Here is a 115,343-nt window from a genome sequence, read left to right as displayed (position 1 = left end):
TGGCTGTCTCAATACACCGAACCAAACCTAATATGGCAGTAAACGCTCAATCGCGACGTAACAGATTTGGACTTACACTCGTAGCCCATCCACACTTACTCGTGGCAGATCAATTACTGTCTTAATGCTTGTTTCGATGCAGTCAATGATGGACTCACGAGGCCCGCAGCGCCAGTCTGCACTCGCGTAGAAAGAATTAAGCACCGTATTCATATTTTCAATACTTTCAAAGGCTCGAATGAGATAGTAGCAATCAAGATCGTGCAGAGAGTGACCAAACGACACCACATCGATGCCGTGGCGTTGATGTAGGGGAACGCTAATTTCTGCCATGACGTTATGAAAAAATGCTCCGGTGCCTTTGTGTAAATTGTATTGCAGTATCTCGACTGTTTTCATCATCACTGCTCCAGACGTTGGTGTATCGCACTAAGTCGATTGTCCAATGTTATTGTGTTACACAAAGGAAAATTATCAGCTAAAGTCCGCGCCAGTACATTCGATATGAGGGCTTCAACGAAATTTATTCATTTGTAAGCCACATATCAGACTCTTCAAACATATCCTCCAGCATGCGGTTCAACTTTTCACGATCGCTTTTGCTGGCATCGCTATTGAGTCCGTTAGCCTGCATAGGCTTAACCTTCACTTCAGCATCAGGGAAGATGTTATGCACTCGCTTCGTAAGCTCGGCCAATATAATTTCTCTGGCTCCATCCAGGCCCTGAACATTTCGCTTATCGTAAACCAATTCAACAAACATAAAACCTCCGTAATAACTTCAAGTGGGGGGAGGTATTTTTACTGTAAAAATATACAGCGTCAAGCGTGGCGGAGTGTTTTAAGGGGGGGTGTTGACCGTTGGTGCTGAAACTACAGGTAATGATTCCCATCAGAAATTAAGCAATAAAAAAACCAGCCATAGCTGGCTGGTTTTAAAGAGTATTTTTGGTCGGCACGAGAGGATTTGAACCTCCGACCCCCGACACCCCATGACGGTGCGCTACCAGGCTGCGCTACGTGCCGACGCATAAAAAGAATACTACTCGATTCCGTTTTGAATGCAAGGGAATCTGTTGCTAACTGGTTTATAATTAATCAGTTAGCGATAAAGCGCTTCTCATCCGTCAGAACCTGCAGCAGCAGGCTCAGCTGCGGTTTTTGGTCTTTCAACCGCTCACCCTGCAGATTATACGTCTGATACTTCCCATTGTTGTTCAGCACCAGCGTCAGCGCTGGCGTAGTCACCACCAGCGTGCTCTCTCCGGCAGCCGTCACCCAGTTATGGCGGCGGGTGGCACTGAAGAGATCCTGCCCCTGTGAATATTCGTTTGCTGGCGTGCTGACGTGCAGCAGACGTTGCATCAGGGTCGTCATCACATCTTTATGTTCAGTCAGCATATTGATGCGCTGCGCCGGCGTTCCCGGCCAGTGGATCACCAGCGGAACATGCAGATTTGGACGCGACCACTCCATGCTCTTCGTTTCGTCACCCAACGGGATACCATGACCGGCCGTGACGATCACGACGGTGTTATCCAGCTTGCCAGCCTCGCGCAACGCGTCGAGCACGCGGCCAATCTGTGCATCAACATCACCGGCAGCGCGGCTGTAGCGGCGCGCAAAGCCTTTCTGATTCGTGTCCTCAAGGTTGGTGCCGTTTAAGGCAACCCACGAGAACCAGCGGTTATCTTCCTGGGCGTAGCGTTGCAGCCAGCTTATCCACTGACTGGCGGTCTGTTCATCTGTCTGGCTCTGTGCCGCCGGCAGTGAGAAGTCTGACAGCAGCGCCTGGCGATAGAGCGCGCTGTTAAAGCCATCCGAAGAGAATAGCCCTAACTGATAACCCTGCTGATTAAGTCCGGTGATCAGTGCCGCAGGAATACGGGCGGACAGCACGCCGTCCATGTATCCGGCTGAAATACCGTAGAACAGACCAAAGATACCCGCATCGGTCGAGTTACCGGAACTCATATGCTGTGTAAACGTCACGTTCTTACTGGCGAAATCAGCCAGAGCAGGCATCTGCTTCTCGTAACGTGAATAATTCAGTCCATCGACGGTGATTAACAGGACGTTTTGCCCGCGGCCCATATCGCGATAGCGTAGTTCGCTCAGCGGATACTGAACGCTGACCGCTTCCGGATTACCCTGTTCGACCAGACGGCGCTGATACTCCTGCGCATCCAGCAGGCCGTGTTTTTCGAGGAAACGGCGGGCCGTCATCGGATAAGAGAGCGGCAGGTTAGCGCGCTGCATGGTAATAGGGCGATAGAAGTTCGCATCCGCCCAGATATACATGATGTGCGAGCTAATAAAGGAGACGAAAAAGAGCGTCGCAACGGGCTTCGCATAATGGCGGCGCCGGGTCAGGCTGCGCAGTTTTTGCCAGCTCCAGGTGGCAAACAGCATCTCAATAAGCAGGATCACCGGAACGCTGATAAACATCAGCTGCCAGTCACGGGCCGTTTCGTTTTGATCCGGGTTGATCACCAGTTCCCAGACGATGGGGTTGAGATGCAGGTGAAAACGGGTAAAGACTTCGCTGTCGATAAGCAGCAGCGTTATCCCCGCCGTCGCGAGGATAGCGGACAAGAAACGCATGAGCCGCTGCGACATGACGATAAACGTCAGGGGGAACAGGATCAGCAGATAGGTGGCGAAAACCAAAAAGCTAAAGTGACCCACAACGCTCATCCAGGAGTAAATACGCCCGGTTAGCGTTGTCGGCCAGTCTGCGACAAACAGATAACGACAGCCAATGACCGACGCTAACAGAATGTTGAACAGGGCAAACCAGTGTCCCCAGCTGACCATCTGGGAGACTTTTTCACGGTAGCGCTGACGATTCGTCACCATAAACTGTTGTTCGTTTCCCTTAATGGGCCTGGTCGTCGCTGACGGAGGACTGTAACGCCTGGGCGAAAGATTTGGCGATCGCCTGACGCTGAGCCGGAGCAACGCTGGTATTGATAAGGTTGGTGACCATATTTCCCAAAACCATCAGGGAGAGATCGGTCGGCGTTTTATGTCTTTCCAGTACGTTGACCAGCTCACTGAGCAGTTGTTCAACGTGTTCATCACTGTAGCGGGAATGTTGTGGCATAAATCAAAATCAGTTTGTTGATGAAAGGGCAACATATTACCGTAGCGACAGCTTTTTTTCCCCTTTTTTATCTGTTGTTGCACACATGACCTGGTGGTGGTTGAATACCGCCCGGTCTAAAAGGAGAGTTTATCATGAGTCTGGAAATCAACCAGATTGCCTTGCACCAGCTTATCAAGCGTGATGAGCAAACCCTTGAAGTGGTGCTTCGCGATTCGTTACTGGAACCCACGGCGACCGTTGTGGAAATGATGGCGGAGTTGCACCGCGTCTACAGTGCTAAAAATAAAGCCTATGGTCTGTTCAGCGAAGAGAGCGAACTGGCTGATAGTCTTCGTCTGCAGCGTCAGGGCGAAGAGGATTTCCTGGCGTTTAGCCGCGCCGCCACCGGACGTCTGCGTGACGAACTGGCAAAATACCCGTTCGCAGACGGCGGTATCGTCCTGTTCTGTCACTATCGCTACCTGGCAGTAGAGTATCTGCTGGTCACCGTGCTGAACAATTTAAGCAGCATGCGCGTGAATGAGCAGCTGGATATCAGCTCTACCCACTATCTTGATATCAACCATGCGGATATCGTGGCGCGTATCGATTTAACCGAGTGGGAAACGAACCCGGAATCGACCCGCTACCTGACCTTCCTGAAAGGCCGCGTCGGTCGTAAAGTGGCTGATTTCTTTATGGACTTCCTCGGCGCCAGCGAAGGTCTTAACGCCAAAGCGCAGAACAAAGGGCTGCTGCAGGCGGTTGACGACTTTACCGCCGAAGCGCAGCTCGATAAATCTGAGCGTCAGACCGTGCGCCAGCAGGTGTACAGTTACTGCAACGAACAGCTGCAGGCGGGAGAAGAGATTGAGCTGGAGTCGCTGTCAAAAGAGCTGGCGGGCGTCAGTGAAGTCAGCTTCCAGGAATTTACCGCTGATAAAGGCTATGAGCTCGAAGAGAGCTTCCCGGCGGATCGCAGTACGCTGCGACAGCTCACTAAATTTGCCGGTAGCGGCGGTGGGTTGACCATCAACTTTGATGCCATGCTGTTGGGTGAACGCATCTTCTGGGATCCGGCCACCGATACGCTGACCATTAAAGGCACGCCGCCGAACCTGCGCGATCAGCTTCAGCGCCGCACCTCTGGCGGGAAATAACAGGCATAAAAAAAGCCCCGCAGAAGCGGGGCTTTTTTTTCGACGTGTTTGCGATTACGCGCGAACGAAGTCGATGTGAGTGACTTTTGGCTTGAACGCGTGACGCTGAACAGCCTGAACTTTCACTTTTTCTTCTTTACCGCCAACAACGATGGTCAGAACTTCGCTGTAGAATTCAGGTTTGTTCTGCAGGTTCCACACTTTGTCGTGATCCAGTTCGATTGCAACTGGAGCAGCTTCGCCACCGTAAACGATAGCCGGGAACTTGTTAGCGTTACGCAGGCGGCGGCTCGCACCCTTACCCTGCACGTTACGTACTTCTGCTTCGATAGTAAACATTGATTTCTCTCTGTATTTTAAACCCTACTACAGGCGACCCAGCAGCAGGTGAGTGTTCTGCTTCACGGATATGAAGCGGGCGGCATTTTATACTCAAACGCCCCTCACATCAATGAAAAGTCCCCTTAACCGCGCAATTCGTTGGCGCGACGAAAACGGCCTTCGTAATCAAACACCTTTTCCCGAACCTGCCAGAACTGTCCTTTCATACGAGCCACAACAAAATCCGGGTGGCGCAGTAACACCTGCTGGCGCACGATATCGGCCACGGTAATCCAGCGCAGCGGTACACCGGGCGTACGGGTGTGCGGGCGAATAAAGAGTTGTTCGAAGGCCATACGCTGGGCAGGCGTATGTACCCTGAAGCGCTCGCTGACGTCTGCGCCGTCTTCATCGTAATAGGTGATTTTCAGCCACTCGCCTTTGTCATCCGCGCCGGGTTGCAGTGCCATACCGGAACAGCGCAGCACCAGCGCATCTTTTAACTTCAGCGCTGCTTTTAGCATGTCATCAGGATCGACCAGAACCGTATCGCATTCGCGACAGCGACGGGCGGCAATATCGTTTTCCGCATTGCACTGCGGGCAGTTTTTAAAGCGGAAACGGAAATCGCACTGTTCGCGATGTCCTTCGTCATCTTCAAACCAGCCCTGACAGCGGCGGCCAAAATGTTCAATCAGCGTGCCGTCTGCGGTGGTTTTACCCCAGAAGGTATTGGCAAAACCACAGGCAGGGCAAAAGACCTGAACGGGGACGTTGTCGCTTTTGCCTTTTGGCGTGCCGACTTCCGGAGAGTAGAGATCGTGCGGGTTACCGGCGTAATCCAGAATAAGACAGTCGGTTTTCCCGGGCGCCAGGCGCAGGCCGCGGCCCACAATCTGCTGATAAAGACTGACCGATTCGGTCGGACGTAAAATGGCAATCAGATCGACATGCGGGGCATCAAACCCGGTGGTTAACACCGACACGTTCACCAGATAGCGGAATTGTTGCGCTTTGAAGGCGTCGATCAGGCGGTCGCGCTCCGGCCCGGGCGTCTCGCCGGTGATTAAGGCCGCGTCCTCGGCGGGCAGCAGCCCGGTAATTTCTCGCGCATGCTCCACGGTGGCGGCAAAGATCATGACCCCTTTGCGCGTCGCGGCGAACTCTTCTATCTGGCTAATGATATGCGGGGTAATGCGCTTTTGCTTTTTCAGCTCCTGGTTCAACTCCGCTTCGCTGAATAACCCGTTGCTCTGCGCCTGTAACCGGCTGAAATCGTACTGCACCACCGGCATGTCCAGCCGCTCGGGCGGCGTCAGGTAGCCATGCTTGATCATGTAGCGCAAAGGAAGTTCATAGATACAGTCGCTGAACAGCGCTTTCTCATCGCCGCGCACCATGCCGTGATAATGGTAGCGATAGATCCAGCCTTTACCCAGGCGAAACGGGGTCGCCGTCAGGCCAAGCAGGCGAAGGTGCGGGTTCACCTCTTTCAGGTGAGTGAGGATTTGCTGATACTGGCTGTCGTCGTCATCGCTGATGCGGTGACACTCGTCGACAATCAGCAGCGAAAATTCACTGCGAAACAGATCAAGGTTGCGGGCCACCGACTGTACGCTGCCAAAGACCACTTTGCCGTGGCTCTCTTTGCGCTTTAGCCCGGCAGCGAAAATGTCAGCTTCCAGCCCGAGCGCGCAATACTTGGCATGGTTTTGCGCCACCAGCTCTTTGACGTGGGCCAGCACCAGCACGCGTCCGCGTGCCAGACGCGCCAGTTCGGCGATCACCAGGCTTTTGCCAGCACCGGTCGGAAGCACAATGGCCGCCGGTGCCTGGTGTTTACGAAACCAGGCGAGAGTGGCGTCAACGGCTTCCTGCTGATAAGGACGAAGTGTAAAAGTCATGGGGTCTCGGTTTAGTTATTTCGCATATAGTATGCCACGAAACTTTTTCCCTTGAGTGGCGCAACCAGACCATTATACTGAGCCATTCCAGACTGCTTCTTTTTCGGACCTGTTGTCCGACTTCCAGCACCATTAAGGCTAAAAAGATTTCATGCGACTTGATAAGTTTATCGCTCAGCAACTCGGCGTAAGCCGCGCTATTGCCGGGCGTGAAATTCGCGCCAGCCGCGTTACCGTGGATGGCGATATTGTGAAAGACACTGCGTTCAAACTCCAGCCTGACCATCAGGTTGAATATGACGGCAACCCGCTGACCCAACAGCACGGGCCGCGCTATTTCATGCTCAATAAGCCGGAAGGCTATGTCTGTTCTACGGACGATCCGGATCATCCAACGGTGCTTTATTTCCTCGACGAACCGGTCGCGCACAAGCTGCATGCCGCTGGCCGTCTCGATATCGACACCACCGGGCTGGTGCTGATGACCGACGACGGGCAGTGGTCGCACCGTATCACGTCTCCCCGTCATCACTGCGAGAAGACGTATCGGGTGACGCTGGAGTCTCCGGTCGCGGATGACACGGCAGAACAATTTGCCAACGGCGTTCAGTTGCATAATGAAAAAGATCTGACCCGGCCTGCCGTGCTTGAAGTGATCGCGCCTACCGAGGTCCGTCTGACCATCAGTGAAGGGCGCTACCATCAGGTGAAGCGTATGTTTGCCGCAGTGGGTAACCACGTTGTCGGTCTGCATCGTGAACGTATTGGCGCAATTGAACTCGATCCTGAGCTGGCGCCCGGCGAATATCGCCCGTTAACGGAAGAAGAGATCGCCAGCGTTGGTCTGCCTTCGCATTAATTTCAGGAGAACTCTGTGACCACCAGGCCACACTCGTCGTTCAAAATCGTCTTCATTCTTGGCCTGCTGGCCATGCTGATGCCGCTGTCTATTGATATGTATCTGCCTGCGCTGCCGGTTATTTCCGCGCAGTTTGGCGTACCGGCAGGCAGCGCGCAGATGACGCTCAGCACCTATATTCTCGGTTTTGCCCTCGGTCAGCTGTTTTATGGCCCGATGGCGGACAGCTTTGGCCGCAAGCCCGTTATTCTTGGCGGGACCCTGATTTTTGCAGGGGCGGCGGTGGCCTGTGCGCAGGCGCAAACCATCGATCAACTGATTGTCATGCGCTTTTTCCACGGTCTGGCGGCGGCAGCGGCAAGCGTGGTGATCAATGCCCTGATGCGCGATATCTACCCGAAAGAAGAGTTCTCCCGGATGATGTCGTTTGTGATGCTGGTGACGACGATTGCACCGCTGGTGGCCCCTATGGCCGGCGGTGCGGTGCTGGTATGGTTCAGCTGGCATGTGATTTTCTGGATCCTGGCGCTTGCCGCGCTGCTGGCCTCGGCAATGATCTTCTTCTTTATTGATGAAACGCTACCCGCGGAGCGCCGACAGAAGTTCCACATCCGAACCACAATGGGGAATTTCGCCTCACTGTTTCGCCATAAGCGCGTGCTGAGCTATATGCTGGCGAGCGGTTTCAGCTTCGCCGGGATGTTCTCATTCCTGAGCGCCGGGCCGTTTGTCTATATCGAATTGAACCATGTTTCTCCGCAGCACTTCGGTTATTACTTTGCGCTCAACATCGTCTTCCTGTTCATTATGACCATCATTAACAGCCGCTTTGTCCGCCGAGTCGGGGCGTTGAACATGTTCCGCGCCGGGCTTTGGATCCAGTTTGTGATGGCTATCTGGCTGGTGCTGAGTGCTTTTACAGGCGTGGGCTTCTGGGCGCTGGTGGTGGGGGTTGCGGCCTTCGTCGGCTGCGTGTCGATGGTTTCCTCCAATGCGATGGCGGTGATCCTCGACGAATTCCCGCATATGGCAGGCACCGCCTCGTCGCTGGCCGGAACATTCCGCTTTGGCATCGGCGCCATCGTCGGGGCGTTACTGTCGATGGCCACGTTTAATACGGCCTGGCCGATGCTGTGGGCGATGGCGTTTTGTGCAACCAGCTCCATTCTTTTCTATCTCTACGCCAGTCGGCCGCGAAAGGTGGTCAGCTAACGCGCAAATAAGGCCCAGTCAGGGCCTTTTTTGTTGACACACATCAACCAAAGCTGCATTCGTTTACCCTGTGTTTGTTTCTTTTATGTAAAATCTATTTGTGTAAAAAGTCACATCATTGTATTTAAAAAGGTTGAGTTAGATCGCAGAAACGGGTACATATAGCGCCGACGCGAGCCTGAACACCTATAAAAAAGCGCCGAATAGTGCAGGCTGGCGATGATGTGTTACTATAAATGTAAATAAATTGTGAAGTAAATTTTGCTTCCGGGGAACGAACGTGAATACATTACAACTCTCCATAGTCCATCGCTTGCCCCAGAGCTATCGCTGGTCGGCGGGTTTTGCAGGTTCGAAAGTTGAACCGATTCCGCAAAGCGTCGCGGGTTGCGAGAATTGTCTGGTTGCACTTAAGCTGCTGAGCCCGAGCGACGAAAATGCATGGCGAGTCATGGAGCGTCTCAGCGAGGCCCTGACGGATATTGAAGTGGACAGCTCCGTACTGGAGTGTGAAGGTGAACCCTGCCTGTTCGTGAAAAGCCAGGATGAATTTGCCGCGACCTGCCGTCTGAAAAACTTTGGTGTTGCTATCGCTGAGCCTTTCTCGGGCCAGTATCCTTTCTGAGCGCTAGTCTGCGGACAACAGCTGGCGCGTGTAGCTCTGCGTTGGCGCAGCAAATACGCGCTGGCACTCTCCCTGTTCGACCACTTCTCCCTGTCGCAACACAATCACCTGATGGCATAACGCCCGCACAACCTGTAAATCATGGCTGATAAAGATATAGGCCAGCCTGTGCTTTTCCTGCAATCCTTTCAGTAATGCCAGGATCTGAGCCTGAACGGTTCTGTCCAGCGACGACGTCGGTTCATCCAGAATGATCAGCTCCGGTTTGAGGATCAGCGCGCGGGCAATGGCGATACGCTGGCGCTGACCGCCGGAAAATTCAGCCGGGTAGCGGTGCCGGGTATCCGGATCTAAGCCAACTTCTGCCATAACGCGTATCACTTCTTCTTCCCGCTGCCGGACGGTCAATGCCGGCTGATGAACGCGCAGACCCTCTTCGACAATCTGTAATACGTTCAGCCGTGGGTTAAGCGAGGAGTTTGGATCCTGAAACACAACCTGCATGCGGGGACGAACGGGCAACATCTGGCGACGGTTCCAGTTGTGCAGCGGCATACCGTCAAAGAGGATCTCACCCTGCGAGGCGATTAAGCGCAGCAGTGCCAGGCCGGTGGTGCTTTTCCCCGAACCGGACTCGCCCACCAGCCCCAGCGATTCGCCCGGACGCAGGGAAAAATGGATATTTTTCAATACCGGATTCTGGTCGACGATGCGCCGCAGAATCCCTTTGCGAACAGGAAACGACACGCCCAGCCCCTCAACGCGCAGCAACGGCGCGCTGTCAGCCGGCAGGGGAACCGGGTCACCCGTGGGCTCGCTATCAAGCAGACGCTGCGTATAGGGGTGCTGAGGCGCTTTCAGCAGGGTGGCTGCGGTGTTCTGCTCGACGCAGCGTCCGTTTTGCATCACGGCGACGCTGTCGGCGAGCTTTCTCACAATGCTGAGGTTATGGGTGATAAACAGCAGACTCATGTTCAGTTCGTCACGCAGCTCCCGCAGCAGCCGCAGAATTTGCGCCTGCACCGTCACGTCCAGCGCGGTGGTGGGCTCATCGGCAATCAACAGTTCGGGTCGCGTGAGCAGGGCCATCGCAATCATCACCCGCTGACGTTCGCCGCCGGAAAGCTGATGGGGAAAATCGTTCAGCCGTTTTGCGGCATTGCGAATGCCGGTTCGTTCAAGACAATCCAGAATCTCCCCCCGCGCCGCCTCTTTGCGCATGCCCCGGTGCAGGGACAGCACTTCATAGAGCTGTTTTTCCAGCGTGTGCAGCGGGTTAAGGGAGACCATCGGCTCCTGGAAAATCATGGCAATGTTATTGCCGCGAATTCCGCGCAGGGTTTTTTCATCGGCATGCAGCAGCGAGCGACCGTGAAACAGAATGTCGCCTTGCGGATAGCTGACGGGCGGAGACGGAAGCAGGCGCAGGATCGACAGTGCCGATACGCTCTTGCCAGAGCCTGACTCGCCTACCAGCGCCAGCGTTTCGCCGCGCTGGATCTGCAGCGACAACTCCGTGACCACGGTACGCGCCTCACCCTGTTTTGAAAAGGCAATCGACAGGTTATCAATACTGAGAAGGGGCTGCGTCATCTTATACCGCCTTGTTGGGATCAAAAGCATCGCGCACGGCTTCGCCAATAAAAATCAGCAGTGAAAGCAGCACGGCCACGGCAAGAAAGGCGGTGATGCCTAACCACGGTGCCTGCAGGTTGTTCTTGCCCTGCAGCAGTAGCTCGCCGAGCGACGGGGAACCGAGAGGGAGCCCGAAGCCAAGGAAATCAAGCGAGGTGAGGGTAGTGATGGAACTGCACAGAATAAACGGCAGGAAAGTGAGGGTCGCTACCACGGCGTTAGGAAGCATATGGCGGAAAATGATCCCGCGGTCGCTCACCCCCAGCACCTGGGCAGCGCGAATGTAATCGTAATTACGGGTGCGCAGAAATTCCGCCCGCACCACGCCTACCAGCGCCATCCAGCCGAAGATGACGGTAATGCCTAACAGCCACCAGAAGTTTGGCTGTACCACGCTTGAAAGCAGAATGATCAGAAACAGCGTCGGCATGCCTGACCAGACCTCAATAAAACGTTGACCCCACAGGTCGATTTTCCCGCCGTAGTAGCCCTGAACGGCACCTGCTACCACGCCCATCACGCTGGAAAAGACGGTCAGCATCAGCCCAAAGAGGATCGAGATCCGCGTGCCATAGAGGATGCGTGCCAGCACATCGCCGCCGTTGGCATCCGTTCCCAGCCAGTTTTGCGCGGAAGGCGGGGAAGGGAAGGGGGTGGTGGTCGCAAAGTTAATGCTGTTTGCGCCAAAACGCACCGGCGCCCAGAGTGCCCAGCCGTGCTGTTCAATTTGTTGGCGAAGCCACGGATCCTGATATTCAGCGGGCGTCGCAAACGGGCCACCAAAATCGCTTTCGCTGTATTGGGTGAGAACGGGCACATACCAGCGGTCGTTAAAGTGCACCAGCAGCGGTTTATCGTTGGCAATCAGTTCCGAACACATGCTTAAGACAAACAGGACGGCAAAGATCCACAGCGACCAGTAGCCGCGGCGGTTGTGGCGAAAACGGGCCCATCGGGCCTGGTTGACGGGGCTTAAACGCGGCATCAGCGGCCCTCAAAATCAATTCGGGGATCAACCAGCGTATAGCTGATATCGCTGATGATATTCAGCAGCAGGCCAATCAGGGTGAAGATATAAAGTGTGCCAAACATGACCGGATAATCGCGCGACACGGTGGCTTCATATCCCAGCAAGCCCAGTCCGTTGAGAGAGAACATCACCTCTATCAGCAGCGAGCCGGTAAAAAACATACTGATGAACGTGGCAGGAAATCCGGCAATCACCAGCAGCATGGCGTTGCGAAAGACATGTTTCCACATGATCTGCTTTTCGCCCACGCCCTTCGCACGGGCAGTCACAACGTACTGTTTACGGATTTCATCGAGAAAGGCGTTTTTGGTCAACATGGTCAGGGCCGCAAAGCCGCCAATGACGGTCGCAAGCACCGGCAACGTGATGTGCCAGAAATAATCGGTGATCTTCTTGTACCAGGGCAGGGTGCTGAAATCCGCTGACACCAGCCCCCGTAGCGGAAAGATATCGAAATAGCTGCCACCGGCAAAAAAGACAATCAACAGAACGGCAAACAGAAACGCCGGAATGGCATAGCCGATGATGATAAACGTGCTGCTCCAGACATCGAAGCGGCTGCCGTTGTGAACCGCTTTACGGATCCCCAGGGGAATAGAGACGAGATAAATAATCAACGTTCCCCACAGCCCCAGGGTAATCGACACCGGCAGACTTTGCTTAATCAATGTTAAAACTGACGCGCTGCGAAACAGGCTGTCGCCAAAATCAAAGCGGAGGTAGTCCCAGAGCATGTTGAAATACCGCTCGTGAAGCGGTTTGTCGAAGCCATAACGATGGGTGATCTCGGCGATGACTTCCGGATCCAGGCCACGTCCGCCGCGATAATGGCTTTCACTGATATTTCCCAGGCCGGTGCGGGCATGGCTCGCGCCCATTCCTTCGCCACCGCCGCCAGGCATGCCGCCGCTGTTGCCAAATTCAATGGCTGCAATAGCCTGGTCGACCGGGCCGCCGGGCGCGATTTGCACAATAAAAAAGTTAATCGTGATGATTGCCCAGAGGGTCGGGATAATCAGCAGGAGACGGCGGATCAGATACGCACCCATGATGATTCCTTATCGCCGCTCAGCGGGAAGTCTGGCGGCTTTGTTAACGTCATACCACCAGGTGTCGAAGCCCAGTGAATAGACAGGGCGTACGGCAGGCTCGGAGAACTTGTCCCAGCGCGCAAGCCGGTCTTCGCCCATATACCACATTGGCAGCATGTAGTAATTCCAGGTTAAGACCCTGTCGAGGGCGCGTCCCAGCGGCAGGAGTTTTTCTTTATCACCCTGCGCCGCCACAATTTTCGCAATCAAGGCATCAATCGCCGGGCTTTTCACCCCCGGCGCATTGTAGGAGGAGTCGATATAGCTGGATGCCCAGGAGATTTGCAGATCCGAACTGGGCCACGGCTGCGCGGGCCACAGGGTTTGCATCATGTCGTAATCACGGCTGCGTTTGCGGTTGGTGAGCTGCGCGTTGTCGACCTGGCGAATGTTCATGGTAATCCCCAGCCGTTCAAGATTGTGCTTAAACGGCAGCACCCACTGATCGTTGCTTCCGGACGCAAGCAGCAGCTCAAAGCTTAACGGTTTGCCCGTTCTGGAATCGACGCGTTTTTGATTCTTCAGTGGCCAGCCTGCGTCATCCAGCAGCTTGCTGGCTTTAAGCAGGTTGTCGCGATCGTAGCCGTCACCCTTTGACGCCGGAGGCTGAAATACCGTCGTGAACACCTCCGGTGGCAGTTCTGCTTTCAACGGTGCCAGCAGGACAAGTTCGTCCGCTTTTGGGTAATCGCGAGCGGCATATTCAGTGTTCTGGAAATAGCTATTTGCCCGGCTGTAAGCGCCGTAAAATAGCGCTTTGTTCATCCATTCAAAATCAAAGGCCAGGGTAATGGCTTCCCGCACCCGGCGGTCAGTAAATACCGGACGCTGAATATTAAACGCCAGCCAGCGCGTATCCTGAGCGGACGCGTTTTTATGCTCGTCTTTAACGATATACCCGTTAGCGAAGTTTTTGCCGATATACCGTGTCGCCCAGTTTTTAGCGCTGCTCTCCATGCGCATATCGAACGCACCGGCTTTGAATGCTTCAAATGCTACGTTATCGTCAAGATAGTAATCGTAGCGAAGGGTATCGAAATTCCAGCGGCCCCGGTTTACCGGCAGGTTTGCCGCCCAGTAGTCTTTGACCCGGGAATAGACAACATACTGCCCCATGCGCCAGTCGGTTATGCGGTATGGGCCACCCGCCAGCGGGGGCGTGGAGAGCGGGTCGCTAAGTTTGTGATCTTTCCAGAACGATTCAGGCATCACGGGCAGGGAGAACAGGCTGAGCATATTCTCTTTATTCGGCTCACTCAGCTCAATACGCACCGTGAGCGGGGCAATGGCTTTGACCGTAACGCCTTTGTAGACAATGCGGAACTGGGGAACGCCCTCAGTCATAAATTTGTGAAATGTGAAGGCAATGTCGCTGGCTTTGACCGGCGTCCCATCGTGAAAACGCGCCCGTGGGTTAATCGAAATTTCCGCCCACGCGAAGTTATCCGCGTAACGTACGTTGTCGGCAATCAGCGGGTAGTAACTGCCGGGTTCATCATCAGACGTAACAAACAGCGTATCGTAGAGCGATTCTGTTCGCGCTGCCGCCACGCCGCGCAGGGCGAAGCGGTTGAAGTTGTCGAACGTCCCTGTGGCGGAGAGGGTCACGTTCCCGCCTTTTGGCGCGCCAGGGTTGACGTAATCAAAGTGCGTAAAATTGACCGCGTACTTTGGCTCACCAATCACAGAGAACGCGATGTTCTCTTTGATGGTTTGCGCCTGGCTGGACAGGCTCGTTAATGCCAACAGCAGCAACATAAAGCGCATAAGCATCTCGCGGCGGCTCCCTTTCGACTGACCGGCTCAGTTAAGCTGAATAATAAGTGACGTCACGGGCAATGTGAAATCATTCAACGTTCAGGCTGCCATTGGCGGAACTGCTCCAGCGGCATCGGGCGGCTAATCCAGTAACCCTGAAGGAAAACAACGCCATGTTCGCGCAGCCAGGCTGCCTGCTCCGGCGTCTCCACCCCTTCGGCGACGGTCGACATATTCAGTCGTCTTGCCAGGGTGAGTACGGCATCAAGCACCGGGGAGGTCACGGTTTCCGTCCCAATCGCGTTGACAAAACCCCGGTCAATTTTGATGTAATCCATGGTGAAACGCTCAAGGTAAATCAGCGCACTGTGGCCGGTACCAAAATCATCAATCGCAATTTCAAAGCCTTCATTGTGCAGCCATTCGAAAAGATTGTTGGCTTCCCGATGGTTAACCATATCGCGTTCGGTGATTTCCAGCACAATCTGGAAATGATCCGGCGGCATTAAGTCCAGGAAAGTGCGCATATCCTCTTTGAAGCTTTCCGCATGAAGATGCCCCGGCGCAATGTTAATGCCCAGTTTTGCGCCCGGTGGCAGAAGGGTCTGCAATACCGGCGCGTCGCGGATGATGAGGTCAAAGAGATGCAGCGTCAGCGGCACAATCAGCTTCTGCGCTTCGGCGAAGTTGATAAAGGCATCAGGCGGAATTTCCCCCATCGTCGGGTGTTTCCAGCGCATCAGGACTTCGACACCACGCATTTGCAGCGTCTCGGCATCCACAACAGGCTGATACACCACATAAAACTGACCGCGTTTAATGGCGCTCAGGATCTCTTTGCCTGGGTTAAGACGCGTGGTGAGGATATAGAAATTAAGCGAGCCGGCCGCGATCCCGCAGACCAGTCCAAAGAACACCGCGAACAGGATTTCATCGCTCGTCCACTCTTCGGCGTACAGTTTGATCGTCAGCGGAACCTCTTTTAGGGTCGCGGTGCGTGCCGGCGTTTCATGTAAATCCTGTGCCTTAACCAGTGTGGCGGACCTGGTCGACAACGCATTGTCGCCAATGATGATGGCAATGCCCGCGAACTCGTTCTGGCGTGCGGTGTAAAGCATATACGGAGTCAGGTTGATGTTTACCGAAGTAAACACGCCGCCATCCTTCACCAGCGGATTTCGATACCAGATGGCAATCGCGGGTCTGTGCGGCATCATCGGTGTACCCGGCAGTAACGCCATATCAATCTGTTTATCAATGTGCAGCTCGGGTATCAGTTCTTCCATCGGGACGTTCATCGGACCGGTGGCTGAAGAGCAGTACGCCAGTTTATCCCTGACCAGCAAAAAGGCGCGCACGTTAAGGCTAAAGGCCGCGCGAGAGGTCAGCTCAGCGTTGACGTCGTGGCAGCTGTTCAGCGTGAGCGGCTGAAGGAGATCGATAGAGCTTTTCAACTCATCGAAGTAGCTTTCCATGTAGATGCTCACGTCGTCAATCAGGGTGTCGAATCTGACTTCCCGCTTGTGGTAGCTCCAGAAAAATTGCAATGAACCCAGGAGCAGGGCTGTGATCAGGCCGGTGATAAGGCTGAGGAAAAGTATCTTGCGATTACTGGAGAAGTAGCGGGTGAACATAGACGTCGTGGTTCCTGGATTGCCGCTGAATGTATTCAGTGTAACGGGCAAAAAAAAACACCGCCGAAGCAGTGCTTTTTTTATCATATCGCCGGCCAAGGGATAACCAACGATACAATGATTATTTTAACTGCGGGTCAGTACGCGGCGCGCTTCGTTATAGCGCTTCTTCCAGTAAGGTTCGTTCATGCTGGAAATGGTCACACCGCTGCTGGTGGAGGCATGTACAAACTGGTCATTGCCAATGTAAATGCCAACATGTCGACCTGTCGAACCCGCACGGAACAGGACTAAATCCCCGGTGCGCAGTTTAGTGCGTGAAATCGACTTGCCCATCTCCTGCTGTTCGTAAGTTGAACGCGGAAGGTCTAACCCAAACTGCTCACGGAAAGTACGCTGTACGAAACCGGAACAATCAATGCCTTTTTTGGTGCTGCCGCCAAGACGATAACGCACGCCTTTCCAGTCAGCATACTGGTCCATAATACGGGACTTCACGTCCAGATTACGTACCATATTTTCAAATTCATCCTGAGAGGCTTGCAGTGACGAGGAATCTTCCATTCCCACAACACGCGTCTCAGGATGCATATTCTTTGCGGTGTTCGATGTACTACATGCAGATAACAGTACCGCCACTGCTATCGCCGGGATCCCCCGTAAGATATATCTCAAAATCGGTTGAGATTTGACCATTTTGTTTATTATCCCTTGAAGTCCTTAACGACAAATATCGTTATAAAAAATGCCAAACGTGACGAGACTAATTATCTGTTCACAATGAGACAATTCTTTCTGATCACATTTGTGGCGTAGCGCACAAATTTATTCACCAGCGAAATAATTATCTCTATGGGGCAAAACGAGTTCGAGATTAACCGATTGCCTGGGGTATTGCGAGCAAAAAAAGCCTTTTTTTTATAAGAAATTGTGATACAGAAAGTAAAAATTGATAATTGTTCAAAATGTGCGCGATTGAGGTTAAAAACCGTGCAACACATTCATTTTTATCACGAATATTGTGACGAAATGATGACGGGAGGGGACGAAAGGGGAGAAAAATGCATCAAGGATCAAAACGATCCCTGATGCATAGTGTTAATTAAGGTTAATTATTGGTTTCTGATTTGTTGCGTTTTGCCGGGGAGGTAGCGATCGAACACGGCTATTATCTTGTCGCTCAGCGGTGTCATCAGACACCACGGCAGCGCAACCAGCACAGAAGAGAGCGAACCGACTGCAATATCAGTGAACCAGTGAGCGCCAATCATTACCCGTGGGAAGGCAAAAACCACAAAAATAATCAGGGCTATCGCAAAGGCTTTTCGGCCGAAATAGCGGAGCATCACGCCGGAAAAAATAAGCAGCATCATTCCGTGATCGCCCGGGAAACTGGCCTTCGACGCATCTTTCGTTGGAATATGCAGCAGCTCGCTGACGCGATAAATATCGGGGAAGAAGAGCGTTGGGCTGGAACGCTTAACCGGAATAATGGCCGTTGCCAGCTGGTTAATTACCACCGCAAGCAGCAACATCATCAAACCAATAATCAGAATACGGCGGCGTCCTGTTTTGTCCTCTTTCAGCCAGAAAGAGAGCATCAGGCCGCCCATCGCCAGCAGCGAGCAGCCGTCAAAGGCACGGTTATTCGTGATAGCAACCAGCCACAGGAAGGCTTCGCTCTTCACCAGCTCCTGGTTGAAGAAGTGAAAAATGGCAGAATCCAGCGGAAACCAGACACCATGATTCGCCGGGATATACCAGGAGAAAAAGAGCGCCAGACCGGCGACATTAAGCAGTAATATCAGGGGAAGTCGAGTCGTCATAACATTCAGCATAGAGTGAAATCTGGGGCAACGTTAGCCGCCCAAACTTAAACGAAGCTTCAACAGGCTGGACTGCAGGGCATTCCAGTCGGCGTTAACCGCACTAATTAACTCTATTCGGCTATCAGGTGGCGCCACATTTTGCGTTTCGATAAAGAAATCTTCGCCCTGACGGTTGATCCGCACCAGCCCGTCCGGGGTGCGCATGATCCCTTTAACACGATCGACCGGAGCCAGTCTGGCCCATTCGAGTATGCCGATGGTGTCGAATACGGTATCCGCATCGAAAATCCATCCGCAGGCCTGATAGCCCTGGCCGCTGTTAAGGTTACGACGCCAGCGCTGGTGTTCCGGCAGACTCAGGGCAGCCAGACCCTGTTTTTGCGGATGGCTGTGGGCATGTTCCGCGCTTGCCGGGAGCGCCGCCAGGTTCAGGCGAGGCAGGTCAAGCAGGGCGTTATCAATTTTCCCCTGGGTGGTCTGCACCCGCTGACGGTTGCCACCGAAGTGCTGCCACCATGTCTCCAGTGCGGACTGGCTTTCCGCCGTTGCGCGATCCTCTTTATTGGCGACGATAATATCTGCCGAGGCGAGCTGGTCGCGGAAGTTCTCGTTGGTCACGGCTTTTTCATCCAGCAGCTGACGGGGGTCCAGCAGGCACAGCGTGGCACGCAGATCGATCCACGGCTCGTAGACCGGCGCGGTCAGTAAATCGAGAATTTGCTTCGGATGACCCAGCCCGGTCGGTTCAATCAGCAGACGGTCTGGTTTGCCCTGACGCAGCAGCTTATTCAGCCCGACCTGCATTGGCAGACCATTTACGCAGCACATGCAGCCTCCGGGGATCTCTCTGATCATCGCGCCGCTGTCTGCCAGTAATGCGCCATCAATACCCACTTCGCCAAATTCATTGACCAGTACGGCCCATTTTTCTGCCGGATCCTTATTGGCCAGCAGGTGGAGAATTGAGGTGGTTTTACCGCTGCCGAGAAAACCGGTAATGAGGTTGGTTTTGGTCACGTGCGCTCCAGTCGATAATTGTGATGCTATAACAATTATCCATCATCCTGGCGAAAAACGGGCGCAATGAGAAGGGGGAGGGCGAACGGAGGCAATCGCCGTTCGCCTTAAGCGCAATAATCGCTAAATATTTAACGTTTCGATAACAGCCTGACGCGCGCCATGGCGGGCGATGCGCTGATAGGCCTGGCTGATGGCCTCCACGAAAATGCTATTTTGTGCGAGATCGTGACCAAAGATTTCACTCAGCCCCAGCAGGGCGTTGACGCGCTCAGCGTCGCTGCTGGCTGCAACAAGGGTGCGGATTTTATCGCTCAGCGGATCGCGCACATCAATTGCGTCGCCACGCTCGTCGGTTCCGCTGACGTAGCGGATCCAGCCTGCAACGCCCAGGGCCAGCAGCGGCCACGCGGTTTTACGTTCAAGATGGATGCGGATCCCATCCAGCATGCGCTGCGGCAATTTCTGGCTTCCGTCCATCGCAATTTGCCAGGTCCGGTGCTGCAGTGCCGGATTGGCAAAGCGTTCAAGCAGACTATCGGCATAAGCCGTGAGGTCGACATCCTTAATACGCAGCGTAGGAGCCTGCTCATTCAGCATTAACCGACGTGCGGCTTCGCGAAAAGCGGTGTCTTCCATACATTCGTTGATGTGCGCATACCCGGCGAGGTAGCCCAGATACGCGAGGAAAGAGTGGCTGCCGTTGAGCATGCGCAACTTCATCTGTTCCCACGGCAGCACGTCCTGCACCATTTGTACGCCAGCCACTTCCCATGCCGGGCGTCCGGCAACAAAGTTGTCTTCCACTACCCACTGAATAAACGGTTCGCAGCTGATGGCACAAGGATCTTCTACTCCAAGCTCCTGCGTGATTTCTGCCAGCGACGCCTCGGTCGCGGCGGGGACAATTCGGTCGACCATGGTCCCCGGAAAGCTCACATGTGAATCAATCCACTCTGCCAGCGCCGGGTCGCGTTTCTGGGCCATCCCCAGTACCGCGTTTTTCACCACATGGCCGTTATCAGGGATGTTGTCGCAGGAGAGGACGGTAAAAGCGGACAAACCGCGTTCACGGCGGCGGTGGAGCGCCTCGACCAGGATCCCGGGCGCGGAGTGCGGTTCAGACGGGTTCTCCAGATCGTGAACGATCCGGGAGTTGCGCAAATCCAGATTACCGGTGGCGGGATCGATGCAATAACCTTTCTCTGTGATGGTGAGCGACACAATGGCGACCTGAGGTTCACAAAATTTCTCAATGATGGCGGGCAGAGAATCCAGTTTTGCGTTCAGACATTCATGGACGGCACCGACGATAATCGGCTGGTTTCCCTCCGCCCCTTTTTCCAGCACGGTGAAGAGATGATCCTGTGCGCGCAACTGGCTCATCAGCACGTCGCCGCTGAAGAGGCTAATCTCACAAATACCCCAGTCGCCGCCTTTCTCATTCAGCACCCGGTTTGTTAACAAGGCCTGATGCGCACGGTGAAATGCGCCAAAGCCAAAATGGACGATGCGAGAGCGTAACTGCTTACGATCGTAGCGAGGGAGCTGGACATGGGCAGGAAGCGAGGTGGAGGCAATTGTCTTCATGAAATACACACCTGATTAACCATTAATTAACAACGCCAGTGTAAAGTTATATGACAGCAAATTAAATTGGTGAGCCGTAAATATCCCCGAAGTGTGAGTTTGATCAATCAATGTGTGGTGGTGTGTTGACCCTTTACGGCAAACATGTATGGTAGTCGTCATCGTAGTCATCCATATTGGTATAACAACTTTAGAGGTGAGGCAATGGAACAGACCTGGCGTTGGTACGGGCCGAACGATCCGGTTTCTCTTGATGATGTGCGTCAGGCTGGCGCAACGGGTGTCGTGACGGCGCTGCATCACATTCCTAATGGTCAGGTATGGCCGATTGAAGAAATCAAAAAGCGTCAGGCGCTGCTGGCGGAAAAAGGCCTGACCTGGTCTGTGGTGGAAAGTATCCCGGTTCACGAAGATATCAAAACCCATTCAGGTAATTACCAGACCTGGATTGCCAACTACCAGCAGAGCATTCGTCACCTGGCGGCCTGCGGTATTGATACTGTTTGCTATAACTTCATGCCCATTCTTGACTGGACGCGCACCGATCTTGAGTACACGTTGCCGGACGGTTCAAAAGCATTACGTTTCGATCAGATTGCCTTTGCCGCATTTGAGCTGCACATCCTGAAACGTCCTGGTGCAGAAGCCGATTACACGGCTGAAGAGCAGCAGCAGGCGCTCGCGTGGTTTAACGCAGCCAGTGACGCCGAGATTGAAAAGCTGACCCGCAATATTATTGCTGGCCTGCCGGGCGCTGAAGAGGGCTATACGCTGGATCAGTTCCGCGCGCGTCTGGCGGAATACGGGAATATTGATAAAAACCAGCTGCGTGAAAACATGGCGTTTTTCCTGCGCGCTATCGTACCGGTAGCGGAAGAAGCGGGCGTACGCCTGGCTGTGCACCCGGACGATCCTCCGCGTCCTATTCTCGGTTTACCGCGTATCGTGTCCACGATTGAAGATATGCAGTGGCTGAAAGAGACCGTGGACAGTATCTATAACGGATTCACCATGTGTACCGGCTCTTACGGCGTGCGTGCGGATAACGATCTGGTGCAGATGATTGAAACCTTCGGCGATCGTATTCACTTCACGCATCTGCGTGCGACCTGTCGTGAGGATAATCCAAAAACCTTCCATGAAGCAGCGCACCTGGGCGGCGATGTGAATATGGTCGCGGTAGTGGATGCGATTCTGGCGGAAGAGGTACGTCGTAAGCACTCGGGTGACGTTCGTCCTATCCCGTTCCGTCCCGATCATGGTCACCAGATGCTGGACGATCTGCGTAAGAAAACGAACCCAGGTTATTCGGCGATTGGTCGTCTGAAAGGCATGGCGGAGGTGCGGGGCGTTGAGCTGGCGCTGAAGATGACGAAATACCCGGAACTGCTGTAACGTCTGTTGCCCGGTGGCGTAGTGCCACCGGGCGAATAGCGCATTAGTCTGCGCGACCCATATAGCGTTTTTCTTCGATATGGATGCGGATTTTCTCGCCCGCGGAGAGGTATTCTGGCACCTGCACCACCAGACCGGTCGTCAGGGTTGCTGGTTTGTTGCGGGCACTTGCGGATGCACCTTTGATGCCCGGAGCCGTTTCCACGATTTCCAGATCCACGGTCTGCGGCAGCTCCAGCGCCAGCAGCACGCCATCCCAGGTCAGAACCTGCATGTCAGGCATCCCGCCTTCAGGAATGAAGAGGAGTTCTTCTTCAATCTGATCTTTGGTGAAGATATACGGGGTGTAATCTTCTTTATCCATGAACACGTATTCGTTGCCATCAATGTAGGAAAAATCAACATAGCGGCGGGTCAGGGTCACGGTATCAACGATATCGTCACCTTTAAAACGTTCTTCCACTTTCAGACCGGTACGCACATCGGCGAAACGCATTTTGTACAGCGTTGCTGCACCACGGGCGCTCGGGGCCTGAATATCGATATCTTTCACAATCAGCAGCTTGCCGTTGTAATTCAGTACCATACCTTTCTTAATTTCGTTCGCTCTTGGCATTGCAGTAATCCTGTTTACGGGTGGTAAAAAATATCGCGCCAAATTACTCGTGCTCGGCCTTTCAGGCAAGCGGAATTCGTGGCTTTTGCTATCAATACACAAAAGGTGTTACTGTGCGCGCAATGCCCGACTGCGCGGGCGTTCTTCAGCGAAAGAGAGCCTGTATGGATTGTCGTCCCGATTGTGGCGCGTGTTGTACCGCACCGTCCATTTCAAGCCCCATTCCTGGCATGCCGGACGGCAAACCTGCCAATACCCGCTGTGTGCAGCTTGCTGAAAATAACCTGTGCATGATCTTTGGTTCCCCGCTGCGCCCGAAAGTCTGTTCCGGCCTTCAGCCGTCCGCGGAGATGTGCGGCAGCACGCGCACACAGGCGATCACCTACCTTCTTGAGCTGGAAGCGCTCACCGCCCCTTAAACGTCCTTAATTCGCACCAGACACGCTATCGTCAGCGTACACATCACCAGCGCAATCCAGAATACCGTGTGATAGCTCCAGATCTCGGCCACGATGCCAGCCATTGAACCTGCAATAATCCAGCCCACGCGAGTGGTATTGGTATAAAGGGTGGTGGCGGAGCCTGCCTGGCCTGGCATCAGGTCCTGGAAGTAGAGCATGCCAATCCCGGCGAGTATGCCGATATAAATGGCGTTGAGAAGCTGCAATGCCAGCAAGAGTCCCGGCGTGTGCACCGTCAGCATACCGATATAGAACAGCAGTCCTGCGACAGCCGCGATGCGCATTAAAAAACGCTTTCCGAAACGCTTCGCGTAATAGCCCGCGATGAGCATGGTCGGGATCTCAAGCCCGGCCGCGGTTCCCATCATAATGCCCGCCAGCTTCTCTGGCAGATGCAGCTCATCAATAATAAACAGCGGCATGTTGATAATATAAAGGCTGTTTGTTCCCCACATCAACGTACAGATAACAAACAGGAGCAGCGCATCACGACGGTTACGGCGCGGGGCTTCCAGTACGCCTGAAGCCACTTTAGGCTCTTTGCGCATCGACGGCAGGAAGAACCACACCATGGTGCCGCACACCACAAACGCGACAGCCGCACTCAGGTACATCACCGTAAAGCCAAACCCCATCGCCAGGGCATACGCCAGCGGCGGGCCAATGACCCATGCCAGCGACACCTGGGCACGCAGAATAGAGCTGAACATCACCGCTTCACGACCGGTATGGTCGGCGTGCTCGCGGGCGAGGGCGAACATCTGCGGGTTCGCCGTGGAACCGAAGCTGCTCAGGAACACCCCCACGAACAGCAGGATGAAATAGTTGCGGTTAAAAGCAAACAACACGCAGGCAAACACCCCGAGAAGGCAGCAAAAGACGATCAGACTTTTACGATCGCCTTTTCTGTCGGAACGCCCCGCCAGAAACTGACTCACCAGAATGCCGATGATGGCACTGCCGGTAAAAAAGAAGCCAACCATTGCCGGACGGGCGTGGACTTCATTGGTCAGAAACAGGCTCAACGTGGGCGTCTGTAACGCCCCGGCAATGCCGGTAAGGAAGGCAACAATCAAAAACGCCGTGGACGTCAAATCAAAGGGTTTTGGCGAGGCGGCGGCAGGGGTGTTATGCATACTTTCAGTATCAGCAAGTCATAAAGAGACGCGGAGTGTACGACGCTTGTCAGAAAATAAACAGGTACTGCGGTCAATTTCGCCACGAAAAATCAAAATGCCATTTCAATTAACAGGCTCGGGCTGAACTTAGCTGAAACTGACGTGCTGAACGTCAGCAAGATTCAGCTGATCGAAGAAGAAATGTGCTGTATCTCTAAATTCTGCATCGCCATTTGTAACTTTTCTTGCAAGGTTAAGCAGAAAGCGCAAGACTTTTTGAAACGTTTCAGCGCTATCTTGTTTTAACAAACGGAGCAGGCTAGCGCATTTTTTCTCATTTAAGCTGAAACGATTCAAGTTCAGCAGGAGAGGAGAACCATGTTCCAGTTATCTGTTCAGGATATCCACCCGGGCGCTCAGGCCGGGAACAAAGAAGAGGCCATTCGCCAGGTTGCCGCTGCCCTTGTGCAGGCGGGTAATGTCGCGGACGGCTACGTTAACGGCATGCTGGCGCGCGAGCAGCAGACCTCCACTTTCCTCGGCAATGGTATCGCCATTCCGCACGGTACAACGGACACCCGCGATCAGGTGCTGAAAACCGGCGTTCAGGTTTATCAGTTCCCTCAGGGTGTGGTGTGGGGCGACGGTCAGGTTGCTTACGTGGCAATCGGTATCGCTGCCAGCAGCGACGAGCACCTGGGCCTGCTGCGTCAGCTGACGCATGTGCTGAGCGATGATTCGGTGGCTGAACAGCTGAAGTCCGCGACGACGGCGGAAGAGCTGCGCGCGTTGCTGATGGGCGAAAAACAGAGTGAAGCGCTGAAACTGGATAATGAAACATTGACCCTGGATGTTGTGGCGAGCGATCTGGTCACGCTGCAGGCGCTGAACGCAGGCCGTCTGAAAGAAGCCGGTGCGGTAGACGCGTCCTTTATCACGCGCGTTATCAATGAGAAGCCGCTGAACCTGGGACAAGGTATCTGGCTGAACGACAGTGCTGAAGGCAACCTGCGCAGCGCTATCGCGGTGAGCCGCGCGGCCAACGCGTTTGACGTTGAGGGCGCGCACGCTGCAATGCTGGTCACCGTCGCGATGACCGATGAACAGCCGGTTTCCGCGCTAAAACGTCTTGGCGATCTGCTGCTGAATGACAAGGCTGAAAAACTGTTGAACGCTGACGCAAGCACGCTGCTGGCGCTGCTGACCAGCGATAATGTGCTGACTGATGACGTGCTGACCGCTGAGTTTGTAGTGCGTAACGAGCACGGCCTGCATGCCCGTCCTGGCACCATGCTGGTGAATACCATTAAACAATTCGAAAGTGAGATTACCGTGACTAACCTTGATGGCACGGGCAAACCGGCCAACGGCCGTAGCCTGATGAAAGTTGTCGCGCTGGGCGTGAAGAAAGGTCACCGTCTGCGCTTTACCGCACAGGGTGCTGATGCTGAACAGGCGCTGAAAGCGATTGGCGACGCCATCGCGGCAGGTCTGGGGGAGGGCGCATAATGAGCAGACGTGTTGCGACTATTACGCTGAACCCGGCATACGACCTGGTGGGGTTTTGCCCGGAGATTGAGCGCGGCGAAGTAAACCTCGTGCGTACCACTGGCCTGCATGCTGCAGGTAAAGGGATTAACGTCGCGAAAGTGCTCAAGGATCTCGGTATCGATGTCACCGTGGGCGGATTCCTCGGTAAAGATAACCAGGATGGTTTCCAGCAGCTGTTCAGCGAACTGGGGATTGCTAATCGTTTTCAGGTTGTTCAGGGCCGTACCCGTATCAACGTCAAGCTGACGGAGAAAGACGGCGAAGTGACCGATCTGAACTTCTCAGGCTTCGAGGTGACTCCGTCAGACTGGGAGCGCTTCGTGAACGACTCTCTGACCTGGCTTGGTCAGTTCGACATGGTCTGCGTCAGCGGCAGCCTGCCGTCCGGCGTGAGCCCGGAAGCGTTCACCGACTGGATGACGCGTCTGCGAAGCCAGTGCCCATGCATTATTTTTGACAGCAGCCGTGACGCGCTGGTCGCCGGCCTGAAAGCCTCGCCGTGGCTGGTGAAGCCGAATCGCCGCGAACTGGAGATCTGGGCTGGCCGTAAGCTGCCAGAATTAAAAGATGTGATTGACGCTGCCCATGCGCTGCGCGAGCAGGGTATCGCTCACGTGGTTATCTCTCTTGGTGCAGAAGGGGCGCTGTGGGTTAACGCTTCTGGCGAATGGATCGCCAAACCGCCATCGGTTGACGTTGTCAGCACCGTTGGCGCAGGGGATTCAATGGTTGGCGGTCTGATTTATGGCCTGCTGATGCGTGAATCCAGTGAACATACTTTACGTCTTGCCACCGCCGTTGCTGCCCTGGCCGTTAGCCAGAGCAATGTCGGTATTACCGATCGTACCCAGTTAGCCGCGATGATGGCGCGCGTTGACTTAAAACCTTTTAACTAACAGCAGGAGAGGAATAATGAAAACGCTGCTGATCATTGACTCCGGTCTCGGACAGGCTCGCGCCTATATGGCGAAGACCTTGCTGGGAGCGGCGGCGAACAAAGCACATCTCGAGATGACGGATAACCCGGGCGACGCCGAAATGGTGATTGTTCTGGGTGATAAAATTCCCGCTGACAGTGCGCTGAATGGCAAAAAAGTGTGGCTGGGCGACATCAATCGCGCGGTGGCACACCCGGAACTGTTCCTGAGCGAAGCGAAAGGTCATGCGTCTGTTTACAGCGCACCGGTCGCGGCGCCAGTTGCCGCGTCCGGACCAAAACGTATCGTGGCGATCACGGCCTGCCCGACGGGCGTGGCTCATACCTTTATGGCAGCTGAAGCCATTGAAACCGAAGCGAAAAAACGCGGCTGGTGGGTAAAAGTTGAAACACGTGGATCCGTTGGTGCGGGCAACGCAATCACCCCTGAAGAGGTGGCTGAAGCCGATCTGGTGATGGTTGCGGCTGACATCGAAGTGGACCTGGCGAAATTTGCCGGTAAGCCGATGTACCGCACGTCAACGGGCCTGGCGCTGAAAAAGACCGCTCAGGAGTTTGATAAAGCGCTGGTGGAAGCGAAGCCGTATCAGGCAACGGGGTCCACGCAAACTGCGACGGAAGGTAAGAAAGAGTCAGCTGGCGCCTATCGCCATCTGCTGACCGGCGTGTCTTATATGCTGCCGATGGTGGTGGCGGGCGGTCTGTGTATTGCCCTCTCGTTCGCGTTTGGTATTACCGCGTTTAAAGAAGAAGGCACGCTGGCTGCTGCCCTGATGCAGATTGGTGGTGGTTCCGCGTTTGCCCTGATGGTGCCGGTGCTGGCAGGCTTTATCGCCTTCTCCATCGCTGACCGTCCGGGCCTGACGCCGGGTCTTATCGGCGGTATGCTGGCGGTCAGCACCGGTTCTGGCTTTATCGGCGGTATCATTGCCGGTTTCCTGGCGGGTTACGTTGCGAAGCTTATCAGCTCGAAGCTGAAACTGCCGCAGAGTATGGAAGCGCTGAAACCGATCCTGATCATCCCGTTGATTTCCAGCCTGGTGGTGGGCCTGGCGATGATTTACCTCATCGGTAAACCTGTAGCGGGTATCCTGGCGGGTCTGACCCACTGGCTGCAAACCATGGGTACCGCGAATGCGGTACTGCTGGGAGCTATTCTCGGTGGCATGATGTGTACCGACATGGGTGGCCCGGTGAACAAAGCAGCATACGCATTCGGTGTTGGCCTGCTGAGTACCCAGACCTACGCGCCAATGGCAGCGATTATGGCGGCCGGTATGGTGCCACCATTGGCTCTTGGCCTGGCAACCATCATTGCACGTCGTAAGTTCGACAAAGCGCAGCAGGAAGGGGGGAAAGCCGCCCTGGTACTTGGCCTGTGCTTTATCACCGAAGGGGCAATTCCGTTCGCGGCGCGTGACCCAATGCGCGTGCTGCCATGCTGTATCGTGGGGGGCGCGGTAACCGGTGCTATCTCCATGGCGGTTGGCGCGAAACTGATGGCACCACACGGCGGTCTGTTCGTGCTGCTGATCCCAGGTGCAATCACGCCAGTGCTGGGTTATCTGCTGGCGATTGTGGCCGGTACGCTGGTGGCAGGTCTCTCTTACGCGGTGCTGAAACGTCCGGAAGCGGAAGGGATCGCGAAAGCGGCGTAAGCGGTAAAACAATAAAAAAGCCGGGTGCTTATGCGACCCGGCTTTTTTTATGCCGCCTGTTCAGCGGTTTGCTGTGCCTTCAGCCAGGCAATCTCTTCTGCCCAGATGTCCGGATTAATGGTTTCCAGCACCATCGGGATACCGTCGAAACGGGCATCCTGCATAATAAAGCGGAACGCATCGTGGCCGATATTGCCTTCACCGAGGCTGTGATGGCGGTCCACGCGACTGCCAAACGCGCTTTTCGCATCGTTCAAGTGCATTCCGCGCAGATACTTGAAGCCCACAATGCGTTCAAACTCATCGAAGGTCTTTTTCGTCTCATCAAGCGTTCGCAGATCGTAACCCGCGGCAAAGGCATGGCAGGTATCAATACATACGCCCACGCGGGATTTATCCTCCACGCCGTCAATAATGGCCGCCAGATGTTCGAACTTAAAGCCGAGGTTACTGCCCTGACCGGCGGTGTTCTCGATGACCGCCGTCACGCCCTGGGTTTTATCCAGCGTGATGTTGATGGATTCGGCAATGCGCGCCAGACAGGCATCTTCGTCAATCTGCATCAGATGACTTCCCGGATGGAAGTTCAACAGCGTCAGCCCAAGCTGCTCGCAGCGCTGCACTTCATCAAGAAAAGCCTCGCGGGATTTCTCCAGCGCCTCCTGCACGGGATGGCCGAGGTTAATGAGATAGCTGTCGTGGGGAAGGATTTGACCCGGCCCGTAGTGGTATTTCTCACAGGCGGCTTTGAAATCATCAATCACTTCAGAGGTGAGCGGGGCGGCGCGCCACTGGCGCTGGTTCTTGGTGAACAGGGCGAAAGCGGTCGCCTCAATTTCGGCGGCGCGAATGGCGGCATTCGCAAGGCCACCTGCAGCGCTGACGTGCGCTCCAACATATTTCATAAAGGGACTCCTGTTAACCCGAAATACGTATGATAGCGGGTTAACAGGAGAAGGATGAAGTGGTTTATGCCATCAGGCTATGTACCGCGAGGTTAATCGCACCGCCGCCAACGATCAGCCAGATGAAGAGTACCAGCGCCATCAGCAGCGGTTTTGCACCTGCTTTTTTCAGCGCGCTCACGTGTGTCGTGACCCCGAGCGCCGCCATCGCCATCGCCAGCAGGACGGTATCCAGCGTGACCAGCATATCCACCACGGCTTTCGGCAGCAGGTGGAAGGAGTTAAATACCGCCACCACGATGAAAAGAATCGCAAACCACGGAATGGTGATTTTACTCTTCTGGCTGCTGCCTGCCGGCGCGAGTTGTTTTACGCGAGCGGCCAGGATAATCAGGAACGGAGCCAGCATCATGACGCGCAGCATTTTGGCAATGACCGCGGCATTTTCCGCATCCGGATTAATGGCGTGACCCGCCGCCACCACCTGAGCCACTTCATGCATGGTTGAACCAATATAAATGCCGTAGGTCTCCGGACTAAACCAGTGCGCAACCAGCGGGTACATGGCCGGGTAGAGGAAAATCGCCAGCGTACCGAAAATAACCACGGTCGCGACGGCAACCGTCACTTTGCTGGATTCTGCCTTAACGACAGGTTCGGTTGCCAGTACCGCGGCAGCCCCGCAGATACTGCTGCCGGCACCAATCAGCCAGCTGGTTTGTTTATCCAGCCCAAACACTTTCTGGCCGATAAAGCAGGCCAGTAAAAAGGTGCTGGTCAGGGTCAGGACGTCAATAGCGATCCCGCTGACGCCGACATCCGCAATCTGTGAAAAGGTCAGGCGGAAGCCGTAAAGGATAATCCCGAGGCGCAGCAGATGCTGTTTGGCGAAAATAACCCCGCCATCACAGGACTTCCAGATATGGGGGTAAACGGTATTTCCCACCACCATGCCGAGCAATATTGCCAGCGTTAAGGCACTAAAACCTGCCCCGGCGACGGCCGGAATGCTGCCGCCCCATAACGCTACGCCAGTTATCACCGCGCTGAGCGCAAGACCCGGCACGAAGTGCCACAATGTACGTTGATGCTGTAAGGTGTGTTCTGACATAACCTTCTCCTTTATCTGGCTAAAAGGTTACGGCGTTGTGGCTTAAAAATAAAATTGATTATATACTTATAATTAATCTATATAAGTGGTAAGTGACCATGCACATTACGTTGCGTCAGCTGGAAGTTTTTGCCGAAGTGCTGAAAAGCGGGTCGACGACGCAGGCCTCGCAAATGCTGGCGCTGTCCCAGTCCGCGGTAAGCGCAGCCCTGACCGATCTGGAAGGGCAACTGGGGGTTCAGCTTTTCGACAGAGTGGGGAAACGGCTGGTCGTCAATGAACATGGCCGCCTGCTGTACCCGCGCGCGCTGGCACTGCTGGAGCAGGCAACTGAAATTGAACAGCTGTTCCGCGAAGAGAACGGGGCCATCCGCGTTTACGCCAGCAGTACGATCGGCAATTACATTCTGCCGGAAGTGATTGCCCGCTATCGCCGGGATTTCCCGACCCTGCCGCTGGAGATGAGCGTTGGCAATAGCCAGGATGTCATCAATGCGGTGATCGATTTCCGCGTGGACATCGGTTTGATTGAAGGGCCGTGTCACAACGTCGATATCATTGCTGAACCCTGGCTGGAAGATGAGCTGGTGGTGTTCGCCTCGCCAGCCTCTTCTTTATTACAGGGTGAAGTGACGCTGGAACGGCTGGCTCAGGCGCAGTGGATCCTCCGGGAACAGGGCTCCGGTACCCGTGAAATTGTCGATTACCTGCTGCTCTCTCACCTGCCGCATTTCCGGCTGAGTATGGAGCTGGGCAACTCGGAAGCCATCAAACACGCGGTCCGTCATGGGCTGGGCATCAGCTGTCTCTCGCGGCGGGTGATTGCTGAACAGCTTGAGGCCGGCACGCTGGTCGAAATACCGCTCCCGTTGCCTAAACTGGTGCGCACGTTGTGGTGCATTCATCATCGTCAGAAACACCTTTCCAGCTCGCTGCAGCGTTTTCTGCGCTATTGCGACATGTAAACCCGCAATGCGGATCCTCTCTCCGTTGGGAGAGGGGAGATGCAGATGCGTGCTTTACTTATAATCCTGGCCGAGTCATGAAGCTCTCTTATAACTGAGCATTTCTGCCGGAAGGAACGCGTATCGTCTGCTACAATCGCGCCTCATTTGTTGAAGGGACAGCATTTTCACATGGTTTCAGAAATTAAAACCACAGAAGCGCCCGCGCTACGTCGCGAACTTAAGGCGCGTCACCTGACGATGATCGCTATCGGCGGTTCAATCGGTACAGGTCTTTTTGTTGCCTCTGGCGCAACAATTTCGGCAGCCGGCCCGGGTGGGGCACTTTTCTCTTATATCCTGATTGGCCTGATGGTGTACTTCCTGATGACCAGTCTGGGCGAACTGGCGGCGTACATGCCGGTATCCGGTTCGTTTTCGACCTACGGTCAAAAATACGTTGAAGAAGGCTTCGGCTTCGCGCTGGGCTGGAACTACTGGTACAACTGGGCCGTTACTATCGCCGTTGACCTGGTCGCCGCACAATTGGTGATGAACTGGTGGTTCCCGGACACGCCAGGCTGGATCTGGAGTGCGCTGTTCCTGGCGGTGATCTTCCTGCTCAACTACATCTCCGTGCGTGGTTTTGGCGAAGCGGAATACTGGTTCTCTTTGATCAAAGTGGCAACCGTCATCATCTTTATCGTCGTCGGTGTGGCGATGATCGTTGGTATTTTCAAAGGCGCTCAACCTGCAGGATGGAGTAACTGGAGCATTGGCGATGCGCCATTTGCGGGTGGATTCTCGGCCATGATTGGCGTGGCGATGATTGTCGGCTTCTCCTTCCAGGGAACCGAGCTGATCGGGATTGCTGCCGGTGAATCCGAGAACCCGGAGAAGAACATTCCACGCGCGGTGCGTCAGGTATTCTGGCGTATCCTGCTGTTCTATGTGTTTGCGATTTTGATTATCAGCCTGATCATTCCTTACACCGATCCAAGCCTGCTGCGCAATGATGTGAAAGACATCAGCGTTAGCCCGTTCACGCTGGTCTTCCAGCATGCCGGTCTGCTCTCCGCCGCGGCGGTAATGAACGCCGTTATCCTGACCGCCGTGCTCTCAGCGGGTAATTCCGGCATGTATGCGTCTACCCGTATGCTCTATACCCTGGCATGCGACGGCAAAGCGCCACGCATTTTTTCTAAGCTGTCCCGTGGCGGTGTACCGCGTAACGCCCTGTATGCCACAACGGTGATTGCCGGCCTGTGCTTCCTGACCTCCATGTTTGGCAACCAGACGGTGTACCTGTGGCTGCTCAATACGTCCGGTATGACGGGCTTTATCGCCTGGCTCGGGATTGCTATCAGCCACTATCGCTTCCGTCGCGGTTACGTTATGCAAGGTCATGACATCAATGACCTGCCGTATCGCTCAGGGTTCTTCCCGCTGGGGCCTATTTTCGCCTTCATTCTGTGCCTGATTATTACGCTGGGACAGAACTATGAAGCGTTCCTTGCGGACCGTATCGACTGGGGTGGTGTAACGGCTACCTACATCGGTATTCCGTTGTTCCTGATAATCTGGTTTGGTTACAAACTGACGAAGGGGACGCGCTTTGTTCGCTACAGTGAAATGGAATTCCCGGGACGCGTAAAACAATAACCGCACTTCCTCTCTTTTAGCCCGCTCGGTTGAGCGGGCTTTTTTATTGGCGATCAGAAGCTGTAGGTCATGCCGACAGTGTAACGGCGGCCATCAAGTACGGTATCGTAAGTCTCGTAATCAATCTGTTTATCCAGCACGTTATACACGCCTGCGGTTACCAGCAGGTTCTTGTTGGCGTTATAACGCAGACCCACATCAACCTGCGTGTAAGACGGTGTGCCCTGTGACATTGAGGTCCGGCTGAGATACTCAGAAGATTTGCCGCGGAAGTTCAGACGGCTCCAGAAGCCCACATCCTGCGTGGCCTGCCAGTCCAGCGTGGTGTTGAACATATGCTTAGGCATTTTATTCAGAGGCTTACCAGAGAACTGACCGCTCTTCTGCTCGGATTCGGTATAGGTGTAGTTAGCCGTCCAGTTAACATCCTGGGTGATTTTCCAGCCGAAAGTGGATTCCACACCGCGCATGTTGGCTTTGTCGACGTTGACCCGGTCGCTGACAAAATCGTAGGCATGACCGCCAATCGTACAGGCAGGGTCGGCACTGCTGTTACAGCGACGTACTTCAGTGATTTTGTTTTTGAAGTCGGTATTGAACAGCGTAACGCCGGCGTTAAGACTGTCATTGTTATCCCAGAGCAGGGCGATCTCTTCGCTCAGGCTCTTCTCCGGCTTGAGGTCCGGGTTACCCACGATCATGCCATCCAGCCGACCGCCGCCCGTTGCCTGACCCCAGTTGGCGGAGGACTGACGCAGATCCGGTGCACGGTAGCCGGCAGAAACGCCCCCTTTTAACGTCCACTGTTCTGCAAGGTGCCACACCCCATAACCGCGAGGCGTCCAGTTGGTGCCATAGTTCTGGTCTTTATCCATACGCAGACCACCGGTCGCCGTGAAGCTATCGGTCATCGCCCACTCATCTTCAGCAAACAGCGCCCAGCTCCAGCGCGTCAGTTTGTTGAGCCCGTCCGCCGCCTCAAGCTGGTTACCGTTGTCACGCAGCTTCTCATAGCGATACTGGCCACCGAGGGTCAGGGTATGGTCGCCGAGGAAGATCTGGTTCTGGTTGTTGAAAGTGGTGTTATACGAACGCATTTTGCGAACCGGGTTATTGGTCTCTTCCTGCTGGATGTAGCTGGTGGTGTTGAAGTCGCTGTAGTAACCGCTGTGGGTAAGGGAATAGGTCGTATGTTCGTAGCGGGTTTCGCTTTTGCTGTTTGGCGTGCAGGTTGCCCCGCGGCAGGTTTCAGTCGCTTTCGACTTGCCCGGCGTGCTGTTTCGGTCCTGAAGTTCGCGGGCAAAATCGAGGTCAAAATCGTTCTGCTCGTCCGGGGTAAAGTTCAGCGTGACCCCGCCGTTACGCATTTTCTGCTCATTGAAACCGTTCAGGATCTGATCTTCCGCGCGACGTGAGAGCAGGCCTGTCACTTTTGCACCGAGCAGTCCGTCAATTAACGGGCCGGAAGCGTAGGCGTTGGTCTGGAAGATATCCCCGGAATCATGGTTCTCCTGGAACGTGGCATCGCCGTGTAACGATCCGGTCCAGGCTTTGGTATTCGAGACTTTTTTGGTAATGATGTTGATTACGCCGCCCATTGCATCTGAGCCATAGAGCGATGACATGGGCCCGCGGATCACTTCGATGCGCTCGATAGACTCCAGCGGCGGTAGCCAGCCTTGCTCAATGCCCGAGTTATCGCTGTTCGGACGCGTGCTGCGCGTACTGACGCGCTTGCCATTGACCAGGAACAAGGTGTACTGGGACGCCATGCCGCGAATGCTGATATCGCTGCTGCTTCCGCCGCCCGTCACGACGACGCCCGGGACATCTTTTAGCGCATCGGTCACATCGCGGTAAGCCTTGTCTTCAATCTGCTGCTTTGAAATGACGGAGATAGAGGCTGGGGCATTCTGGATTTTTTGCTCAAAACCCGTGGCGGTCACCACCACGGTATCCGGGTCGGCTGCGTGAGCAAGAGGGGAGAGCATGGCGGTGCTGATGGCAACAGCCAGTAACGTAACGCGTGGTATTGTCATTTGAACATTCCATATCAAAAAGAAAAACACTCCATCGGGTAACCCTGAGAACTGTATGTATTTGTCTTGTAAGAACTCTTTGTGATGGAGAAGAGCCTGGAATTGTACAAAAGAATGTGAAATTGTAAACACAAATGATAATCGAAATCATTTGTGTTTTGATGTTGATCGAAGAAACAGGCTTTTATTCAAGGGGATAGGTTTTGAGGCCCGGCAGACGAAGCGCCACCGGGCAAGAAGGGAGGAACTTACTTAAACAGATGCGCCGCATGGAAGCGGAGATGATCTTCAATAAACGACGCCATAAAGTAATAGCTGTGGTCATACCCTGGCTGGATACGCAGCGTCAGCGGCCAGTCCTTCTGGCGTGCCGCTTCGGCCAGAACCGCAGGTTGTAGCTGACCGGCGAGGAACTGATCCGCATCGCCCTGATCGATCAGCGTCGGGATGGCGTCCCCCGTGTTGCTGGCCAGCATCAGCGCACAGCTGTCCCACGCCTGCCATTTATCCGTGTCACTGCCCAGATAATGGGTGAAGGCTTTCTGACCCCATGGCACCTGGGTGGGGTTCACAATCGGGGCAAATGCCGACACGCTGGTGTATTTTCCCGGATTTTTCAGCGCCATTATCAACGCGCCGTGTCCACCCATGGAGTGTCCGCTAATGGCGCAGCGGTCGCTTACCTCAAATTCGGCCTGAACCAGCGCAGGCAGTTCGTCACGAATGTAATCATACATGCGGTAATGACGTGCCCAGGGCTGCTCTGTCGCGTTCAGGTAGAATCCGGCGCCTTTGCCCAGATCGTACCCGGCATCATCGGCGACATCATCGCCACGCGGGCTGGTGTCAGGCATGACCAGCGCAATCCCCAGTTCAGCCGCAATACGCTGCGCGCCCGCTTTGGTGGTGAAGTTTTCGTCGGTACAGGTTAAACCGGACAGCCAGAACAGCACGGGTGGCTTTACGCCCGTTTCAGCTGGCGGCAAAAAAATGCTGAACGTCATGGCACAGTTCAGTACGCTGGAGTCGTGCCGCCAGCGCTGCTGTCGACCTTCAAAACAACGATGCTCTTCGAGCAGTTCCATGCAGGGCTCCTTAATACGAATTGCTATTCACTCGGCCCATAATACAGAGTTTTCATTTACCTGTGAGTAACTTTCACTTTCGCAGGACGGTAAGATGCGGCATCATAAATTAACTTTTCTTTAACAATTGGAGCGGTCATGGCGCTGCGTATCGCGCTCAGTGGGTTTGTGGTTCTGGTGGTAGCGATGGGGATAGGGCGCTTTGCTTTTACCCCTCAGGTGCCGCTAATGATTGCCGCCGGGCAACTCACGCTCACCAGCGCGGGCCTGGTGGCGGCGATGAACTATCTGGGCTATCTGGTGGGAGCATGGGATGCAATGCGTGCGCACCGCTTCGTTGAAACACGCCTCTGGTTGGGTATTTTTGGTGCGGTTGCGCTGACGCTGCTTTCCGCTGCGGCCGATAACGCCGTGGTACATGGCCTGCTGCGCTTTGTGATTGGCTGCATGAGCGGCTGGTCGATGGTGCTGATTGCCGCCTGGACCAACGAGCGGCTGGGACAACTGGGGAAACCGGGTCTCAGCGCCGCGGTATTTGCCGGGCCAGGTGCAGGTATTGCGCTCAGCGGGCTGCTTGCCGTCTATATCCAGGCTAAGGCGCTTTCCGCCGGTGCAGCATGGCAAATCTACGGCGTGCTGGCGCTGGTGCTTATCGCGCTGGTGGCCCGGTATCTGCCGCGTGCGGGTCAACTTCACCGGCCGGGCAGCGCACCGGAACCGCTCGTCCTGACGAAGAATTTAAAGCGCCTGGTCTGGAGCTACAGCCTGGCCGGGTTTGGCTATATCCTTCCGGCGACCTTTTTATCGCAAATGGCGGCCGTGCGTTTTCCCGGCAGTCTGTTTGCCCAGTTTGTCTGGCCGATATTCGGTATTGCCGCCGTGGCGGGCATTGCGCTCAGCATCGTTTTACGCCACACCTCAACCTCAAACCGCAGGCTGGCTATCGTATTGTGGTTGCAGGGGGCAGGCGTACTGGCAGCCTGGCTGTTGCCGGGGATTGGCGGGTTACTGACCGGCGGCTTGCTCGTTGGGGGCGGGTTCTTGTGTGCCGTTCAGCTCTCTTTACTTTATGGGCGCGAGCTGGCACCAGATCACACGCGCTACATGGCGGGACTGCTTACTACCGGTTATGCCATCGGTCAGTTGATTGGCCCGGTAACGTCGGCGTTGTCGACGTGGCTCACGCACCGACTGGAGCCTGCGCTGGGGCTGGCGGGCGTCGCGCTGTTCATCGGCGGCGCACTGGTCTGGGATCGTCAGGCCGAAAGGCAACAGCAATTGCAATAATTATCGTCGTGAATACTGGATTATGTGCGCCGCCTCACGCACAATGAGCGCACACTTTTGCCACAACGAGGGCAAAAGACGCCACACCTGCAGGAGAAAAGAATGCCATCACTCAGTAAAGAAGCAGCCCTGGTTCACGAAGCTCTGGTTGCGCGTGGTCTTGAAACGCCACTGCGTCCACCCGTTCAGGAACTGGACAATGAAACCCGTAAGCATCTGATTGCTGGGCATATGACCGAGATCATGCAACTGCTGAATCTCGATCTGAGCGACGACAGTCTGATGGAGACGCCGCACCGTATCGCAAAAATGTACGTTGACGAAATTTTCTCCGGCCTGGATTACGCCAATTTCCCGAAAATCACCGTCATTGAAAACAAGATGAAGGTCGATGAGATGGTAACGGTACGTGATATCACGTTAACCAGTACCTGCGAACACCACTTCGTGACCATCGACGGTAAAGCGACCGTGGCTTATATCCCTAAAGATACGGTGATTGGTCTGTCGAAGATTAACCGCATCGTGCAGTTCTTTGCGCAGCGTCCACAGGTGCAGGAGCGTCTGACGCAGCAGATCCTGACCGCGCTGCAAACGCTGCTGGGCACCAATAACGTGGCAGTATCTATCGACGCCGTTCACTACTGTGTGAAAGCGCGCGGCGTGCGTGATGCCACCAGTGCGACCACCACGACGTCGCTGGGCGGTCTGTTTAAATCCAGCCAGAACACCCGCCAGGAGTTTCTGCGCGCCGTGCGTCACCACAACTAATCTGACAGGGCAGGCTACATGGAGCGAAACGTCACGCTCGATTTTGTTCGAGGCGTCGCCATTCTCGGTATCCTGCTGCTTAACATCAGCGCCTTCGGCTTGCCGAAGGCGGCGTATCTCAATCCTGCGTGGTATGGCGACATCACCCGCAGCGATGCCTGGACGTGGGCCATCCTCGATCTCTTTGCCCAGGTCAAATTCCTCACCCTGTTTGCCCTGCTGTTTGGCGCAGGCCTGCAGCTACTGCTCAGGCGCGGCACGCGCTGGATCCAGTCGCGTCTGACATTGCTGGTGATCCTCGGCTTTATTCACGGGCTGTTCTTCTGGGATGGCGACATTCTTCTCGCCTATGGCTTAGTCGGGCTGATTTGCTGGCGGCTCATTCGCGATGCGCACAGCGTAAAAAGCCTGTTTAACACGGGCGTGATGCTTTACGTCATGGGCCTTGGTGTGCTGTTACTGCTGGGGATAATCTCCGGTGATGCGGCAAACCGTTCATGGATCCCCGATGCCGCCAACCTTCAGTACGAGCAGTACTGGAAGCTGAAAGGAGGCATGGAAGCGATAAGCAACCGTGCGGATATGCTTGGCGATAACCTGTTGGCGCTGGGGGCGCAGTATGGCTGGCAGCTGGCAGGGATGATGCTGATGGGGGCATCACTGATGCGTACCGGCTGGCTGAAAGGGGAGTTTTCCCTTCGCCACTATCGCCTGACGGGAGCCGGGTTAATTCTTCTCGGCGTGCTGATTAATCTGCCGGCCGTGATCATGCAGTGGCATCTGCACTGGAACTACCGCTGGTGTGCGTTTCTGCTTCAGGTCCCGCGCGAGCTGAGCGCGCCCTTCCAGACGATTGGCTATGCGGCTCTCATTTACGGCTTCTGGCCACAAATGTGTCGCGCATGGATTGTCAGTGCCGTTGCCTGCGTAGGCCGTATGGCCCTCAGCAATTACATTCTGCAGACGCTGATATGCACCACGCTTTTTTATCGGTTTGGCCTGTTTATGAAATTCGACCGGCTTTCGCTGCTGGCGTTTGTTATCCCGGTCTGGATGGTTAACCTGGCGTTTTCTGTTCTCTGGCTACGTTATTTCCGCCAGGGGCCGCTGGAGTGGGTGTGGCGTCAGTTAACCGCACATGCTTCAGGGGTATCATTGAGAAATACATCCAGATAACGATCTGGATCACAATCATTAACAAAACGGATGTAAACGTTTTCATCTGTGTGAGCTTCTTCACGTAGTCCCCTTTCTCTCGCTGCCAAAATAGCCACCTTGCTAAACACAGGGGGTGTCTGTGAGTTGCTGCAATCCTTTGAAGGATGGTGAATATGATCACCATTCGTGACGTCGCCCGTCAGGCGGGTGTTTCCGTGGCTACCGTCTCACGCGTGCTGAACAACAGCGCGCTGGTCAGCCCTGACACCCGCGAAACCGTAATGAAAGCCGTGACCCAGCTGGGTTATCGCCCTAATGCCAATGCGCAGGCGCTTGCCACGCAGGTCAGCGATACCATTGGCGTGGTGGTGATGGATGTCTCTGATGCCTTTTTCGGTGCGTTGGTTAAAGCGGTAGACGTTGTCGCTCAGCAGCATCAGAAATACGTGCTGATTGGCAACAGCTATCACGAGGCTGAAAAAGAGCGTCATGCGATTGAAGTGCTGATCCGCCAGCGTTGTAACGCACTGATTGTGCACTCAAAAGCCTTAAGCGATGACGAGATTTCCGGGTTTATGGAGCAGATCCCCGGCATGGTGCTGATCAACCGTATTGTGCCAGGGTATGCCCACCGCTGCGTCGGGCTGGATAACGTCAGCGGGGCGATGATGGCCACCAAAATGCTCATCAACAACGGGCATCAGCGGATCGGTTTTTTGGCCTCCAGCCATCATATTGAAGATGATGAGCTGCGGCGCGAAGGCTGGCAAAACGCCCTTAAAGAACAGGGTATTACGCCGTCTGAAAGCTGGGTCGGAACCGGAACGCCGGATATGCAGGGCGGGGAGGCGGCGATGGTGGAGTTGCTGGGCCGTAATCTGCAGCTGTCTGCCGTGTTTGCCTATAACGATAACATGGCGGCCGGGGCGCTGACTGCGCTGAAGGATAACGGCATTGCGGTGCCACAGCATTTATCGTTGATTGGTTTTGATGATATTCCCATTGCCCGTTACACCGACCCGCAGCTGACCACCGTGCGTTACCCCATCGCCTCTATGGCCAAACTGGCCACTGAGCTGGCGTTACAGGGGGCGGCAGGGCTGCTGGATCCGGGCGCAACACACTGTTTCATGCCGACTTTAGTGCGTCGACATTCTGTCGCTGCCCGGCAAATTGTGGTTCCGATCACTAACTGATTACATCAGCTGATGTAACCGTTTTCAATCTGTGAGTAAATTCACAGTATCTTAACAAGGCGCTGACTATGATGTCAGCGTTTTAGGGGCTGAAACGCTATGTAACAGTGATTAATCACTTTCACCATAGCCAATGTGCCGCAAACAACGAATAAAACGCATTTCTGGAGCGTTACCGAACACGGAAGATAGAAATTTTATAAGTGAACTTCGGCTGTCAGTAACGTTTCATTAACACCTGCCTGCCGATCGTTATTCACAAGAACTACCCTGCATAAAAAAAACCGGAGATACCATGAATAAGAAGGTGTTGACCCTGTCTGCTGTAATGGCAAGCATGCTTTTTGGTGCAGCAGCGCACGCTGCGGATACCCGTATTGGTGTGACCATCTATAAATACGACGACAACTTCATGTCTGTTGTCCGTAAAGCTATCGAGAAAGATGCTAAAGCAGCGCCAGATGTTCAGCTGCTGATGAATGACTCCCAGAACGACCAGTCCAAACAGAACGACCAGATCGACGTTCTGCTGGCAAAAGGCGTGAAGGCACTGGCCATCAACCTGGTTGACCCCGCTGCGGCAGGCACGGTCATTGAAAAAGCGCGCGGCCAGAATGTGCCGATTGTCTTCTTCAACAAAGAACCTTCCCGTAAAGCGCTGGACAGCTATGACAAAGCGTTTTACGTCGGTACTGACTCCAAAGAGTCCGGCATTATTCAGGGCGATCTGATCGCTAAACACTGGGCGGCGAACCCGAACTGGGACCTGAACAAAGACGGCCAGATCCAGTTCGTGCTGCTGAAAGGCGAACCAGGCCATCCGGATGCTGAAGCCCGTACCACTTACGTTATCAAAGAGCTGAATGATAAGGGCCTGAAAACCCAGCAGCTGGCATTAGATACCGCGATGTGGGATACCGCTCAGGCGAAAGATAAGATGGACGCGTGGCTGTCCGGCCCGAACGCTAACAAAATCGAAGTGGTAATTGCCAACAACGATGCGATGGCTATGGGTGCGGTAGAAGCGCTGAAAGCGCACAACAAATCAGCCATTCCTGTGTTCGGTGTGGATGCACTGCCAGAAGCTCTGGCCCTGGTGAAATCCGGTGCAATGGCCGGTACCGTGCTGAACGATGCCAACAACCAGGCGAAAGCAACCTTCGATCTGGCGAAAAACCTGGCCGATGGCAAAGGTGCGGCAGACGGTACGACCTGGAAAATTGAAAACAAAATCGTTCGCGTACCTTACGTCGGCGTAGACCAGTCCAACCTGGCTGAGTTTATCGGTAAATAAGTTATTTGAATTGTCTTCACTGGGCGCAACTTGTTGCGCCCTTTTATAACGCGATATGCGAGGCCAACAAGGTATAATTATGGTCAGCACAAATACTCAGTCATCTGGTGAATACTTGTTGGAAATGAGCGCTATCAACAAGTCATTTCCCGGGGTTAAGGCACTCGATAATGTTAATTTAAAAGTTCGTCCTCACTCTATTCACGCATTAATGGGGGAGAACGGCGCAGGTAAATCAACATTATTAAAATGTCTTTTTGGGATCTATCAAAAAGATTCTGGCAGCATTCTTTTTCAGGGGAAAGAGATCGATTTCCATTCAGCAAAAGAAGCACTGGAAAACGGTATCTCAATGGTTCACCAGGAATTAAACCTGGTGCTGCAGCGTTCTGTTATGGATAACATGTGGCTGGGCCGTTATCCGACCAAAGGTGTCTTTGTCGATCAGGATAAAATGTATCGCGACACCAAAGCGATTTTCGATGAACTGGATATTGATATCGATCCGCGCGCCCGCGTGGGAACGTTATCCGTGTCCCAAATGCAGATGATCGAAATTGCCAAAGCATTCTCCTATGATGCGAAAATCGTCATCATGGACGAACCGACATCGTCATTAACGGAAAAAGAGGTTAACCACCTTTTTACCATTATTCGTAAGCTCAAAGACCGCGGCTGCGGCATTGTTTATATCTCTCACAAAATGGAAGAGATCTTCCAGCTGTGTGATGAGATTACCATCCTGCGCGATGGCCAGTGGATTGCCACCCAGCCTCTCGAAGGGCTGGATATGGACAAGATCATCGCCATGATGGTAGGGCGCTCTCTGAACCAGCGCTTCCCGGACAAAGAGAACAAGCCGGGTGAAGTGATCCTTGAGGTTCGCAATCTCACCTCGCTGCGTCAGCCGTCTATTCGCGACGTCTCTTTTGACCTGCATAAGGGCGAAATTCTCGGTATCGCAGGTCTGGTCGGGGCAAAACGTACTGATATTGTCGAAACCCTGTTCGGTATTCGTGAGAAAGCCGCGGGCACCATCACGCTGCACGGTAAGAAAATCAATAACCACAGCGCTAACGAAGCCATTAATAATGGTTTTGCGCTGGTTACGGAAGAGCGTCGTTCGACCGGTATTTATGCGTATCTGGATATTAACTTTAACTCGTTAATTTCCAATATTCGCAACTATAAAAACAAAGTCGGGCTGCTGGATAACTCCCGCATGAAGAGCGATACCCAGTGGGTGATTGACTCCATGCGCGTCAAAACGCCAGGTCACCGCACGCAAATTGGTTCGCTGTCAGGCGGTAACCAGCAGAAGGTCATTATTGGGCGTTGGTTATTAACCCAGCCAGAAATCCTGATGCTGGATGAACCGACCCGCGGTATTGACGTCGGCGCGAAGTTTGAGATTTATCAGCTGATTGCCGAGCTGGCGAAAAAGAATAAAGGGATCATTATTATTTCTTCCGAAATGCCGGAATTGTTAGGGATCACAGATCGTATTCTGGTTATGAGCAATGGTCTCGTTGCCGGTATTGTTGACACCAAAACGACAACGCAAAACGAAATTTTGCGTCTTGCGTCTTTGCACCTTTAAGATCAGGGGCTCCTCATGAGTGCGTTAAATAAAAAAAGTTTTCTCACTTACCTGAAAGAAGGCGGTATTTACGTTGTTCTTTTAGTACTGCTGGCTATCATCATTTTCCAGGACCCTACGTTCTTAAGCCTGTTGAACCTCAGTAACATCCTGACCCAGTCCTCCGTGCGCATTATTATCGCGCTGGGCGTGGCGGGACTTATCGTGACGCAGGGGACTGACCTGTCAGCGGGACGTCAGGTTGGCCTCGCGGCGGTTATCGCGGCAACGCTGCTGCAGTCAATGGAAAACGCCAACAAGGTGTTCCCGGAAATGGCAACCATGCCCATTTTCGTGGTGATCCTGATTGTCTGTGCGATCGGCGCGGTGATTGGTCTGATTAACGGCATCATTATCGCTTACCTGAACGTGACGCCATTTATCACCACCTTAGGTACGATGATCATCGTTTACGGTATCAACTCCCTGTACTACGACTTCGTGGGGGCGTCGCCAATCTCTGGCTTCGACAGCGGGTTCTCGACCTTTACGCAAGGGTTTATCGCGCTGGGCAGTTTCCGCCTGTCGTACATTACCTTCTACGCCCTGATTGCCGTCGCTTTTGTCTGGATCCTGTGGAACAAAACCCGCTTCGGTAAAAACATCTTCGCTATCGGCGGTAACCCGGAAGCGGCGAAAGTGTCCGGCGTCAACGTTGCCCTGAACCTGCTGATGATCTATGCCCTGTCAGGTGTGTTCTACGCCTTTGGTGGGATGCTGGAAGCGGGCCGTATCGGCTCTGCAACGAACAACCTGGGCTTCATGTACGAACTGGATGCGATCGCAGCCTGTGTGGTCGGCGGCGTCTCCTTTAGCGGCGGCGTGGGTACCGTGTTCGGCGTGGTAACCGGTGTCATCATCTTTACCGTAATCAACTACGGTCTGACCTACATCGGCGTGAACCCATACTGGCAGTACATCATCAAAGGCGGCATCATCATCTTTGCGGTCGCCCTGGATTCACTCAAATACGCGCGTAAAAAATAATCGCCTCTGGCATTACCTGGCCCGCTCATCGAGCGGGCTTTTTTGTGCTTCATGCCAGACTCGACTCCTCCCGGGTGACAATGCTCTCGAACCAGTCGAGTTCGGAGAGCTTGCAGGCAACCCACTGTTGAGAAAAAGCCTCTCCCAGGCTGTCGGTGAGATACTGACAGCGTGCAAATGTCTCAATCGCCTCCTGCTGAAACAGCGGCAGATCCGGCCCGTCCTGCTGAGGTTCAGGTAAATCCTGCTCGTCAAAATTTTCCAGCCCGTACAGCATTCCGCTCAGAAGCGTTGCCGCCACCAGATACGGATTGGCATCGGCCCCGGCCAGCCGGTACTCAATACGCCGGTTATGGTCATCAGAGCAGGGAATACGCAGCGCGGCGGAGCGGGTGTTATAGCCCCAGGAGTTAAATAGCGGTTCCGTGAGGTTTTTACGCAGGCGGCGGAATGCGTTAACGCCAGGGGCGAGAATGGCGATGGAGGCGGGCATCAGCGCCAGCTGGCCAGCGATGCAGAGGCGCATCATGCTGTTCAGCGCTTCCACCGGTGACGCGAATACGTTTTCGCCATGAATATCGTTCAGGCTGAAATGGAAGTGCAAACCGCTGCCGGACTGCTGGCTGAACGGTTTGGCCATAAAGTTGGCCTGCAGACCCTGTTTCTCCGCAACGTAGCGGGTCAGGCGTCGCAGGGCCAGCACGTTATCGCAGACTTCAACGACGCGATGGCTATGCTTCAGGTTTAACTCGAACTGGCCAGATTCGGCCTCGGCCACGATCCCGGTCAGGGGGATACGCTGCAGGTGCGCCAGCTGCTCCAGCTCGTCAAACAGTGCCGCGTGTGCTGTTGAGGTATCCATATGAAAGCAGCCCTGATTTTGTGGATCCTGCGTGCCGCGTCCGGTCAGGTAAAACTCAATTTCCGGGGCAATCACCGGGAAGAGCCCGTGCTGATGGAAACGAGCCAGAACGTTTTGCAATATCACCCTTGGCTCAAGCGGGCACGGTTTGCCGTCGCTCTCTTTCATGGTCAGCAGGATCTGCGCGTTATGCTGAGGGTCTTGCGAACAGGGGCGCAGGGAACCGCCGACGGGAACGCAGAGCCGGTCGGGCTCATCATCAAGCGGGGCGGCTATTTTGCCTTTATGGTCCATGGAGTAGACGGAGAGGGGGAAGTAACAGCCTTTTTCCAGATTCAGCATGCTTTCCACCGAGAGCCGCTTGCCGCGCATAATGCCATTGATATCGTTCAGGTAAACGTCAATATGTTTTGTCTGCGGGTAACGTTCCAGGTAATCCGCCACTTCCAGCGAGACGTTGTGTTGCATGGCATCAAGTTTGTCATCAAGCCAGAGGCCAGCGTTGAGCGCCGTCGGGAGTGATAAACCCGTGAAGTTAAAATAGGGGCGGACATTTTTCAGGAAAAACGCATTCATTATTGAGTTCATAGTCATTCTTCAATGAAGCCGTAGCGGCAGTGAACTCAGCTTAAAAGGGGCGGCGTAAAGGCGGGATAAAAAGCGTTACGCCCGGTATAAAGAAAGTATAAAGGCGAGGCTATTTTTTCTCTTTTTTCTGCATATCAAGCAGTTGTTCTGGCGTGACGGCCGGGTAGCCCTGCGCATCTTCCGGCACTTCATGCATCGCCGGAATGGGTACCAGCGGGCCTAAAAAGCGCGGTTCACGTTTGAAGATGTACAGATCGGCCAGAGCGCCAAAACGCGCGCCAAACTCACGTACGCGGACGCTCAGCATATCTTTAGGCGACGGCACGGCGTAGCACTGCGCCTGGATACCCATATGCAGTGCGATAAACAGCGCCCGTTCGCAGTGGAAGCGTTGGGTGATGATGATGAAATCGTTGGTGTCGAACACCTTGCGCGTACGCACGATGGAATCCAGAGTACGGAAACCCGCGTAGTCGAGCACGATATCGGCCGGATCGACGCCAGCGGCAATCAGGTCTTTGCGCATGGTGACCGGTTCGTTATAGCTTTGCAGCGCATTATCGCCGCTCAGCAGCAGGTAATTCACTTTGCCGCTGTTATACGCGTTCAGCGCGCCCTGAATGCGGTAACGGTAATACTGATTAATTACCCCGGTGCGGTAATACTTGGCGGTACCCAGCACAACGCCGACCTGACGATAGGGCAGGTCCTGCAGGTCGTCAAAGATATACGGAGCCGTTTTCCAGCTCATCCAGCGATCAAGACCCAGCACGATCAACAGCAGTATGCCGACCAGGACAGACAGGCTGTAAAAAGCGCGCTTTAACATGCAGATGGCTCGTACCGAAGGTGAAATTTAACTCAGGCTACTTTACCCGCCTGGTTAGCGCAAGAAACAGCGAATCAACTGAGGGGTTTTTCAGCAAAGCAGCGGGCATTTCTGCCCGCCGGAGGCATTACGCAAGCAAAACACGGTCAATAGTTGAGCAGTCGAGCGCTTTCAGCGTTGCGGCGGTGGCGTCCCACTGGATCAACGGCGCGTCGGCTTTCTCTGCCAGAATAGCGCGCTGAATGTCCGGGTAGTCATAGCCATTGAGGCTCAGCAAATTCAGGGCGCCCTGAAGCGGTGGCAGCGTCGGGTTAAAGGCGGCGTTTTCGGCATAGCTTCCGGTGAAGATGCGACCATCACGACACTGCAGCGCCACACCGCTTGGGGAGTGACTGTATGGCGTGTGGCTCTTGTTCGCCGCACGAATCGCGGCTTCGCTCAGCGCATCACCGGAAAGGGCAAAACCGTGATCCTGTTCATCCATCAGCAGCGTTTTGATGTCGAGATCTTTCGGACCAAACGCGTCAGGCAGGTAATCCCCGAGGGTATGCGGCGCACGGCCTGGCAGATTGATGCGTAACTCCAGCCCGCTGTTCAGCTCGTTCATGAACTGGCGGCAGTGGCCGCAAGGGGTGTAGTTAACGGTAATGGCGCTCAGCGCTTGTTCACCGCGCAGCCAGGCGTGGCTGATGGCGCTTTGTTCCGCGTGAACGGTCTGCTGCATGGTCGCGCCGAGGAACTCCATGTTGCCACCGAAGTACCAGGTTCCGCTTACGCCGCGTGCAATCGCACCGACGTTGAAATGAGAGAGATCGGCGCGGGCGCAGGCTGCCGCCAGCGGCAGCAACGCGAAGGCCAGCGCGTCGTCGTCCAGCCCTGTGGCTTCTTTCAGTGCCGTGACGTGTTCAGCCGTCAGCAGGGCCGGGAAATGCTCATCCGCCAGAATCGGGGCCAGAGCTGATTGCACATTCTCTGCAAGCTGGGCGAAAGCAGCTTGAAAACGTGGATGCATGGCGTTTGCCTCATAAAGGTTAATGGATCGGTAGTTTACGGAGCCGCTGGGGCTTTATATGTGATCCACTTCTCATTATGTATGCAACTTATGAAAACAAAATGAAATTTGCGCGACGCATCGCAAATTTTAACCCATGACCGCCACAATCAGCGGGAAAATAAACGGTGCGAGCAGGGAGGTGATAATCCCGCAGATCACCAGTGCGAGTGAGCTAAACGCCCCTTCCTGATAATCCAGTTCAGCGCAGCGCGCGGTGCCCAGGGCGTGCGACGCGGTACCCATCGCCAGACCTCGTGCCGCTTTGGTGTGGATACGCATCGCATTCAGCAGGGTATGTCCAAAGACCGCGCCGAGGATCCCCACGAATATCACACACATGGCGCTGATGGCCGGAATCCCCCCCAGGCTGCCGCCCACGGCCATCGCGATAGGCGTGGTGACCGACTTAGGCAGAATAGAGGCCGCAATTTGTGGAGACGCGCCCATCAACAGCGCCACCGAGGTGCCGGTGATCATCGCCACCAGGCTCCCGACAAAACAGATGGTAATGATGGATTTCCAGCGGGCGCGGATCTGGTGCAATTGCTCATATAAAGGAAAGGCGAGCGCCACCACGGCCGGCTGCAGAAGGTCGTTCAAAATTTTGCTGCCGGCAAAGTAGCGTTCATAAGGAATGCCGGTGAGAAGCAGGAACGGGATAATCACCACCATCGCCACCAGCAGCGGATTAAGTAACGGCATTTTGAAACGTGCGGCGAGTTTGCGTGCGGCGAAGAACACTGCCAGCGTTAACGGCAGCGACCACCAGATATTGGCCATCATTGTTTTGTTCCTTTCTGCCCAACCACTTTACGTTCGCCATGCACCAGATGCGAACTCCAGCTTACTACCAGGAAAACCACCAGCGTACTGACCGCGCAGGAGACCACAATGGGTCCGAACTGCGCCTGGAGCAAATCAAAATACTGCATAACCCCGACGCCGATAGGCACGAACAGCAGCGCCATATAGCGAATAAGGACAAAGCAGCCAGGGTTAACCCATTTGGCAGGCAGAATTTGCAATGCCAGCAAAACAAAGAGGATCAACATTCCAATGATACTGCCGGGGATGGTAATGGGAAGCAGGGATGCGATAAAGATTCCGGCATACAGGCAGGCGTAAATCAGGACGAATGCGCGAAGATATTGCCAGATAATGTTCAATGATTTTCTCATGGTGAAAGTCCTTGATGAAACGCATTCATCATACAATTAAACCTAAAAATGTGCCACGGATCACATCATGAATTTTGAGCATACCAGACATTCCGAAATGGAACGTCTGGTATAACCTCACCGGGTTAACCGCCGGGCTTTCCTCATGCCGGGAGAGCGGCTACTATAGCGCGTCTTTTTTCACAGGTACTGCTATGCGTGTTTTACTGGCCCCAATGGAAGGCGTGCTCGACTCCCTCGTGCGCGAGCTTCTGACCGAGGTGAACGACTACGATCTCTGCGTGACGGAGTTTTTGCGCGTGGTCGATATGCTGTTGCCAGTAAAATCATTCTATCGCCTTTGCCCGGAACTGCATCATCAGAGCCGCACCTCTTCCGGCACGCTGGTGCGCATTCAGCTATTGGGTCAGTATCCCGAATGGCTGGCGGAGAACGCGGCTCGTGCCGTAGAGCTTGGTTCCTTTGGGGTTGATCTCAACTGCGGTTGCCCATCAAAACTGGTGAATGGCAGCGGCGGCGGCGCCACCTTGCTGAAAGATCCGGAGCTGATTTACCGTGGCGCAAAAGGCATGCGTGAGGCTGTACCGTCGCATCTGCCGGTGACGGTAAAGGTGCGTCTGGGATGGGACAGCGACGCGCGGCAATTTGAGATTGCCGATGCCGTGCAGCAGGCCGGGGCCACTGAGCTGGTGGTGCATGGCCGCACCAAAGAAGATGGCTATAAAGCCGAACGTATTAACTGGCAGGCGATTGGCGAGATCCGCAAAAGACTCACCATTCCCGTTATTGCCAACGGGGAAATCTGGGATTACGAAAGCGCGCAGGCGTGCCTGAAAGAGACTGGCTGCGATGCGGTGATGATTGGCCGCGGCGCGCTTAACGTACCAAACCTCAGCCGGGTGATTAAATATAACGAACCACGTATGCCGTGGGCTGATGTGGTCACGCTGCTGAAAAAATACAGTCGCCTCGAAAAACAGGGTGATACCGGGTTATATCACGTCGCGCGAATTAAGCAGTGGCTCAGTTATTTACGCAAAGAGTACAGTGAAGCACTGGGGTTATTTCAGGAGATCCGCACGCTGCAGACTTCCGCTGATATTGCACGGGTGATTCAGTCCAGGTAACGGAATTTGCCCGGCGCTGAGCCGGGCAATGAAATCAGAAAATCATCTTGAATACACCGGTCACCACCAGCAGCCCTATCAGAAATATAATTAAAATAACCCACAGTAATATTTTCATTCGCTTCTCCTGCGTCTGTTTGTCGAAAGTAAGTGTAGCAGTGAATTTATAATGAAGATGAATTCACTCATTTAATTAATTCTTATGATGAATAATTTTCCGAATATGAAAATGTATGACAAATTGCGGGTTGCCACGCGTTACTAAAAAAAAGAGCGACGTCTGGCGTAAGTTGCGCCTTTATTTTTCGCGTGAATGGCGTAATGAAACCTTTATCTCTGAGTATTCCCCTGGTTTTTATTCTGGTGGCCTGCGCGCCGGAACATGCCTCGGTTTCCCCTGTAAATATGCAATCAACAACGGCTGCGGTGAATACTACGCTGAGCCATACCGCGTGGCCGAAAGATGCATGGTGGAAAACGTATAACGATCCTGAACTCAATTCGCTGATTGCGAAGGCGCTGAACGATGCGCCGGATATGCAAATTGCCCGTCAGCGCATCACGCTGGCGGAAGCGCAGGCAAAAGCCACCCTGGCCGCCGGAGGGCCGGAAATTGATTTCTCAGCGGATGCTGAACGGCAAAAAATGTCGGCCGAGGGGCTGATGGGGCCCTTTGCGATAACCGATCCGGCGGCGGGAACCACCGGGCCGTGGTACACCAACGGTACTTTTGGTCTGAGCGCGGGCTGGGATCTCGATTTGTGGGGGAAAAATCGTGCACGGGTTGAAGCCCGAATTGGCCGGGTAAACGCGCAAAAAGCGGAGCTTGAGCAAACCCGGCAACTGCTTGCCAGCAGCGTCGCACGTCTTTACTGGGCGTGGCAAACCCAGGCCGCGGTGGGGGATGTCCTCACGGAGATTAAACACCAGCAGGACACGATTATTGCAGCCGACCGCGAACTGTATCAGCATGGGATCACCTCTTCCGTTGAGGGCGTCGAGACCGACATCAACGCCAGCAAAACTGACGAGCAGCTGGCAGAGGTGAACGGAAAAATGAAAGCCGTTGAGGCGCGTCTGAGCGCCCTGACGAACACCTCCTCAGTGACGCTTACACGCCACGCCTTACCCACAGTAGAAGCCTCGCTCCCGGCCACGCTGGGGTATGAACTGCTGGCACGTCGACCGGATTTGCAGGAGGCTCGCTGGTATATCGAGGCCTCCATGAGTGATGTTGAGGCCGCCAGAGCAGCCTTCTATCCCGATGTGAATCTGATGGCTTTCTTACAGCAGGATGCCCTGCACCTGAGCGATTTGTTCCGCTCTTCTGCGCAGCAGATGGGCGTCACCGCCGGTCTGACGCTGCCCATTTTCGACAGCGGCAGGCTAAACGCCGAGCTGGATATTGCCCAGGCGCAGAACAATCTCTCCGTCGTGCGTTATAACAAAGCGGTGGTGGATGCGGTGAATCAGGTGGCGCGCACGGCCAGCGAAGTCGAAACACTGACCGCCAAAAACCAGCACCAGCAGCGTGTCGAAAAAGAGGCTGCCCGCGTTGTTGCACTGGCTCAGGCCCGCTTTCGCGCCGGCATTATCGCCGGCTCCCGCGTGAGTGAGGCCAGAATACCGGCCCTCAGGGAGCAGCTCACCGGGGTGATGCTCAAAGGCCAGTACGTTGACGCCACGCTGCAGCTGACCTCGGCGCTGGGTGGCGGCTATCATCAGGGCTAAAAAGCGCGATTATCTATACTTACCTCTTTGCAGCTTTTCTGGAGGTGAGTATGACCAAAGTCGCGATTGTTACCGCATCGGATTCCGGGATTGGGAAAACCACGGCCCTGATGCTGGCTGAACGAGGGTTTGATATCGGCGTCACCTGGCATTCCGACGAAAAAGGTGCGCTGGAAACCTGCCGCGAAGTCGAGGCGAAGGGGCGGCGTGCAGAGGCGGTTCAGCTTGATTTAAGCACTCTCCCGCAGGGGGCGCAGGCCATTGAAACGTTAATTACGCGCTTTGGTCGGCTGGACGTGCTGGTCAACAATGCCGGGGCGATGACCAAAGCGCCGTTTCTCGACATGCCGTTTGAGGAGTGGCGGGGGATTTTTACCGTTGACGTGGATGGCGCGTTTCTCTGTTCACAGATCGCTGCGCGTCAGATGGTGAAGCAGGGAGAGGGGGGGCGAATTGTGAACATTACCTCGGTGCATGAACACACGCCTTTACCGGATGCCAGTGCGTATACGGCGGCCAAGCATGCCCTGGGCGGATTAACCAAATCCATGGCGCTGGAGCTGGTCGAGCATAACATTCTGGTGAATGCCGTTGCGCCAGGAGCCATTGCCACGCCAATGAATGATATGGACGACAGTGAAGTGAAGGCCGGTTCGATGCCCGCGATCCCGCTCGCGCGGCCGGGGCATACCAAAGAGATTGCCAGCCTGGTGGCGTGGCTGTGTGACGGTGACGCCAGCTATGCTACCGGGCAATCATTTATTGTCGACGGCGGTTTTATGCTGGCGAATCCACAATTTAAGCCCGCCGGGTAGAAACTTTTCGCCCTCTCTTTGTGCGAGAGGGCGCCATTGCACTTACTCTTCATCCCGCGTCTTTTCCCGATGCTTCAGCCACAGCCGGACCGCAATCACCACCACGACAATCAGGATAACCCATGCCCAGTGCTTCAGATGCTGGTCAACATTATGCAGCCACGGACCAATTACTTCTCCACCCACATAACCGAGCGTGGTAAAGATCAGGGCCCAGGCAATCGCGCCAAGAATGTTCAGCGGCAGGAAAATTTTCGGCGGTAAATGGCTGGCGCCAATCAGTATTGGGCCGATAATCCGAAAGCCGTACATAAAACGGGTGCCAATCACGAACAGGTAAGGGTGACGCTGGATAAGCCGTTGGGCACGGTGAATTTTCTTGCGGTGCTTTGAAAAGCGCTTCAAAAGCGTGGGGCCAAAGCGCAGTCCCAGAAAGTAGAGCAGCTGATCGCCAATCATCCCGCCGAGTGCGACTGCGGCAACAACAAGTGGGAATTTGAGTAACCCCTGATGCGCGGCCACCCCGCCGAGCAGCGTGATGGTTTCTCCTTCCGCCACGCTACCAACGACCAGTGCAGCGTATCCATAGTGTTCAATAAGACTGTTGATATCCATTACGTCAATGTCATCTCCCTTATTATGCCTCGGTTAATCATATACCCCATGAATCAATAACGGGGCAATCAACGGAAATTTCCCACTGTACATAAAATAATCTCAGGCCTGCATTATACTTAAGATATTGCTGACGGGCCGACAACAAGGGGGCGTTATGAACCATGTCTGGGGACTTTTCTCCCATCCCGATCGTGAAATGCATGTCATCAAAACGGAGAACGAAACGGTCTCGCATCATTACACGCATCATGTGCTGCTGATGGCAGCGGTGCCTGTAATTTGCGCGTTTATTGGCACAACACAAATCGGCTGGAACTTTGGTGATGGCACCGTGGTTCAGCTTTCCTGGTTTACCGGTCTTTCACTGGCCATTCTCTTTTATGGCCTGATGCTGGCGGGTGTGGCTGTCATGGGGCGTGTCATTCACTGGATGGCGCGTAACTATCCGCAACGTCCATCGCTGGCACACTGTATGGTTTTCGCCGGGTATGTCGCGACGCCGCTGTTCTTAAGCGGTATTGTGGCGCTGTATCCACTGGTCTGGTTGTGCGCGCTGATCGGTACTATTGCCCTCTTTTACACCGGTTATCTGCTGTATCTGGGGGTACCAACCTTCCTCAATATCAATAAAGAAGAGGGCCTGAGCTTCTCCAGTTCAACGCTCGCCATCGGCGTGCTGGTGCTGGAAGCGCTACTGGCTCTGACGGTTATTCTGTGGGGTTATGGATACCGTCTCTTCTAGGCTCACTGCATTGCTGGCGTAAATGCCAGCAATGCAGCATCTGTTCACGATTATCCTCTGGCGACAAAGCCCGGTGACCGCTATGATGCCGAAGCCAGCCTGCGTTTCTCCATCGACACAGGCGGTGTACGTCATAACGTGCGTGAATAATTATCAGAAGTCTCACCATGCTGAAATTCCGAGTCTCTTTACTTAGCCTGGCCCTGTTGCTGGGAGCGTCCGCTGCCGCGCCAGCGATCGCCAAAACGCCCGCCGTGACCACCGCTGCTGCCCAGCCGCAAATCGCTTCCGGCAGTGCGATGATTGTTGATCTCAACACCAATAAGGTGATTTACGCCAGCCATCCGGATCTGGTACGCCCGATCGCCTCGATTACCAAATTAATGACCGCGATGGTGGTGCTTGATGCACATCTGCCGCTGGACGAAAAACTGAAAGTGGATATCAGCCATACGCCGGAGATGAAAGGGATCTACTCCCGCGTGCGACTGAACAGCGAAATCAGCCGTAAAAACATGCTGCTGTTGGCGCTGATGTCTTCTGAAAACCGCGCGGCGGCGAGCCTGGCCCACCACTATCCGGGTGGCTACGACGCATTTATTCGTGCGATGAACGCAAAAGCCAAATCGCTGGGGATGACCAATACCCGTTACGTCGAGCCGACTGGCCTGTCGATTCACAACGTCTCCACGGCCCGCGACCTGACAAAACTGCTGATTGCCAGCAAACAGTACCCGCTGATTGGTCAGCTCAGTACGACCCGTGAAGAGATGGCGACCTTTGCGAACCCGGCCTATTCGCTGCCGTTCCGTAATACTAACCATCTGGTGTACCGGGATAACTGGAATATTCAGTTAACGAAAACCGGGTTTACCAACGCGGCGGGCCACTGCCTGGTGATGCGTACCGTATTCAACGGTAAACCGGTGGCGCTGGTGGTGATGGATGCCTTTGGTAAATACACCCACTTCGCGGATGCAAGCCGACTGCGTACCTGGATTGAGACGGGGAAAGTGCAGCCGGTACCGGCCGCGGCGTTGACCTACAAAAAGCAGAAAGCAGAGCAGATGGCAACCGCCCAGAACGACTGAGCCGGATTGCTGATGACTGTGTTTTCGCCCTCTCCCGCGGGAGAGGGCAACAGACCTCGCTGCGCCTTACTCCGGCAGCGTCCAGTCTCCGTCATTGAGTGAGCGCTGCATGATCACCGTATCCCGCCAGTCACCTTTCTTATACCCGACGCTGCGTAACTGACCGACGATTTCGAAGCCGTATTTCTTATGCAACCGTAACGAGCCGGCATTGTTGTTGCCATCCCCCACAACGGCAATCATCTGCCGCCACGGACCTTGCTCGCAGCGGGCGATCAGCGCATCCATCAGGACGGAGCCAAAACCACGACCGGTAGTACTCGCATCCACGTAAATCGACTCTTCCAGAGTGTAGCGATAGGCATGGCGCGGACGGTAAGGCGTCGCGTAGCAGTAGCCTACGACGATGCCGCGATACAGCGCGACAAGCCACGGTAAGCCGTTCTCGGCCACGCTTTTCATTCGCTGACGCATTTCATCAATGGTGGGGGGAACTTCTTCAAAGGATGCGCGCCCGTGAAGCACATGCCAGGCGTAGATAGCGGCGATAGCATGCACATCGTCGGGAAGGGCATCGCGCACTTCCACTTCGGTTTCGGATAAAATATCAACAGCCGACATGATGTGCCTGCTCCTCGTAACAGATGCCGGAGAAACGTTTCTCCGGCGACAGAACGCTACTCTAGTACGATTAAGGCGCGCTTAACAATCTCTCAAATTTGGCTGTGGGAATTAATCAGACGCTTGCGTCACGGGCTGCTCCGCGTCAGGACTCTCTTTCCAGTATTTATTCCGCGTTGTTTTACCAATGCCGGGGTTCATGCTGTTTGTGGGGTCATTCTCGCGATAAAACTGCTTAAGTGCGTCAGGAGCCTTATAAAGATGCCCCACGTTATGTTCCGCAGGATATTGTGCGCCTCGCGCGTGCAGCAGCGCGAGCATCTGCTCTTTCAGCGCGTGCGCATCCACCCCTTTCTTAACGATGTAATCCTGGTGGAAGACGTAGCACATAAAGTGGCCGTAATAGAGCTTGTGGACCAGCTTGCTGTCGATTTCCGGCGGCAGGTGTTCAAACCACTCGGTATCGTTGCGGCGAAGGGCGATATCCAGCGCCAGAATGTCTTCCACCTCGTCTGAATGCACCGCCTGATAACGAATGGCGGCACCCGCAGCGGCGAAACGGTGCAGGAAGGCTTTGCTGCCCTCTTCAGGGGTACAGGCAAAGAAATCGCCTTCGGCAGTTTTGAAGAATTCACTGAGCCAGGTTTGCGCTTCGGCAATTCCGTCCCCGGCCATTTTCAGCAGCAGGTGATGCTCGTACTTATCGCGCCAGGTTTTCATCCGCTCCGGCAGATGTGACGGGAAGACGTTGCCCAATTTCTGCATAAAGCGGTCGGTAAAGTGGGGTTTAAAGAGCGGCACTTTTTCCAGCATCGCGTCGGTACGGCCCTTCATGGTGAAGAAGAACGGCATTTTATCGGTGCCGAGCTTGTCGATCATCAGGAACGTATCTTTGCCGTAGCGTTCCGCGATGTCGTAAATATCACGGTGCATGTACTCGCCCGCCACCGGCAGGTGAGCGAACTCGCCCAGAATATGACGACGGATCTCGGTCAGCACGTCCGGCTGATTGGTGCCGATGTAGAACACCTGCTGTTTTTTCTCGGCCGGGAAGGTGTCGAGGCGCACGGCAAAAACAGCCAGCTTGCCCGCACAGCCCGAAGATTCAAACAGGCGATCAGGGTCGGCGTTGTAACGTGCCGGGGTATCCGCTTCGATATCCCGCACGCGGGTGATGTAATCGTGGTCGTGAGCATGACGACCGTCGTGCTGGACGTCTTCATCTTTCACCCGATCGTCGTCGAGCTTACTCAGGATCTGTTCCGGCGTTACGCCAAGATCAATGCCCAGATGGTTGACCAGGGTCAGCTTGCCATTTTCGTCGATACGGGCAAAAAGTGACATCTCGGTGTAAGCCGGGCCGCGCTGCACCAGCGAACCGCCGGAGTTATTGCAGATCCCGCCGATCACGGAGGCGCCAATACAGGATGAGCCAATGACCGAATGCGGTTCCCGTCCCAGCGGCTTAAGCGCTTTTTCAAGGGAGTAGAGCGTCGTGCCAGGGAACGCGAGCACCTGCTCGCCTTTATCCAGCAGATGCAATTTGTCGAGACGCAGGGTGCTGATGATCACGATGTCACGATCGTAATCGTTGCCGTTCGGCGTTGAGCCTTCAGTCAGGCCGGTGTTAGCCGCCTGCATGAGAATAATTTTGTCGGCGGCCACGCAGGCGCTCAGGACGCGCCAGAGTTCAAGCAGCGTGCCGGGAAATACCACCGCCAGCGCCTCGCCCTGACCGGAACGAAAGCCCTTACGGTAGCGGGCGGTTTTTGCCGGGTCGGTAAGCAGGTGAGAGGAGCCAACCAGGCGCGACAGTTCGTTAATAAACGTCGTGTTATCGTGAGTTCGAACAGAAGACATCTTCCACTCCTTGTGGTGGGGCAAATTTCTCGCTGTAAAGCATAGCGCGATTAACTGTTAAGCGGTCGAGTATTCATGAGAAAAATCAGAGAATAACCCTGCAACGTTCTGAGGGTTTGTGGCACACTGCGCTTTTCGCACGGTCTGGCCGAGTTCTTCCGGCGGTTATTGATGAGAGAGTAAAACGACATGAAATGGCTATGTTCTGTAGGTGTCGCCGTCAGCCTGGCGCTGCAACCTGCGCTGGCAGAGGATTTGTTTGGCAATCACCCGCTCACGCCTGAAGCCCGGGACGCGTTTGTCACGGAATTGCTCAAGAAAATGACGGTCGATGAGAAAATTGGCCAGTTGCGTCTTATCAGCGTCGGCCCGGATAACCCGAAAGAGGCCATCCGCGAGATGATCAAAGACGGGCAGGTCGGGGCTATTTTTAACACCGTCACCCGCCCGGATATCCGCAAAATGCAGGATCAGGTGATGGAACTCAGTCGCCTGAAAATTCCGCTGTTCTTCGCCTATGACGTGGTGCACGGTCAGCGTACCGTCTTCCCTATTAGCCTTGGCCTGGCATCGTCCTTTAACCTTGATGCTGTGAAAACCGTGGGGCGCGTTTCCGCCTATGAAGCGGCGGATGATGGCCTGAATATGACCTGGGCACCGATGGTGGACGTCTCCCGCGATCCGCGCTGGGGCCGCGGCTCAGAAGGGTTCGGTGAAGATACCTATTTAACAGCCACGATGGGGAAAACCATGGTGGAAGCGATGCAGGGTAAGAGCCCGGCAGATCGCTACGCGGTGATGACCAGCGTCAAACACTTTGCGGCCTATGGCGCCGTTGAAGGGGGTAAAGAGTACAACACCGTGGATATGAGCTCGCAGCGGCTGTTCAACGACTACATGCCACCGTACAAAGCGGGGCTGGATGCCGGCAGCGGCGCGGTGATGGTGGCGCTGAACTCCCTCAACGGCACGCCGGCGACCTCCGATTCGTGGCTGCTGAAAGACGTTCTGCGTGACCAGTGGGGCTTTAAGGGCATTACCGTCTCTGATCACGGCGCCATTAAAGAGCTCATTAAGCACGGTACCGCCTCCGATCCGGAAGACGCGGTACGCGTGGCGCTCAAGTCCGGCATCAACATGAGCATGAGCGACGAGTACTACAGCAAATACCTGCCGGGGCTGGTGAAGAGCGGTAAGGTGACCATGGCGGAGCTGGATGACGCCACGCGCCACGTGCTGAACGTGAAATATGATATGGGGCTGTTTAACGACCCGTACAGCCACCTGGGGCCGAAAGATTCTGACCCGGCGGACACCAACGCGGAAAGTCGTCTGCACCGTAAAGAGGCCCGCGATGTGGCACGCGAAAGTCTGGTGCTGCTGAAAAACCGCCTCGACACGCTGCCGCTGAAGAAATCCGGCACCATTGCCGTGGTGGGCCCGCTGGCTGACAGCAAGCGCGACGTGATGGGAAGCTGGTCTGCAGCGGGGGTGGCCGATCAGTCCGTCACGGTGCTGACCGGTATCAAGAACGCCGTGGGTGAGAACGCGAAAGTGGTCTACGCCAAAGGGGCGAATGTCACCAACGATAAAGACATTGTCACCTTCCTCAATCAGTACGAAGAGGCGGTGAAGGTCGATCCGCGTTCGCCGAAAGAGATGATTGATGAAGCGGTGAACACCGCTAAGCAATCTGACGTGGTTGTTGCGGTAGTGGGTGAAGCGCAGGGAATGGCGCATGAAGCCTCCAGCCGTACCGACATCACCATTCCGCAAAGCCAGCGCGATCTGATTGCCGCCCTGAAGGCGACCGGCAAGCCGCTGGTGCTGGTGCTGATGAACGGTCGTCCGCTGGCGCTGGTTAAAGAAGACCAGCAGGCCGACGCGATCCTGGAAACCTGGTTTGCCGGTACTGAAGGCGGTAACGCGATTGCCGACGTGCTGTTTGGCGATTACAACCCGTCAGGCAAGCTGCCAATGTCCTTCCCGCGCTCGGTCGGGCAGATCCCGGTTTACTACAGCCACCTGAATACCGGCCGTCCGTACAACGCCGACAAACCGAATAAGTACACCTCCCGTTACTTCGATGAAGCGAACGGCCCGCTGTATCCGTTTGGTTACGGTCTGAGCTACACCACCTTCAAGGTTTCTGACGTCAAAATGTCTGCGCCGACCCTGAAGCGTGACGGCAAAGTTACCGCAAGCGTCGAGGTGAGCAACACCGGTAAACGCGAAGGGGCAACGGTCATTCAGATGTACGTCCAGGATGTGACCGCCTCCATGAGCCGTCCGGTGAAACAGCTGCGTGGCTTCGAGAAGGTCAACCTGAAGCCGGGCGAAACCAAAACCATCAGCTTCCCCATCGACGTGGATGCGCTGAAGTTCTGGAACCAGCAGATGAAATATGATGCGGAGCCAGGCAAGTTTAACGTCTTTATCGGGGTCGATTCCGCCCGCGTTAATAAAGGCGAGTTCGAGCTGCTCTGACGTTTCCCTCCCTTGCATCCCCCGCTTTGCGGGGGATGCGTCTTACCTTATGTTAAAAAGGCATTTTGACGGTTAATTCCGCCGTTTTAAGCTACGCTTTTCTCTCAAGCCTCTGAAAAAGGCAGCAAAAAAATGAGGACAGTGGAATGACGATTGCAAAGGGGATGTTGGGTTCAGCGGTGTTACTGGCGGCGCTGAGTCTGCCATTACAGGCGGCAGAACCGGTAAAAGTGGGTTCCAAGATAGATACCGAAGGCGCGCTGCTCGGTAACATTATTCTGCAGGTACTGGAAAGCCACGGTGTTAAAACCGTCAATAAAGTCCAGCTGGGAACCACGCCTGTGGTACGCGGCGCGATTACCTCCGGCGAGCTGGATATCTACCCGGAATACACCGGCAACGGCGCGTTCTTCTTCAAAGATGAAAACGATCCGGCGTGGAAAAATGCCAAAGCCGGGTATGAAAAAGTCAAAAAACTCGACGCTGAGCAAAATAAGCTGGTCTGGCTGACGCCGGCGCCGGCCAACAATACCTGGACCATCGCGGTGCGCAAGGACGTGGCGGAGAAAGGAAAGCTGACCTCGCTTGCGGATTTGAGTCGCTACCTGAAAGAGAAGGGTGACTTTAAGCTTGCGGCTTCCGCTGAGTTTATTGAGCGTCCGGATGCGCTGCCGGCGTTTGAAAAAGCCTATGATTTCAAACTGGATCAGGCCCAGCTGCTCTCTCTGGCGGGCGGTGATACCGCGGTGACCATCAAAGCCGCTGCGCAGCAAACGTCGGGCGTTAATGCGGCGATGGCTTACGGCACCGACGGCCCGGTCGCGGCGCTTGGCCTGCAAACCTTAACCGATCCAAAAGGCGTACAGCCGATTTACGCCCCGGCACCTGTCGTGCGGGAAGCGGTACTTAAAGCGTACCCGGATATTGCTGAATGGCTCAAACCGGTCTTCGAAAAGCTGGATGCAAAAACGCTGCAACAGCTGAATGCCAGCATTGCCGTTGAGGGACTGGATGCCAAAAAAGTGGCCGCCGATTTCCTGAAACAACAAGGGCTTGTGAAGTAACAGGACAGGGCTGTGCCAATAAAATGTCATAACCGCGTACTGCTGCTGTTGGCCAGTGTGGCCATCGCGGCGGTCGCGTTACCGTTTGTGAATGTGGCCCCGAATCGCCTGATGTCGGGGGAGAGTCGCTCGCTCTGGCAGGTCTGGTCATTTACGCCGTGGTTACTGGTGACGGCGCTGGGCGCGTGGGTTGCGTTGTCGCTCTGGCAAGGACGCACGGCTCAGTGGCTGACGTTGTTTCTTTGTGAAGGGCTGTTTATCGCCTTATTCTGGGGAGGCGGGCTTGCAGCAACGCACATGACCTCGGCGGAAAGTCCGCTGGCAAGAACCTCTGTGGGTAGCGGTTTGTGGCTCTGGCTGGCGCTGTGTCTGCTGGCCTGCAGCGATGCTATTCGCCGTCTTATCTCAACATCCGTCTGGCGCTGGATACTCAATGCCCAGATATGGTGTATTCCATTGCTGCTGCTGTTTAGCGGTGAGCTGAATAATCTCTCGCTGTTAAAAGAGTACGCCAACCGTCAGGAGGTGTTTAATGACGCCCTGGCGCAACACCTCACGATCCTCTTCGGTACCCTGATCCCGGCCTTACTGCTCGGCATACCGCTGGGTATGTGGTGCTATCGCCATCCTTCACGTCAGGGCGGGGTGTTTGCCGTGCTGAATGTAATTCAGACCATCCCGTCCGTCGCTCTGTTTGGCCTGTTGATTGCTCCGCTGGCCGGGCTGGTGAAGTCGTTCCCGGTACTGGGAACGATGGGGATCGCCGGAACCGGTTTAACGCCAGCCCTTATCGCGCTGGTGCTCTATGCGCTGCTGCCGCTGGTGCGCGGCGTGGTGGCCGGGCTGAGCCAGGTCGCGCCGGACGTGCTGGAAAGTGCCCATGCAATGGGGATGAGCGCGAGACAATGTTTCTGGAAGATCCAGCTGCCGCTGGCTTTGCCCCTGCTGCTGCGCAGCCTGCGGGTGGTGGCGGTGCAAACCGTTGGTATGGCGGTGATTGCGGCGCTGATTGGCGCGGGCGGCTTTGGCGCGCTGGTTTTCCAGGGGCTGTTGAGTAGCGCCCTGGACCTGGTGTTATTGGGCGTGGTGCCCACGATTGCGCTGGCGGTTGTCATCGACGCGCTGTTTGCCTTATGGCTTGCGCTGCTCAGGAGAAGAGCCAATGATTGAATTTCACGATGTCAGTAAAACCTTTGCGGGTCGTCCGGCGGCTAGCCATCTCAACCTGAATTTTGCCGAGGGCGCATTTTCCGTGCTGATTGGCACATCGGGGTCGGGAAAATCCACCACCCTGAAGATGATTAACCGCCTGGTTGAGCATGACAGCGGTCTGATCCGCTTTGCCGGAGAAGAGATCCGCAGCCTGCCTGTGCTGGAACTGCGTCGTCGTATGGGGTATGCCATCCAGTCCATCGGCCTGTTTCCGCACTGGACGGTCGCGCAGAACATCGCCACCGTGCTGCAGCTGGAGAAATGGTCGCGGGCAAAAACTGCCGACCGGGTTGATGAACTGATGTCTCTGCTCGGGTTAGAACCTGCGCTGCGTGACCGCTACCCGCACCAGCTTTCCGGAGGCCAGCAGCAGCGGGTGGGCGTGGCGCGTGCGCTGGCGGCCAATCCGCAGGTGTTACTGATGGATGAACCCTTCGGCGCGCTGGATCCGGTCACGCGCGCCGCACTGCAGGCGGAAATGACCCGCATTCATCGCATTCTGGGGCGAACAATCATTCTTGTGACGCACGATATTGATGAGGCGCTGCGTCTGGCCGACCATCTGGTGCTGATGGACCATGGTGAGGTGGTGCAGCAGGGGACGCCGCTTGAGCTGCTGACCTGGCCGAAAAACGATTTTGTGCGTGAGTTTTTTGGCCACAGCGAGCTGGGCGTCAGGCTGCTCTCGCTGCGTACGGTCAGCGACTATATGCGTCGACAGGACGCGACGGTGCGTGGCGAGCCTCTGCAGGAACAGATGAGCTTGCGGGATGCGCTTTCGGCGTTTGTTGCCCGTCAGTGTGAAGTGTTGCCCGTTGCGGATGCCCGGGGCGCGCCAAGTGGCACCCTGCATTTTCGCGATCTGCTGGCAGGGGAGGTGACACGTGAAGGCACTTCGTGATCCGCTGCTCTGGCTGGTCGTGCTCTTTGTCGCTTTGCTGTTTCTGATGCCGCACAGCGCGGCGCTGTTTAGCACGCTCTTCCCCGACTTGCCGCGCCCGGTGTATCAGCAGGAGAGTTTTATTAATCTTGCCCTGGCCCATCTCTGGCTGGTGGTGCTCTCAAGTGCCATCGCTATTGTACTGGGCGTGGGGGCGGGCATCGCGGTCACGCGCCCCGCGGGACGGGAGTTTCGCCCGCTGGTGGAGACCATTGCGGCGATTGGCCAGACGTTTCCGCCGGTGGCGGTGCTGGCGATTGCAGTGCCGGTGATGGGTTTTGGTCAGCAACCGGCCATCATTGCGCTGATTTTATACGGTGTGTTGCCCATTCTGCAGGGTACGCTGGCCGGTATTGCGGCGGTACCTGCGTCGGTACTGAGCGTCGCTGAAGGGATGGGGATGAGTCGCGCAGAGCGGCTGCGCAAAGTTGAACTCCCCCTGGCGGCACCGGTCATCCTTGCGGGGATCCGTACGTCGGTGATCATCAATATCGGGACGGCGACCATTGCCTCGACGGTGGGGGCCAACACTCTGGGAACGCCGATTATCATCGGCTTAAGCGGGTTCAATACGGCCTATATTGTGCAGGGGGCGTTGCTGGTCGCGCTGGCGGCAATCGTCGTCGATCGCGTTTTTGAGCGTCTGGCGCAGTATCTCAGCCGACACCGCCACGAACAATAAACGAATACCCGGCCAGCATCACGCCGCCGATACCGCTTACGGCCATCAGAACAAAAAGGGTAATTACGGCCAGTTTGGTTGCCTTCATCATGTGCTCCTGTTGTTAACGGAACAATTATACGGTGAAGCGCAGCTGTTAATGAACCATTAAATGCCGTTACGGCTCTTCCGGACCAAGCGAGTAAACCGGGTAACCATGTTCACGCCATTCCGTCATCAGCTGTTGCTGTGAGGCGGAAGGCACTTCCCCGCACCAGACCAGCAGGGTCTGGCCGTCGAACAATTCAGGGCGAAATTGCGCCAGCGAGTGCACAAGGACATCAACGCGCCAGCCATTCTGGGTGGCAATCCAGGCCTCCAGCCACAGGCGAGTAGTATCGTGCACGTTCCAGCCGACCACCAGCGCGTCTTTTCCGTGCTTGTTCTTCGCCGAGGCAAGGCAGACGGCAATATAGTTGATCAGGACGCCGTCGAGCATACTCAGCAGCGCCTGCAGGGTGGTCTGCTGACACTGCAGGCGTCGACGGAGCGGGATGAAAAGATGCGTAATCAGCGTTTGCGCAGGATAATCGCGCCCTTGCTCTTTTATCCATGCGCGCAGTCGCTGCAGATTGCCCGCCTGCAGAAGGCGCAGCAACGTTTCCTGTTGTTCGCGCCAGAGAAGCTGCGTGTCAGGATCGTCATGGCTGAGCAGGGATTTCACTTTGCCAACCTGCACACCGTTATCGATCCAGCTTTTGATCTCGCGGATCCGGTCGATATCGGCATCGTTGAAGAGACGATGGCCTCCGTCCGTTCTCTGCGGTTTGAGTAATCCATACCGTCGCTGCCATGCCCGTAGCGTGACGGGATTGATATCACAAAGGAGTGCCACTTCACCGATTGTGTAAAGCGCCATATTCGCCCCCTGGCTTACGCGTCCCCAGCTTAACTGTAGTCCCTGTTTACTGAACCAGGAAGAAATGGTTGTTTTTTGCACGAATAATGCGAAGCAGGCGTTAGGTTCGGCAAAAGGTGTGATGCCGGGCACGAATTGCAGCTTTTTTGCCGCGCTTCAAAGAAAGTTTACCGCCAGCAGTGTATGTTACGCGTTTTGAGGGTGTGCGGTTTTGAGTATGTACGAGTTTAATCTGGTGCTGCTGTTGCTTCAGCAGATGTGCGTGTTTCTTGTCATCGCCTGGTTGATGAGTAAAACGCGTCTGTTCATTCCGCTGATGCAAGTTACCGTACGCCTGCCGCACAAGCTGCTCTGCTACGTGACCTTCTCTATTTTCTGCATTATGGGAACCTATTTTGGTCTCCATATCGAAGACTCCATTGCCAATACGCGAGCCATCGGTGCCGTGATGGGCGGGCTGCTTGGCGGCCCTGTGGTCGGTGGGCTGGTCGGGTTAACCGGTGGCCTGCATCGGTATTCGATGGGCGGCATGACGGCGCTGAGCTGTATGATCTCAACGATCGTCGAAGGGCTGCTCGGCGGCCTGGTTCACAGCTATATGATTAAGCGCGGTCGTCCGGATAAAGTCTTTAGCCCGCTCACCGCCGGGGCGATCACCTTTGTCGCTGAAATGGCGCAAATGGCCATCATCTTGCTGATTGCCCGACCGTTTGACGATGCGCTCCATCTGGTGAGCAATATCGCTGCCCCGATGATGGTGACGAATACCGTGGGTGCTGCGCTGTTTATGCGTATTCTGCTCGACAAGCGCGCCATGTTTGAGAAGTACACCTCGGCGTTTTCCGCGACGGCCCTGAAGGTCGCCGCTTCGACGGAGGGGATCCTGCGTCAGGGCTTTAACGAAGAGAACAGCATGAAGGTGGCGCAGGTGCTTTATAAGGAGCTGGATATCGGCGCGGTGGCGATAACCGACCGTGAACGGTTGCTGGCTTTTACCGGCACGGGCGACGACCACCATCTGCCCGGGAAACCGATCTCCTCCGCCTATACGCTGCGCGCCATTGAAACCGGCGAAGTGGTGTATGCCGACGGCAACGAAGTTCCTTACCGCTGTTCGCTGCACCCGCAGTGCAAACTGGGCTCCACGCTGGTCATTCCGCTGCGCGGGGAAAACCAGCGGGTAATGGGCACCATCAAGCTTTATGAAGCGAAAAACCGTCTGTTCAGCTCTATCAACCGTACGCTGGGAGAGGGCATCGCTCAGCTGCTCTCCGCGCAGATCCTCGCCGGGCAGTATGAGCGTCAGAAAGCGTTGCTGACGCAATCCGAAATTAAACTCCTGCACGCTCAGGTGAATCCGCATTTCCTGTTCAATGCGCTTAATACGCTCAAAGCGGTGATCCGCCGCGACAGCGATCAGGCCGCGCAGCTGGTTCAGTTCCTGTCGACGTTTTTCCGCAAAAACCTTAAACGTCCGTCCGAGATTGTGACCCTGGCCGATGAAATAGAACATGTTAATGCCTACCTGCAGATTGAGCAGGCCCGCTTCCAGACTCGTCTGCAGGTGTCGTTATCCGTCCCGGATGAGCTGGCGTATCAGCATCTTCCGGCCTTTACCCTGCAGCCTATTGTGGAAAACGCCATTAAACACGGTACGTCACAGCTGTTGGGGATTGGGGAGATCACCATTTCCGCCAGCCGCTTTAACCATCATCTGGTGCTGGATATTGAAGATAACGCCGGGCTTTACGTGCCTTCCACCTCAGGCGGATTAGGGATGAGCCTGGTGGATAAACGCCTGCGCGCGCACTTTGGTGATGACTGTGGCATTACCGTTGCCTGTGAGCCCGACCGATTCACCCGTATTACGTTACGACTGCCGCTGGAGGAAAACGCATGCTAAGAGTGCTGATTGTGGATGATGAGCCGTTAGCACGGGAAAACCTGCGCGTTCTGTTGCAGGAGCAGCCTGACATTGAGATTGTGGGGGAGTGCGCAAACGCCATTGAGGCCATTGGCGCCGTGCACAAACTGCGCCCGGACGTGCTGTTCCTCGACATTCAGATGCCCCGAATTAGCGGACTGGAGATGGTCGGAATGCTCGACCCGGAGCATCGCCCCTACATTGTGTTTTTGACCGCCTTCGATGAGTACGCCGTCAAAGCCTTTGAGGAGCACGCATTCGATTATTTACTGAAACCGATTGAAGAGAAGCGTCTTGAAAAGACCCTCAGCCGTTTGCGCCAGGAGCGCACCGTGCAGGATGTCACGCTGTTGCCGGAAAACCAGCAGCCGCTGAAATTTATCCCCTGCACCGGCCACAGTCGGATTTACCTTCTGCAGATGGACGATGTGGCGTTTGTCAGCAGCCGTTTGAGCGGCGTATTTGTTACCAGCGCGGAGGGGAACGAAGGCTTTACCGAGCTGACGCTGCGGACGCTGGAGAGCCGAACGCCGCTCGTTCGTTGCCATCGCCAGTATCTGGTGAACATGGCGCACCTGAAAGAGATCCGGCTGGAAGACAACGGACAGGCAGAGCTGGTGCTGCGTGCCGGGCAAACCGTCCCCGTCAGTCGCCGCTACCTTAAGAGTTTGAAAGAGGCGATCGGCCTGTAAAACTGGTACACTGCGCCCCATTGCATCATCGACAGTTAAGTTAAAGGCACCCATGCTCAGTAATGATATTCTCCGTAGCCTGCGCTACACCCTGAAAGCAAACAATAATGATATGGTGCGCATTCTTGCGCTTGCTGGCATGGAGTCCACCTCTGCCGGTTTCGACACCTGGATGACAAAAGAGGATGAAGAGGGGTTTGTTCGCTGCCCTGACATTATCCTGTCTGGCTTCCTGAACGGCCTCATCTACGACAAGCGCGGGAAAGATGACTCAGCACCAGAACTGGCGCTTGAGCGTCGGGTGAATAACAACACGGTGCTGAAAAAGCTGCGTATCGCGTTTTCACTGAAAACAGACGACATTCTGGCGATTATGACAGAGCAGAAGCACCGCGTGTCGATGCCGGAGATCACCGCCATGATGCGTGCGCCGGACCATAAGAACTACCGCGAGTGCGGCGACCAGTTTTTGCGTTATTTTTTACGCGGACTGACTCACCGGGTGCATCACGCTAAGCCGTGAGTGGTACCAGGGCGTGAAGGATGAAGAGGCAAAAAAAAGCCGGAGATTATCTCCGGCTTTTTTATTATTTCACCTGCTGACCTGGTTTGGCGCCTTCATCAGGGCTTAACAGGAAGATATCTTTCCCGCCAGGACCTGCCGCCATCACCATGCCTTCCGAGATGCCGAAGCGCATTTTGCGCGGTGCCAGGTTGGCGACCATCACGGTCTGACGACCAATCAGCACCTGCGGATCAGGATAGGCAGAACGGATTCCGGAGAAGACGTTACGCTTCTCACCGCCCAGATCCAGCGTCAGGCGCAGCAGTTTGTCCGAGCCTTCGACAAATTCCGCGTTTTCAATCAGCGCGACACGCAGATCGACTTTGGCGAAATCATCAAAGGTAATGGTCTCCTGAATCGGATCGTCTGCCAGCGGGCCAGTCACCGGCGCAGCGGCAGCCTTCACCTCTTCTTTAGACGCTTCCACCAGGGATTCTACCTGCTTCATCTCGATGCGGTTGTACAGCGCCTTGAAGGTATTCACCTTGTGACCGAGCAGCGGCTGCTGGATAGCATCCCAGGTCAGCTCGGTGTTGAGGAACGCTTCAGCGCGGGAGGCCAGCTGTGGCAGTACCGGCTTCAGCCAGGTCATCAGCACGCGGAACATGTTCAGGCCCATGGTGCAGATCGCCTGCAGGTCGGCGTCACGGCCTTCCTGTTTCGCGACAACCCACGGTGCCTGCTCGTCAACGTAGCGGTTAGCCACGTCAGCCAGCGCCATGATTTCACGAATCGCTTTACCGAACTCACGGCTTTCCCAGGCTTCGCCAACCGCCGCGGCGGCGTCGGTGAAGGTTTTGTACAGCTCAGGATCGGCCAGTTCGGCAGACAGCACGCCGTCGAAACGCTTGGCGATAAAGCCCGCGTTACGGGAAGCCAGGTTGACGACTTTGTTGACGATGTCGGCGTTCACGCGCTGCACGAAATCTTCCAGGTTCAGGTCGATATCGTCGATGCGGGAAGAGAGCTTCGCCGTGTAGTAATAACGCAGGCTGTCCGCGTCGAAGTGGTTCAGCCAGGTGCTGGCTTTGATGAACGTACCGCGAGATTTGGACATCTTCGCGCCGTTGACCGTCACATAGCCGTGCACAAACAGGTTGGTTGGTTTACGGAAGTTACTGCCTTCCAGCATCGCCGGCCAGAACAGGCTGTGGAAGTAAACAATGTCTTTGCCGATAAAGTGATACAGCTCGGCGTCGGAATCTTTCTTCCAGTATTCGTCAAAGCTGACGGTGTCGCCGCGCTTGTCGCACAGGTTCTTGAAGGAGCCCATGTACCCGATTGGCGCATCCAGCCAGACGTAGAAGTATTTACCCGGTGCGTTCGGAATTTCGAAACCGAAGTACGGTGCATCGCGGGAGATATCCCACTGCTGCAGACCGGATTCGAACCACTCCTGCATTTTATTCGCGACCTGCTCCTGCAGCGCGCCGCTGCGGGTCCACGCCTGCAGCATTTCGCTGAAGGACGGCAGGTCGAAGAAGAAGTGCTCGGAATCACGCATTACCGGTGTGGCACCCGAAACAACAGATTTCGGATCGATAAGCTCGGTCGGGCTGTAGGTTGCGCCGCACACTTCGCAGTTATCGCCATACTGATCCGGTGATTTACATTTCGGGCAGGTACCTTTGACAAAGCGGTCCGGCAGGAACATTCCTTTTTCCGGATCGTACAGCTGAGAGATGGTGCGGTTTTTAATAAAACCGTTCTCTTTCAGGCGAGAGTAGATCAGCTCCGACAGCTCACGGTTTTCGTCGCTGTGCGTGGAGTGATAGTTGTCATAGCTGATGTCAAAGCCCGCAAAATCGGTCTGATGCTCCTGACTCATTTCGGCAATCATCTGCTCTGGGGAGATCCCCAACTGCTGCGCTTTCAGCATGATCGGCGTGCCGTGGGCATCGTCCGCACAGATGAAGTTAACCTCGTGGCCGCGCATTCGCTGGTAACGGACCCAGACATCAGCCTGGATATGCTCCAGCATGTGGCCGAGGTGGATTGAGCCGTTGGCGTACGGCAGTGCGCACGTTACCAGAATTTTCTTCGCGACTTGAGTCATAGTAGGCATTACTTCTTTTAACTGTGAAAAGGGTTTTTGATATTACCAAAAGGGGCATTATTAAGTAAGCACAAACCACGGCCTTTCAGGTAAACTTGTTCATCTAAGGTCTTATTCACAAGAACAAAGGAGTCGGGATGAGTTCTCAATCCCAGGCCAAATCACCGGAAGCCTTAAGAGCAATGGTCGCCGGGACGCTGGCTAACTTTCAGCATCCAACCCTGAAGCACAATCTCACCACGCTGAAAGCGTTACACCATGTCGCATGGCTGGACGATACGCTGCACATCGAGCTGCAGATGCCCTTCGTCTGGACCAGCGCGTTTGACGCGCTGAAAGAGCAAACCAGCTCTGAGCTGTTGCGCATTACCGGCGCGAAAGCCATTGACTGGAAGCTGACCCACAGCATCGCCACCCTCAAGCGTGTGAAAAACCACCCGGGCGTTAACGGCGTGAAAAACATCATTGCCGTCAGTTCAGGCAAGGGTGGGGTGGGTAAATCCTCCACGGCGGTAAACCTGGCGCTCGCGCTGGCAGCCGAAGGGGCGAAGGTCGGTATTCTGGACGCCGATATTTACGGACCGTCTGTGCCTAACATGCTGGGTGCGGAAAACCAGCGCCCAACCTCGCCGGATGGCACGCACATGGCGCCGATCATGGCCCACGGTCTGGCAACCAACTCCATTGGTTATCTGGTGACAGACGATAACGCCATGGTGTGGCGTGGTCCGATGGCCAGCAAAGCGCTGATGCAGATGCTGCAGGAGACAATGTGGCCCGATCTGGATTATCTGGTGCTGGATATGCCGCCGGGCACCGGTGACATTCAGCTGACACTGGCGCAAAACATTCCGGTCACGGGAGCGGTCGTGGTGACCACCCCGCAGGACATTGCGCTGATCGACGCCAAAAAAGGCATCGTGATGTTCGAGAAAGTGGACGTGCCGGTGCTGGGTATTGTCGAGAACATGAGCATGCATATCTGCAGCAACTGCGGACACCATGAGCCTATCTTTGGCACCGGTGGGGCAGAAAAACTGGCTGCGCAGTATCACACCCAGCTGCTTGGGCAGATGCCGCTGCACATCTCGCTGCGTGAAGATCTGGACAGCGGGAAGCCGACGGTTGTCAGCCGTCCGGACAGCGAATTTGCAGAGATGTATCGACAGCTGGCGGGGCGCGTTGCGGCGCAGCTTTACTGGCAGGGCGAAGTCATCCCGAGTGAAATTGCGTTTCGCGCGGTGTGAGTGCTTTAGTCTGAATTGCCGGGCGGCGTTTACGCCTGACCCGGCCTACGGAGATAACGTGTTGTAGGCCGGCTCAGCGAAGCGTCACCCGCGTTTAACGCTGTACGTAATGCATTAAAAAGTACTCGCCTTCCGGCGAGTCACCCTTCGCTTCAATATGCCAGCCGTGGCGCTGGTAAAAGGCAACAGCCCTGTCATTCTTTACCAAACACTTCAGCGAACCCGTACTGGTGAACGCGTTTTGCACTTGTTCAAGGAGCAAATGACCGACGCCCAGACCTTGATACTGCGGATCGACAAACAGATTGTGCAGGAAATTGTCGTTCGTCCACACCGACGCAAAACCCAGTCGATGCCCGTCCTGAACGGCCACCCAAATCACTTCGTCGCGGGTTGCCGCGTCAAAGTCTTCAAGCTGCCACTCGGAACCGTCCAGCCATGGCCAGGCCTCGCGCCGTGCGTGGAGATAGAGTGTTCGCAAAAAGGGGCGATCGCTCTCCTGCCAGGGCCGGATTAAAATGTCATTAGCGGTGATAGAAGATATCTCCATTGTAGGCTTTGTAGATTTTGCCATCTGCATCGCCAATCAGGACGTAGTTCTCGCCCATATAGGTCCAGTGGGTACCCGCATCCGGGGCCGGCAGGTTACGCAGCTGGTACTGTTTAATGGTGTACTCAGGCGTTTGATACTGCGCCGGTGCGGTGTCGCCAATCTTGAATTTGGTGAAATCAGCGATGAACTCTTGTTCCTCATAGGCTTTAATGCCTGATGGCGCAGCGGCGGTTTGCGGGGCAGAAAACGCGGAACCCGCCAGAGACAGTAATACACCCAGAAGCAGCAATTTACGCTTAGCCATTTTTTCTCCAGTGATATCGTTACAGATACTTTCGTCTGCGGGTTCATGGAACGCGAGGCAGACGGTCCATTTTAAGTACCAAAGCATGGTGTGTTTGAAAAAAAATGTAACAAAAGTGGACGGTTTTGTGTAGTCGTAATGACGCGTGCAGTATCACTACGGTCAATATCTCACGAATTTGATATTTCCAATATTTATTATTCCATTAATCAATTCTGAAAATACCTTCTCACTTCGCAAATGGACTGTTCAACGCATGCTTTCCCACGTAAGAACATTTAATATCGCCTCCGTATGACATCAATCTCTTTCCATTTTTTTTCAAAAGAATGGGAACGATTTTGCTTTTTTATCGCCAGGAAGGGAAACGTTGTCTGTTTTTTGTAATACGTCTGCTAAAACAATAACCCGTTGAAAATTTTAATGTAAATGAATTTATTTTTTATCTGTTTAACAACAAACACAACAATAAAAGAACTTTTTATATAAATGAAAAATACAACGCTATTTTCACTTTTATTTCTTTCAGTCGGCCAGTTAACTGGTTGCGTATTTTCGCCAGGTCAGGATCTCAGCATTACCGGGAAAAAAGTCATGACTGACGGAGAAGCGAATTATCAGCTCGATCAACACGTGGAAATTTATCCCCTGACCCCGGCGCTCATTGAAAGATTGCGACCGCCTGTCCTCAAATCTCAGGCAAATCCTACTCTGGATGAGCAGGTTAAAAACTGGGAATACCGCATAGGCACCGGCGACATCCTGACGGTCACCGTCTGGGATCATCCGGAATTAACCACGCCCGCAGGGCAGTATCGTACCGCGAGTGACGCGGGTAACTGGGTGAATGCGGATGGAACGCTCTTCTACCCCTACGTCGGAAAACTGCATGTTGCAGGCAAAACGGTCGCGCAGGTGCGTGAAGCAATCACCGCGCAACTGGAGAAGGTTATTGAGAGCCCGCAGGTGGATGTCAGCGTGGCGTCTTTCCGCTCACAAAAAGCCTATGTGACAGGAGAGGTGGCAAAATCAGGCCAGCAACCGATAACCAATATCCCGTTGACGGTAATGGACGCGGTCAACGCCGCAGGTGGGCTTTCAGCTGATGCCGACTGGCGTAACGTGGTCCTCACGCATAATGGCCAGGACGCGCGCCTTTCGCTCTATGCGCTGATGCAGCACGGTGATTTAAGCCAGAATAAGCTGCTGTATCCGGGCGATATCCTCTTTGTTCCGCGTAACGATGCCTTAAAAGTGTTCGTGATGGGCGAGGTGGTGAAGCAGAGCACGTTGAAGATGGATCGTAGCGGAATGACCCTGGCGGAAGCCCTGGGGAATGCAGGCGGGCTGGATCAGAATATGGCCGATGCAACCGGGATTTTTGTTATTCGCTCGGTAGCGAAAAAAGGGGCGACGGACAAAATTGCCAATATCTATCAGCTCAATGCGAAGGATGCCTCCGCGATGGTACTGGGGACGGAATTCCAGCTTGAACCGTATGACATTGTCTACGTCACCACCGCGCCGTTGTCACGCTGGAATCGCGTGATCACACAGCTGGTACCCACCATCAGCGGTGTCCATGACCTGACCGAAACCGTCCGCTTCATCCGTTCATGGCCGCAATAATGTTCAACTCAATCTTAGTGGTTTGCACCGGCAATATTTGCCGTTCGCCGATGGGGGAGCGGCTGTTGCGACAACAGCTGCCCGGCAGACTCGTGACATCGGCTGGGATTTACGGATTTGAAGGACGCCCGGCGGATGCAACTGCACGGGAGGTGGCCCGGTGTTACGGCGTTTCGCTGGAGGGGCACGTGGCACGCAAGATGACGCGCAGCATGTTGCAAACCTCCGATTTGATTCTGGTGATGGAGCCGGAGCACCTGCGTTTTATTGCCGCTGTGTCGCCCGAATGTCGCGGAAAATCGTTGCTGTTTGGCCAATGGCTGGAAAACAGGGACATTCCCGATCCTTACCGCAAAAGTCGTGAAGCGTTTGAATATGTTTTCGGGCAGCTGGTAAAAGCCAGTCAGGAATGGGCTCGTCGTGTGGGTCAAAAAGGAATGAAGCGTTAATGTCTTCTCATACATCAGACAAATACGGTGCTGCCGCACCGCACAGTAATGAAATCGATCTTATGCAGCTACTTGCTGAGATGATTGATCACCGCATGCTAATCGGGCTGGTCACGCTCCTGTTTACGGTGTGCGCGGGGCTCTACGCGTTTAGCGCCACGCCGGTCTACCAGGCGGATGCCCTGGTACAAATAGAAGCAAAGCAGGACAACTCGTTGCTTAAAAGCTTAAGCCAGTTTGGGTCTGACCTTTCACCCGACGCTGAACCTGAACTGTTGCTGCTTAAATCGCGCATGATCCTGGGGGGAACCGTTGATAATCTGGGGCTGACATATCAGGTAAAACAGCGCGTTCTCCCGGTTGTGGGGCGCCTCTGGGAACGTCTACGCGGCAGCAAACCGGGCAACATGACGATAGGTGAGCTTACCCTGCCCCAGCAGGAGGGGAAACCGCAAGCGGTTGTCCTGACCGTGCTGGGGCAGGGCCGGTATCGTCTGGAAGGGGAGACGCTTAAGGCTGACGGTAGGGTTGGCAAACGGCTGGTGAAAGACGGGATCACGCTTCTGGTGACCTCGCTCAGCGCGGAGCCGGGGACCCAATTTACCCTTCAAGCCTTTACCAGGCTTGAGGCAATTAACGCGCTGCAGAAGAGACTTTTTGTCGCGGAATCCGGTAAACAGAGCGGTATGATCACCCTGACGCTGACGGGTGAAGACCCGGACAGGATAGCGGTGGTGCTCAATACGATTGCAGAAAATTATCTCAGCCAGAATATTGCGCGCCAGGAGGCACAGGATTCCCGAAGTCTGGCGTTTTTGCAGGAGCAGTTACCTAAGGTCCGTCACGAACTGGATGAGGCCGAAGCACGACTGAATGCCTATCGGGCGCAGCGCGATTCCGTCGACTTATCCCTTGAGGCGAAGTCCGTACTGGATCAGGTCGTTAACGTGGAAAATCAGCTCAACGAACTGACCTTTCGTGAGGCAGAGGTTTCTCAGCTTTTCAAAAAGGATCACCCGACCTATCGCGCATTACGGGAGAAGCGACAAACGCTCGAAGAGGGACGCGCGCGCCTGAACAGCCGGGTTTCATCTATGCCTTCTACCCAGCAGGAAGTGTTGCGCCTGAGCCGTGATGTCGAGTCCGGGCGTACCATTTACCTGCAGCTGCTGACACGCCAACAGGAACTGAACATTTCACGCTCCAGCGCCATCGGCAACGTGCGGATCATTGATACCGCGGTTACGCAACCTGAGCCAATAAAGCCCCGTAAAGCGCTTATTATTCTGCCTGGTGTGCTGCTAGGGCTGATGGTCTCCATGGGTTGGGTGTTGGTTCGTACTGCCTGTCGGCGAGGGATCACCTCGTCAGAGCAAATAGAAGAGCAGGGGATGCCGGTTCTGGCGACGCTGCCGCGCTCGGTCTGGCTGTGGAAAAAAACGCATTTGCGCCGAAAGCACTTTTTGGCGCCCCACGGGAAACACAAAACTTCGGATATCCCCTTCCTGCCCACAGACCGGCCAGCGGATATGTTTGTTGAAGCGATGCGCGGACTGCGTACCAGCCTGCACTTCACGATGATGGACGCCTCAAACCAGATCGTGGTGATTACGGGCCCCACGCAGAATTGCGGCAAAACGCTGGTCAGCACGTCACTGGCATCAATAGCGGCTCAGGCCGGAAAACGGGTGCTCTTTATCGATGCGGATATGCGTAAAGGCTATGTGCATAATCTCTTTAAGCTGAACAACCATCACGGATTATCCGCTGTCCTTGAGGGAAATGTGGCGTGGCAGGAGGCGATCCAGCGCGTTGATAAGGCGGGATTTGATGTTCTGACCTGCGGTCCTCAGCCGTTACGTCCCGCGGAGCTGCTCATGGGAGAACGCTTCCAGGAGGTGATGTCGGGGATGAACGCACACTATGACGTTGTTATCGTTGATACACCGCCGGTGCTGGCCGTGACCGATGCGGTGCTGATTGCCAGAGTGGCCGCAACCACGTTACTGGTTGCCCGCTTTGGTAAAACCAACGTGAAAGAGACGGAAAACTGTGTAAAGCGTCTGCAGCAGATGGGTGTGCAGGTGAACGGTGCCATTCTCAATGATATCGTGAAATCTGCGGCGCTGTATTACAGCGCGGGGTATAGCCATTTCGACTACGGCTATACCCCGAAGGAAAAGCGGCGTGAGGGTTAGTGCTTCACCAGCGTGGCGAAGTAATACACCAGGGGAATGGCGAGGATCCAAAGATCGACGGGGATATCGCGCCATTTCCCGGCTATCGCTTTGATAACGATATAAAACAGCAGCCCGCCCGCAATACCGGTCCCGAAACTGTTGGCAATCAGCGTAATCATCACCATCATCAACACCGGCAAGCCGTCGGTGAAGTTCGCCAGATCAACCTTACGTAAACCGCTAAACATATTCAGCCCGATGAGGATCAGGGCGGGCGCCGTGGCTTCTTTCGGGATCATCAGCGCCACAGGGGTAAACAGCAGCATCAGCAGGAACATTACCGCCGCGGCCAGCGCGGTCATGCCGGTTTTGCCGCCGGCTTCCGCGGCTGCGGACGATTCAATCAGCGCCGTGGCGGCAGGAATGCCTACCCACGGGCCAATCGCGGCGGCAATAGAGTCCACCATAAACGGGCGGTTAATGTTTGGCATATTGCCTTCTTCATCCAGCAGCCCTGCTTCCCCGCCCACCGCCAGCGTTGTTCCCATGGTGGAGAAAAACTCGGAGGCGAAGAAGACAAACAGGAACGGCAGAAAGGCAATATTCAGCGCGCCCAGCATATCGACATGCCCGAGGACGGGAGCGATGGAGTGGGGCACATCGATAAAACTGGCGGGTAATTTCGTGACGCCCATCGGAATACCCACGAGGGTCGCGAGCAGGATAGCCCACAGGATCGCACCCGGAATACGACGAGCCTGCAGGCCGATAGCCAGGAACAGGCCGAGTAACGCCACCAGTGCACCGGGTGATAAAAAATCTCCCAGCATCAGTGCGTTCGTTTTGGCATTCGCCAGCACCAGCCCGGCGTTGCGGAAACCGAGTACGGCGACAAACAGCCCGATGGAGGCCGTCAGCCCCAGCTTGATGGACTGTGGCACCGAGCGGGTCACCACTTCACGCAGGCCAAACCGGGTCAGCAGAAAGAATAAAATCCCCGACCAGCAGGCGATACCCAGACCAATTTGCCAGCCAATGCCTTCACTGCCCGCAAGCGTCACTCCGACCAGCACCGAGCCACCAATTCCTGGCCCGACGATAAACGGCAGGTTGGCGTAAAAAGCCATCAGCAGCGTCCCGGCAACGAAGACCAGAATGGTGCCCGTGGTCGCGGCGCCTTTGTCCATTCCTCCCACGGCCAGCAGCCCCGGGATCACCACCAGCAAATAGGCGGCGGCGAGAAAACCGGTGATACCCGCCAGGCACTCGGTGCGCACGGTGCTCCCGCGTGCACGGAGTGCAAAACGACGTTCAAGCCAGCGCCCTGGTGCTGGCGAATTAACGGTATTGTCGGCCATTATCCGGCTCTCCTTCGGTATTATTGTGTGTTGTCCGGGGTTTCCCGGTAAGAAATCAGCGGATCGACAATCTGGCGCGTGCTGCCATCGGTCAGTCCAAGATCGGTCAAATGTGGCCCGGCATTACAGGCAAGGCAGGTTCCTTCGATGGCCTTAAAGACCCGATACGGCGGTTCCCAGTCGGCAATCAGACTGCTGCGATCGCGCAGCGTCCTGAACTGCAGCGCCAGCTCGGCAGGTGGCAGTTCCGACAGCATGCCCGCAATCGGCATGGCAACGTGGGCAATCACGTCACCCTGTTGCGCCAGCGCCATGCCACCACCGCTGTTGATAAGCGTATTGGCAGCCAGCGCCATATCGTTCGGATCGCGGCCCATAACCACCAGGTTGTGAGAGTCGTGCGAGTAGCTGGTGGCAATCGCCCCACGCAGTTCCCCCCAGCCTTCAAGCAGGGCAATTTGCGGTTTTGCTGCATGACGGGCATGGCGATGCTGAACCCAGATCAGGCTAAAACCGTCCGGGATCTGCACGCACCCGTTGCGCACCTGCACATCTGTTTCACCCCAGCGGGTAAAGCGCGCGCCGCAGATGTGGCGCAAGCGAGCCACGCCATGGTTCGCGTTGCCAATGCGCATGCAAAAATCATCAGCGGTCAGGGCAGACAACCGTACGGTATCACGCGGCAACGTAAGAGGCGTATCAGCAACAGGTTCGAGCGTTGCCCCGTCCCGGGCAATCAGCTTTCCGGCGACGTAGACCTGGCGCGCCGTCAGTTTATCCAGCGAGTCAAACACCACCAGATCCGCGCGACGCCCGGCGGCAATCAGCCCCAGGTCGTTACGCTGCAGGCGAATGGCCGCATTGAGCGTTGCAAAACGCAGTGCGTCGGTGGCCGCTAATCCATGTTCAATCAGCAGGTTCAGCAGCGCGATGATCCCGCCTTTTTCCATGAGGATGTCTGGCGGAACATCATCGGTACAAACCGTGATGTGAGACGAAAGATGGGGGAGCGTTTTCAGGGCGCTGACAATATCGGGCAGCAGATAAGGGTGCGAACCGCGGATCTCCAGCGTCAGCCCGGCACGCAGTTTTTCCAGCGCATCGTCAGCCGACGTTAACTCATGGTCAGAAGTCACGCCTGCTGCCAGATAAGCCTGTAAATCCGCACCGCTGAGACCGCGGGCATGGCCTTCAATCAGCTTTCCGCTGTCGAGCCCGGCCTGCATAATTTCAAGCATACGCTGGCTGCCATTAAGCACCCCGTGCATGTCCATCACTTCAGCCACACCGCGCACTTCCGGCCAGCCAAGCAGGGTGTTCATCTCGTCTCCGGCAAAATCCGCCCCGGACATTTCCAGGCCGGGCGTTGAGGGCACGCTTGAAGGCGCGGCGACCATCACCTGCAGCGGCAGATTGCGGCTGGCCTCAATGGCAAAACGGACGCCGTCAATGCCCAGCACGTTGGCCAGTTCATGCGGATCCCAGAAGACCGCCGTGGTGCCCTGTGCAAGCACAATCTCCGCGTAGCGGGCGGGCATAAGATGGGAGCTTTCAAGGTGGACGTGGGTATCCATCAGCCCAGGCGACAGAAACTGGTTGTTCAGCGCGTGGGTCTCATGCGCGTCGTTGCGGCTGCCGCGCGGATGGACACTGGCAATCAGTGATCCCACGATACCAACATCCGCTTCGCGGATCTCACCGGTGACCATATCCACAATACGGGTATCGGTGAGCAGCAGGTCAAAGGGCATTTCGCCTCGAACAGCCTGAACGGCGCGGCGTCGGGTTTCAGCAGTCATGCAATTAACAGTTCCAGCATCAAAATAATGACGCTACTCTATGCACACGGCAAACGTTTGCCCAGCTGATAAAACTTATCGCCCGATAACCCCGGGTTATTCTGTGACGCGTGTAATGGATAATCATGACGGAACCCTGGCAGCGCTTGCCCGCGCTCTCTCTTCGACAGCTACAGTATTTTGTCACTCTGGCGCAGCTGCGTCATTTTACTGATACCGCCAGCAAACTGGCTATCAGCCAGCCGGCGCTCAGCAGTGCGTTGCGGCAAATCGAGACGGTGCTTGGGGGCAAACTGGTTAACCGGACCGCCTCGGCCGTGACGTTGACGGAGCTTGGCAATGCCATCCTGCCGCACGCGCAGCGGGTGCTCAGCGTGGCGCAGCTTGCGTTTGACGACATGCAGCACATTGTTCAGGCGGGCGGCGAAGGAACGGTGCGTATCGGGCTGATCCCTTCCGTGAGTTCGCTGCTGTTCCCCTTGTTGCCCCGGACGCTCGCGCAGGCTTTTCCCCGCCTCAGGGTGGAATTTCACGATCAAACCAACGATGCGCTGGTGGCTCAGCTGCTGAAAGGGCAGATTGATTTCGGCATTGGTGCGCTCGATAACTCGGTTCCCGACCAGTTGAACGTGTTTCCCTTACAGGATGACCCGTTTGTCGCGGTCATTCACATCGACGATCCGCTGGCCGCGTCGGCGCACCTGCCCTGGAAGCAACTGGCAGGGCGGGATATCGCCGTGTTCTCAAAAGGCAATATTCAGCGTCTGGTTGCGGCGCTCGCGGAAAGCCACCGTTTGTCGTTGCCGACACGCTATCAGGTGGACTACATCGAAACGTTGTATGGTCTGGTGCGCTCGAAACTCGCCGTGGCGATTTTACCGCAGCTCTATACCACGCACCTCCAGGACCCGCAGCTCAGGGTGGTACATCTTCAACAACCGGCCCTGGCCCGCACGGTGGCGTTAATGCGTGCCCCGCAGCCGCTTCCTCCGCTTATCGAATCCTGCTTTACGCTGATGGCCGACACGTTGCGAACGAAATGACCCGACACTTCTTTACAGCGTGATGACGCATTGCTCGCTAAGATGACCGTCGATTCATCAAGAGGTCACAATGGAAAACCGCACATTCAGTCGACTGCGCCGCTGGGCGCGGGAAGGGATCATCTTCTTTCTGCTCGCGCTGGCCGTCATGTGGGGCGTGGATCAATACCGCAAGCCCACACTCCCCGCCAGCTTTAGCGCTGCACCGATGCACAGCATCGACGGAAAGATCCACGATATAACGGCACTCAGCCAGGAACGCCCGCTGCTGATATACGTATGGGCAACCTGGTGCAGCATCTGCCGGTTTACGACGCCCTCGGTCAATACGCTGGCAGAACAGGGTGGCAACGTCGTGAGTATCGCCATGCGTTCCGGCGACGATGCAAAGCTGGCGCGCTGGGTCGATAAGAAACAGCTGGTCATGCCGGTGGTCAACGATGCCAACGGTGCGCTGTCACAGGCGTGGCAGGTGAGCGTAACACCGACGCTGGTGATCGTGTCGAAGGGGAAAGTGGTCAGTACTACTACGGGGTGGACAAGTTACTGGGGAATGAAGCTCAGACTGTGGTGGGCAGGGCTGTAAAGAGAGCCCCTCTTCCGGCGGAAGAGGGGCTGGATATTACTTCGCCAGAACTTCCTGTGCGGTACGCTCAACCAGCGACAGCAGGACTTTAATGTCCTCCAGGGTCACGGTTGGGTTCAGCAGAGTCAGCTTCAGGCAGGTGACGCCGTTATGCTCGGTCACGCCGACGTTAGCACGGCCGGATTCCAGCAGCGCATCACCAATTTTCTGGTTCAACAGGGCGATACCCGCGTCGTCCATCTGTACCTGTCCACGGAAGCGGAACAGTACGCTTGCCAGCTGCGGCTGCATAACCAGTTCCAGAGCAGGCTGCTCTTTCACGTAAGCCGCAACCTGCTGTGCCAGCGTAACACCGTGATCGATGATCGCCGCGTATTGTTCCTGACCCAGCGCTTCCAGGCTCATCCACAGCTTCAGCGCGTCGAAACGACGGGTCGTCTGCAGAGATTTGGACACCAGGTTAGGCACGCCAGCTTCTTCATCGAACTCAGAGTTCAGATAGGCCGCCTGATAGCGCATCAGCTCATAGTGGCGCGCTTCTTTGAGCAGGAACGCACCGCAGCTGATGGTCTGGAAGAACTGCTTGTGGAAGTCCAGAGTAACGGAATCCACCAGCTCGATACCGTCCAGGTAGTGACGATACTGCTCGGACATCAGCAGCGCGCCGCCCCAGGCCGCATCAACGTGTACCCAGATATTCTGTTTCGCCGCCAGTTCAGCAATGGCACGCAGCGGATCGATTGCACCTGCATCGGTAGTACCGGCAGTGGCAACAATCGCCAGGATCTGCTCGCCGTTAGCATTGCACTGCTCAATTTTCGCTGCCAGATCGTTGAGATCCATGCGCGAGAATTCATCCGTTTTCACCTGCACGACGGACTGGTAGCCCAGACCCATCAGCGCCATGTTCTTCTGCACGGAGAAGTGTGCGTTTTCAGAGCACAGCACGCGGATTTTACGCAGATCGCCAACCAGGCCGTCCTGCTGAACGGAATGACCCTGACGCGCGAAGAACGCATCACGGGCCAGCATCAGACCCATCAGGTTGCTCTGCGTGCCGCCGCTGGTAAACACACCGGCGTCGCCAGCCTGATAACCCACGCGGGTACGCAGCCATTCGATCAGCTTGATCTCAATGATGGTTGCGGACGGGCTTTGATCCCAGGAGTCCATGCTCTGGTTAGTGGCGTTAATCAGCACTTCCGCTGCCTGGCTAACCACCAGGCTTGGGCAGTGCAGGTGCGCCACACACTGCGGGTGATGAACGGACAGGCTGTCTTTCAGGAAGAACTCCACGGCGCGTTCAATCGCCGCTTCGTTGCCCAGCCCTTTCGGGTTGAAATCCAGCTTAATACGGTCGCGCAGTTCCGCGACCGTTTTGCCCTGATACATCTCAGGCTGTTTCAGCCACTGCATCACAGCCTGAGTGCTTTGTTCAATCGCCTGCTGGTAAGCTTCAATGCTCTGTGCAGAGGAGAACAAAATTGGGTTTGAATCTGACATCGTGTTCAACAACTCCGGTTACGCCGGGCGAACGCCCGCAGCAAGCAGCGCCTGCTCGAATTTATCCAGGAAGACTTTCAGCTCATCATCGCTGATCAGCAGGGAAGGCAGCAGACGCAGAACAATACCGTTGCGACCACCGCGCTCCAGAATCAGGCCGGCTTCGAAGCACTTCTTCTGAATCAGTGCAGACAGCTCGCCATCACCCGGGTAGCAACCCATGTGGTCTGCCGCTTCGTGTGGCTTAACGATCTCAATCCCGATCATCATGCCCAGGCCGCGAACGTGGCCGATAACCGGATAGCGGTTCGCCATTTCGTTCAGTTGGCCTTTCAGCCATTCGCCCTGTGCGGCCACTTTGCCCGCGATGTTCTGGTCTTTCAGGATTTTCAGCGTTGTCAGACCGGTTGCCATTGCCAGCTGGTTGCCGCGGAAGGTACCGGTGTGGTGGCCTGGTGCCCACGCATCGAACTGTTTTTTGATGCCGAGTACCGCCAGTGGCAGACCGCCGCCAACCGCTTTAGACATCACGATGATGTCTGGCTCAATGCCCGCGTGTTCGAAGGCGAAGAATTTACCGGTACGGGCAAAGCCAGCCTGAACTTCGTCGAGGATCAGCAGAATGCCGTGTTCCTGAGTCACTTTACGGATGCGCTGCAGCCACTCAACCGGAGCCGGGTTCACGCCGCCTTCACCCTGAACGGCTTCAAGGATCACTGCCGCAGGTTTACGCACGCCGCTTTCAACGTCGTTGATCAGGTTTTCGAAATAGTAGGTCAGCGCTTTCACACCCGCTTCACCGCCGATACCCAGTGGGCAACGGTACTGGTGTGGGTAAGGCATGAACTGCACTTCTGGCATCATACCGTTAACCGCTTCTTTCGGAGACAGGTTGCCGGTAACGGCCAGTGCGCCGTGAGTCATACCGTGGTAACCACCAGAGAAGCTGATGATACCGCTACGACCGGTCACTTTTTTCGCCAGTTTCAGCGCTGCTTCAACGGCATCAGCACCGGATGGACCGGTGAACTGCAGGCAGTACTCTTTGCCCTGACCAGGCAGCAGAGAGAGCAGATATTCTGAGAACGCGTCTTTCAGAGGCGTAGTCAGATCCAGAGTATGTAACGGCAAGCCGCTGGTAATGACATTTTGGATGCTTTTCAGCACATCAGGATGGTTATGTCCAAGCGCAAGGGTCCCTGCGCCTGCTAAACAGTCAAGGTATTCTTTATTGTCTGCATCGGTGATCCACACGCCTTCTGCTTTAGTGATTGCTAAAGGCAGTTTGCGCGGATAACTCCTGACGTTAGATTCAAACTCGGCCTGACGGGCCAGATAGGTTTCGTTGCTTTTGTGGGCATCTACGGTGTCAATACGGACTTTATCCGTCATCATATCACTCCTACAACCGCCGCTTCGTTATGAGCAACGATTGAATAAAAAGTTAAAAAACAGATGGGGGCCTGAAAAAAACGCCGCCAATATAGAGCCTTTTGTCACGAGGCTCAATGGTTAATTTGTTTACTGTTTTATGACATGCGGTACGGGGGAGGGAATATCCTCATTTTAAGAATAAAAATTGCGCTTTATGCCAAACAAAAACAGCCGGTTACGCGTATTTTGTCAGGACTGTAAAAAGAGAGAAAAGTGTGTGACAAATCGTGCCATTGAGGGACGTTAAGGGGGGCAGATAGCCCCTTTAAGCGCATTATCTCGACATTACCTGCAAAATACCGGGGTCACGACAGGTTGTTTTTATTCCCGGACATAGCGGTTACAGGCTTCTCATTACATCTGATTGGTATAACAAAATCATGAAAGCGAGAAATCAACAGGTCTTGCATCACTGGTACTCTTCCCCTAATCTGCCAAATGTAAGTGAATTCTTACCAATGACTCGGGGTGCCCTTCTTAAATGAAGGCTGAGAAATACCCGTATTACCTGATCTGGATAATGCCAGCGTAGGGGGACAAGATTCCGATTAGTATTCATGTGGTTACATTTCTTTTTGTCCGTGTGTAGTGCACCTAAGGTACAAAAAGAGCGTGATCATGAGGTACAAAACCCTTCCATACACCTTTCAACGAAACGGTAACTACTACCTACAGATCCGGCTTTCGAATGGTCGGATGTATAAAAAATCACTCCTTACTGATAGCTATCACCAAGCCTCAGCTTTGATGATTAGCATCACTCCGCACATCCCATTTGTTAAATCATTAGCAACTCCGACTCCGACTCCGACTCCGATGTTTGATGCGTTTATCTCAAACCTGATCGTGTCAGAACGTAGGGCTGTGACACTTCCGTTGTTATCCAGTCTGCTGCTTGCTGTATCTCCTAAAATTGGGGAGCCATCGGCACAAGTTGAGCCGGAAAACGCATTAACTCTCTCTGATGCTTGGGCTATGTACAAAGCTGAAAAGGGGGGGCATTGGACTAAATCGATCTCAATGGCGAATGAACGTTACATTGAAGTATTGCTTGTAGTGTTGGGGGAAAATACGGATGTAACTGCGATCACCAAACAGGACATTAGACAGGTGATGGAAGTTGTTGAGAATTTACCTAAGCGTGTTATTCAGCCGTATCGCTCGATGAATGTTAAGCAGTTGATAGATTGTGACGACGTACCTCCTGATGAGCTTGTGGGTGTTGAGGCTATCCATAAGCATCTCAAGCTCTATAAATCCTTGTTCAAAACATTTCTCCCCGATAGCAAAGACATATTACCTAAATCGCCAACTGATGGCGTAGTGGCAGCACCATCAAAAGCCAGATTTGGTGCATACAGTCCGGCGGAAATTAAGAAGATTGTAGAGTGGGCACTTAGCAGCCGGATGGCTGGTTGAAATGGATTACGTTGTTGTTGGCACACACTGGAGCCAGGAGAGGAGAAATTGCCAAACTGAAAAAATCACAAATCAAATATGATGAGGATAGCCAGCGGTATTACTTCTTGATCGCAGAAGGAGGGCAGGGGAAAACCAAAAATGCCACCCGGCAAGTGGTAATACACCCTAAGCTTATCGAATGGGGGTTTATAGATTATGTTGATCGGCAATGGAAAGAGCGGATTTTTTCAGAAGTGGCGGGTACGAATATGACTAAAATTGGCAAAGAATTTGCTAACGTGCGTGATCAGCTTGGAATTTCATACTTAGATGACTTTGGACAGCGTAGGCTTTTGCATAGCATTCGTCATTCTATTTGCTCTACTGCAATGGCCGGATGGGTTAAGAACATCTTGCATCTGCAACAAACGGTAGGCCATGAGAAAAGTGGTGGGATTACAAAACGCTATTTGCACACGTTCCCTCTTTCCTCCATAAATTATGTGATTGATGGAATCTGTTGGGCTTAAATTACATTAATAATTCATTCTTTATATTATGTCATCATCGTTTACAGGTTAGTGATGAAATGGGAATTTAGGTAGTATTAAAAATATCATTAACTGATGGTTGTGTTGAATAATTGGTGCAGGTCTATTGATATGGGTGTTTTTGCTATAAAACACCTGCATACGTTAAAATGCAGGTGTTTGTTTGATTAACAAATCTTATAACTAAGCCAAAGCGTTATTTTTATATTTAATGACTTGTTGGTTTACTCTAACTGGGAAGTTATTAAACAATTTGCTAACACGCTCCTCGACTCTTTTAATTCTAAGTCTGATATGAGCATCTGATTGGACTTTAGAACCTATAATGTTAAAAATTGATTTGACAGTTAAAAATTGCTCTTCATAGTCGTCACAAACGAACAATAGCAAATCCAAATTCTTGGATTCAATGAATTTTTTGGTTTCATTGACGAACCTGCCGTAACGTTTTTCATAATCTATCTTTTCACGAATTTCATTCGTATAATATCTTAACTTAGGCGTCGGCAATTCAGAAATATCAATGTTTTTAAGTTCATCAACAATTCCAATCAGGAATTTAACCTTTGTGATTAAACTAATGATCTCTCGTGTAGTACTTATAGATTTAAGAGAGGTCAATGCGTGTACTTGCCATATGGGCTTCTGATCGTCGTTCTTCGCAGGATATAATACATCTACATTAACTGTCCAGTTGTTAGTACGTTGCCCTGACTCAAGAAATCGCAGGACACTATTTGGCATAGTCTTATACACAACATCAACTATCTTTCTAACAGTGATTAGGTTGGCTCTTAAGTTAGAAAGCTCTTCTAAAATCAAATCAATATTATTTTTATAACTTTGTAATTCAGTAACATAATCCCTTCGCTCTAATTCAGTTTTAATACGTTTCGTTTCCATACTAAATCGCATATCTGCTTTAAAGTAAGTTTTTGCACAATGCCCTCCAATGAGAGCTTCAACACCATCAACTGTAACGCCTAACCAACCAGTTTTATGATTTTTATGACAGAAACCTCTTTTAGTTTTCACTTGACAAGAAACATCCTCGTTGAGTTCATAGTAGCCAATTAGCTCCTTGAAATTCTCAGGACTAATCTCTTGTTTAGATGAGAACGATTTTCGATTTCCAATTTCAAAATATTTTGAAAAATACTCAGTTTTATCAGACATCAACTTCTCCCTACGATGAAGAAACTGGTTGGATGAACAGCACTGAGTAAATATACAACTCTATAACCACGGAATCAATGCTACTAATGTCCATTTAGTGCACAGATCACCAACATATAGTACCAAGATATATTTAAACATCTATATACGGTATAGCAGCTTTGCAATCCTATCGATTCTAAGTAAGAAAACCCCAAGCATCGATTAGCTGATTATAGACAAAAATATCGATCATCATACTGATTTTAAAAGAAAAATTAAATTTTATTTAACTGCAACCAAGATATCGAAAGGATTCTTTTGGCACTAAACTATCGACCGCTCTTCTTCACCCTCTGCTGCTATATCAGCGTTCGAAATAGCCAGTATTGGCAAGTATTTCTTTCTTTACACGAAAAACTGTAGCCCTGCCGCAATCACATAACTTTGCGATCTCGTCTGGTGTATTCTTCCCGGCCTGTATCATATCGATAATCTTGTTATGTAGTTCTTGGTTCTTTTGCTTGCCTTTGTACTTCCCTGCTTCTTTGGCAAGAGTAATCCCCTCGTTGCGGCGTGATGCGATCATTCCTCGTTCAAATTCCGCAACGGCTCCCATCATGGTTAGGATCAAGCGGGATTGCGGGGAGTTGTCGAAGCTCATTGAGTTTGCAAGGAACTGAACAGTGATCCCACGAGCCACGAGGTTATCAATCATTTCCAGCAAATCGCGGGTATTACGTGCGAGGCGATCGATTGAATGAGTAACAAGGGTGTCACCTTCGCGGAGGTGTGAAAGCAAGTTCAGCAATTCAGGTCGTTCGCTGGTGGACTTGCCTGATACTTTCTCTGTAACGATTTTGTCGCAAACAGGTTCAAGTACTGCCAACTGACGTTCAAGATTCTGATCCTTTGTTGAGGCTCTCGCATAACCAAAAATCATTTTCCCGCCTTCACTACCGATAAGTATCATTTTAATTAACTGAATGATACAGTATCATTTAAATGCGTTAAATATCTAAATGATACTAAACGCGACGAGAAAAGCGAGTATCTTTGGGGAGTACCCCAAAGAGATTTTTGGATTGTTCTTTTTTTAGCCTGTTCCGGGTTAGTGAAAAGGTTAACACTGAGATCTGAATACACGACATTTTGTCGGCGGGGTTGAAGCTGATCAGGTGAGCGAGATTTTAAATCAGGCGGAAAAAAACAGACTGTACTTTTTCCTGAGTAAAAGATTACTTAAGGTTTTTTGCCAAAAATCAGGAGGCCTGGGATTTGATTTTTTTTGTACTAAAGACTGGTAACTTTAGCGAAAGCGAACAGTGACTTATCCAAAGTAACTTACATATGTATGGTAGAAAATACTAATACCTTTATCATATTGCACCCTCGGTACAATAAATGAACAGCAAGGCATTTATGCCTGCTTGGCTTTAAGTACTTAAGGGTGACATTGCCCCCAAGCCTGCCAAAAATAGTGGTATTCAAACATTCGTTTTCATGTCATAGCTATGCTGTTATTTTGTGTAGGTTATAACGGATAAGGGCTTACCATGCAATCCATTACAAATGAAAAAGACAATTCATTACAAAACAATCACTTCCAAAAAAATATCGATTATTTTGCCGCAATATTAGGTGAAGAAGTTTATAAACAATCAGCTCCAACAGAGAAACAATTAACTATATTAAGTGAAGCATATAAGCAAACGCTGGATACAAGAAAATTTGAGATTGAATTATACTGGAAAAGGGCTACTTTTATGTGGCCTGTAAATGGAGCATTACTTGTTCTTATTGGTATATTTGCAAAACTATTTTATGATGCCCCACTTGAGAAGCGGACAGAATACTTTCTAGCAATATCAGTTATTTCTTTATTAGGATATCTGATTTCCATGATTAGTAGTGGCATTTCTCAAAGCGGGAAGTACTGGCAAGAAAACTGGGAGTACCATTTAGATATGCTTGAGCCTTTCTTTTGTGGACATCTTTTTAAAACCCATATTTCACGTCGACAGAAGCCATATTCAATATCTGAATTACAAGATACAGTCAATCTAATATTGATATTGTTATGGGTTTTTATTCTTACTTCTTCAGCAACCCAAACACCATTCTCTACCTGGCAGCAACTTACAGTTTTAGTATTTTCTTTTATATTGATTACCTACAAGTTAAAATACAACCCTTTCAGCAAGAAAAAATGGAACATAAAGCAGAGAGAGGTATAGTCTTCCATAGTTAGTCTGAAATGGTTGCCAGTAAATGTAATAAAGCGAAGTTCGTCTTTTTATTTTAGGAAAGCCCCCTATGCAACGTTTAATCAATAGGGGGCGGTTTACAGAGATAGTACTTACTTGACTGCTTCAAGTATTTCTTTTAGAAAATCATAGAAATTGTCAAATGATCCAAATACACTTTCTGTAGATATATTATCCCTAATTTCAAATAAATTGGATTTAGTGTCATATGTGAATAATGATATGCTATTTTCACCTATTACTAATCTTTCTGCAAGATCAGGATCTATAAAATCATCATTATCTCTATAGAAATCATTCATTACAAATAGATTTTTAACTAATGGTTCAGGGGTAGACAAACTGAATAGAGTAAGACCGTCATATTCAAATCCGTCCATATACTCTAAAAATGTGATGTAGTCGGGTTGGTTGGAAAATAAAACACACAGTTCGTCTACTAAATTTTCTAACATTGGTGTTGTAGTTGAATCAGGTTTTCTGTTCAAAATACTATTAAGAAATGATTTCCCAATTGGGTCTTGAACTGGATACTCCCACTTAATCATTTCACTTTTCAGTTCTGCAAGAATGTTTTCTATTTTCATTTTCTTGATTCCATAAAGTTATTTAAGTGGGTAAATTGAACCAGTAGGTATTGCCCACGGTGTTACTCTACTTTCCCCTGGTACTAAATTTTTAACTGCTGACCTCTGCATGTTTGTAAAAATCTTATGATATGGTTCCTTTTCGATTAACACTAAGTTATTAAAAGAATTAGTACCACCATCATCTAATGGAAGTTTGTGGTGAACATCCCATCCATCTGGAGACTTCCCACTATTCATCCTAAGTAACTGTGATGGTGAAAAAATATTAGCTGCATGAGGAGTAGCAGCAATTTCTTTAACAAATTTCTTTCTTACTGTGCTATCGAATTCTTTTCTTAATAATGCTGCTTCTGCTGGATTTCTTTTAGTATAATTAATATCGGTAACTGTAATTCCATTAACTAATCTGGATTCACCTCTGAGTTTCCCCAGATAGCTTGTCATTTCATCATATAGTTGTGGGTTAGGTCGTTTCGCTAACAGAATTGAAGCCGCCGCAATAGCTGTACCTGCTGTTTGCTCATTCAGTACTTGATCATATCCCTTAACAGCGTCTCCACCTAACTGCTCTGCTGTTTTCCTGAAGCCCTCAACATTACCATTGTAGACACCGCCAGCCGCCAGTAGGCGTCCTGCGGCCTTGCTGTTAATCGTCTGGTATGTCGGCTCAGAAGCTGGTGCTGATGTTCCACCTGAGAAAGATAGTAAAAACGAAGTTGGGCGGGGCTTTCCTGAACGGTAGTACCTGCATCCTACAGAACTCCTGTATTCTTTCAGGATCTGTTCAGCACCATTCATTTCAAACGCCTGGTAATTCTTACAGATAAGCTGACCTTGGTCGTCGATATAGAAAAGCTCTCCAGGGGAACCATAGCGGTCTAACATCACGATTTCACCTCTGAAGACAAGGTATCTCAGGCGTCTTTCAGTATTGAACCCATAGGTATGATTGTTTTGGTAAGCATAGCTACGTGAATATGACGGGCGAGGTCTTAGCCCTTCAACGTGATAATGATCGCGATATCTGTCATCGAACTCGTATTCCTGCCTGATGTAATCCCATGTAACAGAAGGACGGGTTATCAGTTCATACTTCTCTGGTTCAAGGTTATCTCTTGAAAGGTAGAACAAGTTAAACCCCGGCAGACTAAAACTCATAACCAGCTCCTTTTGGTAACGGTTTTTGCATTTTATAACCAGAGAACACTGAAAACAAATGATTGCGTCTCAGCATCATTCATTATGAAAAAGGCCGCTTACGCGACCTTTTTTAACACAGCAATCATTGAGAGCGATCGAGTACCATGTACGCAGGCTCGCACATTTAATCTGACGCCGTATATATATCGATTGATATTGATTATAGAGATTGTGATGGTGGAGTAGGTCAGAAGTTGATTTGAAAAGTATTAAGTTCTATTGTTTTCCTATGAGGTACAAAATGGGGTACAAGGTGAGGTACAGCGTGAAGATGTAATATTCGTAAGATCAATCTTGTATCAGCACGTGACTTGGCGTAACCTACTAATTGATAAAGAAATGTAATCTTCATGACTCGGGGTGCCCTTCTTAAATGAAGGCTGAGAAATACCCGTATTACCTGATCTGGATAATGCCAGCGTAGGGAAGTCAGATGCCTTCCCGGTCATCGCTTCTTCACGCACGGCAGGAGCGATACCATGCAGCCTGACCTGCTCGATTTACACGTTTTACATCAATTTCGAACCCGTTCCCCGCTTACCCACTGTATGACCAACGATGTGGTACAGACCTTTACGGCCAATGTGTTACTGGCGCTTGGCGCTTCCCCGGCTATGGTGATTGAAGCCGAAGAGGCCGAGCAGTTTGCCGCGCTCGCAGATGCCCTATTGATTAACGTCGGGACGCTGACGGCGCCGCGTGCCCAGTCGATGCGCCGGGCGATTGAGCGTGCAGTGGCCGCAGGGAAACCCTGGACGCTTGACCCGGTTGCCGTAGGGGCGCTGACGTTCCGCACCCGTTTTTGCCACCAAATCCTCGCCCTGAAACCGGCGGCCATTCGCGGCAATGCCTCGGAAATTCTCGCCCTTGCCGGGATGAGTGCGGGCGGGCGCGGCGTCGATACCACCGACACGGCGGCGGCTGCGCTGCCTGCCGCGCAGGCGCTGGCTCGCCAGACGAATGCCATTGTGGTGGTCACCGGTGAACGGGATTACGTCACCGACGGGCAGCGCACCCGCACTGTCGTGGGCGGTGACCCGATAATGACCCGCGTGGTGGGAACGGGATGCGCGCTCTCGGCAGTCGTGGCGGCGAGCTGCTCGCTTCCCGGTGACCGGCTGGATAACATCGCCGCCGCTTGCGGATGGATGAAACGTGCCGGATCGGCAGCCGTCGCCCGGTCCGGTGGTCCCGGCAGTTTTGCCAGCGCGTTCCTCGACGCGCTCTACACTCTGGAGGAACGGGTATGAAACGGATTAACGCCCTTACCATTGCCGGTACCGACCCAAGCGGCGGCGCGGGCATTCAGGCTGATTTAAAAACATTCTCCGCACTCGGCGCATACGGCTGCTCGGTGATTACCGCGCTGGTGGCGCAAAATACGCGTGGCGTGCAGTCGGTTTACCGCATTGAGCCGGACTTTGTCGCCGCACAGCTGGATTCGGTTTTCAGCGATGTGCGAATCGACACCACCAAGATTGGGATGCTGGCCGAGACCGACATTGTTGAAGCGGTGGCAGAACGGCTTAAACGTTACCAGGTACAAAACGTGGTGCTGGATACTGTGATGCTGGCAAAAAGCGGTGACCCGCTGCTGTCCGCCTCCGCCGTAGAGACGCTGCGAAGTAAGCTGCTGCCGCAGGTTGCGCTTATCACGCCTAATCTGCCTGAAGCCGCTGCGCTGCTGGATGCGCCGCACGCGCAGAATGAGCGCGAAATGAAAGAGCAGGGGAATGCGCTCCTGGCGATGGGCTGCGGCGCCGTGCTGATGAAAGGCGGTCATCTTGATGATGAAGAAAGCCCTGACTGGTTGTTTACCCACGACGGTGCGCTGCGTTTCACGGCCCCGCGGGTACAGACCAAAAACACCCACGGGACCGGCTGCACGCTCTCTGCCGCGCTGGCGGCTTTGCGCCCCCGTCGTGACAACTGGGGGGATACGGTCCGCGACGCTAAAATCTGGCTCTCCGAAGCGCTGGCAAAAGCCGATACTCTCGAGGTTGGTCACGGTATTGGTCCGGTACACCATTTTCATGCCTGGTGGTAAGCCGTATACTGGCAACACACACCAGGCCTGAGAAAAACAGAGATGGAACAAGCGCATACCCGGTTAATCGACCAACTGAATGAACGCATTGCCGCCCCGGACAACACGCCGCTGTATCTGAAATTTGCCGAAACGGTAAAAAACGCGGTACGCAACGGGGTGCTGGAGCATGGGAATATACTGCCCGGCGAGCGCGATCTCAGTCAGTTAACCGGCGTGTCGCGCATTACCGTGCGCAAAGCGATGCAGGCTCTGGAAGCCGAGGGCGTAGTGACGCGCGCCCGGGGCTATGGGACGCAAATCAATAACATCTTTGAATACTCGCTCAAGGAAGCGCGCGGTTTTTCTCAGCAGGTGGTGCTGCGCGGCAAAAAGCCCAACACGCTGTGGGTGAATAAACGGGTGGTGAAATGCCCGGAAGAGGTGGCCAGCCAGCTGTCAGTGCCGCCGGAGAGCGAGGTCTTTTTGCTTAAGCGCATCCGCTATGTGGATGATGACGCCGTATCGATTGAGGAGTCCTGGGTGCCGGTAGGGTTGATTCACGATCCGGATGCAATTGGGATTTCCCTGTATGACTACTTCCGTAGCCAGAATATCTTCCCGCAACGCACCCGCTCACGCGTCAGTGCCCGCATGCCGGACAGCGAGTTTCAGACGCATATCCGTATGGATGACAAAATCCCGGTGCTGGTGATCAAGCAGGTTGCACTTGATCAGCAGAACCGGCCCATTGAGTTCAGCATCAGCTACTGCCGTAGCGATTTATACGTCTTTGTGTGCGAGGAGTAACGCCTCGCGCCCTGGCGCGCAGTCGCCGCCGCGGTGGCTAACGACCCAGGCCGCCACTGCATTGCCAAGCGTAACGGCATCAGCCAGCGACCATCCTGCAGCCAGCCCGGCAAGCGTGCCACCGGCGTGGCTGTCGCCCGCACCGATCGTGTCGACGACGGTTGCGGGAAACGCCGGAACGTAGCCCGATTTATCACCCTCATACCAGGCGGCACCGTCTTTATCGTGGCGAATAATCAGCGCAGAACCAAAACGCTGTAGCCACTGCGGGCCGAGTGTTTCAGCTTCCATGCCAAATCGTCCCGCTGCCATCTCGGCTTCCTGGCGATTAAGCGATACCATCGGCTTACAGGCCATGATCCGCGCCATCAGCGCATCAGGAATATCGGCAATGCGCGGCCCAAAGTCGATAAACGCGGTAATGTTTTCCAGGCCTTCCAGCCAGGCCGTCAGACGCTCTCCGCACGGTGACGCCAGCTGATAGCCTGAGAGGTAGACCAGGCTTTCAGACGGCACGTGCAGCGCATCCAGCCAGCGCTGTTGCCACTGGTTCTCCACGCCGCTAAACGACATAAAGGTCCGCTCACCGTCCGGTTCGACCAGCGCCAGACACCAGCCGTTGTCGCCCGTTTCTACTTCGATGACGCTGTGCAGATCCTGTTTGGCCATGGCGTTACGGATGATGTCTGCCCACACTCCGTGACCGACAGGGAGCGCGTTTTGCGCGGCGATCCCGAGCCGTTTCAGCGCAATAGCAATATTCAGCGCACAGCCGCCGATATTGACACCCTGTTGTTTGAGTTCGATATCACACCCGCGCCAGGGCAGGGCATAGGCGTCGGCGATCACGTCGATGACCGCAGCACCCAACACCGTGACCGGGCGAGTGGCGTGCAGTGTTTCAAGGCGTGCAGCAAAAGCACTCATACGCCCTCCCTTTGCTCCCGGAAGTGCAGCAGTTTTTCACAGTAGTGGTTAAAGTCGAGGCGGTTTACGGCGTCGAGTTCCTCCTTGTACGCCGGGTCAATCGCCTGTACGCCGTGAAGCGCACCGCAGATTGCCGTCGCCATCGCGCCGATGGTGTCCGTATCACCGCCGAGGTTGGCGCACAAAATGGCGCAGCGGTTCGGGTCGGTGCCTGCCAGTTCGACCATCGCAATCGCCGCTGGAACCGACTCAAGCGTGCTGGTGCCCGCGCCAATAAGCTGGTAAACCTGCTCGCTGGCGGAATCGATGCCGTTGGCTTCACGCACGGTCTTAAGGGCGAGCTCAATCCGTGCCGCCAGCGATGCGCTGAAGGTGGTTGTTTTCGCTTCCTGTGCGTAGCGGGCAATGCCTGGCAGGGCATCGACGATGTTCTGCCAGCGTTCACCGTCAATGGCACGCGATACTGCCCAGGCTATCACCACCGCGCCGGCAATCGCGAGGTCGGATTTATGGGTCGGGCTGGAGGCCAGCGCCACCTCTGCGACAAAGTGCTCCAGACGCGTGGCCGGCAGCAGGCAGCCCAGCGGAGAGGCGCGCATCGCCGCACCGTTGGTGACGCCGTTGTTTTCCAGTTCACTGACCGGCTTGCCGTCACGAATGGCGTTAAGCGCAATCTTCGATGTCGGACCTAACACATTCTTGTTAAACGCATCGAACGATTCCGCCCAGTGCAGAATATGTTTGCCGATAACATCTGCGTTGATCTGCCCGTCGCATTCGATAATCGCATCCGCCAGGCATAACGCCATTGACGTATCGTCGGTGAATTCTGCCTGCTTAAAATAGCAGGCGGCGTTATTTTCAGCCGGTCCGGGTAAAAAACGGTCGATCCAGCCGAAGTGCGCTTTGACGCGCTTTCTCGGCCAAAGCTCCGACGGCATGCCCATCGCATCCCCTAACGCTTGCCCGTAAAGGGCACCGAGAACACGTTCTTGTTTCATTTAACTTCCCCTCGTGTCAGCGCGGTATCGCCTTCAACCACCTCAATTGCGGTGATCTCTTTGTCCGATTCGCGGAAAAACAGCATAAACAGCACGGCGATCACGGCAATCATGATCCCTCCGAATGCCCACATTCCGGCCCAGTTGAAGGTCAACCCATTCACCGGCTCTTTGTATGCGAACATTTTTTCCATCATCACGCCGCCCAGGCGGTAACCTAACAGGCTACCAAACCCCTGACAGCACAGCGTAATCAGGCCTTGTGCGGCGGTGCGCATATGCACCGGCGCTTTTTTATCCACGTAGATATACGCGGTCACATAGTAGAAGTCGTAGCTCACGCCATGCAGCAGAATGCCGAGGAACAGCAGGGCATAGGTGAAGTACTGGTCGGCACCACCGTAAACAAAGAAGCCATAGCGGATGGCGGCGGTGAGCAGGCCCAGCAGCAAGACCTTCTTAATACCAAAGCGTTTGGTGAAGAACGGCAGCGCCAGCATAAAGAAGATTTCGGAGAACTGGCCGAGCGTCATCCAGCCGGTGGCGTTTTTCATCCCCACTTCGGTGAGATAGCCGTTGGCAAAGATGTAATAAAAGGCCAGCGGCATCGCGAACAGGAATGAGCAGAAGAAGAACACCAGGAAGTTTTTATCGCGCAGCAGGATCAGCGCATCCAGCCCCAGCATGACTTTGAAATCCATCTTGCCGGTACTCTTCGGCGGGGTGTTCGGCAGGAACAGCGCAAAGACACCGAGCAGCGCGGAGCTGCCCGCCGTCATCAGCAGCGGAATATTGGTATCGGAAATGTCGTTATAGCCCATCATCTGCGGCAGGAAACCGCACGCCAGTCCCGAGGCGATCCAGCCGAGGGTGCCCATCACGCGAATACGCGGGAAATCAGCCTCCACATCATCCACATTGGCGAAGGCAATACTGTTGGTCAGCGCAATGGTCGGCATATAGGTCAGGGAGTAAATCAGCAGCAGCGGGAAAAAGGTACTGAACTGGGTTTGCTGTGCGGCGAAGTACATCACAATGGCACCGGCGAACATCAGTACGGCCAGTACTTTCTGCGCAGCGAAAAAGCGGTCGGTCAGTGAACCCACCAGAATGGGGGAGAGGATCGCGGCAATCGCGGTACAGGCATAAGACCAGCCAATTTCCCCGGCGGTAAAACCGCTTTTGCTCAGCCACAGCCACAGCGGTACAAACCACGCGCCCCAGATAAACCATTCAACAAACATCATGAATGACAGTTGGATTTTCGTTTTCATTGTTTAATCCTGCATGTCAGAGAGGGTACGCCTTTAACATACCACTTAATAATACCTTTTAAATACCTTTGCGGTGATTGTTTGATCAATGTAACAGTTTTGTTGTACACGAATCGAGCCAGCAGATTGTGCTGAAAAAAAATGCAAATGGTGGAAAATCTGTTAAGTCGGTACCAGGCTTAGTCTGCCCATAACACTATGGGTCTGGATAAACACTCACCGACATTACGTCGGGCTTACGGGAGCATCACATGACTGATATTGCGCAGTTGCTTGGCAAAGACGCCGACAGCCTTTTACAGCATCGTTGTATGACCATTCCAGCCGACCAGCTTTATCTGCCTGGCCACGATTACGTCGACCGCGTGATGGTTGATAACAACCGTCCGCCTGCGGTACTGCGAAATATGCAGACCCTCTATAATACCGGCCGACTGGGGGGAACCGGTTATCTTTCTATTCTGCCGGTTGACCAGGGCGTTGAGCACTCCGCGGGCGCCTCCTTTGCGGCGAACCCGCTGTATTTCGATCCGAAGAACATCGTCGAACTGGCGATAGAAGCGGGCTGTAACTGCGTGGCGTCCACCTATGGCGTACTGGCCTCCGTATCGCGTCGCTATGCCCACCGCATTCCATTCCTCGTCAAACTGAATCACAACGAAACCCTGAGCTACCCGACCGAATACGATCAGACGCTTTACGCCAGCGTAGAGCAGGCGTTCAATATGGGTGCGGTCGCGGTTGGGGCGACGATCTACTTTGGTTCTGAGCAGTCGCGTCGCCAGATTGAAGAAATTTCTGCTGCCTTCGAACGCGCGCATGAGCTGGGTATGGTCACCGTTCTGTGGGCGTATCTGCGTAACTCCGCATTTAAGAAAGACGGAGTGGACTACCACGTTTCTGCCGACCTGACCGGCCAGGCGAACCATCTGGCGGCGACCATTGGCGCGGATATCGTGAAGCAGAAGATGGCGGAAAATAACGGCGGTTATAAAGCGGTAAACTTCGGTTACACCGATGACCGGGTCTACAGCAAACTGACCAGCGAAAACCCTATCGACCTGGTGCGTTATCAGCTGGCGAACTGCTATATGGGACGTGCCGGGTTAATTAACTCCGGTGGTGCGGCGGGTGGCGACACCGATCTCTCCGATGCGGTGCGCACGGCGGTTATCAATAAGCGCGCGGGCGGTATGGGGCTGATCCTGGGCCGTAAGGCGTTTAAAAAATCGATGGCGGACGGCGTGAAGCTGATCAATGCCGTGCAGGATGTGTACCTGGACAGCAAAGTGACTATCGCTTAAGACTTTTTGTAAAACGCTGGCCGGGTCAGGCATTACCGCCGCCCGGCCACACTGTCAACGCAGAAGCTGGCAGTCCGGTGGCAGCCGGCACTGTAGCGCGCCCGGTAACACCTCAATGCGGAACTGCTTTCCGCTCAGCGGCTCTCCGTCAAGATTAAACGTCATGCCGTGTGGGGCATTCACTTCAAACCACGCGGATTTACCGGCAATAATATTCGGGCTCTCTTCTGGCTGAGTCAGGGTGGTAAACAGCGCAGGCAGCAGGCCATCACCCGTGAAAATACGCAGCTGTAACTGACCATCATTGATCAGCGCCTCCGGGCATAACTGCTGTCCGCCACCGGCCTGACGGCCATTACCGATACCAATCACCAGCGCATCACCCTGCCACTGAAAGTTCTCGCCGTGAATCTCACAGCGGTCCGGCTTCAGGGTATCCATACGCATCAGGCCATGGATCAGATACGAGACGCCGCCCAGCGCTGCCTTCAGCTTTTCAGGGGTTTCGCTGGTAATGCGCGTCCCGAATCCACCGGTCGCCATATTAATAAAACAGGTTTTTTCATTCACCTGAGCAATATCAACGGCGGTGGCTTTGCCGAGGATAGCCAGCTGCAGGGCTTTTCCCAGTTCTTCGGGGATGCCGGCGCTGGTGGCGAAATCGTTGGCCGTACCGAGCGGCAAAATGCCCATCACCGGGCGGTCGGTTGCAGGAAGATCTATCAGAGCGCCGGCAATTTCATTAATGGTGCCATCGCCCCCGCCAGAAATAATGGTTTCGACTCCGAGCTTCAGGCCTTCGTCGATATAGCGTGCCGCATCACCTTTTTCCCACGTCACTCGCACGTGTATACGCGCACCGTCTTCACGCAAATCCGTCACTGCCTGGCGCAACAAATCGTTGCCCGCACTTTTGCCATTGAGAATCAATAAACTGTCTGGATAGATTGCCATCCGCGCTGCTCCCTTTTTTAGCGTTAGTAAGAGTGTATAGCAGGGAGGAAGAAAGCGGGTAAGAACAGGATGAAAGGCAAAAAATAAGCCTGTGTAAAGGAGATTTTCCCCCGTATAACGTAATCTGTGCCCGGTGTCGTTTACACTTTTTACGTCTGCCAATCACTGGGCTATTGCACTCAACGTTTGAGTCGCGACATTTGCCTTGTCTCTATTTTCAGCTGTTTACGCCAAATCCGATTATGTAGCGTTAGGGCGATTGAACGGTAAAAGAGTGATGTATTCATCCACACGACATTCATGCAGAAAAATCCCAACCCTAAAAAAGAGGTTATTTGCGGGGTGTAATTCTCAACAGAGCCGAATAAAAGTGAACTCCACGTCCAGATAAAATAAACGATGCTCATCAGTCCAGTCAGCGTGATAACGGAAATATGCGCTTTAAATCCAGCCAAGGACCCCCGAGCAGTCAGAAACATAGTACTCATCGCAATCATGCAATACGCCACTGCTGCAAGAAATACACTCATCATGACTTTAAATTCGGGTAAGCCGAGCAGGCGAAATAGTAATATCCAGACAGAAACTTGTAGCATAGCGTAGCAAAAAATGGCGAGTAACATACTGATACCCAAGGGAATACCTGTCATATGTACACCTACAGGAACGCCAAACTGATCTTTTAAGCCATCTTTTAAAGACTCAAGCCGTTGGAGATCGTCAGTCGCCATTTGACTTGTGATCACAGTACTTAATGCCAGGCTCTTCTTGATGTATTTTATCATGCTCAGGTCAATAACTTCCTGTAAATGAAAAAGACTGGATCAAACCAAAAACGTATTTTCCAGATTGTGTAATATTCTGAGGATTCCTGATTGTACCCGAGACCGCACTTCCAACAAAAGCTGAGGAGTTGGAAATGGCATTCAACAGCTCACGCTGTAAGAGCAACTGCAGCGCTTCCGATGGGTAACGTTTAGGGTAAACCCCAGCTTTCATCGCTGCTTTAACACCTGAATTCGAGATGCCGGGGTTTCGGATGCGAATAATTTCCTCCGTTAACCTCGTGCGGTCCGCTCGGCTCATTTTTTGTAATAAAGAGAGTAAACTTTCAGACGTCGAGCGATTAAGAAGGCGGTAGGTCAATACCGCGCTTTTTAGACCCGCAGCGGCCCCAGCAAGTGAAATCGCATCCAGAGCGGTATTGGTTGCAGTATACCATTCCTGGGAATCCATCCACGCTACATAGTCATTATGATTCATGGCAATAAGTGACAAGCGGCCAAGCCCGTTCGCACACTGAATTCCTGTTGCCACACCACCGGCGACAATCACGGCAGCAACAGCACCGGAAGAGCCTGCGGTGAGAGGAATGGCCATACCTGCGCCAGCAGCAAGTACGACAGTGAGAATGGCGGCTCCGCAAGAAATTGCCGTAGAACCGATTTCAGTCGCCAATGAAGGTGACTGAATCGTAGTCGTCGTTGCCTGGATGGCACTACTTGAGGAAGCATTTACTTTAGTGATGACTACATGACTTACCGAGCTTTCGTTTGGTGTCGCAATCCGCCTTGAGGGCCTTACTAACCACTGACGCGCACCGTCTGAGTAGATGATCCCAACCTGGCTAAAGTTTCGGCTACAGTCCAGGTGACTGGCAAAATCGTTGAAATTAATATCGCCGCCGGAGGCAAGGCCCAGACTGCGTGCGAGTTCGTAATCCGGAATGTCCTTTGAAAACTGACCGGGGAATGTCATGTCGTCTCTCCATCCATGTGAAAACGTATTGTGCTAAGAAATCAAGAGTAAAGGGCATGCTATGGTCGGGAATTAGGAATGCTCTGAATAACACTCCCGCCTACCAGATCCAATAAAAGTTGTGATGAATATCATAGGTCCGTCCGATTTTCATGAACGGTATTCCGGCATACGTTATCGCGAATACACACCCTTCATATGGTGGGTCTATGCAATTGCATTCTTATGCATTCTTAATAAGTGGACTGAATTGTACAAAAAAATAAGCCCGCGTAAGGGAGATTACGCAGGCTAAGGAGGTGGTTCCTGGTACAGCTAGCATTTATGGGTTATGTTTTTCAGCGGGGGGATAATACCCGTATTGAACGAAGCGGTATGTGATCCGATTCTAAGAATTATCCCAGCGCGAAAAAATTTCCCTGCTTGATTATTTACTGTGCGGGTTACGGGTACTTTCACCGTTGAAATTACGCATCAGCAGCGCAAACTCCAGCTCCACTTCTTCGGGTACCGGCAGCCAGACGGTATGGCCGTTGCCTGGCGCCACGTCAATTGCTTCGCCTTTACCGTTTTCCAGATGTTCCAGGGTGAAGTTCATGTTGCCCTGCGGGGTCATCAACTCCAGGCTGTCGCCTTTGGTGAATTTGTTCTTCACCGCCACGGCGGCCAGCGCACCTTTGCGCTCACCGGTAAAATCACCGACAAACTGCTGGCGCTCGGAAACGGAATAGCCGTGTTCGTAGTTCTGGTAATCGTCATGGGTGTGACGACGCAGGAAGCCTTCGGTATAACCGCGATGCGCCAGGCCTTCCAGGGTTTCCAGCAGGCTGGTATCGAACGGCTTGCCGGCAGCGGCATCGTCGATGGCTTTACGGTACACCTGAGCAGTACGCGCGCAGTAGTAGTAGGACTTGGTACGGCCTTCAATTTTCAGGGAATGCACGCCCATCTGCGTCAGACGCTCAACGTGCGCAATCGCACGCAGGTCTTTGGAGTTCATGATATAAGTGCCATGCTCGTCTTCAAAGGCGGTCATGTACTCACCCGGACGTTTGGCTTCTTCAATCATGAACACGCTGTCAGTTGGCGCGCCGATGCCTAAGGTTGGCTCCACGTTGGTCACCGGGATCGGCTCATGTTTGTGGACGATATTGCCGATGTCGTCTTCTTTTCCTTCCTGAACGTTATATTCCCAGCGGCAGGCGTTGGTGCAGGTACCCTGGTTTGGGTCACGCTTGTTGATATACCCCGAGAGCAGGCAACGACCGGAGTAGGCCATGCACAGCGCGCCGTGAACGAAGATTTCGATTTCCATATCCGGCACCTGCGTGCGGATCTCTTCAATCTCTTCCAGCGAAAGTTCACGAGACAGAATGACGCGGGTCAGCCCCATCTGTTTCCAGAATTTCACCGTTGCCCAGTTAACGGCGTTGGCCTGAACGGAGAGGTGAATATCCATCTCCGGGAAGTTCTCCCGAACCAGCATGATTAAACCCGGGTCCGACATGATCAGCGCGTCCGGTCCCATATCAACCACCGGCTTCAGATCGCGGATGAACGTTTTCAGCTTGGCGTTATGCGGCGCAATGTTGACCACCACGTAGAATTTTTTGCCCAGGGCATGTGCTTCGTTAATGCCGAGCTGCAGGTTCTCGTGGTTGAATTCATTGTTACGCACGCGCAGTGAGTAGCGCGGCTGGCCAGCATAGACGGCGTCAGCGCCATAGGCGAAAGCGTAACGCATATTTTGCAGCGTTCCCGCCGGGGAAAGGAGTTCCGGTTTAAACATGTTTGTTCTCGTTCTGATGACAGGTCAGATCCGCATGCACCAGGTGCAGCGGTAAGGGGAGATCCCCCACTTTAAGGGCGGGCATTGTAGCGCTGAGGGACAGGGAGGTAAAGCGCCGGGTCGTACCATCGCTAACCCGGCCGGATGCGTGTCGTCAGGTATTGTCTTTTACCGTCTGGCTTGAACCGTTAGTTTTGACCGACGCGATGCCTTTATCTCGCGACTGTTCCGAGGCATACATCTGGCTGCTGCCAATAACCTGATGATTCCCAGCCTTCAGATTGAAGTGGAATTTACCGTTGGTGGCCACTTTCTTCTCATAACGTTCATCAGAAGGGCTATTGGTGCGAACGGAGGCGATACCGTTTTCGGCGGAATTTTTGGTGGTGTAAAGCTCACTGGTCAGGATCGTTTCTCCGTTTCCTGCTTTGAGAACAAACCTGAACTGCCCATCACTGCTTTTGTTTAACTCGAACCAACCAGACATAGGAACTCCTTGAACGAAGTGGAATTATCTGCACCAGTTATCAATAAGCGAACCGGTAATGTGAGTATGGTTGATTCTTCGTTGCTTTCCAGAATTGAAAAACCCGCCAGCAGGCGGGTTCGGTAAGCTAAATGCTCAGGCTATCCTGCAGGCATCGGCTTCCCATCGGTATCCCACGCCATACACCGCGCGGATAAATGACTGCTCCGCATCGAGCGCTTCCAGCTTGCGGCGCAGGTTCTTAATATGGCTGTCGATGGTACGGTCAGTCACGACGCGGTAATCATCATACAGACGGTTCAGCAGTTGCTCGCGGGAGAAGACCTTCCCCGGCTCGTGGGAGAGGGTTTTCAACAGGCGGAATTCGGCGGGGGTGAGATCCAGCAGCTTGCCGCGCCAGCTCGCCTGGAAGCGGCTTTCATCGACGATAAGTGGGCTTTCCGCGTCCAGTACCTGCAGTTCACGATGGGGCTTACAGCGGCGCAGAATGGTTTTTACGCGCGCGACCACTTCACGTGGGCTGTATGGCTTGCAGATGTAATCATCCGCGCCAATTTCGAGGCCCAGCAGGCGGTCGATCTCTTCGATTTTCGCCGTCACCATCACCACCGGCACGTCTGAGAAGCGACGAATTTCCCGGCACAGGGTCAGGCCATCGGTTCCGGGGAGCATCAGATCCAGCAGGATCAGGTCCGGCGGCGTCTGGCGCACATAAGGCAGCACCTGATCGCCATGGCTGATAAGCGTGGGGGCATAGCTTGCCGCGCGTAAATAGTCGATCAGTAACTGCCCGAGCTTCGGCTCGTCTTCGACAATCAAAATGCGTGGCGTGTTTTCGTCAATCGGTAACTCGGTCATGCTTCTCTCGATAAATCCCGTTCCAGAGGTAACTCTACTGTAATGCTTACCCCGCCAAAAGGCGAATGGGCGGCGCGGATCGTGCCATTATGGGCCTCGACGATGTTTACGCAAATCGCCAGTCCCAGACCGGACCCGCCGCTGGCGCGATTGCGGGAGCCTTCGGTGCGATAAAATCGCTCAAACAGTTTTTCCAGCTGTGCATCCTGCACGCCGGGAGCGGAATCCGCAAAGGTCAGGGCAAAATGTCCGTTTTCTTGTTTGCCGGAAATATGCAGGCCACCGCCGCTGTCGGTGTAGCGCAGGCTATTTTCCAGCAGATTGTTGAACAGCTGCATCAGGCGGTCTTTGTCGCCAAACACCACGGCGCTGTCAGGCAGTGAGAGATCGATTTTCAGGTTGCGGCTGGCGAAACGCTCGCGGAAGGCACCGCTTACCACCTCCAGCACGTTTATCACATCGACGGGCGCTTTCTGATAGGCCAGCGCGCCTTCGTCTGACATGGAGAGCTGGTGGAGGTCATCGACCAGTTTGGTCAGCGTGCCCACTTCCGCCTGCAGCGAGGCCACCGATTCGGGAGTGAACTGACGCACGCCGTCCTGAATAGCTTCCAGCTCGCCGCGCAGCACCGCCAGCGGCGTGCGGAGTTCATGGGAAATATCGGCCATAAAATCGCGTCGCATCTGCTGGTTTTTTTCCAGGGTGCTGGCAAGCTGGTTAAAGTCCTGCGCCAGCTTACCGAGTTCGTCCTGGCTACGGGTATCGACGCGGGTGGAGAAATCCCCGGCGGCCAGCTTATGCGTCCCTTCCACCAGCCGTTTAACCGGCGCGAGCAGACCGCGGGCCAGCGGGAAGGTCGCGAGCGCGGCCAGCAGGGTGGAGAGCGCGACAATCAACCAGCTGGTGCGGCGCTGCTGGCGATCAAAGTTGATATCGGTGTTACGCGTCAGGCGTTCAACCGGCGAGGCGATCACCCAGCCGACGGTGGCGTTATTCACTGTGATCGCCCGCTTTGTGCCATCTGGCGGAATGGGCGCGCGCGGGCCAACCAGTACGCGCATATCCTGGTCTATCACCCAGAACTGGGTGCGCCAGCCGTGCGGCGGCATCCCGGGGCCCGGGCGATCGTCACCGGTATCATGCTCAAGCGAGCGCAGGATCTGGAATACGAAGCGGTCGTTATTGCGCAGAAAACGCCAGTTACCGTGCAGGGCATACTGATCGCTCAGTGCATCGCTCAGCCCCTGTAAACGCTGTTCATTTCCATGCTTGATGTAATCAATAAAACCCCGTTCGAAACTGACCCGCACGGCCCAGTGCATGGTGACCAGCAGCACGATACAGGTGGCAAATATCGCCACAAAGAGTTTACCGGTAATGCCCGGACGCCAGAATTTCATGGTGCACTCCTTTTGCCGTGTCGGATAACGACGTTCTTACGGGTATCATCCGGCACTCTGGCGAAGATGAACGCGGGCAGGGCGATAATCACCGCCATGCTGAGATAGGTATACAAAAAGACCTGATGGGCGACCGGCGTGTCGACGCTAAGATGATGCTGTCCGTACATGCCGAGCAGTAAACCGGCAAGGGTCACCCCTACGCTCATGGAGAGCTGCATGATCATCGACAGCAGGCTGTTTCCGCTGCTCGCCAGGTCATCCGGGAGTGCTTTTAACGTCAGGGTATTCATTGATGAAAAGCGCACAGAGTTAATTATGCCCTGGCAGAACAACACCAGCGGCAGCGCGTAGTACCAGCCCAGCAGCGCCACGGCCATAAACAGCAGGCTCACCAGGGCTAACCCAAGCGTCGCGGCGACCAGGACGTGGCGATAACCAAAACGGTTAACCACCTGCACCACGATGCGTTTCATTCCCATGCTGCCAAGTACCATCGGGATCATCATCAAGCCGGCGTGAAACGGTGAAAATCCCATTCCAATCTGCAAAAAGACTGGCGTCATAAAGGGCAACATGCCGCTGCCGACGCGCCCGGCAAAGCTCCCGAACAGGCCCAGACGATAGGTGGGGTTTTTAAACAGATCGAGCGTGAACAACGCGCTCTCGTTACCTCTGGCATGCCAGAGATACCACAGGATAGCGGTAATGCCGAGCGCCACCAGAAGGCCAAGCGTCAGGGCGGAAATCCCGAGGCCTTTTTGGCCATCAAGCGCGAGGGTGAGCATCGCCATCCCCGCCGCCAGCAGGATAAAACCCAGGAAATCAAAGCGCCGGGTCTGCATGGTGTAGTTAGGCATCAGCATCAGGGTGGCAATCGCGCCGATGATGCCCACCGGCAGGTTGATTAAGAAGATCCAGTGCCAGGAGGCATACTCCACCAGCACTCCGCCCAGCGCCGGGCCAAGCAGCGGGCCGACCTGGCCGGGCAGGGTGACGAAGGTCATTGCGGCCATGTACTGCTCGCGGGGCACAATCTTCATCACCGTCAGCCGCCCGACAGGCACCATCATCGCCCCGCCAATGCCCTGTAACGCGCGGGCCATCACCAGTTGATCCAGCGTATTCGCCTGGGCGCAAAACAGCGAGCCTGTGGTAAACAGCACGATGGCGGTGAAAAAGATATTCCGCACGCCCACTTTGTCCGCCAGCCAGCCGCTGGCCGGAAGCATAACGGCCACCGTTAATACATAGGAGACAATCACCATATGCATATGCAGCGGACTCTCCCCCAGGCTTTTTGCCATCGAGGGGAGGGCGGTATTGACGATGGTTGTATCCAGCGACTGCATAAAGAAGCCGAAGGCGACAATCCACAGCTGCCAGCGTACGTGACGTGGGAGGTCGGTCATTTATTCGGTTACCGTCGTTCTGTTTTTACGCGAAAAACGCACCCGCAGACGGTCAAAGAACAGATAGACCACCGGCGTGGTGTAGAGCGTCAGCAGCTGGCTCATCACCAGCCCCCCGACAATAGTGATCCCCAGCGGCTGGCGCAATTCTGAACCGTCACCGCCGGAAATCACCAACGGCAGCGCGCCAAACAGCGCCGCCAGCGTGGTCATCATGATCGGGCGAAAACGCAGCAGACAGGCCTGGAATATGGCCTCTTCTGGCGTCAGGTTGCCATTTCGCTGGGCGTCCAGCGCGAAGTCCACCATCATGATGGCGTTTTTCTTCACGATGCCAATTAACAGCATGATACCAATCAGCGCAATCAGGCTGAAGGGCGCGCCGAACAGCTCCAGCGCCAGCAGCGCCCCGACGCCCGCCGACGGCAGCGTGGAGAGAATGGTCAGCGGATGGACGTAGCTTTCATAAAGCACGCCCAGCACGATATAGACTGTCGCAATGGCCGCCAGAATCAAAATCACCTGCGAATTCATGGTCTCCTGGAACACCTGCGCGGTACCGGCAAAACTGCCGCGTACCGTGGACGGCACGCCAAGCTGGGTCATCGCACGGTTGATCGCATCGCTGGCCTCAGAGAGGGACGAACCGGCTGGCAGGTTAAAGGAGATGGTCGATGCCGCCGAAAGGCCCTGGTGGTTCACCGACAGCGGCGCGTTCGCCGGCTGCCAGCTGGCAAAGTAAGAGAGCGGGATCGCCTTACCGTCGTTATTAATCACAAACATTTTGTCCAGCGCGCTGATGTCCTGGGTGTAACGCGGGTCCACCTCCATCACCACCTTGTATTGGTTCATGGGCTGGTAGATGGTGGAAATCTCACGCTGGCCGAAGGCATTGTTCAGCAGGCTGTTGGCGGCATCGACGTTAATCCCCAGACGTGACATGGTTTCACGATTGTAGGTCAGCGCCATTTCTGCGCCGTTGTCCTGCTGATCGGAGTTAACGTCCGCCAGCTGTGGCAGGGCGGCCAGCGCCTTGCGGATCTTAGGCTCCCACTCGCGCAGGGCGGCTAAATCGTCAGAGAGTAACGTGTACTGATAGCTGGCGTTAGCCTGACGCCCGCCGACGCGGATATCCTGAACGGCCATCAAAAACAGATTTGCGCCCGGCTCTTTGGCGAGCTTCACGCGCAGGCGGTCGATAACCTGCTGGGCGGTTTCATTGCGCTCGTCACGCGGCTTCAGGGTGATAAACATCATCCCGCTGTTCACCCGTGAACCGCCGGTAAAGCCGGTTACGTTATCTACCGCTTTATCTTCGCGGATGATCTTCATAAAGTCCTGCAGCTTGCCGCGCATGGCCTGAAACGAAATACTCTGGTCTGCCTGGATCCCGCCCATCAGCACCCCGGTGTCCTGCTCCGGGAAGAAGGTTTTCGGGATAGTAATGTACATCCAGACGTTGAGCACGATGGTGCCAATCAGCACCAGGCCGACAATGCGCGTATGCCTCAGCACCCACTTCAGAGACTTACCATAGCTCTCCTGCATCGCCAGCAGGAAGCGACCAAACCCCTTACGGCGCGGCTGAGAGTGGGGCTTGCTGCGTTTTAACATCCAGCCGCACATCATCGGCGTGAGCGTGAGGGACACGATCAATGAAATACCGATGGCGACAGAAAGCGTGACGGCAAATTCCCGTAACAGCCGGCCAGGCAGGCCGCCCATCAGCAGTAACGGCAGGAACACCGCCACCAGCGACAGGCTCATCGACAGTACCGTAAAGCCCACTTCACGCGTTCCCTGCAGTGCGGCCTGCAGCGGTTTCATCCCCGCCTCCAGATGGCGCGAGATGTTCTCCAGCACCACAATGGCATCATCCACCACGAAGCCGGTGGCAATCGTCAGCGCCATCAGCGACAGGTTGTTAAGGCTAAATCCGCACAGGTACATCGCCGCGAAGGTCCCTATCAGCGAGACAGGCACAGCCACCGCGGGGATCAGCGTGGCCCGGCCTGAACGCAGAAACAGGAAGACCACCAGAATCACCAGCGCAACGGAGATCACAAGCGTCTGCTCCACCTCTTCAAGCGAGGCGCGAATGGTGGGGGAGCGATCCTGGGCAATCTGCAGATCGATCGCCGCCGGGATGGTCTGCTGGAGTTCCGGCAATCTCGCGCGGATACCGTTCACCGTCTCAATAATGTTGGCTTCCGGCAGTTTGCGGATCATCAGTAAAATGGCCGGTTTGGCGTTGGTCATCCCGGCGTTACGCACGTCCTGCACCGAGTCGGTGACGCTCGCGACATCGTTCAGGCGCACCGCCGCACCGTTGTTGTAGTGAATGATCAACGGCTGGTATTCCGCAGCGGTTTTCAGCTCATCGTTAGTCTGGATCTGCCAGCGGTGGCTACTGTCCTCAATGGCCCCCTGCGGTTTGCGCACGTTTGCATTGCTGATGGCAGAGCGCACATCGTCCAGTGAAACACCCTGGTTAAACAGCGCCTGCGGGTTTAAGCCCACGCGCACGGCGGGCAGAGAGCTTCCGCCAACGCTGACATCACCCACGCCGTTAATCTGGGCGAGGGTCTGCGCCAGTTGGGTGGAGGCGAAATCGTACAGCTGCCCCTGCGAATAGGTGTCCGAGGTAAGCGTCAGGATCATGATCGGCGCATCGGACGGGTTCGCTTTACGGTATGTCGGACGGCCCGGCATCCCGCTCGGTAGCAGGTTCTGCGCGGCGTTGATCGCCGCCTGCACATCGCGCGCGGCGCCGTTAATATCCCGGTCGAAGCTGAATTCCAGAATGATACGCGTGCTGCCAAGCGAGCTGCTGGAGGTCATCTCGTTGACCCCGGCAATTCGCCCGAGTGAACGTTCCAGCGGTGTGGCAACCGACGAGGCCATGGTTTCCGGTGATGCACCGGGCAGCGAGGCGCTGACCATGATCACCGGGAAATCCACCTGCGGCAGCGGGGCCACCGGCAGCAGCCGGAAGCCCAGGACGCCGCACAGGGTGATGGCGAGTGAGAGTAAAATCGTCGCCACCGGGCGATAAATGAAGAGGGCGAAAAACTTCATTTACGCCTCCTCTTCACGTTTCGGGAAGCGGCTTTTCGTCCACAGCGCCAGACGGTCAAACAGCAGATAAATGACCGGCGTGGTGAACAGGGTCAGGACCTGGCTAACTAGCAGGCCACCGACCATACCAATCCCCAGCGGACGACGCAGCTCGGCACCAACACCGGTACTGAGCATCAGCGGCAGGGCACCTAGCAGGGCGGCGAGCGTGGTCATCAGGATCGGGCGAAAACGCAGCAGACAGGCCTGGAAAATTGCCTCACGCGGCGACATCCCCTGCTCGCGCTCGGCGGCAAGGGCAAAGTCGATCATCATGATGGCGTTTTTCTTCACGATCCCGATAAGCAGGATGATCCCAATGATGGCAATCACGTCCAGCTCGCTCCCCGCCAGCATCAATGCCAGCAGCGCCCCCACGCCCGCCGTTGGCAGGGTGGAGAGGATGGTAATGGGGTGAATGAAGCTTTCATACAGCACACCGAGCACGATATACATCGCCACCACGGCCGCGACAATCAGCCAGATGGTGTTGCCCAGCGCGGCCTGGAACGCCAGCGTGCTGCCCTGGAACTGGGTCTGAATATCAGACGGGAAGTTCAGCGTCTTCTCTGCGGCCAGAATGGACTCCACCGCTTCGCCCAGTGAATAACCGTCCGGTACGTTAAACGAGATGGTGGTGGACGGGAACTGATCCAGATGGTTAATCGACAGCGGTGTGTAGCGCTCTTCCACCGTCGCGATGGCGCTGAGGGGCACGATGCCCCCGTCTTTGCTGGTCAGGCGCACCGAATCGAGCGCGGCCAGGCCGGGCGTGTTTTCCGTGTTGTGTTCCAGCACCACGCGATACTGATTCGCCTGGGTATAGATGGTGGAGATCAGACGCTGACCGAATGCGTTATACAGCGCGTTATCCACGTCGGCCATGGTGATCCCAAGCCGACTGGCGGTATCGCGGTTGACGTTCACATATGCCGCCAGCCCTTTGTCCTGCCAGTCGCTGCTGACGTCCGAGAGCTGCGGCAGGGCGTTGAGTTTATCCACCAGTTGCGGTACCCAGGTGCTGAGCGCATCAAGGGTGGTGGCCTGCAGCGTAAACTGGTACTGGGTACGGCTCACCTGGGTATCGATGGTTAAATCCTGAATTGGCTGGAGGTACAGCTCAATACCCGGGACGCGCGCCACGGCAGTTTGCAGGCGGTCGATTACCGTCTGCACGCGGTCATCGCGATCGTCAAGCGGTTTAAGGTTGATCTGCAGACGGGCACTGTTCAGCGACGGGTTGGTGCCATCGACACCGACATACGAGGTCAGGCTCTCTACTGCCGGATCTTTCATGATGATCTCTGACACCTGCTGCTGACGCTGCGCCATGTTAGCGAAGGAGACCGTCTGCGGTGCCTGAAGCGTGCCCTGGATAATGCCATTGTCCTGAATCGGGAAGAAGCCTTTCGGGATGAAAATCCACAGCATAACGCTGAGCGCCAGCGTACCAAGCGCCACGCCAAGGGTTGCCCATGGATGGTTAAGCACTTTCGCCAGCAGCCGTCCGTAAGCGGCAATAATGCGTTCGAACATCCGCTCAGAGGCGCGCGAGAAGCGGTTTTGCTTGCGCAGGGAGGCGTGGCTCAGCATACGGGCGCACATCATTGGCGTGAGGGTCAGTGACACCACGGCGGAAATCAGAATGGCGACGGCCAGCGTCACGGCAAATTCGCGGAACAAACGCCCGACGATATCGCCCATGAACAGCAGCGGGATCAGTACCGCAATCAGTGAGAAGGTGAGGGAGATAATGGTAAAGCCGATCTCGCCCGCTCCTTTCAGCGCCGCGGCTAACGGTTTTTCACCTTTTTCGATATAGCGCGAGATGTTCTCGATAACAACGATAGCGTCATCGACCACAAAGCCGGTGGCAATGGTAAGGGCCATCAGCGTCAGGTTGTTTATCGAAAAATCGAGGAACACCATGACGGCAAATGTTCCCACCAGTGAGAGCGGCACGGCGACGGCAGGAATGAGGGTTGCCGGGACGTTACGCAGGAACAGGTAGATGATCATTACCACCAGCGCAATCGCCAGCATCAGTTCAAACTGGGTGTCAGTCACGGACGCGCGAATATTGGTGGTCCGGTCAGACAGCACTTTCACGCTAACTGACCTGGGCAGGCTTTCAATCAGCTGCGGCAGCATAGTGCGAATGCTGTCTGCGGTTTCAATGATATTGGCGCCCGGCTGGCGCTGGACGTTCATCACGATTGCCTGCTGTTTGTTGGCCCAGGCGCCGAGCCAGCTATTTTCCGCACCTTGCTCAACGGTTGCCACATCGCCCAGACGCACCGGCGCACCGTTCTGGTACGCGACGATCAACTGTCGATATTCATCCGCGGACTGCATTTGATCGTTCGCCGAAAGGGTCACGGCCCGGGTTGGGCCATCAAGCGAGCCTTTCGCCGAGTTGACGTTGGCGTTACTGATGGCGCTGCGGATGGTTTCGCTGGTGAGGCCCAGCGCGGCAATGGCCTGGGCATTGAGCTTCACGCGCACCGCCGGACGTTGACCCCCGGCAAGCGTAACCAGCCCCACGCCAGAGACCTGTGAAATTTTCTGTGCCACGCGCGTTTCGACCATGTCTTCGACCTGAGTCATCGGCATGGCGGAGGAGGTGACGGCGAGCGTCATGATCGGCGGATCCGCCGGGTTTACTTTGCTGTAGACCGGTGGATTGGGCAGGTCCGATGGCAGCAGGTTGGTGGCTGCGTTAATCGCGGCCTGTACTTCCTGTTCGGCAACGTCGAGTGAGAGCGTAAGCTGGAACTGCAGCGTCACCACGGATGCTCCGCCGGAGCTTTGCGAGGACATTTGCTTCAGGCCAGACATCTGACCAAACTGGCGCTCCAGCGGCGCGGTGATGGCCGACGTCACCACATCCGGGCTCGCACCCGGATAAAGTGTGACCACCTGGATGGTGGGATAATCCACTTCCGGCAGCGCCGAGACGGGCAGGAAGCGATAGCCAATAATCCCGGCCAGCAGGATTGCCACCATTAACAGCGTGGTGGCAACAGGGCGCAGAATAAACAGGCGTGAAGGCCCACCTGTAGAGCTCGGTGGCATAACCTGCATCAGGACGTCGCTCCCTGCTTAGCAGGCTGTTGCTGGCCTTCTACCACTTCGACTTTCGCCCCCTCGGTGAGACGATCAATGCCGTCGGTAACCACGCGGTCACCTGCGGAAAGGCCGGCGCTGATCACCACCGTCTGGCTGTCCTGAATGCCGGTTTTCACCAGATGCTTGCTGACGTTATTCTCGCTGTTAAGCACCCAGACAAAATTCCCTTCGTTGCCCATCTGCAGCGCCGCCGTCGGGATAACGACCGCATTTTCTTGTGTCGCGACCAGCATCCGCGCATTCACGAACTGATTCGGGAAAAGCGCATCATCCTGATTGTTAAAGCGGGCTTTTAACTTGATGGTGCCGGTGGTGGTGTCAATCTGGTTATCCAGACTGAGCAGGGTGCCTTCGCTCAATTTTTGCTTGTTGGTGCGATCCCAGGCCTCCACAACCAGCCCTTTGCCGGCTTTTTGCGCCTGAACCACGGTTGCGATGTCGCTCTCCGGCAGGGTAAAGACTAAATCGACAGGATGCGTCTGGGTGATGACCACGATACCGGTGGTATCGCCGCTGGAAATCTGGTTGCCAATATCAACCTGCTTCAGACCGACGCGGCCGTCAATCGGGGCGGTGATGCGGCTCCAGTCGAGCTGTAACTGTGCGCTGGCCACGGCGGCTTCGTCAGCTTTAAGGGTGCCCAGCGCTTCGCTGACCAGAGACTGCTGCGTATCCAGTTCCTGACGCGATACCAGGTTGGTTTTCACCAGTTGCTGGTAGCGTGCCAAATCGCGTCGGGCGTTCGCGAGCGTGGCCTTGTCTTTCGCGAGCTGGCCCTGCGCCTGCGCGAGGGTGACTTTAAACTGGCTTGGGTCAATTTCTGCCAGTAAGTCCCCGGCTTTAACCTGCTGGCCTTCCTGGAAGTGAAGCGCCATCAGTTGCCCGTCCACACGGCTGCGAACCGTAACGGTGTTGGCGGCGGTAATGGTTCCCAGCCCGGAGAGATAACGGGGCACCGCTTTATTTACCGCAGTAGCCGCCTGAACGGGAGCCAGCGCACCGCCGCGCATGCCGTGACGTCCGCCACTCGCGGGACGCTGTGATGGGCTGCTGGCACCTGCGGAAGTGTCAGAAGAGTGATTGTGCCAGAACCAGGCGGCGGCAAGAGCCACCACAATGATGCCAGCGGCGATTGCCCAGCGGGATTTGTTACTGCCTTTCATCGTTATACGTTCTCAGCCTGAATACTTCGGGGAATGATACTAGTTTAGTCAGGCAACACGGCAGAAAAATGGAGGAAATATGGAAGACTGTCTGGATTTGTCTGATTGGCAGGGGGAGGGGCGCGGCGTGAGACGGCCTTCAAATCGGATCAATTGCCAGTGCATAATTTACCAGGAATATTCCCTGCCACCTGAAATATTCTTATTATTTATCTGCCGGGTGAGAAACGGAGAAAGATAACAATTGGTTTTATTATTTAATTTGTCTTTAGGAAAATTTCATTATTCATCATGTAAGGATCGGAATATTCTCTGATATACCAATATTTTTCATCTTGTTATCAAATCATTAACAAACTAATGATTTTTTGCAATGTGACGTATTTGTTTGATTTGAAATATGTTTTTGTTATTCCCTTCAATGCACCACTTTTGATTTGTATCAAAAAGCTAAAACAGTTCAAATTGCCTAAAATTGCGAT

The 115,343-nt window shown here is 54.3% G+C and carries 98 protein-coding genes, 1 tRNA gene, 1 pseudogene and 2 riboswitches; of the genes and pseudogenes, 43 read left to right on the top strand and 57 right to left on the bottom strand.

What is annotated here, in order from left to right; translation table 11 throughout:
- Nucleotides 1-72 precede the first annotated feature (72 nt).
- From ACN9MQ_RS15345 to ACN9MQ_RS15325, 5 genes are all read right to left on the bottom strand, one after another.
- A complete protein-coding gene (locus ACN9MQ_RS15345) occupies nt 73-399 on the bottom strand; it encodes an NIPSNAP family protein (protein WP_025203613.1) in 327 nt (108 codons plus the stop codon).
- A 124-nt stretch (nt 400-523) separates the two neighbouring features.
- Complete coding sequence (locus ACN9MQ_RS15340) at nt 524-763, bottom strand: DinI family protein (protein ID WP_014170944.1); 240 nt, start codon at nt 761-763, stop codon at nt 524-526.
- Between the two features lie 186 nt (nt 764-949).
- Nucleotides 950-1,026, bottom strand: a tRNA-Pro gene (locus ACN9MQ_RS15335).
- A gap of 72 nt (nt 1,027-1,098) precedes the next feature.
- Nucleotides 1,099-2,859 carry an LPS biosynthesis-modulating metalloenzyme YejM gene (gene yejM / locus ACN9MQ_RS15330; protein ID WP_426021367.1) on the bottom strand — a complete coding sequence of 587 codons (1,761 nt, stop codon included), beginning with the start codon at nt 2,857-2,859 and terminating at the stop codon, nt 1,099-1,101.
- Between the two features lie 19 nt (nt 2,860-2,878).
- On the bottom strand, nt 2,879-3,106 hold the full coding sequence (locus tag ACN9MQ_RS15325; protein ID WP_214605659.1) for a YejL family protein: 228 nt from the start codon (nt 3,104-3,106) through the stop codon (nt 2,879-2,881).
- Nucleotides 3,107-3,240: 134 nt separating this feature from the next.
- Here ACN9MQ_RS15325 and yejK point away from each other — a divergent pair, with 134 nt between their 5' ends.
- Nucleotides 3,241-4,248 (top strand): nucleoid-associated protein YejK, encoded by a 1,008-nt coding sequence (yejK, locus tag ACN9MQ_RS15320; protein WP_014170942.1) that lies wholly within the window; start codon nt 3,241-3,243, stop codon nt 4,246-4,248.
- Between the two features lie 54 nt (nt 4,249-4,302).
- On the opposite strand, the gene rplY is transcribed toward yejK, so the two are convergent.
- Together rplY and ACN9MQ_RS15310 are read right to left on the bottom strand one after the other, a co-directional pair.
- Nucleotides 4,303-4,587, bottom strand: a complete 285-nt coding sequence (rplY, locus tag ACN9MQ_RS15315) for a 50S ribosomal protein L25 (protein WP_014170941.1) — start codon at nt 4,585-4,587, stop codon at nt 4,303-4,305.
- A 125-nt stretch (nt 4,588-4,712) separates the two neighbouring features.
- On the bottom strand, nt 4,713-6,473 hold the full coding sequence (locus ACN9MQ_RS15310; RefSeq protein WP_020883178.1) for a DEAD/DEAH box helicase: 1,761 nt from the start codon (nt 6,471-6,473) through the stop codon (nt 4,713-4,715).
- 151 nt (nt 6,474-6,624) lie between these two features.
- On the opposite strand from ACN9MQ_RS15310, the gene rsuA reads away from it, so the two are divergent.
- From rsuA to ACN9MQ_RS15295, 3 genes are all read left to right on the top strand, one after another.
- The gene (gene rsuA, locus ACN9MQ_RS15305; protein ID WP_014170938.1) at nt 6,625-7,332 is read left to right on the top strand and encodes a 16S rRNA pseudouridine(516) synthase RsuA; all 708 of its coding nucleotides are present in this window, start codon (nt 6,625-6,627) and stop codon (nt 7,330-7,332) included.
- 15 nt (nt 7,333-7,347) lie between these two features.
- On the top strand, nt 7,348-8,544 hold the full coding sequence (locus ACN9MQ_RS15300) for a Bcr/CflA family multidrug efflux MFS transporter (protein WP_079231849.1): 1,197 nt from the start codon (nt 7,348-7,350) through the stop codon (nt 8,542-8,544).
- Nucleotides 8,545-8,824: 280 nt separating this feature from the next.
- The gene (locus ACN9MQ_RS15295) at nt 8,825-9,169 is read left to right on the top strand and encodes a YejG family protein (protein WP_014170936.1); all 345 of its coding nucleotides are present in this window, start codon (nt 8,825-8,827) and stop codon (nt 9,167-9,169) included.
- Between the two features lie 3 nt (nt 9,170-9,172).
- Here the strand turns inward: ACN9MQ_RS15295 and yejF are convergent, their stop codons facing one another.
- From yejF to ACN9MQ_RS15250, 9 genes are all read right to left on the bottom strand, one after another.
- Nucleotides 9,173-10,762, bottom strand: a complete 1,590-nt coding sequence (yejF, locus tag ACN9MQ_RS15290) for a microcin C ABC transporter ATP-binding protein YejF (RefSeq protein WP_040018007.1) — start codon at nt 10,760-10,762, stop codon at nt 9,173-9,175.
- 1 nt (nt 10,763) lies between these two features.
- On the bottom strand, nt 10,764-11,789 hold the full coding sequence (locus ACN9MQ_RS15285; protein ID WP_014170934.1) for an ABC transporter permease: 1,026 nt from the start codon (nt 11,787-11,789) through the stop codon (nt 10,764-10,766).
- Nucleotides 11,789-12,883 carry a microcin C ABC transporter permease YejB gene (locus ACN9MQ_RS15280; protein WP_014170933.1) on the bottom strand — a complete coding sequence of 365 codons (1,095 nt, stop codon included), beginning with the start codon at nt 12,881-12,883 and terminating at the stop codon, nt 11,789-11,791. The genes ACN9MQ_RS15285 and ACN9MQ_RS15280 overlap by 1 nt, the downstream gene beginning before the upstream one ends.
- Nucleotides 12,884-12,892: 9 nt before the next feature.
- Nucleotides 12,893-14,698 (bottom strand): extracellular solute-binding protein, encoded by a 1,806-nt coding sequence (locus ACN9MQ_RS15275; protein ID WP_426021368.1) that lies wholly within the window; start codon nt 14,696-14,698, stop codon nt 12,893-12,895.
- A 77-nt stretch (nt 14,699-14,775) separates the two neighbouring features.
- A complete protein-coding gene (locus ACN9MQ_RS15270; protein WP_020883182.1) occupies nt 14,776-16,317 on the bottom strand; it encodes a cyclic di-GMP phosphodiesterase in 1,542 nt (513 codons plus the stop codon).
- Nucleotides 16,318-16,443: 126 nt separating this feature from the next.
- On the bottom strand, nt 16,444-17,013 hold the full coding sequence (gene mepS, locus ACN9MQ_RS15265; RefSeq protein ID WP_014170930.1) for a bifunctional murein DD-endopeptidase/murein LD-carboxypeptidase: 570 nt from the start codon (nt 17,011-17,013) through the stop codon (nt 16,444-16,446).
- A 416-nt stretch (nt 17,014-17,429) separates the two neighbouring features.
- On the bottom strand, nt 17,430-18,143 hold the full coding sequence (locus ACN9MQ_RS15260) for a phosphatase PAP2 family protein (RefSeq protein WP_025203633.1): 714 nt from the start codon (nt 18,141-18,143) through the stop codon (nt 17,430-17,432).
- A 33-nt stretch (nt 18,144-18,176) separates the two neighbouring features.
- Complete coding sequence (locus ACN9MQ_RS15255) at nt 18,177-19,163, bottom strand: CobW family GTP-binding protein (protein WP_426021369.1); 987 nt, start codon at nt 19,161-19,163, stop codon at nt 18,177-18,179.
- A gap of 123 nt (nt 19,164-19,286) precedes the next feature.
- Nucleotides 19,287-20,753 carry a mannitol dehydrogenase family protein gene (locus ACN9MQ_RS15250; protein ID WP_426021370.1) on the bottom strand — a complete coding sequence of 489 codons (1,467 nt, stop codon included), beginning with the start codon at nt 20,751-20,753 and terminating at the stop codon, nt 19,287-19,289.
- A 204-nt stretch (nt 20,754-20,957) separates the two neighbouring features.
- On the opposite strand from ACN9MQ_RS15250, the gene uxuA reads away from it, so the two are divergent.
- Nucleotides 20,958-22,148 carry a mannonate dehydratase gene (gene uxuA, locus ACN9MQ_RS15245; protein ID WP_426021371.1) on the top strand — a complete coding sequence of 397 codons (1,191 nt, stop codon included), beginning with the start codon at nt 20,958-20,960 and terminating at the stop codon, nt 22,146-22,148.
- Between the two features lie 43 nt (nt 22,149-22,191).
- Here uxuA and yeiP read toward each other — a convergent pair whose 3' ends face one another.
- Nucleotides 22,192-22,764, bottom strand: a complete 573-nt coding sequence (gene yeiP / locus ACN9MQ_RS15240; protein WP_008500940.1) for an elongation factor P-like protein YeiP — start codon at nt 22,762-22,764, stop codon at nt 22,192-22,194.
- Between the two features lie 164 nt (nt 22,765-22,928).
- Here yeiP and ACN9MQ_RS15235 point away from each other — a divergent pair, with 164 nt between their 5' ends.
- Nucleotides 22,929-23,183 carry a zinc/iron-chelating domain-containing protein gene (locus ACN9MQ_RS15235; protein ID WP_020883186.1) on the top strand — a complete coding sequence of 85 codons (255 nt, stop codon included), beginning with the start codon at nt 22,929-22,931 and terminating at the stop codon, nt 23,181-23,183.
- Here ACN9MQ_RS15235 and setB read toward each other — a convergent pair.
- Nucleotides 23,180-24,361 (bottom strand): sugar efflux transporter SetB, encoded by a 1,182-nt coding sequence (gene setB, locus ACN9MQ_RS15230; protein WP_020883187.1) that lies wholly within the window; start codon nt 24,359-24,361, stop codon nt 23,180-23,182. The genes ACN9MQ_RS15235 and setB overlap by 4 nt on opposite strands.
- Before the next feature lie 360 nt (nt 24,362-24,721).
- Here setB and fruB point away from each other — a divergent pair, with 360 nt between their 5' ends.
- From fruB to fruA, 3 genes are read left to right on the top strand one after another with little or no spacing between them, the layout of a single operon-like run.
- Nucleotides 24,722-25,852: a fused PTS fructose transporter subunit IIA/HPr protein gene (gene fruB / locus ACN9MQ_RS15225; RefSeq protein WP_426021373.1), complete on the top strand. Its 1,131-nt coding sequence runs from the start codon at nt 24,722-24,724 to the stop codon at nt 25,850-25,852.
- Nucleotides 25,852-26,790 (top strand): 1-phosphofructokinase, encoded by a 939-nt coding sequence (gene fruK, locus ACN9MQ_RS15220; protein WP_014170919.1) that lies wholly within the window; start codon nt 25,852-25,854, stop codon nt 26,788-26,790. Before fruB ends, fruK begins: the two co-directional genes overlap by 1 nt.
- Nucleotides 26,791-26,806: 16 nt before the next feature.
- Nucleotides 26,807-28,489 (top strand): PTS fructose transporter subunit IIBC, encoded by a 1,683-nt coding sequence (gene fruA / locus ACN9MQ_RS15215; protein ID WP_426021374.1) that lies wholly within the window; start codon nt 26,807-26,809, stop codon nt 28,487-28,489.
- Nucleotides 28,490-28,536: 47 nt separating this feature from the next.
- Here the strand turns inward: fruA and nfo are convergent, their stop codons facing one another.
- Both nfo and ACN9MQ_RS15205 read right to left on the bottom strand, forming a co-directional pair.
- Nucleotides 28,537-29,394: a deoxyribonuclease IV gene (nfo, locus tag ACN9MQ_RS15210; RefSeq protein ID WP_014170917.1), complete on the bottom strand. Its 858-nt coding sequence runs from the start codon at nt 29,392-29,394 to the stop codon at nt 28,537-28,539.
- A gap of 64 nt (nt 29,395-29,458) precedes the next feature.
- Entirely contained in the window at nt 29,459-30,505 is a 1,047-nt protein-coding gene (locus tag ACN9MQ_RS15205; RefSeq protein ID WP_040017996.1) for a YeiH family protein, read from the bottom strand.
- Nucleotides 30,506-30,603: 98 nt separating this feature from the next.
- Between ACN9MQ_RS15205 and yieE the strand changes: the two genes are divergently transcribed.
- Both yieE and ACN9MQ_RS15195 read left to right on the top strand, forming a co-directional pair.
- On the top strand, nt 30,604-31,470 hold the full coding sequence (yieE, locus tag ACN9MQ_RS15200; RefSeq protein WP_014170915.1) for a DNA-binding transcriptional regulator YeiE: 867 nt from the start codon (nt 30,604-30,606) through the stop codon (nt 31,468-31,470).
- 171 nt (nt 31,471-31,641) lie between these two features.
- Complete coding sequence (locus ACN9MQ_RS15195) at nt 31,642-33,111, top strand: amino acid permease (RefSeq protein WP_020883191.1); 1,470 nt, start codon at nt 31,642-31,644, stop codon at nt 33,109-33,111.
- 53 nt (nt 33,112-33,164) lie between these two features.
- On the opposite strand, the gene ACN9MQ_RS15190 is transcribed toward ACN9MQ_RS15195, so the two are convergent.
- Entirely contained in the window at nt 33,165-35,150 is a 1,986-nt protein-coding gene (locus tag ACN9MQ_RS15190; protein ID WP_426021375.1) for a ligand-gated channel protein, read from the bottom strand.
- A 248-nt stretch (nt 35,151-35,398) separates the two neighbouring features.
- A complete protein-coding gene (fghA, locus tag ACN9MQ_RS15185; protein ID WP_279261478.1) occupies nt 35,399-36,235 on the bottom strand; it encodes an S-formylglutathione hydrolase in 837 nt (278 codons plus the stop codon).
- Nucleotides 36,236-36,373: 138 nt separating this feature from the next.
- Between fghA and ACN9MQ_RS15180 the strand changes: the two genes are divergently transcribed.
- The 7 genes from ACN9MQ_RS15180 (at nt 36,374) to mglC (ending at nt 44,567) form a co-directional block, all read left to right on the top strand.
- The gene (locus ACN9MQ_RS15180; protein ID WP_032678574.1) at nt 36,374-37,522 is read left to right on the top strand and encodes a YbfB/YjiJ family MFS transporter; all 1,149 of its coding nucleotides are present in this window, start codon (nt 36,374-36,376) and stop codon (nt 37,520-37,522) included.
- Between the two features lie 102 nt (nt 37,523-37,624).
- On the top strand, nt 37,625-38,293 hold the full coding sequence (gene folE, locus ACN9MQ_RS15175) for a GTP cyclohydrolase I FolE (protein ID WP_020883194.1): 669 nt from the start codon (nt 37,625-37,627) through the stop codon (nt 38,291-38,293).
- 18 nt (nt 38,294-38,311) lie between these two features.
- Nucleotides 38,312-39,469 (top strand): DUF418 domain-containing protein YeiB, encoded by a 1,158-nt coding sequence (gene yeiB / locus ACN9MQ_RS15170; RefSeq protein ID WP_426021376.1) that lies wholly within the window; start codon nt 38,312-38,314, stop codon nt 39,467-39,469.
- 155 nt (nt 39,470-39,624) lie between these two features.
- Complete coding sequence (gene galS, locus ACN9MQ_RS15165) at nt 39,625-40,647, top strand: HTH-type transcriptional regulator GalS (RefSeq protein ID WP_020883196.1); 1,023 nt, start codon at nt 39,625-39,627, stop codon at nt 40,645-40,647.
- Nucleotides 40,648-40,942: 295 nt separating this feature from the next.
- Nucleotides 40,943-41,941: a galactose/glucose ABC transporter substrate-binding protein MglB gene (mglB, locus tag ACN9MQ_RS15160; protein WP_014170907.1), complete on the top strand. Its 999-nt coding sequence runs from the start codon at nt 40,943-40,945 to the stop codon at nt 41,939-41,941.
- 79 nt (nt 41,942-42,020) lie between these two features.
- Complete coding sequence (gene mglA, locus ACN9MQ_RS15155) at nt 42,021-43,541, top strand: galactose/methyl galactoside ABC transporter ATP-binding protein MglA (RefSeq protein ID WP_020883197.1); 1,521 nt, start codon at nt 42,021-42,023, stop codon at nt 43,539-43,541.
- A gap of 15 nt (nt 43,542-43,556) precedes the next feature.
- Entirely contained in the window at nt 43,557-44,567 is a 1,011-nt protein-coding gene (mglC, locus tag ACN9MQ_RS15150) for a galactose/methyl galactoside ABC transporter permease MglC (protein ID WP_014170905.1), read from the top strand.
- A 49-nt stretch (nt 44,568-44,616) separates the two neighbouring features.
- On the opposite strand, the gene ACN9MQ_RS15145 is transcribed toward mglC, so the two are convergent.
- The 5 genes from ACN9MQ_RS15145 to ACN9MQ_RS15125 form a co-directional block, all read right to left on the bottom strand.
- Complete coding sequence (locus tag ACN9MQ_RS15145; protein ID WP_426021397.1) at nt 44,617-46,005, bottom strand: glutamine synthetase family protein; 1,389 nt, start codon at nt 46,003-46,005, stop codon at nt 44,617-44,619.
- A gap of 121 nt (nt 46,006-46,126) precedes the next feature.
- On the bottom strand, nt 46,127-46,846 hold the full coding sequence (gene sanA / locus ACN9MQ_RS15140; protein ID WP_014170903.1) for an outer membrane permeability protein SanA: 720 nt from the start codon (nt 46,844-46,846) through the stop codon (nt 46,127-46,129).
- Between the two features lie 127 nt (nt 46,847-46,973).
- Nucleotides 46,974-47,858: a cytidine deaminase gene (gene cdd / locus ACN9MQ_RS15135; RefSeq protein WP_426021377.1), complete on the bottom strand. Its 885-nt coding sequence runs from the start codon at nt 47,856-47,858 to the stop codon at nt 46,974-46,976.
- 129 nt (nt 47,859-47,987) lie between these two features.
- The gene (locus tag ACN9MQ_RS15130) at nt 47,988-48,683 is read right to left on the bottom strand and encodes a CidB/LrgB family autolysis modulator (RefSeq protein ID WP_014170901.1); all 696 of its coding nucleotides are present in this window, start codon (nt 48,681-48,683) and stop codon (nt 47,988-47,990) included.
- Nucleotides 48,680-49,078, bottom strand: a complete 399-nt coding sequence (locus ACN9MQ_RS15125) for a CidA/LrgA family protein (protein WP_063214759.1) — start codon at nt 49,076-49,078, stop codon at nt 48,680-48,682. The genes ACN9MQ_RS15130 and ACN9MQ_RS15125 overlap by 4 nt, the downstream gene beginning before the upstream one ends.
- 194 nt (nt 49,079-49,272) lie before the next feature.
- On the opposite strand from ACN9MQ_RS15125, the gene dusC reads away from it, so the two are divergent.
- The 3 genes from dusC (at nt 49,273) to ACN9MQ_RS15110 (ending at nt 52,751) form a co-directional block, all read left to right on the top strand.
- On the top strand, nt 49,273-50,205 hold the full coding sequence (dusC, locus tag ACN9MQ_RS15120) for a tRNA dihydrouridine(16) synthase DusC (RefSeq protein ID WP_426021378.1): 933 nt from the start codon (nt 49,273-49,275) through the stop codon (nt 50,203-50,205).
- A 321-nt stretch (nt 50,206-50,526) separates the two neighbouring features.
- Nucleotides 50,527-51,936 carry a multidrug resistance outer membrane protein MdtQ gene (mdtQ, locus tag ACN9MQ_RS15115; RefSeq protein WP_041162776.1) on the top strand — a complete coding sequence of 470 codons (1,410 nt, stop codon included), beginning with the start codon at nt 50,527-50,529 and terminating at the stop codon, nt 51,934-51,936.
- A 50-nt stretch (nt 51,937-51,986) separates the two neighbouring features.
- Nucleotides 51,987-52,751 carry an SDR family oxidoreductase gene (locus ACN9MQ_RS15110; protein WP_020883205.1) on the top strand — a complete coding sequence of 255 codons (765 nt, stop codon included), beginning with the start codon at nt 51,987-51,989 and terminating at the stop codon, nt 52,749-52,751.
- A 42-nt stretch (nt 52,752-52,793) separates the two neighbouring features.
- On the opposite strand, the gene ACN9MQ_RS15105 is transcribed toward ACN9MQ_RS15110, so the two are convergent.
- On the bottom strand, nt 52,794-53,366 hold the full coding sequence (locus ACN9MQ_RS15105; RefSeq protein WP_020883206.1) for a DedA family protein: 573 nt from the start codon (nt 53,364-53,366) through the stop codon (nt 52,794-52,796).
- Nucleotides 53,367-53,523: 157 nt separating this feature from the next.
- On the opposite strand from ACN9MQ_RS15105, the gene ACN9MQ_RS15100 reads away from it, so the two are divergent.
- The gene (locus ACN9MQ_RS15100) at nt 53,524-54,111 is read left to right on the top strand and encodes a Yip1 family protein (protein ID WP_014170891.1); all 588 of its coding nucleotides are present in this window, start codon (nt 53,524-53,526) and stop codon (nt 54,109-54,111) included.
- A gap of 167 nt (nt 54,112-54,278) precedes the next feature.
- Nucleotides 54,279-55,202, top strand: a complete 924-nt coding sequence (gene pbpG, locus ACN9MQ_RS15095) for a D-alanyl-D-alanine endopeptidase (RefSeq protein ID WP_014170890.1) — start codon at nt 54,279-54,281, stop codon at nt 55,200-55,202.
- A gap of 66 nt (nt 55,203-55,268) precedes the next feature.
- Here the strand turns inward: pbpG and ACN9MQ_RS15090 are convergent, their stop codons facing one another.
- Nucleotides 55,269-55,823, bottom strand: coding sequence for a GNAT family N-acetyltransferase (locus ACN9MQ_RS15090; protein WP_020883208.1), 555 nt, complete (start codon nt 55,821-55,823; stop codon nt 55,269-55,271).
- A 111-nt stretch (nt 55,824-55,934) separates the two neighbouring features.
- Nucleotides 55,935-57,683, bottom strand: a complete 1,749-nt coding sequence (gene dld, locus ACN9MQ_RS15085; protein WP_020883209.1) for a D-lactate dehydrogenase — start codon at nt 57,681-57,683, stop codon at nt 55,935-55,937.
- 189 nt (nt 57,684-57,872) lie between these two features.
- Here dld and bglX point away from each other — a divergent pair, with 189 nt between their 5' ends.
- From bglX to ACN9MQ_RS15060, 5 genes are all read left to right on the top strand, one after another.
- Nucleotides 57,873-60,170: a beta-glucosidase BglX gene (gene bglX, locus ACN9MQ_RS15080; protein ID WP_020883210.1), complete on the top strand. Its 2,298-nt coding sequence runs from the start codon at nt 57,873-57,875 to the stop codon at nt 60,168-60,170.
- A 146-nt stretch (nt 60,171-60,316) separates the two neighbouring features.
- The gene (osmF, locus tag ACN9MQ_RS15075; RefSeq protein ID WP_014170886.1) at nt 60,317-61,234 is read left to right on the top strand and encodes a glycine betaine ABC transporter substrate-binding protein OsmF; all 918 of its coding nucleotides are present in this window, start codon (nt 60,317-60,319) and stop codon (nt 61,232-61,234) included.
- A 12-nt stretch (nt 61,235-61,246) separates the two neighbouring features.
- Entirely contained in the window at nt 61,247-62,404 is a 1,158-nt protein-coding gene (locus ACN9MQ_RS15070) for an ABC transporter permease (RefSeq protein ID WP_426262647.1), read from the top strand.
- The gene (locus tag ACN9MQ_RS15065; RefSeq protein WP_049022979.1) at nt 62,397-63,347 is read left to right on the top strand and encodes an ABC transporter ATP-binding protein; all 951 of its coding nucleotides are present in this window, start codon (nt 62,397-62,399) and stop codon (nt 63,345-63,347) included. The genes ACN9MQ_RS15070 and ACN9MQ_RS15065 overlap by 8 nt, the downstream gene beginning before the upstream one ends.
- A complete protein-coding gene (locus tag ACN9MQ_RS15060) occupies nt 63,331-64,068 on the top strand; it encodes an ABC transporter permease (protein WP_025203651.1) in 738 nt (245 codons plus the stop codon). The genes ACN9MQ_RS15065 and ACN9MQ_RS15060 overlap by 17 nt, the downstream gene beginning before the upstream one ends.
- Here the strand turns inward: ACN9MQ_RS15060 and ACN9MQ_RS15055 are convergent.
- Both ACN9MQ_RS15055 and mlrA read right to left on the bottom strand, forming a co-directional pair.
- Nucleotides 64,043-64,156, bottom strand: coding sequence for a protein YohO (locus ACN9MQ_RS15055; protein WP_010433613.1), 114 nt, complete (start codon nt 64,154-64,156; stop codon nt 64,043-64,045). The genes ACN9MQ_RS15060 and ACN9MQ_RS15055 overlap by 26 nt on opposite strands.
- Nucleotides 64,157-64,225: 69 nt before the next feature.
- A complete protein-coding gene (mlrA, locus tag ACN9MQ_RS15050; RefSeq protein WP_020883214.1) occupies nt 64,226-64,966 on the bottom strand; it encodes an HTH-type transcriptional regulator MlrA in 741 nt (246 codons plus the stop codon).
- A gap of 217 nt (nt 64,967-65,183) precedes the next feature.
- Between mlrA and ACN9MQ_RS15045 the strand changes: the two genes are divergently transcribed.
- Genes ACN9MQ_RS15045 through ACN9MQ_RS15035 form a run of 3 tightly spaced genes read left to right on the top strand, consistent with a single transcriptional unit; the run spans nt 65,184 to nt 68,105 of the window.
- Nucleotides 65,184-66,869, top strand: coding sequence for a sensor histidine kinase (locus tag ACN9MQ_RS15045; protein WP_025203652.1), 1,686 nt, complete (start codon nt 65,184-65,186; stop codon nt 66,867-66,869).
- Nucleotides 66,863-67,582 (top strand): two-component system response regulator BtsR, encoded by a 720-nt coding sequence (gene btsR, locus ACN9MQ_RS15040; protein ID WP_020883216.1) that lies wholly within the window; start codon nt 66,863-66,865, stop codon nt 67,580-67,582. The genes ACN9MQ_RS15045 and btsR overlap by 7 nt, the downstream gene beginning before the upstream one ends.
- Nucleotides 67,583-67,634: 52 nt before the next feature.
- On the top strand, nt 67,635-68,105 hold the full coding sequence (locus ACN9MQ_RS15035) for a DUF1456 family protein (protein ID WP_014170878.1): 471 nt from the start codon (nt 67,635-67,637) through the stop codon (nt 68,103-68,105).
- 64 nt (nt 68,106-68,169) lie between these two features.
- On the opposite strand, the gene metG is transcribed toward ACN9MQ_RS15035, so the two are convergent.
- The gene (metG, locus tag ACN9MQ_RS15030; RefSeq protein WP_020883217.1) at nt 68,170-70,203 is read right to left on the bottom strand and encodes a methionine--tRNA ligase; all 2,034 of its coding nucleotides are present in this window, start codon (nt 70,201-70,203) and stop codon (nt 68,170-68,172) included.
- Between the two features lie 137 nt (nt 70,204-70,340).
- Here metG and apbC point away from each other — a divergent pair, with 137 nt between their 5' ends.
- On the top strand, nt 70,341-71,450 hold the full coding sequence (gene apbC / locus ACN9MQ_RS15025; RefSeq protein WP_020883218.1) for an iron-sulfur cluster carrier protein ApbC: 1,110 nt from the start codon (nt 70,341-70,343) through the stop codon (nt 71,448-71,450).
- 94 nt (nt 71,451-71,544) lie between these two features.
- Here the strand turns inward: apbC and ACN9MQ_RS15020 are convergent, their stop codons facing one another.
- Nucleotides 71,545-72,000 carry a GNAT family N-acetyltransferase gene (locus tag ACN9MQ_RS15020; protein ID WP_014170875.1) on the bottom strand — a complete coding sequence of 152 codons (456 nt, stop codon included), beginning with the start codon at nt 71,998-72,000 and terminating at the stop codon, nt 71,545-71,547.
- Entirely contained in the window at nt 71,975-72,307 is a 333-nt protein-coding gene (locus tag ACN9MQ_RS15015; RefSeq protein ID WP_008500887.1) for an RcnB family protein, read from the bottom strand. Before ACN9MQ_RS15015 ends, ACN9MQ_RS15020 begins: the two co-directional genes overlap by 26 nt.
- Nucleotides 72,308-72,796: 489 nt before the next feature.
- Between ACN9MQ_RS15015 and ACN9MQ_RS15010 the strand changes: the two genes are divergently transcribed.
- Genes ACN9MQ_RS15010 through ACN9MQ_RS15000 form a run of 3 tightly spaced genes read left to right on the top strand, consistent with a single transcriptional unit; the run spans nt 72,797 to nt 76,583 of the window.
- On the top strand, nt 72,797-73,936 hold the full coding sequence (locus ACN9MQ_RS15010) for a polysaccharide export protein (protein ID WP_426021381.1): 1,140 nt from the start codon (nt 72,797-72,799) through the stop codon (nt 73,934-73,936).
- Nucleotides 73,936-74,385 (top strand): protein-tyrosine-phosphatase, encoded by a 450-nt coding sequence (locus tag ACN9MQ_RS15005; protein WP_020883220.1) that lies wholly within the window; start codon nt 73,936-73,938, stop codon nt 74,383-74,385. Before ACN9MQ_RS15010 ends, ACN9MQ_RS15005 begins: the two co-directional genes overlap by 1 nt.
- Nucleotides 74,385-76,583, top strand: coding sequence for a polysaccharide biosynthesis tyrosine autokinase (locus ACN9MQ_RS15000; protein ID WP_068794807.1), 2,199 nt, complete (start codon nt 74,385-74,387; stop codon nt 76,581-76,583). The genes ACN9MQ_RS15005 and ACN9MQ_RS15000 overlap by 1 nt, the downstream gene beginning before the upstream one ends.
- Here the strand turns inward: ACN9MQ_RS15000 and ACN9MQ_RS14995 are convergent.
- Both ACN9MQ_RS14995 and ACN9MQ_RS14990 read right to left on the bottom strand, forming a co-directional pair.
- Nucleotides 76,580-77,923 (bottom strand): NCS2 family permease, encoded by a 1,344-nt coding sequence (locus ACN9MQ_RS14995; protein WP_426021382.1) that lies wholly within the window; start codon nt 77,921-77,923, stop codon nt 76,580-76,582. The two genes, ACN9MQ_RS15000 and ACN9MQ_RS14995, sit on opposite strands and share 4 nt — an antisense overlap.
- A 20-nt stretch (nt 77,924-77,943) precedes the next feature.
- Nucleotides 77,944-79,722, bottom strand: coding sequence for an adenine deaminase (locus ACN9MQ_RS14990; protein ID WP_426021383.1), 1,779 nt, complete (start codon nt 79,720-79,722; stop codon nt 77,944-77,946).
- A 122-nt stretch (nt 79,723-79,844) separates the two neighbouring features.
- Between ACN9MQ_RS14990 and ACN9MQ_RS14985 the strand changes: the two genes are divergently transcribed.
- Together ACN9MQ_RS14985 and ACN9MQ_RS14980 are read left to right on the top strand one after the other, a co-directional pair.
- A complete protein-coding gene (locus ACN9MQ_RS14985) occupies nt 79,845-80,765 on the top strand; it encodes a LysR family transcriptional regulator (protein ID WP_190320316.1) in 921 nt (306 codons plus the stop codon).
- Between the two features lie 70 nt (nt 80,766-80,835).
- A complete protein-coding gene (locus ACN9MQ_RS14980) occupies nt 80,836-81,351 on the top strand; it encodes a protein disulfide oxidoreductase (protein ID WP_063924748.1) in 516 nt (171 codons plus the stop codon).
- 36 nt (nt 81,352-81,387) lie between these two features.
- Here the strand turns inward: ACN9MQ_RS14980 and ACN9MQ_RS14975 are convergent, their stop codons facing one another.
- Both ACN9MQ_RS14975 and ACN9MQ_RS14970 read right to left on the bottom strand, forming a co-directional pair.
- The gene (locus ACN9MQ_RS14975) at nt 81,388-82,854 is read right to left on the bottom strand and encodes a pyridoxal phosphate-dependent decarboxylase family protein (RefSeq protein WP_025203662.1); all 1,467 of its coding nucleotides are present in this window, start codon (nt 82,852-82,854) and stop codon (nt 81,388-81,390) included.
- An 18-nt stretch (nt 82,855-82,872) separates the two neighbouring features.
- Nucleotides 82,873-84,249 (bottom strand): diaminobutyrate--2-oxoglutarate transaminase, encoded by a 1,377-nt coding sequence (locus tag ACN9MQ_RS14970; protein WP_426021384.1) that lies wholly within the window; start codon nt 84,247-84,249, stop codon nt 82,873-82,875.
- Between the two features lie 493 nt (nt 84,250-84,742).
- Nucleotides 84,743-84,839, top strand: a riboswitch (TPP riboswitch).
- Between the two features lie 67 nt (nt 84,840-84,906).
- Here ACN9MQ_RS14970 and ACN9MQ_RS14965 point away from each other — a divergent pair.
- A pseudogene (locus ACN9MQ_RS14965) lies at nt 84,907-86,219 on the top strand (tyrosine-type recombinase/integrase).
- A 204-nt stretch (nt 86,220-86,423) separates the two neighbouring features.
- On the opposite strand, the gene ACN9MQ_RS14960 reads toward ACN9MQ_RS14965, so the two are convergent.
- Together ACN9MQ_RS14960 and ACN9MQ_RS14955 are read right to left on the bottom strand one after the other, a co-directional pair.
- Nucleotides 86,424-87,416, bottom strand: coding sequence for a hypothetical protein (locus tag ACN9MQ_RS14960; RefSeq protein WP_121339289.1), 993 nt, complete (start codon nt 87,414-87,416; stop codon nt 86,424-86,426).
- A 346-nt stretch (nt 87,417-87,762) separates the two neighbouring features.
- On the bottom strand, nt 87,763-88,338 hold the full coding sequence (locus tag ACN9MQ_RS14955; protein WP_426021398.1) for a recombinase family protein: 576 nt from the start codon (nt 88,336-88,338) through the stop codon (nt 87,763-87,765).
- A 613-nt stretch (nt 88,339-88,951) separates the two neighbouring features.
- On the opposite strand from ACN9MQ_RS14955, the gene ACN9MQ_RS14950 reads away from it, so the two are divergent.
- Nucleotides 88,952-89,632: a hypothetical protein gene (locus tag ACN9MQ_RS14950; RefSeq protein ID WP_063215285.1), complete on the top strand. Its 681-nt coding sequence runs from the start codon at nt 88,952-88,954 to the stop codon at nt 89,630-89,632.
- A 122-nt stretch (nt 89,633-89,754) separates the two neighbouring features.
- On the opposite strand, the gene ACN9MQ_RS14945 is transcribed toward ACN9MQ_RS14950, so the two are convergent.
- Both ACN9MQ_RS14945 and ACN9MQ_RS14940 read right to left on the bottom strand, forming a co-directional pair.
- Nucleotides 89,755-90,249, bottom strand: coding sequence for a YrhA family protein (locus ACN9MQ_RS14945; protein ID WP_121339293.1), 495 nt, complete (start codon nt 90,247-90,249; stop codon nt 89,755-89,757).
- Nucleotides 90,250-90,267: 18 nt separating this feature from the next.
- Complete coding sequence (locus ACN9MQ_RS14940) at nt 90,268-91,410, bottom strand: HNH endonuclease signature motif containing protein (RefSeq protein ID WP_121339295.1); 1,143 nt, start codon at nt 91,408-91,410, stop codon at nt 90,268-90,270.
- Nucleotides 91,411-91,798: 388 nt separating this feature from the next.
- Nucleotides 91,799-91,896, top strand: a riboswitch (TPP riboswitch).
- Nucleotides 91,897-91,931: 35 nt separating this feature from the next.
- Between ACN9MQ_RS14940 and thiM the strand changes: the two genes are divergently transcribed.
- From thiM to ACN9MQ_RS14925, 3 genes are read left to right on the top strand one after another with little or no spacing between them, the layout of a single operon-like run.
- Nucleotides 91,932-92,702 (top strand): hydroxyethylthiazole kinase, encoded by a 771-nt coding sequence (gene thiM / locus ACN9MQ_RS14935; protein ID WP_426021385.1) that lies wholly within the window; start codon nt 91,932-91,934, stop codon nt 92,700-92,702.
- A complete protein-coding gene (gene thiD, locus ACN9MQ_RS14930; protein ID WP_272755554.1) occupies nt 92,699-93,499 on the top strand; it encodes a bifunctional hydroxymethylpyrimidine kinase/phosphomethylpyrimidine kinase in 801 nt (266 codons plus the stop codon). Before thiM ends, thiD begins: the two co-directional genes overlap by 4 nt.
- A gap of 42 nt (nt 93,500-93,541) precedes the next feature.
- On the top strand, nt 93,542-94,288 hold the full coding sequence (locus ACN9MQ_RS14925) for a GntR family transcriptional regulator (protein WP_014170861.1): 747 nt from the start codon (nt 93,542-93,544) through the stop codon (nt 94,286-94,288).
- Here ACN9MQ_RS14925 and ACN9MQ_RS14920 read toward each other — a convergent pair.
- The 3 genes from ACN9MQ_RS14920 to ACN9MQ_RS14910 are packed head-to-tail and all read right to left on the bottom strand — an operon-like array spanning nt 94,262 to nt 97,490.
- A complete protein-coding gene (locus ACN9MQ_RS14920) occupies nt 94,262-95,215 on the bottom strand; it encodes a PfkB family carbohydrate kinase (RefSeq protein WP_032680616.1) in 954 nt (317 codons plus the stop codon). The genes ACN9MQ_RS14925 and ACN9MQ_RS14920 overlap by 27 nt on opposite strands.
- Nucleotides 95,212-96,216, bottom strand: coding sequence for an ADP-ribosylglycohydrolase family protein (locus ACN9MQ_RS14915; protein ID WP_020883237.1), 1,005 nt, complete (start codon nt 96,214-96,216; stop codon nt 95,212-95,214). Before ACN9MQ_RS14915 ends, ACN9MQ_RS14920 begins: the two co-directional genes overlap by 4 nt.
- Nucleotides 96,213-97,490, bottom strand: a complete 1,278-nt coding sequence (locus tag ACN9MQ_RS14910; protein WP_426262646.1) for a nucleoside permease — start codon at nt 97,488-97,490, stop codon at nt 96,213-96,215. Before ACN9MQ_RS14910 ends, ACN9MQ_RS14915 begins: the two co-directional genes overlap by 4 nt.
- A gap of 251 nt (nt 97,491-97,741) precedes the next feature.
- Here ACN9MQ_RS14910 and fbaB point away from each other — a divergent pair, with 251 nt between their 5' ends.
- Complete coding sequence (fbaB, locus tag ACN9MQ_RS14905; protein WP_014170857.1) at nt 97,742-98,794, top strand: class I fructose-bisphosphate aldolase; 1,053 nt, start codon at nt 97,742-97,744, stop codon at nt 98,792-98,794.
- Nucleotides 98,795-98,848: 54 nt separating this feature from the next.
- Here fbaB and yegS read toward each other — a convergent pair whose 3' ends face one another.
- The 11 genes from yegS to ACN9MQ_RS14850 form a co-directional block, all read right to left on the bottom strand.
- The gene (gene yegS / locus ACN9MQ_RS14900; RefSeq protein WP_014170856.1) at nt 98,849-99,748 is read right to left on the bottom strand and encodes a lipid kinase YegS; all 900 of its coding nucleotides are present in this window, start codon (nt 99,746-99,748) and stop codon (nt 98,849-98,851) included.
- Nucleotides 99,749-99,927: 179 nt separating this feature from the next.
- Nucleotides 99,928-100,533, bottom strand: coding sequence for a hypothetical protein (locus tag ACN9MQ_RS14895; RefSeq protein WP_426021386.1), 606 nt, complete (start codon nt 100,531-100,533; stop codon nt 99,928-99,930).
- 7 nt (nt 100,534-100,540) lie between these two features.
- Nucleotides 100,541-101,506: a hypothetical protein gene (locus ACN9MQ_RS14890; RefSeq protein WP_025203671.1), complete on the bottom strand. Its 966-nt coding sequence runs from the start codon at nt 101,504-101,506 to the stop codon at nt 100,541-100,543.
- Nucleotides 101,507-101,933: 427 nt separating this feature from the next.
- A complete protein-coding gene (gene yegQ, locus ACN9MQ_RS14885; RefSeq protein WP_014170855.1) occupies nt 101,934-103,295 on the bottom strand; it encodes a tRNA 5-hydroxyuridine modification protein YegQ in 1,362 nt (453 codons plus the stop codon).
- Between the two features lie 154 nt (nt 103,296-103,449).
- Entirely contained in the window at nt 103,450-103,782 is a 333-nt protein-coding gene (locus ACN9MQ_RS14880; protein WP_014170853.1) for a YegP family protein, read from the bottom strand.
- Between the two features lie 135 nt (nt 103,783-103,917).
- Nucleotides 103,918-104,640 carry a two-component system response regulator BaeR gene (gene baeR / locus ACN9MQ_RS14875; protein WP_014170852.1) on the bottom strand — a complete coding sequence of 241 codons (723 nt, stop codon included), beginning with the start codon at nt 104,638-104,640 and terminating at the stop codon, nt 103,918-103,920.
- Nucleotides 104,637-106,040, bottom strand: coding sequence for a two-component system sensor histidine kinase BaeS (gene baeS, locus ACN9MQ_RS14870; RefSeq protein ID WP_020883244.1), 1,404 nt, complete (start codon nt 106,038-106,040; stop codon nt 104,637-104,639). Before baeS ends, baeR begins: the two co-directional genes overlap by 4 nt.
- Complete coding sequence (locus ACN9MQ_RS14865) at nt 106,037-107,452, bottom strand: MFS transporter (RefSeq protein WP_014170850.1); 1,416 nt, start codon at nt 107,450-107,452, stop codon at nt 106,037-106,039. Before ACN9MQ_RS14865 ends, baeS begins: the two co-directional genes overlap by 4 nt.
- Nucleotides 107,453-110,530, bottom strand: coding sequence for a multidrug efflux RND transporter permease subunit MdtC (mdtC, locus tag ACN9MQ_RS14860; RefSeq protein ID WP_426021388.1), 3,078 nt, complete (start codon nt 110,528-110,530; stop codon nt 107,453-107,455).
- Nucleotides 110,531-113,653 (bottom strand): MdtB/MuxB family multidrug efflux RND transporter permease subunit, encoded by a 3,123-nt coding sequence (locus ACN9MQ_RS14855; RefSeq protein WP_410377224.1) that lies wholly within the window; start codon nt 113,651-113,653, stop codon nt 110,531-110,533.
- A complete protein-coding gene (locus ACN9MQ_RS14850; protein WP_020883246.1) occupies nt 113,653-114,861 on the bottom strand; it encodes an MdtA/MuxA family multidrug efflux RND transporter periplasmic adaptor subunit in 1,209 nt (402 codons plus the stop codon). Before ACN9MQ_RS14850 ends, ACN9MQ_RS14855 begins: the two co-directional genes overlap by 1 nt.
- Nucleotides 114,862-115,343 lie beyond the last annotated feature (482 nt).

Source organism: Enterobacter sp. R-25, from assembly GCF_049913205.1.
Lineage (GTDB): Bacteria > Pseudomonadota > Gammaproteobacteria > Enterobacterales > Enterobacteriaceae > Enterobacter > Enterobacter ludwigii.
The sequence above is the reverse complement of the archived record's forward strand: the minus strand, read 5'-3'. Positions and strand labels throughout refer to the sequence as shown.

What these genes read in the sequence shown, in the direction of transcription:
- thiD (WP_272755554.1), top strand. Translation starts at nt 92,699, where the DNA reads ATGAAACGGATTAACGCCCTTACCATTGCCGGTACCGACCCAAGCGGC.
- ACN9MQ_RS15055 (WP_010433613.1), bottom strand. Translation starts at nt 64,156, where the DNA reads ATGAAGGCAACCAAACTGGCCGTAATTACCCTTTTTGTTCTGATGGCC.
- fruK (WP_014170919.1), top strand. Translation starts at nt 25,852, where the DNA reads ATGAGCAGACGTGTTGCGACTATTACGCTGAACCCGGCATACGACCTG.
- ACN9MQ_RS15190 (WP_426021375.1), bottom strand. Translation starts at nt 35,150, where the DNA reads ATGACAATACCACGCGTTACGTTACTGGCTGTTGCCATCAGCACCGCC.
- mdtQ (WP_041162776.1), top strand. Translation starts at nt 50,527, where the DNA reads ATGAAACCTTTATCTCTGAGTATTCCCCTGGTTTTTATTCTGGTGGCC.
- fghA (WP_279261478.1), bottom strand. Translation starts at nt 36,235, where the DNA reads ATGGAACTGCTCGAAGAGCATCGTTGTTTTGAAGGTCGACAGCAGCGC.
- galS (WP_020883196.1), top strand. Translation starts at nt 39,625, where the DNA reads ATGATCACCATTCGTGACGTCGCCCGTCAGGCGGGTGTTTCCGTGGCT.
- ACN9MQ_RS15100 (WP_014170891.1), top strand. Translation starts at nt 53,524, where the DNA reads ATGAACCATGTCTGGGGACTTTTCTCCCATCCCGATCGTGAAATGCAT.
- ACN9MQ_RS15090 (WP_020883208.1), bottom strand. Translation starts at nt 55,823, where the DNA reads ATGTCGGCTGTTGATATTTTATCCGAAACCGAAGTGGAAGTGCGCGAT.
- yejF (WP_040018007.1), bottom strand. Translation starts at nt 10,762, where the DNA reads ATGACGCAGCCCCTTCTCAGTATTGATAACCTGTCGATTGCCTTTTCA.
- rplY (WP_014170941.1), bottom strand. Translation starts at nt 4,587, where the DNA reads ATGTTTACTATCGAAGCAGAAGTACGTAACGTGCAGGGTAAGGGTGCG.
- fruA (WP_426021374.1), top strand. Translation starts at nt 26,807, where the DNA reads ATGAAAACGCTGCTGATCATTGACTCCGGTCTCGGACAGGCTCGCGCC.
- yeiP (WP_008500940.1), bottom strand. Translation starts at nt 22,764, where the DNA reads ATGCCAAGAGCGAACGAAATTAAGAAAGGTATGGTACTGAATTACAAC.
- ACN9MQ_RS14865 (WP_014170850.1), bottom strand. Translation starts at nt 107,452, where the DNA reads ATGACCGACCTCCCACGTCACGTACGCTGGCAGCTGTGGATTGTCGCC.
- ACN9MQ_RS15345 (WP_025203613.1), bottom strand. Translation starts at nt 399, where the DNA reads ATGAAAACAGTCGAGATACTGCAATACAATTTACACAAAGGCACCGGA.
- ACN9MQ_RS15180 (WP_032678574.1), top strand. Translation starts at nt 36,374, where the DNA reads ATGGCGCTGCGTATCGCGCTCAGTGGGTTTGTGGTTCTGGTGGTAGCG.
- ACN9MQ_RS15130 (WP_014170901.1), bottom strand. Translation starts at nt 48,683, where the DNA reads ATGATGGCCAATATCTGGTGGTCGCTGCCGTTAACGCTGGCAGTGTTC.
- ACN9MQ_RS15065 (WP_049022979.1), top strand. Translation starts at nt 62,397, where the DNA reads ATGATTGAATTTCACGATGTCAGTAAAACCTTTGCGGGTCGTCCGGCG.
- ACN9MQ_RS14980 (WP_063924748.1), top strand. Translation starts at nt 80,836, where the DNA reads ATGGAAAACCGCACATTCAGTCGACTGCGCCGCTGGGCGCGGGAAGGG.
- ACN9MQ_RS15285 (WP_014170934.1), bottom strand. Translation starts at nt 11,789, where the DNA reads ATGCCGCGTTTAAGCCCCGTCAACCAGGCCCGATGGGCCCGTTTTCGC.
- ACN9MQ_RS14995 (WP_426021382.1), bottom strand. Translation starts at nt 77,923, where the DNA reads ATGGCCGACAATACCGTTAATTCGCCAGCACCAGGGCGCTGGCTTGAA.
- yegQ (WP_014170855.1), bottom strand. Translation starts at nt 103,295, where the DNA reads ATGTTTAAACCGGAACTCCTTTCCCCGGCGGGAACGCTGCAAAATATG.
- yejK (WP_014170942.1), top strand. Translation starts at nt 3,241, where the DNA reads ATGAGTCTGGAAATCAACCAGATTGCCTTGCACCAGCTTATCAAGCGT.
- ACN9MQ_RS14945 (WP_121339293.1), bottom strand. Translation starts at nt 90,249, where the DNA reads ATGAAAATAGAAAACATTCTTGCAGAACTGAAAAGTGAAATGATTAAG.
- mlrA (WP_020883214.1), bottom strand. Translation starts at nt 64,966, where the DNA reads ATGGCGCTTTACACAATCGGTGAAGTGGCACTCCTTTGTGATATCAAT.
- ACN9MQ_RS14975 (WP_025203662.1), bottom strand. Translation starts at nt 82,854, where the DNA reads ATGTCAGATTCAAACCCAATTTTGTTCTCCTCTGCACAGAGCATTGAA.
- ACN9MQ_RS14955 (WP_426021398.1), bottom strand. Translation starts at nt 88,338, where the DNA reads ATGATTTTTGGTTATGCGAGAGCCTCAACAAAGGATCAGAATCTTGAA.
- ACN9MQ_RS15260 (WP_025203633.1), bottom strand. Translation starts at nt 18,143, where the DNA reads ATGACGACTCGACTTCCCCTGATATTACTGCTTAATGTCGCCGGTCTG.
- ACN9MQ_RS14950 (WP_063215285.1), top strand. Translation starts at nt 88,952, where the DNA reads ATGCAATCCATTACAAATGAAAAAGACAATTCATTACAAAACAATCAC.
- dusC (WP_426021378.1), top strand. Translation starts at nt 49,273, where the DNA reads ATGCGTGTTTTACTGGCCCCAATGGAAGGCGTGCTCGACTCCCTCGTG.
- ACN9MQ_RS14915 (WP_020883237.1), bottom strand. Translation starts at nt 96,216, where the DNA reads ATGAAACAAGAACGTGTTCTCGGTGCCCTTTACGGGCAAGCGTTAGGG.
- ACN9MQ_RS15250 (WP_426021370.1), bottom strand. Translation starts at nt 20,753, where the DNA reads ATGAAGACAATTGCCTCCACCTCGCTTCCTGCCCATGTCCAGCTCCCT.
- ACN9MQ_RS14970 (WP_426021384.1), bottom strand. Translation starts at nt 84,249, where the DNA reads ATGATGACGGATAAAGTCCGTATTGACACCGTAGATGCCCACAAAAGC.
- ACN9MQ_RS14940 (WP_121339295.1), bottom strand. Translation starts at nt 91,410, where the DNA reads ATGAGTTTTAGTCTGCCGGGGTTTAACTTGTTCTACCTTTCAAGAGAT.
- nfo (WP_014170917.1), bottom strand. Translation starts at nt 29,394, where the DNA reads ATGAAATATGTTGGAGCGCACGTCAGCGCTGCAGGTGGCCTTGCGAAT.
- folE (WP_020883194.1), top strand. Translation starts at nt 37,625, where the DNA reads ATGCCATCACTCAGTAAAGAAGCAGCCCTGGTTCACGAAGCTCTGGTT.
- baeR (WP_014170852.1), bottom strand. Translation starts at nt 104,640, where the DNA reads ATGACCGAGTTACCGATTGACGAAAACACGCCACGCATTTTGATTGTC.
- ACN9MQ_RS14920 (WP_032680616.1), bottom strand. Translation starts at nt 95,215, where the DNA reads ATGAGTGCTTTTGCTGCACGCCTTGAAACACTGCACGCCACTCGCCCG.
- ACN9MQ_RS14960 (WP_121339289.1), bottom strand. Translation starts at nt 87,416, where the DNA reads ATGTCTGATAAAACTGAGTATTTTTCAAAATATTTTGAAATTGGAAAT.
- ACN9MQ_RS14855 (WP_410377224.1), bottom strand. Translation starts at nt 113,653, where the DNA reads ATGCAGGTTATGCCACCGAGCTCTACAGGTGGGCCTTCACGCCTGTTT.
- ACN9MQ_RS15310 (WP_020883178.1), bottom strand. Translation starts at nt 6,473, where the DNA reads ATGACTTTTACACTTCGTCCTTATCAGCAGGAAGCCGTTGACGCCACT.
- sanA (WP_014170903.1), bottom strand. Translation starts at nt 46,846, where the DNA reads ATGTTAAAGCGCGCTTTTTACAGCCTGTCTGTCCTGGTCGGCATACTG.
- apbC (WP_020883218.1), top strand. Translation starts at nt 70,341, where the DNA reads ATGAGTTCTCAATCCCAGGCCAAATCACCGGAAGCCTTAAGAGCAATG.
- metG (WP_020883217.1), bottom strand. Translation starts at nt 70,203, where the DNA reads ATGACTCAAGTCGCGAAGAAAATTCTGGTAACGTGCGCACTGCCGTAC.
- mglC (WP_014170905.1), top strand. Translation starts at nt 43,557, where the DNA reads ATGAGTGCGTTAAATAAAAAAAGTTTTCTCACTTACCTGAAAGAAGGC.
- rsuA (WP_014170938.1), top strand. Translation starts at nt 6,625, where the DNA reads ATGCGACTTGATAAGTTTATCGCTCAGCAACTCGGCGTAAGCCGCGCT.
- fbaB (WP_014170857.1), top strand. Translation starts at nt 97,742, where the DNA reads ATGACTGATATTGCGCAGTTGCTTGGCAAAGACGCCGACAGCCTTTTA.
- ACN9MQ_RS14910 (WP_426262646.1), bottom strand. Translation starts at nt 97,490, where the DNA reads ATGAAAACGAAAATCCAACTGTCATTCATGATGTTTGTTGAATGGTTT.
- ACN9MQ_RS15340 (WP_014170944.1), bottom strand. Translation starts at nt 763, where the DNA reads ATGTTTGTTGAATTGGTTTACGATAAGCGAAATGTTCAGGGCCTGGAT.
- ACN9MQ_RS14895 (WP_426021386.1), bottom strand. Translation starts at nt 100,533, where the DNA reads ATGATAAAATACATCAAGAAGAGCCTGGCATTAAGTACTGTGATCACA.
- thiM (WP_426021385.1), top strand. Translation starts at nt 91,932, where the DNA reads ATGCAGCCTGACCTGCTCGATTTACACGTTTTACATCAATTTCGAACC.
- ACN9MQ_RS14925 (WP_014170861.1), top strand. Translation starts at nt 93,542, where the DNA reads ATGGAACAAGCGCATACCCGGTTAATCGACCAACTGAATGAACGCATT.
- ACN9MQ_RS15005 (WP_020883220.1), top strand. Translation starts at nt 73,936, where the DNA reads ATGTTCAACTCAATCTTAGTGGTTTGCACCGGCAATATTTGCCGTTCG.
- ACN9MQ_RS14990 (WP_426021383.1), bottom strand. Translation starts at nt 79,722, where the DNA reads ATGACTGCTGAAACCCGACGCCGCGCCGTTCAGGCTGTTCGAGGCGAA.
- ACN9MQ_RS15035 (WP_014170878.1), top strand. Translation starts at nt 67,635, where the DNA reads ATGCTCAGTAATGATATTCTCCGTAGCCTGCGCTACACCCTGAAAGCA.
- ACN9MQ_RS15145 (WP_426021397.1), bottom strand. Translation starts at nt 46,005, where the DNA reads ATGAATGCGTTTTTCCTGAAAAATGTCCGCCCCTATTTTAACTTCACG.
- ACN9MQ_RS15110 (WP_020883205.1), top strand. Translation starts at nt 51,987, where the DNA reads ATGACCAAAGTCGCGATTGTTACCGCATCGGATTCCGGGATTGGGAAA.
- uxuA (WP_426021371.1), top strand. Translation starts at nt 20,958, where the DNA reads ATGGAACAGACCTGGCGTTGGTACGGGCCGAACGATCCGGTTTCTCTT.
- ACN9MQ_RS15205 (WP_040017996.1), bottom strand. Translation starts at nt 30,505, where the DNA reads ATGTCAGAACACACCTTACAGCATCAACGTACATTGTGGCACTTCGTG.
- mepS (WP_014170930.1), bottom strand. Translation starts at nt 17,013, where the DNA reads ATGGTCAAATCTCAACCGATTTTGAGATATATCTTACGGGGGATCCCG.
- mglA (WP_020883197.1), top strand. Translation starts at nt 42,021, where the DNA reads ATGGTCAGCACAAATACTCAGTCATCTGGTGAATACTTGTTGGAAATG.
- cdd (WP_426021377.1), bottom strand. Translation starts at nt 47,858, where the DNA reads ATGCATCCACGTTTTCAAGCTGCTTTCGCCCAGCTTGCAGAGAATGTG.
- bglX (WP_020883210.1), top strand. Translation starts at nt 57,873, where the DNA reads ATGAAATGGCTATGTTCTGTAGGTGTCGCCGTCAGCCTGGCGCTGCAA.
- ACN9MQ_RS15015 (WP_008500887.1), bottom strand. Translation starts at nt 72,307, where the DNA reads ATGGCTAAGCGTAAATTGCTGCTTCTGGGTGTATTACTGTCTCTGGCG.
- ACN9MQ_RS15010 (WP_426021381.1), top strand. Translation starts at nt 72,797, where the DNA reads ATGAAAAATACAACGCTATTTTCACTTTTATTTCTTTCAGTCGGCCAG.
- ACN9MQ_RS15020 (WP_014170875.1), bottom strand. Translation starts at nt 72,000, where the DNA reads ATGGAGATATCTTCTATCACCGCTAATGACATTTTAATCCGGCCCTGG.
- ACN9MQ_RS15275 (WP_426021368.1), bottom strand. Translation starts at nt 14,698, where the DNA reads ATGCTTATGCGCTTTATGTTGCTGCTGTTGGCATTAACGAGCCTGTCC.
- yegS (WP_014170856.1), bottom strand. Translation starts at nt 99,748, where the DNA reads ATGGCAATCTATCCAGACAGTTTATTGATTCTCAATGGCAAAAGTGCG.
- ACN9MQ_RS14890 (WP_025203671.1), bottom strand. Translation starts at nt 101,506, where the DNA reads ATGACATTCCCCGGTCAGTTTTCAAAGGACATTCCGGATTACGAACTC.
- ACN9MQ_RS15105 (WP_020883206.1), bottom strand. Translation starts at nt 53,366, where the DNA reads ATGGATATCAACAGTCTTATTGAACACTATGGATACGCTGCACTGGTC.
- yejM (WP_426021367.1), bottom strand. Translation starts at nt 2,859, where the DNA reads ATGGTGACGAATCGTCAGCGCTACCGTGAAAAAGTCTCCCAGATGGTC.
- dld (WP_020883209.1), bottom strand. Translation starts at nt 57,683, where the DNA reads ATGTCTTCTGTTCGAACTCACGATAACACGACGTTTATTAACGAACTG.
- ACN9MQ_RS15000 (WP_068794807.1), top strand. Translation starts at nt 74,385, where the DNA reads ATGTCTTCTCATACATCAGACAAATACGGTGCTGCCGCACCGCACAGT.
- pbpG (WP_014170890.1), top strand. Translation starts at nt 54,279, where the DNA reads ATGCTGAAATTCCGAGTCTCTTTACTTAGCCTGGCCCTGTTGCTGGGA.
- ACN9MQ_RS15125 (WP_063214759.1), bottom strand. Translation starts at nt 49,078, where the DNA reads ATGAGAAAATCATTGAACATTATCTGGCAATATCTTCGCGCATTCGTC.
- ACN9MQ_RS15195 (WP_020883191.1), top strand. Translation starts at nt 31,642, where the DNA reads ATGGTTTCAGAAATTAAAACCACAGAAGCGCCCGCGCTACGTCGCGAA.
- ACN9MQ_RS14880 (WP_014170853.1), bottom strand. Translation starts at nt 103,782, where the DNA reads ATGTCTGGTTGGTTCGAGTTAAACAAAAGCAGTGATGGGCAGTTCAGG.
- ACN9MQ_RS15045 (WP_025203652.1), top strand. Translation starts at nt 65,184, where the DNA reads ATGTACGAGTTTAATCTGGTGCTGCTGTTGCTTCAGCAGATGTGCGTG.
- fruB (WP_426021373.1), top strand. Translation starts at nt 24,722, where the DNA reads ATGTTCCAGTTATCTGTTCAGGATATCCACCCGGGCGCTCAGGCCGGG.
- mglB (WP_014170907.1), top strand. Translation starts at nt 40,943, where the DNA reads ATGAATAAGAAGGTGTTGACCCTGTCTGCTGTAATGGCAAGCATGCTT.
- ACN9MQ_RS15280 (WP_014170933.1), bottom strand. Translation starts at nt 12,883, where the DNA reads ATGGGTGCGTATCTGATCCGCCGTCTCCTGCTGATTATCCCGACCCTC.
- ACN9MQ_RS15270 (WP_020883182.1), bottom strand. Translation starts at nt 16,317, where the DNA reads ATGTTCACCCGCTACTTCTCCAGTAATCGCAAGATACTTTTCCTCAGC.
- osmF (WP_014170886.1), top strand. Translation starts at nt 60,317, where the DNA reads ATGACGATTGCAAAGGGGATGTTGGGTTCAGCGGTGTTACTGGCGGCG.
- ACN9MQ_RS15325 (WP_214605659.1), bottom strand. Translation starts at nt 3,106, where the DNA reads ATGCCACAACATTCCCGCTACAGTGATGAACACGTTGAACAACTGCTC.
- yieE (WP_014170915.1), top strand. Translation starts at nt 30,604, where the DNA reads ATGCACATTACGTTGCGTCAGCTGGAAGTTTTTGCCGAAGTGCTGAAA.
- btsR (WP_020883216.1), top strand. Translation starts at nt 66,863, where the DNA reads ATGCTAAGAGTGCTGATTGTGGATGATGAGCCGTTAGCACGGGAAAAC.
- yeiB (WP_426021376.1), top strand. Translation starts at nt 38,312, where the DNA reads ATGGAGCGAAACGTCACGCTCGATTTTGTTCGAGGCGTCGCCATTCTC.
- baeS (WP_020883244.1), bottom strand. Translation starts at nt 106,040, where the DNA reads ATGAAATTCTGGCGTCCGGGCATTACCGGTAAACTCTTTGTGGCGATA.
- ACN9MQ_RS14850 (WP_020883246.1), bottom strand. Translation starts at nt 114,861, where the DNA reads ATGAAAGGCAGTAACAAATCCCGCTGGGCAATCGCCGCTGGCATCATT.
- setB (WP_020883187.1), bottom strand. Translation starts at nt 24,361, where the DNA reads ATGCATAACACCCCTGCCGCCGCCTCGCCAAAACCCTTTGATTTGACG.
- mdtC (WP_426021388.1), bottom strand. Translation starts at nt 110,530, where the DNA reads ATGAAGTTTTTCGCCCTCTTCATTTATCGCCCGGTGGCGACGATTTTA.
- ACN9MQ_RS15235 (WP_020883186.1), top strand. Translation starts at nt 22,929, where the DNA reads ATGGATTGTCGTCCCGATTGTGGCGCGTGTTGTACCGCACCGTCCATT.